General features: G+C 62.5%; 96 protein-coding genes and 1 pseudogene (1 of these 97 running past the window's edge). 41 read left to right on the forward strand and 56 right to left on the reverse strand.

Annotated features, from left to right (window positions below):
* Positions 1-199: 199 nt before the first annotated feature.
* Entirely contained in the window at positions 200-1,687 is a 1,488-nt protein-coding gene (gene ahcY, locus E3T27_RS00005) for an adenosylhomocysteinase (RefSeq protein WP_134571170.1), read from the reverse strand.
* 100 nt (positions 1,688-1,787) lie between these two features.
* Positions 1,788-2,024 (reverse strand): DUF3499 family protein, encoded by a 237-nt coding sequence (locus E3T27_RS00010; RefSeq protein ID WP_104196570.1) that lies wholly within the window; start codon positions 2,022-2,024, stop codon positions 1,788-1,790.
* A gap of 44 nt (positions 2,025-2,068) precedes the next feature.
* Between E3T27_RS00010 and E3T27_RS00015 the strand changes: the two genes are divergently transcribed.
* Both E3T27_RS00015 and E3T27_RS00020 read left to right on the forward strand, forming a co-directional pair.
* On the forward strand, positions 2,069-2,515 hold the full coding sequence (locus E3T27_RS00015) for a metallopeptidase family protein (protein ID WP_134571171.1): 447 nt from the start codon (positions 2,069-2,071) through the stop codon (positions 2,513-2,515).
* Positions 2,516-2,845: 330 nt separating this feature from the next.
* A complete protein-coding gene (locus E3T27_RS00020; protein WP_104196568.1) occupies positions 2,846-3,532 on the forward strand; it encodes a hypothetical protein in 687 nt (228 codons plus the stop codon).
* 237 nt (positions 3,533-3,769) lie between these two features.
* Here E3T27_RS00020 and E3T27_RS00025 read toward each other — a convergent pair whose 3' ends face one another.
* Entirely contained in the window at positions 3,770-4,795 is a 1,026-nt protein-coding gene (locus E3T27_RS00025; RefSeq protein WP_134571172.1) for a glycerophosphodiester phosphodiesterase family protein, read from the reverse strand.
* A gap of 198 nt (positions 4,796-4,993) precedes the next feature.
* Between E3T27_RS00025 and E3T27_RS00030 the strand changes: the two genes are divergently transcribed.
* From E3T27_RS00030 to E3T27_RS00040, 3 genes are all read left to right on the forward strand, one after another.
* Positions 4,994-5,971 (forward strand): carbohydrate ABC transporter permease, encoded by a 978-nt coding sequence (locus E3T27_RS00030; RefSeq protein WP_104196567.1) that lies wholly within the window; start codon positions 4,994-4,996, stop codon positions 5,969-5,971.
* Positions 5,971-6,819 carry a carbohydrate ABC transporter permease gene (locus tag E3T27_RS00035; protein WP_104196566.1) on the forward strand — a complete coding sequence of 283 codons (849 nt, stop codon included), beginning with the start codon at positions 5,971-5,973 and terminating at the stop codon, positions 6,817-6,819. The genes E3T27_RS00030 and E3T27_RS00035 overlap by 1 nt, the downstream gene beginning before the upstream one ends.
* A 76-nt stretch (positions 6,820-6,895) precedes the next feature.
* A complete protein-coding gene (locus E3T27_RS00040) occupies positions 6,896-8,248 on the forward strand; it encodes an ABC transporter substrate-binding protein (RefSeq protein WP_134571173.1) in 1,353 nt (450 codons plus the stop codon).
* Positions 8,249-8,394: 146 nt separating this feature from the next.
* Here E3T27_RS00040 and E3T27_RS00045 read toward each other — a convergent pair whose 3' ends face one another.
* From E3T27_RS00045 to E3T27_RS00055, 3 genes are all read right to left on the reverse strand, one after another.
* Positions 8,395-11,091 (reverse strand): glycosyltransferase, encoded by a 2,697-nt coding sequence (locus tag E3T27_RS00045; RefSeq protein ID WP_241992042.1) that lies wholly within the window; start codon positions 11,089-11,091, stop codon positions 8,395-8,397.
* Positions 11,088-12,137, reverse strand: a complete 1,050-nt coding sequence (locus E3T27_RS00050) for a glycerophosphodiester phosphodiesterase family protein (RefSeq protein ID WP_134571174.1) — start codon at positions 12,135-12,137, stop codon at positions 11,088-11,090. Before E3T27_RS00050 ends, E3T27_RS00045 begins: the two co-directional genes overlap by 4 nt.
* A 92-nt stretch (positions 12,138-12,229) precedes the next feature.
* The gene (locus E3T27_RS00055) at positions 12,230-13,621 is read right to left on the reverse strand and encodes a glycosyltransferase family 87 protein (protein WP_134571175.1); all 1,392 of its coding nucleotides are present in this window, start codon (positions 13,619-13,621) and stop codon (positions 12,230-12,232) included.
* A gap of 480 nt (positions 13,622-14,101) precedes the next feature.
* Between E3T27_RS00055 and E3T27_RS00060 the strand changes: the two genes are divergently transcribed.
* Entirely contained in the window at positions 14,102-15,358 is a 1,257-nt protein-coding gene (locus E3T27_RS00060) for a molybdopterin-dependent oxidoreductase (RefSeq protein WP_134571176.1), read from the forward strand.
* The gene (locus E3T27_RS00065) at positions 15,358-15,876 is read left to right on the forward strand and encodes a hypothetical protein (RefSeq protein ID WP_134571177.1); all 519 of its coding nucleotides are present in this window, start codon (positions 15,358-15,360) and stop codon (positions 15,874-15,876) included. The genes E3T27_RS00060 and E3T27_RS00065 overlap by 1 nt, the downstream gene beginning before the upstream one ends.
* A 98-nt stretch (positions 15,877-15,974) precedes the next feature.
* Here E3T27_RS00065 and E3T27_RS00070 read toward each other — a convergent pair whose 3' ends face one another.
* The 3 genes from E3T27_RS00070 to E3T27_RS00080 are packed head-to-tail and all read right to left on the reverse strand — an operon-like array spanning position 15,975 to position 18,126.
* Positions 15,975-16,679, reverse strand: coding sequence for a class I SAM-dependent methyltransferase (locus tag E3T27_RS00070; protein WP_134571178.1), 705 nt, complete (start codon positions 16,677-16,679; stop codon positions 15,975-15,977).
* A gap of 53 nt (positions 16,680-16,732) precedes the next feature.
* A complete protein-coding gene (locus tag E3T27_RS00075; RefSeq protein ID WP_104196560.1) occupies positions 16,733-17,407 on the reverse strand; it encodes a TIGR04282 family arsenosugar biosynthesis glycosyltransferase in 675 nt (224 codons plus the stop codon).
* Entirely contained in the window at positions 17,404-18,126 is a 723-nt protein-coding gene (locus E3T27_RS00080) for a glycosyltransferase family 2 protein (protein WP_134571179.1), read from the reverse strand. Before E3T27_RS00080 ends, E3T27_RS00075 begins: the two co-directional genes overlap by 4 nt.
* 251 nt (positions 18,127-18,377) lie before the next feature.
* Between E3T27_RS00080 and E3T27_RS00085 the strand changes: the two genes are divergently transcribed.
* Both E3T27_RS00085 and E3T27_RS00090 read left to right on the forward strand, forming a co-directional pair.
* Positions 18,378-19,208, forward strand: a complete 831-nt coding sequence (locus E3T27_RS00085) for a response regulator transcription factor (protein WP_241992043.1) — start codon at positions 18,378-18,380, stop codon at positions 19,206-19,208.
* The gene (locus E3T27_RS00090; protein WP_134571180.1) at positions 19,198-20,343 is read left to right on the forward strand and encodes a sensor histidine kinase; all 1,146 of its coding nucleotides are present in this window, start codon (positions 19,198-19,200) and stop codon (positions 20,341-20,343) included. Before E3T27_RS00085 ends, E3T27_RS00090 begins: the two co-directional genes overlap by 11 nt.
* Before the next feature lie 129 nt (positions 20,344-20,472).
* Here E3T27_RS00090 and E3T27_RS00095 read toward each other — a convergent pair whose 3' ends face one another.
* From E3T27_RS00095 to E3T27_RS16365, 7 genes are all read right to left on the reverse strand, one after another.
* Positions 20,473-21,606: an NAD-dependent epimerase/dehydratase family protein gene (locus E3T27_RS00095; RefSeq protein ID WP_134571181.1), complete on the reverse strand. Its 1,134-nt coding sequence runs from the start codon at positions 21,604-21,606 to the stop codon at positions 20,473-20,475.
* The gene (locus tag E3T27_RS00100; protein ID WP_134571285.1) at positions 21,603-22,526 is read right to left on the reverse strand and encodes an MTAP family purine nucleoside phosphorylase; all 924 of its coding nucleotides are present in this window, start codon (positions 22,524-22,526) and stop codon (positions 21,603-21,605) included. Before E3T27_RS00100 ends, E3T27_RS00095 begins: the two co-directional genes overlap by 4 nt.
* A 212-nt stretch (positions 22,527-22,738) precedes the next feature.
* Entirely contained in the window at positions 22,739-24,196 is a 1,458-nt protein-coding gene (locus E3T27_RS00110; RefSeq protein ID WP_134571182.1) for a DUF5719 family protein, read from the reverse strand.
* Positions 24,186-27,200 carry a glycosyltransferase family 2 protein gene (locus E3T27_RS00115; RefSeq protein WP_134571183.1) on the reverse strand — a complete coding sequence of 1,005 codons (3,015 nt, stop codon included), beginning with the start codon at positions 27,198-27,200 and terminating at the stop codon, positions 24,186-24,188. Before E3T27_RS00115 ends, E3T27_RS00110 begins: the two co-directional genes overlap by 11 nt.
* Before the next feature lie 166 nt (positions 27,201-27,366).
* Positions 27,367-27,684, reverse strand: a complete 318-nt coding sequence (locus tag E3T27_RS00120) for a WhiB family transcriptional regulator (RefSeq protein WP_104127507.1) — start codon at positions 27,682-27,684, stop codon at positions 27,367-27,369.
* A 217-nt stretch (positions 27,685-27,901) separates the two neighbouring features.
* Positions 27,902-28,867, reverse strand: a complete 966-nt coding sequence (gene galE, locus E3T27_RS00125) for a UDP-glucose 4-epimerase GalE (protein ID WP_104196553.1) — start codon at positions 28,865-28,867, stop codon at positions 27,902-27,904.
* Positions 28,868-28,914: 47 nt separating this feature from the next.
* Positions 28,915-29,055: a hypothetical protein gene (locus E3T27_RS16365; protein ID WP_158251855.1), complete on the reverse strand. Its 141-nt coding sequence runs from the start codon at positions 29,053-29,055 to the stop codon at positions 28,915-28,917.
* Between the two features lie 92 nt (positions 29,056-29,147).
* Between E3T27_RS16365 and E3T27_RS00130 the strand changes: the two genes are divergently transcribed.
* On the forward strand, positions 29,148-30,104 hold the full coding sequence (locus E3T27_RS00130; protein WP_134571184.1) for a GlxA family transcriptional regulator: 957 nt from the start codon (positions 29,148-29,150) through the stop codon (positions 30,102-30,104).
* A 35-nt stretch (positions 30,105-30,139) separates the two neighbouring features.
* Here E3T27_RS00130 and manA read toward each other — a convergent pair whose 3' ends face one another.
* Complete coding sequence (gene manA, locus E3T27_RS00135; protein WP_134571185.1) at positions 30,140-31,450, reverse strand: mannose-6-phosphate isomerase, class I; 1,311 nt, start codon at positions 31,448-31,450, stop codon at positions 30,140-30,142.
* A 123-nt stretch (positions 31,451-31,573) separates the two neighbouring features.
* Between manA and E3T27_RS00140 the strand changes: the two genes are divergently transcribed.
* The 4 genes from E3T27_RS00140 (at position 31,574) to E3T27_RS00155 (ending at position 37,525) form a co-directional block, all read left to right on the forward strand.
* Positions 31,574-32,752 carry an acyl-CoA dehydrogenase family protein gene (locus E3T27_RS00140; protein ID WP_134571186.1) on the forward strand — a complete coding sequence of 393 codons (1,179 nt, stop codon included), beginning with the start codon at positions 31,574-31,576 and terminating at the stop codon, positions 32,750-32,752.
* A gap of 96 nt (positions 32,753-32,848) precedes the next feature.
* Positions 32,849-34,318, forward strand: a complete 1,470-nt coding sequence (locus tag E3T27_RS00145) for a phytoene desaturase family protein (protein WP_134571187.1) — start codon at positions 32,849-32,851, stop codon at positions 34,316-34,318.
* 494 nt (positions 34,319-34,812) lie between these two features.
* Positions 34,813-36,219 (forward strand): O-antigen ligase family protein, encoded by a 1,407-nt coding sequence (locus E3T27_RS00150; protein ID WP_241992044.1) that lies wholly within the window; start codon positions 34,813-34,815, stop codon positions 36,217-36,219.
* Positions 36,220-36,241: 22 nt separating this feature from the next.
* Positions 36,242-37,525, forward strand: coding sequence for an O-antigen ligase family protein (locus tag E3T27_RS00155; protein WP_134571188.1), 1,284 nt, complete (start codon positions 36,242-36,244; stop codon positions 37,523-37,525).
* Between the two features lie 38 nt (positions 37,526-37,563).
* Here E3T27_RS00155 and E3T27_RS00160 read toward each other — a convergent pair whose 3' ends face one another.
* Positions 37,564-38,679: a hypothetical protein gene (locus E3T27_RS00160; RefSeq protein WP_166786036.1), complete on the reverse strand. Its 1,116-nt coding sequence runs from the start codon at positions 38,677-38,679 to the stop codon at positions 37,564-37,566.
* Positions 38,680-39,027: 348 nt separating this feature from the next.
* On the opposite strand from E3T27_RS00160, the gene E3T27_RS00165 reads away from it, so the two are divergent.
* Entirely contained in the window at positions 39,028-39,681 is a 654-nt protein-coding gene (locus tag E3T27_RS00165) for a hypothetical protein (protein WP_134571190.1), read from the forward strand.
* 502 nt (positions 39,682-40,183) lie between these two features.
* On the opposite strand, the gene E3T27_RS00170 is transcribed toward E3T27_RS00165, so the two are convergent.
* From E3T27_RS00170 to gmd, 3 genes are read right to left on the reverse strand one after another with little or no spacing between them, the layout of a single operon-like run.
* Positions 40,184-41,368 (reverse strand): DegT/DnrJ/EryC1/StrS family aminotransferase, encoded by a 1,185-nt coding sequence (locus E3T27_RS00170; protein ID WP_134571191.1) that lies wholly within the window; start codon positions 41,366-41,368, stop codon positions 40,184-40,186.
* Position 41,369: 1 nt separating this feature from the next.
* On the reverse strand, positions 41,370-42,305 hold the full coding sequence (locus E3T27_RS00175) for an NAD-dependent epimerase/dehydratase family protein (RefSeq protein WP_134571192.1): 936 nt from the start codon (positions 42,303-42,305) through the stop codon (positions 41,370-41,372).
* A 1-nt stretch (position 42,306) separates the two neighbouring features.
* The gene (gene gmd / locus E3T27_RS00180; RefSeq protein ID WP_134571193.1) at positions 42,307-43,338 is read right to left on the reverse strand and encodes a GDP-mannose 4,6-dehydratase; all 1,032 of its coding nucleotides are present in this window, start codon (positions 43,336-43,338) and stop codon (positions 42,307-42,309) included.
* 799 nt (positions 43,339-44,137) lie between these two features.
* Between gmd and E3T27_RS00185 the strand changes: the two genes are divergently transcribed.
* The 3 genes from E3T27_RS00185 (at position 44,138) to E3T27_RS00195 (ending at position 47,977) form a co-directional block, all read left to right on the forward strand.
* Positions 44,138-45,286 (forward strand): glycosyltransferase family 4 protein, encoded by a 1,149-nt coding sequence (locus E3T27_RS00185; RefSeq protein ID WP_166786038.1) that lies wholly within the window; start codon positions 44,138-44,140, stop codon positions 45,284-45,286.
* Entirely contained in the window at positions 45,283-46,599 is a 1,317-nt protein-coding gene (locus E3T27_RS00190; protein ID WP_166786039.1) for a hypothetical protein, read from the forward strand. Before E3T27_RS00185 ends, E3T27_RS00190 begins: the two co-directional genes overlap by 4 nt.
* Positions 46,600-46,927: 328 nt before the next feature.
* A complete protein-coding gene (locus E3T27_RS00195) occupies positions 46,928-47,977 on the forward strand; it encodes a glycosyltransferase (RefSeq protein ID WP_134571196.1) in 1,050 nt (349 codons plus the stop codon).
* Positions 47,978-47,988: 11 nt separating this feature from the next.
* Here E3T27_RS00195 and E3T27_RS00200 read toward each other — a convergent pair.
* The 15 genes and pseudogenes from E3T27_RS00200 to E3T27_RS00275 form a co-directional block, all read right to left on the reverse strand.
* Positions 47,989-49,139: pseudogene (locus E3T27_RS00200) on the reverse strand (IS3 family transposase).
* An 860-nt stretch (positions 49,140-49,999) separates the two neighbouring features.
* Positions 50,000-51,478 (reverse strand): lipopolysaccharide biosynthesis protein, encoded by a 1,479-nt coding sequence (locus E3T27_RS00210; RefSeq protein WP_134571198.1) that lies wholly within the window; start codon positions 51,476-51,478, stop codon positions 50,000-50,002.
* A 236-nt stretch (positions 51,479-51,714) separates the two neighbouring features.
* A complete protein-coding gene (wecB, locus tag E3T27_RS00215) occupies positions 51,715-52,854 on the reverse strand; it encodes a non-hydrolyzing UDP-N-acetylglucosamine 2-epimerase (RefSeq protein WP_134571199.1) in 1,140 nt (379 codons plus the stop codon).
* Complete coding sequence (locus tag E3T27_RS00220) at positions 52,855-53,958, reverse strand: polysaccharide biosynthesis C-terminal domain-containing protein (RefSeq protein WP_134571200.1); 1,104 nt, start codon at positions 53,956-53,958, stop codon at positions 52,855-52,857.
* On the reverse strand, positions 53,948-55,003 hold the full coding sequence (locus tag E3T27_RS00225) for a polysaccharide biosynthesis protein (protein WP_134571201.1): 1,056 nt from the start codon (positions 55,001-55,003) through the stop codon (positions 53,948-53,950). Before E3T27_RS00225 ends, E3T27_RS00220 begins: the two co-directional genes overlap by 11 nt.
* A 256-nt stretch (positions 55,004-55,259) precedes the next feature.
* On the reverse strand, positions 55,260-56,501 hold the full coding sequence (locus E3T27_RS00230; RefSeq protein ID WP_134571202.1) for a glycosyltransferase family 4 protein: 1,242 nt from the start codon (positions 56,499-56,501) through the stop codon (positions 55,260-55,262).
* Positions 56,498-57,472, reverse strand: coding sequence for an NAD-dependent epimerase/dehydratase family protein (locus E3T27_RS00235; protein ID WP_134571203.1), 975 nt, complete (start codon positions 57,470-57,472; stop codon positions 56,498-56,500). Before E3T27_RS00235 ends, E3T27_RS00230 begins: the two co-directional genes overlap by 4 nt.
* Positions 57,469-58,305 (reverse strand): MraY family glycosyltransferase, encoded by an 837-nt coding sequence (locus E3T27_RS00240; RefSeq protein ID WP_166786040.1) that lies wholly within the window; start codon positions 58,303-58,305, stop codon positions 57,469-57,471. The genes E3T27_RS00235 and E3T27_RS00240 overlap by 4 nt, the downstream gene beginning before the upstream one ends.
* Positions 58,306-58,496: 191 nt before the next feature.
* Complete coding sequence (locus E3T27_RS00245) at positions 58,497-60,335, reverse strand: polysaccharide biosynthesis protein (protein WP_241992045.1); 1,839 nt, start codon at positions 60,333-60,335, stop codon at positions 58,497-58,499.
* Positions 60,336-60,475: 140 nt separating this feature from the next.
* The gene (locus E3T27_RS00250; protein WP_134571205.1) at positions 60,476-61,456 is read right to left on the reverse strand and encodes a beta propeller repeat protein; all 981 of its coding nucleotides are present in this window, start codon (positions 61,454-61,456) and stop codon (positions 60,476-60,478) included.
* Between the two features lie 8 nt (positions 61,457-61,464).
* Positions 61,465-62,073, reverse strand: coding sequence for an arsenate reductase/protein-tyrosine-phosphatase family protein (locus tag E3T27_RS00255; RefSeq protein WP_241992046.1), 609 nt, complete (start codon positions 62,071-62,073; stop codon positions 61,465-61,467).
* Positions 62,070-63,506, reverse strand: coding sequence for a tyrosine-protein kinase domain-containing protein (locus E3T27_RS00260; RefSeq protein WP_134571206.1), 1,437 nt, complete (start codon positions 63,504-63,506; stop codon positions 62,070-62,072). Before E3T27_RS00260 ends, E3T27_RS00255 begins: the two co-directional genes overlap by 4 nt.
* Positions 63,507-63,654: 148 nt before the next feature.
* A complete protein-coding gene (locus E3T27_RS00265; protein ID WP_206750140.1) occupies positions 63,655-65,505 on the reverse strand; it encodes a DUF4012 domain-containing protein in 1,851 nt (616 codons plus the stop codon).
* Between the two features lie 50 nt (positions 65,506-65,555).
* A complete protein-coding gene (locus tag E3T27_RS00270) occupies positions 65,556-66,524 on the reverse strand; it encodes a glycosyltransferase family 2 protein (protein ID WP_420898024.1) in 969 nt (322 codons plus the stop codon).
* A gap of 5 nt (positions 66,525-66,529) precedes the next feature.
* Positions 66,530-67,699 carry a glycosyltransferase family 2 protein gene (locus E3T27_RS00275; RefSeq protein ID WP_134571209.1) on the reverse strand — a complete coding sequence of 390 codons (1,170 nt, stop codon included), beginning with the start codon at positions 67,697-67,699 and terminating at the stop codon, positions 66,530-66,532.
* 61 nt (positions 67,700-67,760) lie between these two features.
* Here E3T27_RS00275 and E3T27_RS00280 point away from each other — a divergent pair, with 61 nt between their 5' ends.
* From E3T27_RS00280 to E3T27_RS00290, 3 genes are read left to right on the forward strand one after another with little or no spacing between them, the layout of a single operon-like run.
* Positions 67,761-68,633, forward strand: coding sequence for a glycosyltransferase family 2 protein (locus E3T27_RS00280; protein ID WP_134571210.1), 873 nt, complete (start codon positions 67,761-67,763; stop codon positions 68,631-68,633).
* A 41-nt stretch (positions 68,634-68,674) separates the two neighbouring features.
* Complete coding sequence (locus tag E3T27_RS00285) at positions 68,675-69,772, forward strand: hypothetical protein (protein ID WP_134571211.1); 1,098 nt, start codon at positions 68,675-68,677, stop codon at positions 69,770-69,772.
* 4 nt (positions 69,773-69,776) lie between these two features.
* Complete coding sequence (locus E3T27_RS00290) at positions 69,777-70,871, forward strand: glycosyltransferase family 4 protein (protein WP_134571212.1); 1,095 nt, start codon at positions 69,777-69,779, stop codon at positions 70,869-70,871.
* Here the strand turns inward: E3T27_RS00290 and E3T27_RS00295 are convergent.
* From E3T27_RS00295 to E3T27_RS00305, 3 genes are all read right to left on the reverse strand, one after another.
* On the reverse strand, positions 70,847-72,007 hold the full coding sequence (locus tag E3T27_RS00295; protein ID WP_134571213.1) for a glycosyltransferase family 4 protein: 1,161 nt from the start codon (positions 72,005-72,007) through the stop codon (positions 70,847-70,849). The two genes, E3T27_RS00290 and E3T27_RS00295, sit on opposite strands and share 25 nt — an antisense overlap.
* A complete protein-coding gene (locus E3T27_RS00300) occupies positions 72,000-73,511 on the reverse strand; it encodes a DUF2142 domain-containing protein (RefSeq protein WP_206750141.1) in 1,512 nt (503 codons plus the stop codon). The genes E3T27_RS00295 and E3T27_RS00300 overlap by 8 nt, the downstream gene beginning before the upstream one ends.
* A 190-nt stretch (positions 73,512-73,701) precedes the next feature.
* Entirely contained in the window at positions 73,702-74,400 is a 699-nt protein-coding gene (locus tag E3T27_RS00305; protein ID WP_134571215.1) for an LbetaH domain-containing protein, read from the reverse strand.
* A 110-nt stretch (positions 74,401-74,510) separates the two neighbouring features.
* On the opposite strand from E3T27_RS00305, the gene E3T27_RS00310 reads away from it, so the two are divergent.
* Genes E3T27_RS00310 through E3T27_RS00325 form a run of 4 tightly spaced genes read left to right on the forward strand, consistent with a single transcriptional unit; the run spans position 74,511 to position 77,990 of the window.
* The gene (locus E3T27_RS00310; RefSeq protein WP_134571216.1) at positions 74,511-75,611 is read left to right on the forward strand and encodes a DegT/DnrJ/EryC1/StrS family aminotransferase; all 1,101 of its coding nucleotides are present in this window, start codon (positions 74,511-74,513) and stop codon (positions 75,609-75,611) included.
* 2 nt (positions 75,612-75,613) lie between these two features.
* Complete coding sequence (locus E3T27_RS00315; protein WP_134571217.1) at positions 75,614-76,582, forward strand: Gfo/Idh/MocA family protein; 969 nt, start codon at positions 75,614-75,616, stop codon at positions 76,580-76,582.
* On the forward strand, positions 76,579-77,031 hold the full coding sequence (locus E3T27_RS00320; protein ID WP_134571218.1) for a GtrA family protein: 453 nt from the start codon (positions 76,579-76,581) through the stop codon (positions 77,029-77,031). The genes E3T27_RS00315 and E3T27_RS00320 overlap by 4 nt, the downstream gene beginning before the upstream one ends.
* A 2-nt stretch (positions 77,032-77,033) precedes the next feature.
* On the forward strand, positions 77,034-77,990 hold the full coding sequence (locus E3T27_RS00325) for a glycosyltransferase family 2 protein (protein WP_134571219.1): 957 nt from the start codon (positions 77,034-77,036) through the stop codon (positions 77,988-77,990).
* 33 nt (positions 77,991-78,023) lie between these two features.
* Here E3T27_RS00325 and E3T27_RS00330 read toward each other — a convergent pair whose 3' ends face one another.
* The 3 genes from E3T27_RS00330 to E3T27_RS00340 all read right to left on the reverse strand — a co-directional run bounded on the left by E3T27_RS00330 (position 78,024) and on the right by E3T27_RS00340 (position 84,399).
* Entirely contained in the window at positions 78,024-79,559 is a 1,536-nt protein-coding gene (locus E3T27_RS00330) for a DUF2142 domain-containing protein (protein WP_134571220.1), read from the reverse strand.
* Between the two features lie 136 nt (positions 79,560-79,695).
* Positions 79,696-81,792 (reverse strand): hypothetical protein, encoded by a 2,097-nt coding sequence (locus tag E3T27_RS00335; protein ID WP_134571221.1) that lies wholly within the window; start codon positions 81,790-81,792, stop codon positions 79,696-79,698.
* Between the two features lie 108 nt (positions 81,793-81,900).
* Positions 81,901-84,399 carry a glycosyltransferase gene (locus tag E3T27_RS00340; protein WP_134571222.1) on the reverse strand — a complete coding sequence of 833 codons (2,499 nt, stop codon included), beginning with the start codon at positions 84,397-84,399 and terminating at the stop codon, positions 81,901-81,903.
* A gap of 141 nt (positions 84,400-84,540) precedes the next feature.
* On the opposite strand from E3T27_RS00340, the gene E3T27_RS00345 reads away from it, so the two are divergent.
* From E3T27_RS00345 to E3T27_RS00365, 5 genes are all read left to right on the forward strand, one after another.
* Positions 84,541-85,470: an ABC transporter permease gene (locus tag E3T27_RS00345; RefSeq protein WP_134571223.1), complete on the forward strand. Its 930-nt coding sequence runs from the start codon at positions 84,541-84,543 to the stop codon at positions 85,468-85,470.
* Positions 85,471-85,493: 23 nt separating this feature from the next.
* Complete coding sequence (locus E3T27_RS00350) at positions 85,494-86,735, forward strand: ABC transporter ATP-binding protein (RefSeq protein WP_134571224.1); 1,242 nt, start codon at positions 85,494-85,496, stop codon at positions 86,733-86,735.
* Between the two features lie 4 nt (positions 86,736-86,739).
* Positions 86,740-87,594, forward strand: a complete 855-nt coding sequence (locus tag E3T27_RS00355; RefSeq protein ID WP_134571225.1) for a glycosyltransferase family 2 protein — start codon at positions 86,740-86,742, stop codon at positions 87,592-87,594.
* A 65-nt stretch (positions 87,595-87,659) separates the two neighbouring features.
* On the forward strand, positions 87,660-88,802 hold the full coding sequence (locus E3T27_RS00360) for a glycosyltransferase family 2 protein (protein WP_241992048.1): 1,143 nt from the start codon (positions 87,660-87,662) through the stop codon (positions 88,800-88,802).
* A 10-nt stretch (positions 88,803-88,812) separates the two neighbouring features.
* Entirely contained in the window at positions 88,813-90,342 is a 1,530-nt protein-coding gene (locus E3T27_RS00365; protein WP_134571226.1) for a glycosyltransferase family protein, read from the forward strand.
* Positions 90,343-90,376: 34 nt separating this feature from the next.
* Here the strand turns inward: E3T27_RS00365 and rfbA are convergent, their stop codons facing one another.
* The gene (gene rfbA, locus E3T27_RS00370) at positions 90,377-91,237 is read right to left on the reverse strand and encodes a glucose-1-phosphate thymidylyltransferase RfbA (RefSeq protein WP_134571227.1); all 861 of its coding nucleotides are present in this window, start codon (positions 91,235-91,237) and stop codon (positions 90,377-90,379) included.
* A gap of 5 nt (positions 91,238-91,242) precedes the next feature.
* Positions 91,243-91,851, reverse strand: a complete 609-nt coding sequence (locus E3T27_RS00375) for a dTDP-4-dehydrorhamnose 3,5-epimerase family protein (protein WP_134571228.1) — start codon at positions 91,849-91,851, stop codon at positions 91,243-91,245.
* A gap of 72 nt (positions 91,852-91,923) precedes the next feature.
* On the opposite strand from E3T27_RS00375, the gene rfbB reads away from it, so the two are divergent.
* From rfbB to E3T27_RS00395, 4 genes are read left to right on the forward strand one after another with little or no spacing between them, the layout of a single operon-like run.
* On the forward strand, positions 91,924-92,910 hold the full coding sequence (rfbB, locus tag E3T27_RS00380; protein WP_134571229.1) for a dTDP-glucose 4,6-dehydratase: 987 nt from the start codon (positions 91,924-91,926) through the stop codon (positions 92,908-92,910).
* A 1-nt stretch (position 92,911) separates the two neighbouring features.
* A complete protein-coding gene (rfbD, locus tag E3T27_RS00385; protein ID WP_134571230.1) occupies positions 92,912-93,766 on the forward strand; it encodes a dTDP-4-dehydrorhamnose reductase in 855 nt (284 codons plus the stop codon).
* Entirely contained in the window at positions 93,763-94,905 is a 1,143-nt protein-coding gene (locus tag E3T27_RS00390) for a glycosyltransferase family 4 protein (protein WP_134571231.1), read from the forward strand. Before rfbD ends, E3T27_RS00390 begins: the two co-directional genes overlap by 4 nt.
* A 30-nt stretch (positions 94,906-94,935) precedes the next feature.
* Positions 94,936-95,316 carry a GtrA family protein gene (locus E3T27_RS00395; RefSeq protein ID WP_241992049.1) on the forward strand — a complete coding sequence of 127 codons (381 nt, stop codon included), beginning with the start codon at positions 94,936-94,938 and terminating at the stop codon, positions 95,314-95,316.
* A gap of 43 nt (positions 95,317-95,359) precedes the next feature.
* On the opposite strand, the gene E3T27_RS00400 is transcribed toward E3T27_RS00395, so the two are convergent.
* The 3 genes from E3T27_RS00400 to E3T27_RS00410 all read right to left on the reverse strand — a co-directional run bounded on the left by E3T27_RS00400 (position 95,360) and on the right by E3T27_RS00410 (position 98,426).
* Complete coding sequence (locus E3T27_RS00400) at positions 95,360-96,715, reverse strand: LCP family protein (RefSeq protein ID WP_338144878.1); 1,356 nt, start codon at positions 96,713-96,715, stop codon at positions 95,360-95,362.
* 23 nt (positions 96,716-96,738) lie between these two features.
* Complete coding sequence (purE, locus tag E3T27_RS00405) at positions 96,739-97,206, reverse strand: 5-(carboxyamino)imidazole ribonucleotide mutase (RefSeq protein ID WP_134571291.1); 468 nt, start codon at positions 97,204-97,206, stop codon at positions 96,739-96,741.
* Between the two features lie 83 nt (positions 97,207-97,289).
* Positions 97,290-98,426 carry a 5-(carboxyamino)imidazole ribonucleotide synthase gene (locus E3T27_RS00410; protein ID WP_134571233.1) on the reverse strand — a complete coding sequence of 379 codons (1,137 nt, stop codon included), beginning with the start codon at positions 98,424-98,426 and terminating at the stop codon, positions 97,290-97,292.
* Between the two features lie 129 nt (positions 98,427-98,555).
* On the opposite strand from E3T27_RS00410, the gene E3T27_RS00415 reads away from it, so the two are divergent.
* Complete coding sequence (locus tag E3T27_RS00415; protein ID WP_134571234.1) at positions 98,556-99,086, forward strand: GtrA family protein; 531 nt, start codon at positions 98,556-98,558, stop codon at positions 99,084-99,086.
* Here the strand turns inward: E3T27_RS00415 and E3T27_RS00420 are convergent.
* On the reverse strand, positions 99,063-99,641 hold the full coding sequence (locus tag E3T27_RS00420) for a PH domain-containing protein (RefSeq protein WP_241992050.1): 579 nt from the start codon (positions 99,639-99,641) through the stop codon (positions 99,063-99,065). The genes E3T27_RS00415 and E3T27_RS00420 overlap by 24 nt on opposite strands.
* A gap of 8 nt (positions 99,642-99,649) precedes the next feature.
* Positions 99,650-100,474 carry a biotin--[acetyl-CoA-carboxylase] ligase gene (locus E3T27_RS00425; RefSeq protein WP_134571235.1) on the reverse strand — a complete coding sequence of 275 codons (825 nt, stop codon included), beginning with the start codon at positions 100,472-100,474 and terminating at the stop codon, positions 99,650-99,652.
* Between the two features lie 223 nt (positions 100,475-100,697).
* Between E3T27_RS00425 and E3T27_RS00430 the strand changes: the two genes are divergently transcribed.
* Positions 100,698-102,302 carry an acyl-CoA carboxylase subunit beta gene (locus E3T27_RS00430; protein WP_134571236.1) on the forward strand — a complete coding sequence of 535 codons (1,605 nt, stop codon included), beginning with the start codon at positions 100,698-100,700 and terminating at the stop codon, positions 102,300-102,302.
* Positions 102,299-102,568 carry a hypothetical protein gene (locus E3T27_RS00435; protein ID WP_134571237.1) on the forward strand — a complete coding sequence of 90 codons (270 nt, stop codon included), beginning with the start codon at positions 102,299-102,301 and terminating at the stop codon, positions 102,566-102,568. The genes E3T27_RS00430 and E3T27_RS00435 overlap by 4 nt, the downstream gene beginning before the upstream one ends.
* 251 nt (positions 102,569-102,819) lie before the next feature.
* Here the strand turns inward: E3T27_RS00435 and E3T27_RS00440 are convergent, their stop codons facing one another.
* Genes E3T27_RS00440 through E3T27_RS00455 form a run of 4 tightly spaced genes read right to left on the reverse strand, consistent with a single transcriptional unit; the run spans position 102,820 to position 107,303 of the window.
* Positions 102,820-103,857: a hypothetical protein gene (locus E3T27_RS00440; protein WP_233200638.1), complete on the reverse strand. Its 1,038-nt coding sequence runs from the start codon at positions 103,855-103,857 to the stop codon at positions 102,820-102,822.
* Positions 103,858-103,868: 11 nt separating this feature from the next.
* Positions 103,869-105,248 (reverse strand): sensor histidine kinase, encoded by a 1,380-nt coding sequence (locus tag E3T27_RS00445; RefSeq protein ID WP_134571238.1) that lies wholly within the window; start codon positions 105,246-105,248, stop codon positions 103,869-103,871.
* Positions 105,241-105,948 carry a response regulator transcription factor gene (locus E3T27_RS00450; RefSeq protein ID WP_134571239.1) on the reverse strand — a complete coding sequence of 236 codons (708 nt, stop codon included), beginning with the start codon at positions 105,946-105,948 and terminating at the stop codon, positions 105,241-105,243. Before E3T27_RS00450 ends, E3T27_RS00445 begins: the two co-directional genes overlap by 8 nt.
* Positions 105,949-105,986: 38 nt before the next feature.
* The gene (locus tag E3T27_RS00455; RefSeq protein WP_134571240.1) at positions 105,987-107,303 is read right to left on the reverse strand and encodes a class I SAM-dependent RNA methyltransferase; all 1,317 of its coding nucleotides are present in this window, start codon (positions 107,301-107,303) and stop codon (positions 105,987-105,989) included.
* Between the two features lie 82 nt (positions 107,304-107,385).
* Here E3T27_RS00455 and E3T27_RS00460 point away from each other — a divergent pair, with 82 nt between their 5' ends.
* Both E3T27_RS00460 and E3T27_RS00465 read left to right on the forward strand, forming a co-directional pair.
* Positions 107,386-108,036 (forward strand): Maf family protein, encoded by a 651-nt coding sequence (locus E3T27_RS00460; protein WP_104196513.1) that lies wholly within the window; start codon positions 107,386-107,388, stop codon positions 108,034-108,036.
* An 85-nt stretch (positions 108,037-108,121) separates the two neighbouring features.
* Positions 108,122-109,894, forward strand: a complete 1,773-nt coding sequence (locus tag E3T27_RS00465) for an acetyl/propionyl/methylcrotonyl-CoA carboxylase subunit alpha (RefSeq protein ID WP_104196582.1) — start codon at positions 108,122-108,124, stop codon at positions 109,892-109,894.
* A 134-nt stretch (positions 109,895-110,028) separates the two neighbouring features.
* Here the strand turns inward: E3T27_RS00465 and E3T27_RS00470 are convergent, their stop codons facing one another.
* A complete protein-coding gene (locus tag E3T27_RS00470; protein ID WP_104196512.1) occupies positions 110,029-111,465 on the reverse strand; it encodes an NAD(P)H-quinone dehydrogenase in 1,437 nt (478 codons plus the stop codon).
* A gap of 179 nt (positions 111,466-111,644) precedes the next feature.
* On the opposite strand from E3T27_RS00470, the gene E3T27_RS00475 reads away from it, so the two are divergent.
* Complete coding sequence (locus E3T27_RS00475) at positions 111,645-112,478, forward strand: purine-nucleoside phosphorylase (RefSeq protein WP_134571241.1); 834 nt, start codon at positions 111,645-111,647, stop codon at positions 112,476-112,478.
* The gene (locus E3T27_RS00480; protein WP_241992051.1) at positions 112,475-114,565 is read left to right on the forward strand and encodes a phospho-sugar mutase; all 2,091 of its coding nucleotides are present in this window, start codon (positions 112,475-112,477) and stop codon (positions 114,563-114,565) included. The genes E3T27_RS00475 and E3T27_RS00480 overlap by 4 nt, the downstream gene beginning before the upstream one ends.
* A 136-nt stretch (positions 114,566-114,701) precedes the next feature.
* Here the strand turns inward: E3T27_RS00480 and E3T27_RS00485 are convergent, their stop codons facing one another.
* Both E3T27_RS00485 and E3T27_RS00490 read right to left on the reverse strand, forming a co-directional pair.
* Positions 114,702-114,977 carry a PTS sugar transporter subunit IIB gene (locus E3T27_RS00485; protein WP_104196510.1) on the reverse strand — a complete coding sequence of 92 codons (276 nt, stop codon included), beginning with the start codon at positions 114,975-114,977 and terminating at the stop codon, positions 114,702-114,704.
* A protein-coding gene (locus E3T27_RS00490) for a PTS sugar transporter subunit IIA (RefSeq protein WP_104196509.1) crosses the window boundary here: on the reverse strand, positions 114,974-115,343 show its 3' portion. 80 nt of this gene lie beyond the right edge of the window; only the last 370 of its 450 coding nucleotides appear in the window; its start codon lies beyond the right edge, outside the window; the stop codon is at positions 114,974-114,976. The genes E3T27_RS00485 and E3T27_RS00490 overlap by 4 nt, the downstream gene beginning before the upstream one ends.

The raw sequence follows: 115,343 nt of genomic DNA on the forward strand, positions 1-115,343 counted from the left end.
CTTTCCGCACCTTTGGGGTACGTATAGATACATTACGGCCACCACACCCACCCGTCAAAACGCCCCCCACCCGGGCGTGTCGCACCACCAGCATCCACTCCCCCGAACGTGAAAAAACCGGGCCCACGTTATGAACGTGGGCCCGGTTTATAACCTGGGCCCAGGGACGGGGCCCAGGCCCCGTCCCAAAAAGCAGGGGCTAGTAGCGGTAGTGGTCTACTTTGTAGGGGCCTTCTACGGGAATGCCCAGGTAGCCCGCCTGCTCGGGAGTAAGCACGGTCAGCTCGACGCCGAGAGCGTCGAGATGCAGGCGGGCGACCTTCTCATCCAGCAGCTTCGGCAGCACGTACACGCCAACGGGGTACTTCTCCGGCGAAACGTACAGCTCAATCTGCGCGAGGACCTGATTGGTGAAGGAGTTGCTCATAACGAACGAGGGGTGACCGGTGGCGTTGCCCAGGTTCATCAGGCGCCCCTCCGACAGCACGAGCACGCTACGCCCGCTCGGCATGCGCCATTCGTCGACCTGCGGCTTGATCTGCACCTTGACCGCCCCCGGCAGCGACTCGAGCGCGGCCATGTCGATCTCGTTGTCAAAGTGACCAACGTTGGCGACGATGGCGAGGTGCTTCATGCGCAGCATATGGTCGACACCGATGACGTTGAAGTTTCCGGTGCCACTGACGAAGATGTCGACCTGTTCGACGACGGAGTCGAGGCGGGCGACCTGAAAACCGTCCATCGCGGCCTGGAGCGCGTTGATCGGGTCGATCTCGCTCACGATCACCCGAGCGCCTTGGCCGCGTAGTGCTTCGGCGGCTCCCTTGCCAACATCACCGTAGCCAGCGACGAAGACGACCTTGCCGCCGATCAGCACGTCCGTGGCCCGGTTGAGTCCGTCCGGCAGTGAGTGGCGAATGCCGTACTTGTTGTCGAACTTGCTCTTGGTGACCGAGTCATTCACGTTGATAGCCGGAAACAACAGTTGTTTGCCCGCGGCAAGCTCGTAGAGTCGGTGGACACCGGTGGTGGTTTCCTCGGTGACGCCGATGAGATCGGCGGCCACCAAGGTCCAGCGGTCGCTCGATTCCGCGAGCGAGTGACGGAGGGCGGCGAGGATGACTCCATATTCGTGGCTGTCATCGGCAGCATCCGCTGGTACGGCGCCGGCCAGTTCGAACTCGCGACCCTTGTGCACGAGCATGGTGGCGTCGCCGCCGTCGTCGAGGATCAGGTTCGGGCCGGTCCACGCGGCTCCGGCCGCAGCCGCTTCGGCGCTCCAGTCGAAGATCTGCGACGTGCACCACCAGTACTCCTCAAGGGTCTCCCCCTTCCAGGCGAATACGGGAACACCGGCCGGGGCATCGGCTGCGCCGGTCGGGCCCACCGCGATCGCGGCGGCCGCGTCGTCCTGCGTGGAGAAAATATTGCAACTGGCCCAGCGCACTTGAGCACCGAGTGCAACGAGGGTCTCGATCAACACGGCGGTTTGCACGGTCATGTGCAGCGATCCGGCGATGCGGGCGCCGGCGAGCGGCTTGGTCTCACCGAATTCGGTGCGCAGAGCCATCAGCCCCGGCATCTCGTTTTCGGCCAGGCGCAACTGATGGCGGCCAGCCTCGGCGAGCGACACATCGGCGATCTTGTAGGTGAAGGTGGAGGGCACGGTGGGTGCGGCGACAGTCATGCTGCTATCTTGCCATTTCTCTCTGAACGAACTCCACATTGTTCTGCTGGTGCGTGGGCAGGCCACCCAGCGAGCGGATGCCACCCCCACCAAGAATGGGTCACGGCAGCGTCGGGCTTTCAACGTCGGGATCGTCGGCCAGAAGCCGGTGGCGTATGAGGTGCCAGCCACGCGGAGCACTCGTGCGTTCCGCATGTCGAGAGCACAGGTCAAAGCTGTGTGGTTCCGCTTGAATGGAGAGCGGGCCGAGTACTGCCAGGGACTCCCCATAGTCAAAGGTGAGCGTGGCCACCGAGGGTTCGAGGCAGGCGACACGAGAACACGGGCGGAATGTCATTGCCTGTAAGGGTAGCCGCTTCCCGGCCGCCGTAGGATGGCAGCATGTCTCGATCCCGTCGTTCAGCAGTGCCCGAACCGACGGTGCGCGGTCGCGGACGCGACCGGCACGGCCGCGGCATCCGTAGTTCGGCGACCGGCCCGTTCCTGCCGCCACTGCGCACCCGCATCGACCTGTTTGACATGACGATCGCCAGCACAATCGAGTATTTGCGCGGCGTCTGGCCGGAAGAACTGGGCAAATCCGTGTTCGAGGTCGCCTCCGGACCGCCCTCGGTCATACCCGGCATTGGCGTGGAACGCTGGATGGTGACGCCGGAGACGAACCGCGTCGTGTTCTACCGCCTGCCGATCCAGCGCCTGTCACGCCTGCACGAAAACGATGAGATACACCAGCGCATGATGATCGAGACCTGCGTCTTTCGCGGCGTCGCCGAACTGCTCGGCAAAGATCCCTGGGACCTCGCGCCGGATCGCTTCCGCCACTTCTAGGTATCGGTCCACGCCCGGCGACCACCGCGCGGGTGTCGCCGGCACGTGTGCGAGATGGTGACACGTGATCGAATCAGTGCACTTCTCCGACGCCTGCCGCGAGCAGATAACCGGTTCGACCGGCATTCGCCTTTCGGACCGATCCTCGCTATGACTGGGATCGCGGCCTTTCGGCGCGATGAGTCGGCGTGTCAGCGCGTCTGGACGTTTGCTGTATTTAGTAACAGAAAGATAACAGATCGGGGCAATTCCAAACCGATTCCGGGATGGAGCCGAACACCATGCAGACCCCAACACCACCTGCTCTATCGACGGAAAAGGATTCATCCCATGCGTACATTCACCAAGGCCACCATCGGTTTCGCCTCTGCTGGAATTCTCATCGCCGGCCTCGCCGGCTGCTCGTCGGACGCCGGCACGACGACCCCGGCGCCCGCTTCGAGCTCAAGCTCGTCCAGCTCGGCCGAAGCCACGCCGACGCCGCTCGCCTCGATTCCCAGCCTCTCCGGTGTTGACACCGCCGTGTTGCTCGACGCCGACTTCGGCGCTGCACTGACGAGCCTCGGCCTGACCGCCGGAACCGTGGGAACGGCCACCCTCGAAGAGGGTAGCCTGCACTTTCCGATCTCCGGTGGCAACGTGGACTACTACGACCCGGCCGAAAGCTACCGCCCCTTCGTTCAGGGCTCCATTCAGCACGAGGGATCCGGATTCTCGCTGACCGCCGGCGATACCGTCGTCGAGCTGACCAACTTCACCATCGACCCCGGCACCTCGGAGCTCTTCGGTGACGTCTCGGTCAACGGCGAGTCCGCCGCCACCCAGGCCCTGCTGTTCGACCTCTACGGTTCGACCCTGGAGCCGCTCAAGATGGAAGGCGACAACGCCATCCTCACCGGCACCACGGTTCACATCTCTTCCGTCGCCGCCGGCCTGCTGAACTCCACGTTCAGCACCGACGCCGTCACTGACCAGATGCTCGTTGGCATCGCAACCATCACCGCCGCCACCAAGTAGTGGCTCGGCTCTCCACGAGCGAATAGGCAGTACAGCAAAGATCGGGGCCCGCCACACGGCGGGCCCCGATCTTTGCGTGCCCCGGGCCGTTTACGGTTCGCGGTACGTAGTAGGGAAGCGGGCACCCGTTCGTACGAGTGCCCGCTTCCCTACCGAGTGCCACGACACGTTTGCGCCAGACACGACTGGACCACGACACGATCAAGCCGCGGGATGCGCCAGCGGGCGTTCAGCGCATCAAACGGATGCCGCCACCCGGCTGCGCAGCTCGTCGCGCACGCTCACGGCAAGGTCGGGGTGGTCGACGAAGACCCCGTCGATTCCGCTGCCCATGACCGCCGCGAACTCGTCGCGCCAGTGACCGAAACTGCCCGGCTGATCCCCCCGGCGACACGACGCGGTAAGAAAAGCATTCTCCGGCCGCAGGGTCCAGCAGAAGATGTCCAGCCCGGCCGCGTGGGCGTCAGTAACGAGAGAAGAAATCACCAGGTCGCCGACGGCATCCGCCTCGATGATCAGGGATTTGTCTACGCTGATGCCGTCGACGGTGCTACTGAGGGCATCGAGACCGGTTGCGGTGAGGTAATCGGAGTAATACGGCGCTCCGGCGCCGAGCCGGGCGACCTGATCGAGGGGCTGACCGGTTGCGGCGATCAGGAACACGCCTCGAGCGGTCATGCCGCGTGCCGCAATCTGCTCAAGCACGGTCGCTTCGAAGCTCTCGATGATGAGGCGGTCGTCGTCGTCGTTCCAACCGGCCGCGCGCACCTCGTCGACGAACAGCTCGTCGAGGGGCAAGCTGATCGAGGCGAAATAGGCGGCGTTCTTAATCTCCGCGACCATGCCGAGGGGGCGCCGAGAGGTGTTTGAGGCCTCGTCGATAAGCTCAAACAGGTCGCTCAACCTCATGATCGGGTATCGGTCGTCGTGCTGCGCATTCTGCGGGCGCACGTGTGCAAGACGCTCCCGGGCGCGCAGAGTGGCCAGTTCGGCCCAGGTGAAGTCTTCGGTGAACCAGCCAGTGAGGGTGTGACCGGCGAACTCCTTGGTCGTGCGGCGGCCGGTGAACTCGGCACGAGAAGCGACATCCGTGGTGACGGAAATGTCGTTTTCGTGGCGCAGCACCAACACTCCATCTCGGGTGGCGACGATGTCAGGTTCGACCGAGTCGGCGCCGAGCTCGAACGCGAGGGCGTAGGCGGAACGGGTGTGTTCGGGGCGGTAGCCGCTGGCTCCGCGGTGACCGATGACAAGAGGGGACATCTGCACACCGTAACGCCGACGAGTGACACCGACGGTCGGTTCAGGTGAACACCCGCTGAAGTTTTGACGCGGTGCAGGCGAACGCCACGCGACAACTGCGCGTATACGCGTAAATCGGCCGATCAGCTATCGATACGTTGCCTAACCTGACAGAGTCTGCTGCTTGGCCGACGGCACTTTTCAGGGGGATTTCAGCGCATGCCCACCATCGAGGACCTGCACCGCGGCACTGCGTCAGCGGTAGCGGCCCCGACGAACGTCACGACACCGGCGCCGCGCCGCACATTCACCCCGCGCAAGAAAAAGAAACCGTGGAAATCGTGGCTGCTGTTTCTACTGTTCGCCGGGCCGAACGTGGCCCTGCTCATCGTCTTCACCTACAAGCCACTCCTGCAGTCGCTCTATTATTCGACCCTGCAGTGGAACCTGGGTTCGGCCTCGGCAATTCCGGTGGGTCTTGGCAACTATGTCACCTGGTTCAACGACCCCGGCACGGCTCGGGTCGTCACGGTCACCCTGATCTTCACCGTCGCAACCGTGGGCGGCGGCATGGTGATCGGCCTGCTGTTCGCGGTGTTGCTCAACCGCAAGCTGCACGGCCGCGGCGCCGCCCGCACCGTTATCGTTGCGCCGTACGTGCTCTCCGGGGTCGCGGTCGGCCTGCTTTGGCTGTTCGTTTTCGACCCGAACTTCGGCATCACTGCGGCGCTGCTCGACGCCATCGGCGTGGCCTCACCGCCCTGGTACAACGATCCACAGTGGGCGCTGGTCATGGTCATCATCGTCTACCTCTGGAAAAACGTCGGCTACGTCGCGCTCATCTATCTGGCGGCCCTGCAGTCGGTGCCCCGAGACTTGCTCGAGGCGGCGTCGCTCGACGGCGCAACGCCGGTGCGCGCATTTCGCAACATCGTGCTGCCGCTGCTCGGCCCGACGACCTTCTTTCTGTCGATCACGACGCTGCTGAGCTCGTTGCAGTCCTTCGACATCATCCAGGCGATGACCAAGGGCGGACCGCTCGAAGGCACCACCACGATGATGTACCAGATCTATCAGGAAGGCTTTCAGGCCGGTCGAGCCGGATATTCTTCCGCGGTCGCGACGATTTTGTTCGCCGTCTTGCTCGTGGTCACTCTGATTCAAATGAAGTACGTCGAGAAACGAGTGCACTACTGATGTCCACGCCTACCTCGACCTCGCGTCGCCGTACACCGCTTCAACTCGGCGGCTACCTTGGTCTGATTCTGGCCATTGCGATCATGATTCTGCCGCTGGTCTGGATGTTCCTGGCCGGGTTCAAGGAACGCGACGAGATTTACACGGTGCCGATCCAGTGGCTGCCCGACAGCTACGACCTGTCAAACTATGCCGCAGCCCTGGCCGCCGTGCCGTTCGGAAACTTCTTTCTCAACAGCACCATCACCACGGTGATCGGCGCCGGACTGAAAATGTTGCTCGGCCTGACCACCGCGTACGCTGTCGTCTTTCTGGAGTTTCCGTTCAAGAAGTTCGTCTTCGGCCTGGTGATCTTCGCCCTCCTGGTCCCGCAGCAGATCGTGATGATTCCCAACTTCACCCTTGTGGCCTCGCTCGGGTGGATCAACACGTATCAGGGCATCATCGTGCCCGGCCTCGCCAGCGCGTTCGGCACCTTTCTGTTTCGCCAGCATTTTCTGACCCTGCCGATCTCCATTCTCGAAGCCGCAGCACTCGACGGAGCCAGCCACTGGACCCGCCTCTGGCGTTTCATCGTGCCCATCTCGGCACCAACCATCGCCGCGGTGGCTTTGATCTCGATCGTCTCCGAATGGAACGAATACCTCTGGCCGTTGCTCGTCGTCGACCGCTCCGACATGATGACGCTGCCGGTGGGACTGACCTTGCTGCAAAACAACGACGGCGTCACCAACTGGGGCGTACTGATGGCCGGCACCGTGCTGGTCACCGTGCCGGTGCTCATCGCGTTTTTTGCGCTACAAAAACGCATCATCGCCGGGCTGACCGCCGGCGGCGTAACCGGCTGACGCATCGGCATCCGGTTATTCAGCGGATGCCGCCCCTCAATTTTCCACTCGAGACCACCCCCACCAGGAGAGTTCTATGAACACGACACCCTCGTTCACCATCAACCGCCGGCAGATCTTGAAGCTCGCCGCCGTGTTCTGCGCCACGGCCACCCTTGCCGCGTGCAGCGGACCGTCGCTGGGAGCGGGCGCCGGTGCCGCTGACGTCGCGGTAATGGACTGGACGGGCATCACACCAGCCAAGGAAATCACCTGGTGGAGCAACCACCCGGGAACCTCGAAGCTGATCGAGGAAGAGATCATCAAGCGCTTCCAGGCCGAGAACCCGCAGATCACGGTGAACCTGGTCACGGCCGGCGCCAACTATGACGAGATCGCGCAGAAGTTTCAGGCGGCGTCGGGCACCAACAGCGTGCCCGACCTCGTGCTGGCCAGCGATGTGTGGTGGTTTCGCTACATGATCAACGGCCAGATTCTTCCGATCGACGATCTTGCCCGGCACCTCGAGATCGACACCGCCGACTTCAACAAGACCCTGTACGACGACTACACCTTCACCGGCAACCACTGGGCCATCCCCTACGCCCGCTCGACGCCGCTGTTCTATTACAACAAGGCGGTCTGGGCCAAGGCCGGGCTACCCGACCGCGCGCCCAAGACCTGGGCCGAATTCGATGAGTGGGCACCGAAGATCCAGGCCGATGGCGGTGTGACCCCCCTCGGTCTCGGCAAGGGTGCGTCCTGGGCTGCGTGGTGGTTCTGCAACATGCTGTGGGGACAGGGCGGCGCCTACTCTGACGAGTGGACGATGACGCTTGACACCCCCGAAGCGATCGCGGCAGCGGACTACTTGCAGTCACTGATTTACGACAAGAAGGTCGCCACCGTAGCGGCTGTGGACCAGGTCGCCGACTTCGGCGCCGGCCTGACCGGCTGCATCATGGGCTCGACCGGATCGCTCACCGGCATTTTGGAAGCCGCCAACTTCAAGGTCGGCACCGGCTTCCTGCCGGAAGGGCCCGAAGGCCAGGCCTGCCCGACCGGCGGAACCGGCATCGCCATCGCCGCCGACCGCACCCCGGAGCAGCAGTTGGCCGCCGGCATGTTCTTGAAGTTTCTCACCAACTCCGAGAACACGGCGTACTTCTCCTCGAACACCGGCTACATGCCGGTACGTACCTCCGCCCGCGACGGCGAGACGATGACCAAGGTCTACGCCGAGTTCCCGCAGTTCCGCACGGCCGTCGACCAGCTCGAGACCACCCGCTCGCAGGACTGGGGCCGCGTCTTCGTGCCGAACGGCGACAAGGAGCTCACTACAGCGCTGGAGAAGATCATGCTCCAGCAGACCGACCCGGCCGAGGCGTTCGCGGTCGCGAGCACGGCGATCGCAACCTCGTTCGACGAGAACGTGAGCGCTTACCTGTAGTTTCGGGGTTTTGTGGAAGCGGGTCCGCCGAGCAGGCGGGCCCGCTTTTGTGCGGGTGGAGATGGTTTCCGGGCGTTCGATGCTGATTTCGGATCGAAGCTCACTGGGTCAGCAAAGCGACTGGCCCGCGATGCCGGTCAGGGCCTTCAGCGCCCGGCCGCCGTAGACGGCGCGAGTTCGGCCAGTTCCGCGTCAAGATCGTCGTCGAGAGGGAAGTGACGTTCTGTATCCGCGCCAAGGTCTGTCACTCCGATGGCTCGATAGAATTCCGCAACCGCCCGGCGTCCATACGCCTCATGGTCGAAGGCGCTCGCGACGACGTCTCCGCGCAAGAAAGCGGTGAGGCCGGCCGCGAGACCTGCGTCGGTCTGCGGAACGACGAGACCGGCGGCCTGCGGCAGCGCATCGTGAACGGATGCGAAGGCCACCGTCACCACCGCGCGCCCCAGTACCAGTGCTTCCAGAATGACCATCGGGGCGCCCTCGTAGTCGCTCGACAGCACGAAGCAGTCCGCTGCCGCGAGCACAGGGTAGGGATTGGCGAGCGCTCCGGTCAGGGTGACCGCGGCCGACAGCTCCAGATCGAGGATCAGCGCTGTGAGTTCGGCTTTCAGTGGCCCCGAGCCGACAATGACGAGCCGGGTGAACGGATTCCGAGCGTGCACGAGGGCGAACGCCCGAATCAGTCGGGTCTGGTTCTTCTCCGGAGAGAGGCGCCCGATGGTGACGAACGTGGTCGTGGCTGCGGTGGCCGGCGACTCGATGCACGGCTGGGACACGTCAGCCGCGCCGCGCAGGATTCGTTCAACGTCGACGGTGTTGTGCGCGACGGTGAACTTGGAGCGCGGCGCATAAGCGGCGAGCGCTTCGGCATTGATTTCGGAAAGCGCCGGCGACACGGAGACCAGGTGGTCGTACCGGTCGTAGCGGGCGAAGGTCTCGGTGAGGCCGCGCAGCATCCGCTTGACTCCCCCGATGGCGCGGTGGGCGTCGGCGCCGAGGTCATTGTGCAGCCAGATCGAGCGCACGGCGGGAGGCGAGTGCAGCAGTAATTCAGCCCAAAATGGACCGTAGCCGCTGAAATCCACGACGTGATCGAAACGGCTGTCGCCAAAGCAGCGGGTGAACTCCGCAGTGAAGTCGGCGTCAGCCGCGGAGGTAGCACGGGCTCCGGACGTGATGCGCGCTCCGAGCGAACCAGCCCCGCCGGCGGCGTCGGCCCGAGCCGCGCGGCGACGAGCAAGCCGCTGCCTCACTCCGCCATTCATGCCGCCGATACGGGCGAACTGTCGCACTCGCGGGTCGATCAGACGCTGGTTGGCGCGGCGAACCGGCGCGGCACTCTTCGCGAAGGTGACCGAGACGTCAAACCGTTCGTGGTCGATGGCGCCGAGCAGGTTGAGTGCGGCAGAGGTGATGCCGTTGGGCTTCATGCCGCCGAGATAGATGAGCACGGAGGTGCGGACGGCGGCGGACGGCACGCGCAGCAGCGGACTGGGGTCGGCACCGCGAAAGACGATGTCGATCACGCGGGCACTCGCAGCGCCGTCATCCTGGCCGACATAGTCGTGTTGGGCGATTCGATAGCGCTCGGTGAAGGCCGGCAGCCTTCCATGGTCTGCGATTTGGCCAATGAATGCGACGACCTCCGCTACCGTGCGACAGACCGGGCCGGGCAGCTCAGTCGGCGCCAGGTAGAGCCCCCGGGTCTGCTCGAAGTCGGTGAGGTCGGGCGTGAAGAACACGATCGGCAGACCGGTCGCGAGAAAGTCGAAGAAGATGCTCGAGTAGTCCGTGACGAGTATGCCGGCGAGCCCGAGCACGACGTTGGTAGGCAAGTCGTTCGGCACCAGAATCCGGGCGAGGTCCGCGCGGCCGGAAGCGAGTGCGTGCACAGCCTGGTGAGTTTTCAGCAACACGATATAGCGACTGCCGTCGATTCCGGCTTCGATGTGCTGAACGCGCTCGAGCAGGGCGTCGAGGTCGTCGTCGGGGTGGGCGAAGGAGGAGCCCTTCCACGTGGGCGCGTACAACACGATTTCGCGGCCACCGGGGTTGAGCTGCGCGAGCCGGGATCGTGCGCTTTGGGATTCCGCCGCGGAGAGCGTCTGCCGGTCGATGCGGGGGTAGCCGGCCAGCAGCATCCGTCCGTGAAAGATGCCGTCGAGTTTGTAGGCGCGCTCATACATTTGACGGGCCATGAACGGGTTGGCGGCGAGCAGATAGTCGGCACTGACAAAGTTGCGCACGATATTGGACGTCCCGAAAGCGCCGTCGGCCATGTCGTAGCCCATGTGTTTGAGCGGCGTGCCGTGCCAGGTGTTGAGGTAGATCTGGCCGACTCGTTTGGAAAATTGCGGTGGAAAGGTGGCGTTGCTGATGAGGTAGCGGCTCGTGGCGAGTGCCTGATAGTAGGCGGGCGAGCCGCTTTTCACAAAGCGCACCGTGCGATCGTGGCGAAATTCCCGGCGTGCCAAGCGCGGGTCCTTGAGCGCCCAGATATGCCGTAAGTGCCCCTGATCGGGCGTATTACGCAGTTGCCTGAACAGTGCCTCTGGGTTGCAGAGCAGCCCGGATCCGTTGAACGCTTCGTACAGCACGTGGTGCGGGCGAATCGGACGGGTACGCCAGTAGGCGTGGGCTTCGTAGCGTACCGCCCGACGGATGCGGCCAACCAGCCTGGTGAGGCGGCGACGCGGCCCATCGCTCCAGCGTGAAAGTACGGGAGCGAAGAGCAGCACGAGCGTGCCCAGTTTGGCGGCGAGGCTTGAAGCAGGGGGCCCAGCGATTTGGAAGGCGACGGGTTCAGTGTGGGGCCGGGGCGGCAGTGCGGGCACGGTCACAGCGCCGGGTACGCCGTCGGGAGGCTGAGGCCGCGCTCGGTGAGCACGCCGCGCAGCCGGGTGGGATAGTCGGTGATGATGCCGTCAACTCCCAGGTCGACGAGGGTGTGCATGAGCGCGGTCTCGCTGACCGTCCACGGGATCACGGGCAGTCCGGCGGAATGGGCTTCGGCCATGAGCTCGGGCGTGACCGTCTTAAACGTTGGCGACAGCGCGTCATAGCCCTTTGCGGCAGCTGCCCGGGCGACGGAGCCGTCGTAGTCGTCGATATCGATCCCACCAAGGTGCACGCTTCTGCCAGGCTGGCCCACTTCGAGCCAGTCGTCGTCCTGGGCAAGGGCGACAAGTCGCAGCTCGGGCGATATGCGCCGCACGAGGTCGAGGGAGGCCCAGTCGAAACTCTGCACGGTGATTCGGTCGGCACGGCCTGAGACCGCGATCGCGGCGACGACGGCGCGCGTGAGCGCCATCATTTCCCCTTCACCGGTTGGGCCTGGGGTTTCGATCTTGGTCTCGATGTTGAGCTGCACGGTGTCGGCCTGGTGAGCGTCGACGAGCGCGAACACGTCGGCCAATTCGACGATCATGTTGCCGGGCACATTGTGCTGCTCCGGATAGCCGGGCAGCTGCTGGTATCCGCAGTCCAGCGTTTGAATCTGGGCAAGGGTCAGTTCACGCACGCGCGTGCCTGCATAGGGAAAGGCGGGGTCCTTACGGAAGGCGGCGTCCGTGTCGCGGCATTTGCTCGTGGTGAGCACATCGTCGTGCCAGACGACGACGGCGTCATCGCGGGTGAGGTGCGTGTCGAGTTCGAGCGTGCTGACGCCGAGTTCGAGCGAGGCGGCGAAGGCGGCGAGGCTCTCCTCGGTGTGTTCACCGCGGCCGCCACGGTGAGATTGCAGGTCGAAGGCGGCGCTCTCGTCGAGGGGCGCAGCTGCCCGGGCCGGTTCGGCGAGCGCCGACTCTCCTTGCGCGGCCACGACAGCCCCGCCAACCAGAACCGTACTGAGGGCGGCGGCCGCCGCGATGATCAAAATCTTGCGCATGCCGGCACTCTTTCGTGGATCGCAGTACGCCGAAAAGGCGCGCTGCTGCTCACGTTATGGAGCCGAGGTGACCGGCATCCACCGCGCAGCCGTCAGGCGGATGAACTCTGTGTGAACACGAACGGGTGACGCATCCGTTTCAAAACTCCGGGGCCGGCGCGACGCAGTGACACGGCGACGATCACGATGACCGCGATCGCGATCGACACCCGGGTGAGCTCCGGGTTCGGCACGAGCAGCCGCAGAGTGAGCGCCATCGGAACGAGCAGCCATTCCCAGCGGCCACTGAGTGCCACGAACGGCAGCAGCAGCAGCGCATACCAGGGGTAGCGGGGGCTGAGCACGAGCAGGGTCGCGCCGATCATGACCAGTTGCCCGACCCAGGGCCGGTTCTGGTCGGTGGTGAGAATCACCAGCACGGCGACCACGGCCAGGATCACGCCGGCCACGATAATAGCGGATGACCCCGGCGCGACCAGAGATACCAGCGCGAACCGAGAGCCGTCCTGGTAACCCTCCTCACTCAGGTAACCGGGCAGGTAGCCCAGCACCCCGATTCCGGTGGCCAGCACATAGGGCACATACAGCAGCGCAAAGCTGAGAACGGATGCCGCCACCATGCGCCAGCCGCCCCGCTTGAGCAGGGCCGGTGCCGCCAGTACCGGGATGAGTTTGGTACCGATCGCTATTCCAAGCATGATGCCGCCGCGCCAGACCTTTCTGGTCGAGACCAGAAAAACGGCTGCGACGACGAAGATGACGCCGAGCATGTCGACGTGCGAGTTGGTGACGGCCTCGGTCGCCACGAGCGGACACCAGGCCCAGAGCGCCGCATTTCTTTCATCGAGGCCGCGGCGGCGCATTCCAACCAGCAGCATGACGGTGGTACCGAGGCTCAGCAGCAGCCCGGCGAGCTGCAACGGCCAGTAGGCGGGGCCGGGACCAGTGAGAAAACGTACGCCGGCGAAGAAGATCTCGCTGGCCGGCGGGTAAATCGTGGGCACGGCCGTGCGGTTGAGGGCTGAGCAGAGCAGATCGCCGTCGGTCGTGCGGGCGCGCGCAATGCGCTCGCCGATGCAGACTTCCGTGCCGGCGGCCGTGGTCTGGGGCGCCGGGAAGAGCCAGTCTGGTCTCAGGGAATCGAGGCGGGCATCCGCTGGTGTGAAGGCGTAGGGGCTGATGCCATTATTTTGTACGATGCCGTCCCACGCATAGCGAGCCGAGTCGGTGCTCGTGTTGGGTGGACCGACCATAGCCGCGCCGCCGATCAGCGCGGAGCCAGCCAGGATCAGAGCAACCACAGCCCTGCCGTTCACGCGACGCAGCAGCCACCAAGCCAGGCCGAACAGGAGCCAGAGCGCACTGGTGCCCAGCACGAGTGGTATCTCGTCGCGCTCGGGTGCGAACAGGTGGAGGGTGCTGACGCTGAACGCGGTGAGGGCAGCGCTGAGCACGAGCAGTCCCGAAATCAGAATAAGTCGCACCAGACCATCCTCACCTACCTCTGCCCAATCGCGATGTTTTCGGGGAAGCGCGAGTGAGAAACCTGCAGACTGTAAGGCCTTCGGGGTAAACGCTCCTCGCCCAAGGTGACGGGAGAGCAGGTCGAGATTCTGCGGTCCGGCAGCGAGGATGCTGCTTAGCCCCACCCCTCGGGTTCAGTGAGCACGATCAGCGAAGTGACGCAGCGATCTCCGTCGCGACCAAAACCTTCATCGTGCTTCTCCTGAGTCTCGGCACGAGTCTCAGCGAGTAGATACCCATCACGCTAGTGACACCCACCGACAGTGCGGTGGGTCAGGGAGCGAAACCTCCCGGTAATGGCCTCAATGCGCCTGACCGACCCGGCCAGCCCGATGAAAAATGATTCTTACCAGCGACTTTTCTGGGAATAAGTTTGGCCATGTGCACATCGTAAGAAATTTATACCGCTTTTAGCGACCGTGTGGTGATGAAATAGAAGCATGCGGCGATTGATGTACGAGGCCCAGCGAGCGCTGGCATCGCCGGTGCGCAATCCGCGGATGGCGACAGTGATCGGGCGGCTGCTCGGCGCCGCTTTTCTGATCTGCTTCGGCACCGGCCTGTACAGTCATTTTTTGCAGGAACCCCTCGACTGGATGCGATTTGCGACGCGACCGGAGTTTCTGTACCAGGTGACGCAGGGCACGCACATCATCGCGGGAATCGCCTGCTTTCCCCTGTTGCTGGCCAAGCTGTACATCGTTTTTCCCAACCTGTTCGCCTATCCCCCGGTACGCGGGCTCGTTCATTTTCTGGAACGGGCCTCGATCGCCCTTTTTGTGGGCGCCTCGCTCGTGCAGATCACGATGGGGCTGCTCAACACTTTTCAGTGGTATCCGTGGCCGTTTCCGTTTCGGCAGGTGCACTTCGCGCTCGGCTGGGCGCTGATCGGGTTGCTGGTTATACATATCGGGGTGAAACTCCCGATGATCACTCGGTACTGGAGCAAGGGGTCCCTAGACAGCGAGCATCCGGAAGACGTGTCCTCGGTCGATCGGGCTTCCAACGCGGAGGCCGTGCGATTGTGGGGCAGCAGCCGGCCCGGCGGCGTGACCGGGCGCGTACTCGATTACATCGACGCGACGCCGCGCACCCTGACCAGCAGCGTCAGTCGGCGCGGATTCCTCACGACGGTCGGCGTGGCCACCACTGCCGTCGTGGGCCTGACCGCTGGCCAGACCTTCACGCCGCTGAACGCGGTCAACCTGTTTGGGCCGCGCAAGAAGGGCGTCGGCCAGCAGGGCGTTCCGGTGAACCGCACGAGCGAGCAGGCCAAGGTAGCGGATGCCGCCCTGGCCGCGGGGTGGACCCTCACCGTGGCGGTGGCCGGCACCGAACGCTCCTTCACCCGTTCCGAGTTGCTGGCGCTGCCGCAGACCGAGGTTCAGCTTCCGATCGCCTGCGTCGAGGGCTGGAGCCAGATGGCCCACTGGCGCGGCGTGCGATTGAGCGACCTGGCCGACTTGTTGAGCGCCGACCCGGACACCTCGTTTCGTCTGATCAGCCTTGAAGAACGCGGCAGCTTCAGCAAAACCCAGATGGGCCGCGAGTATGTGCGGGACCCGCTCACCCTCGTCGCGCTCGAACTAAACGGTGAGACGCTCGACCTCGAGCACGGGTATCCTGCGCGCATGATCGCGCCGGGCCGCCCCGGCGTACTGCAGACCAAATGGCTCAGCCGAATCGAGGCGATCTGATGACGACGAGTAGGACGGGGCTGAATCCCCCGCCGGCCGGAATCCCGGCGTCGACCAGCCGACGGATGCGCAGCATCCGCCTGGCTCTGCTGGGTCTCGGTGTGCTGTTGCTTGCCTGGGGCGCGTTTGTGATGTTCGATTCGGTACGGCTAACCCGCATACCGGGGGTCGCACTGTGGATTGCGGCGGCGATTGTGCTGCACGATGCGATTCTGGCGCCGATCGTGTTCGCGTTCGGGATCGCGCTTCGGCGTGCCGGTCGGCGCGTAACCGGCACGGTCATTGCGATCGTTCAAGGCGCAATAGTGGTCGGGTCGATCGTGTCGCTGATCGCGGTGCCGACGCTCGTAGCGAAGAATTTCGCACCCGCGAATCCGACCGTGCTCCCGCTGAATTACGGACTGAACCTTGCGATCTTCTGGCTCCTGCTGGCCCTGGTCACCGTGGGGCTGTCGGTATGGGCGTTCCTGCGCTGGCGTAGCCCGGTCGAGGCCTTCCCGGACGACTCCGGGCGGTGACGTGTCGAGCTCCGGGCCCACCTTGTGGCCGTGGGCCAAGTTTATAGACTGGGCCCACGGACGGGGCCCGGGCCCCGTTCGTGGGTGCAGGATGGCAGCTAGGAGCGGGCCAGGCGGGCGAAAGAACGGCCGCCTCTGGTCCATTCGGCGACCTGCACCAGTCCGACCTTCGCGGCCCGACGACACAGGGCGCTGACGCCGAGTTCGGCCCACGGGAACGCGTCGCTCGTGTGTCCGGCGGCGTCGTGCAGGGTGCCTTCGTAGGCGAGGTCATGCTCGGGGTCGCGGTGCACCTCAACGACGAGCACACCGTCGACGGCGAGCAACGACGCGCATCGGTCGAGCAGGGCGTCGGGATCACCACCGATGCCGATGTTGCCGTCGACGAGCAGCAGGGTCGCCCAGGTTCCCTCCAACGGAATGTCGTCGAAGACGGAGCGTTGCAGAACGGCGAGACCGGCCGCGAGGGCGATTCGCACGGCGGTCGGCGAAACGTCGATTCCGAGGGCGCTGAGTCCCGCGTCGACGGCGGCTTGAATCATGCGGCCCGGTCCGCAGCCAATGTCGAGCACCGGTCCGGCAGCCCCGTCGAGCAAGGAATGGTCGATCGGATCGGCTCCAGCGCTCCAGCGCCCGGCGTGCATTGTCGACACGCGCATCGGCGTGCCCGGGTCGGCACCGGCCCGATTGCCGTGGAGGTAGAGCACGTTGTCGTCGCTCTGCAACGCCTGGGCATACGGTTCGGACCCGCCAGCTCCGAACGTGCTCGGGCGGCGAAAGCGTTCCGCGGTCGCGCGGTCCACGTTTTCGACTGTTCCGTTTGCCCACTGCTCCCACAGACGAGGCGACACGAGGGTCACGAGCGCGCCCCGCTCAGGGCTGTGGGCAGAAAATCGGCGTTCTGCAGGCGAGCGGATGCCCGCACCCCCGCGAAAGCTCGCGCGAAGCGCGTGCGGGGGGCGACCGAGGCGACGGTGTGAGCATCCGTTATGGTGTCGATATCGGTGAGTGTCGGCAAGAGGCGCACGCTGAGCCCGGCCTCGTCGAGGCGTCGCAGCTGGTGGGCACCGGTGTCGGAGCGGCTCATCGGGACACCCCGGAGCAGCGTTCCACTCGGGCTTTTCAAAGCGAGCGCCCAGAAGCCGCCGTCGTCGGCCGGGCCGAACCAGGCATCCGTTTCGTCGCCCCAGTCCGTGAATACGGGGGCGAGCAGCTCAGCACTGACCTGGGGGGTGTCCATTCCGAGCAGCAGAGTGGGCTCGGCGAGGGTGTCGAAGATGGCAGCGAGGCGTTCGTCAAGGCCTCCAGTGCTCTGCGGCAAAATTTCCCACGCGGAGGCCTCCACCGGCGCAGTCACGCCATCAAACGCCAGAATGTAGCGCGTTGCCGGCAATTGTGACGCAACGGCGAGAGTGTCAGCGAGGCTGGCGGCGGCGAGTTCAGCCGCCTGCTCGAGCGAGAGCGGCGGGTGCAGCCGGGTCTTGACTTTGCCGGGCAGGCATTCCTTGGCAATGACGACGATCGCGGTCATGAGCGGGCCTCGTTCCGGATGCTGGGGTCGATGTTGGCGGCAGCGGCTGGTCTTCTGTAATTGGTACTGAGCAGCGCGGACATGTCTTTGATGGCGGTGAGAGTGCCGCGCACGGTTCCGGTCACTTTGCTGCGGCCGACGCGCGGCGCGTAAGGGGTATCGACTTCACGGATACGCCAGTTGGCCGCTGCGGCACCCAGAAACATCTCCAGCGGATACCCGCTACGGCGATCGATGAGGTCGAGGGCGAGAAGGTGGTCTCGGCGCGCCGCTCGCATAGGGCCAAGGTCATGAATATTCACACCTGTTGTTCGGCGCAGTCGCCAGGAAAGATAGGTATTTGCTAGACGGGCGTGCGGAGGCCAGGCGTTGCGGGTGGTGGGGCGGCGGCGCCCAAGCACGAGATCAGCCTCGTCAGCGCTGATCGGGTCGACCACGAGCGGCAGGTCGCGGGGGTCCATCGAGGCGTCGGCGTCGCAGAATGCCACGATCGGAGCCGTGGCCGCCAGGAGACCGGCGTGGGCAGCGGCACCGAATCCGCGGCGATTTTCGTGCACGACCTGTGCGCCGAGACTACGGGCGATTGCGGCCGATCCGTCGGTCGAGCCGTTGTCGACAACGATCGCGCGGTAGCCGACCGGCATGCGTTCGAGAATCCACGGCAGGGCCTGCGCCTCGTTCAGGCAGGGCAACACAACGTCCACCCGGAAATTGATCATTAGGCGAACTTAGGCGGGATGTCTGGGTGTGCGGGGTGAAAAAGATTACGAAACACGGAAAAAAGCTGGGGAACCCGTGTGGAGAGTGTTCCTCGGCGGGCGGATGACAGTGCCGGGTGGGCGCGAAACACTGGCGCCACCCCGGCGACCGAGCCCCGGTTCCAAATTCGAGCTCGCCCCGGTCCGTTCCGAAGGCAAAGGCATCCGCCTGGCTGGTGCGCGCGCGGCGGCGGCGCGCCTAGTCTGGGGGGGTGCCCCCCACCCAACATTTTGCGCCGCCCCAAACGGATGCCCTCGCTGGCCGCCGCGTGCTCGTCATCGAGGACGACCCGATGGTATCCGAGGTGGTCGGGCGGTACCTGCGCGCCGCCGGATTCGTCGTGGATGAAGCCACCGACGGGCTCGCCGGCCTGCGTCAGGCCGAAATCGCCCTGCCCGATCTGGTGGTGCTGGACCGTATGCTGCCGCTGATGGATGGTATCGAGGTGTGCCGGCGGATCCGCGTGAACTGGGGCGCGTTACCGGTGATCATGCTGACCGCGCTCGGCGAAGAGGAACACCGCATCGAGGGCCTCGAAGCTGGCGCTGATGACTATCTGGTCAAGCCGTTCTCGCCGCGGGAACTCGTGCTGCGGGTGGAGTCGGTGCTGCGACGAAGCAACACCGAGTACATTCCGGAGGGGATTCTCGATGTCGGCGACTTCTCGCTCAACCTGGCCGCGCACGATATTCGACTGCGCGGCCAGCCGCTCGTGCTCACCGCCCGCGAGTTCGATCTGCTCGCCTACCTCATCTGGCGGCCGTCGAAGGTACTGACCCGCGAGGAGTTGCTCCGTTCGGTCTGGGGTTGGGAGTTCGGCGACCTGTCCACGGTGACCGTGCACGTGCGGCGGTTGCGGGAGAAGATCGAGGCCGACCCGGCGCATCCGCTTCTCGTCACGACGGTGTGGGGGGTCGGATACCGGTTCGATCCGGTTCCGCTCGGCGCCAGCGAAAGCAGCGTTGATGAAAGCAGCGTTGACGAGAGCAGCGTTGACGAGAGCAGCGTTGACGAGTTGACGAAGGGTCTCGATGAGCGCTGAGATGTTTGCGACCGTCGTTGGCATCGCACTCGGGTGCGCGCTCGTCGTGGGGGCGCTCGCCCTGCTGACACTGCGCCTGCTGTCGCGGGGGTCGCTCGTGATTCAGGTGGTCATTGTCGCGTTCGCGACCATTGTGTCGGTGGTCAGCGGAACGTCTGCGGTGGCGTCGCTGATGTATATCTCGGCGCACGACCTGAACATGTTCTATACGGTGGCCGTCGTCGCCGGGATCGTGTCGCTCGTGATGGCCGCGGTGCTGGGGCGCTCACTTGCGCGCGACAACCAGTATTTTCGGGCCGCGGCAGCAAGCATCGGCCGCGGCGAAGCTGTCACATCCCCGGAGCGGCATACGAGTACGGAGTTCGCCTCGCTCGCGGGGGAACTGGCCGAGACGGCCGATCGACTGACCGAATCCCGCAAGCGGGAGGAACGCATGGAGGCGTCCCGCCGTGAAATTGTGGCGTGGATCTCGCACGACCTCCGCACGCCCCTCGCCGGTATTCGCGCCATGGCCGAGGCCCTCGAAGACGGCATGGCGCCAGACCCCCAGCGCTACTACGTGCAGATCCGTGGGCAGGTCGACCGGCTCAGCGGCATGGTCGATGACCTGTTCGAGCTGTCCAAGATCCACGCCGGAACCCTCCAGCTCCACCTCGAACGGGTCGCCCTGTATGACTTGATCAGCGACACAATCGCCGATCTCGCGCCGGTCGCCCTCGCAAAATCCCTCCACCTGCGGTTCGAAGGCGAGCGCGGTCTCACGCTGCAGGCGGATGCCCGCGAGCTCGCCCGCGCGGTCGGTAACCTGGTCATGAACGCTATTCAGCATTCCCCGGCCGGGAGCGCTATCGTCGTCTCGGTCACCGCGCACGTCGACGGGCGGGCGGTGATCTCGGTCGTCGATGCGGCCGGAGGTATTCCCGAGCGGGACCTTGGCCGGGTGTTCGAGGCCGGCTGGCGAGCGAGCGAGCCGCGCACCGCGTCCGGGGCCGGCGCCGGCCACAGCAGCGGTGCCGGGTTGGGCCTTGCGATCGTCGAGGGAATCGTGCGTGCACATGCTGGGCAGGTGACCGTGACCAATGTTGAGAACGGATGCCGGTTTGAGCTGCTGTTGCCGCAGCATCCGCTGGCGTGACGGGGTTGGTTGCTCAGTCAGGAAAACGAGGTGCGGCGCACCCGGGCCCGCCCGAAAAAATGAGCGGCAGCCTGTGAAAATCCCCCCGGCTTGCATGAATCGGCCGCCGAGCGCACGCGCGGGGCTCGGTCAGGGACGCACTGCTGCGCGCAGCGGAGCCGTGGCGAACTCGCGCATACCGTCTTCGAACGAGACCTGAGCCGACCAGCCGAGTTCGGTGCGCAAGCGCTCGGAGGACGCGGTGATGTGCCGCACATCGCCGAGCCGATACTGCCCGGTCACGATCGGAGCCAGGCTGCCCGCCGTAGCAGCAGCGAGGGCGGTGGCCATGTCACCGATGGTGTGCACGATTCCGCTGCCCACGTTGAATGGGCGCACAGCTCCGGAATGCGCGGATCCCTCCCAAGCGGTGAACTCCAGCGCGGCCACGTTGGCCGCGGCAACATCTCGCACATGCACGAAGTCGCGGCGCTGGCGCCCGTCTTCGTAGACCCGCGGGGCCTCACCGCGCTCGATCGCCGACCGGAACAGTGACGCAACTCCCGCGTAGGGCGTATTCTGCGGCATGCCCGGACCATAGACATTGTGGTACCGCAGGGCGGCAACGCGCCCGCCGGTCGATCGAGCCCAGGCCCTGGCGAGGTATTCCTGGCCAAGTTTGCTGCTCGCGTAAACGTTGCGCGGGTCGAGCGGATCAGTTTCAGTCACCAATACGGGTTCGAGCGCCTGCCCGGTTTCGGGATCGACGGGGTCGAAGCGTCCGGCGTCGAGGTCGCTCGCGAGGCGCGGGCCCGGCCGGGTGGGTCCGTTCGGACCACGGTAGCTGCCCTCGCCGTAGACCACCATGGACGAAGCCAGAACCAGGCGAGAGATGCCACTCTCGGTCATCGCGGCCAGCAACACCGCCGTTCCTACCTCGTTGCTGTGTACATAGTCGGGGGCATCGGCAAAGTCGACGCCGAGGCCTACCTTGGCGGCTTGGTGGCACACCACGTCGATGCCGGCGAGGGAGCGGGCGACCGTGGCAGGGTCGGTGACATCGCCGTGCACGAACTCCACACGCGGGTCCAGCCCCGCCGGCCGAGCGTTCCCGGCCCCGAACCCACGTTCCGAACCCGGAACGTGGGGAAGCACCGAGGCAGGGCCGTGCACGTCGGCGCGCAGGGAGTCGAGCACGCGCACCGTGTAGCCGTGGGCAAGAGCGGCATCGACGATCGCGGACCCGATGAAGCCTGCGCCCCCGGTGATGAGCACGACGGTCATGCGATCTCCGATGCCACGCCACGTGCCAGCACGGCGTCGACCTCGGCCGGGTCGATGAGCTCGCGCGGGACGAAGTCCGTCGGCAGGGCACGCAGGATCCCGTCGATCGCGGCCAGGATGCGTGGCTGGGCGTCGCGCAGGCGACGGAACACGGCCGACGCGGTGACGGCATCCGTCTCGCTGGAGGTTGTGATGACAAACGGCGTGGGGCTGCCGGAATCAGCGGCGTCAGCGGCGGCGACCGGGGCTAGGCCGGCGTCGGCGTCGGTTACGAACGACAGGTTGACCGTGGCCATGTTGAGTTCGCCGGCCAGCACGATCTCGGGGTAGGCGGTCATGTTGACGATGTGCGCGCCGATCGACCGGAACCAGATCGACTCGGCCCGGGTCGAGAACCGCGGGCCCTGAATGACGACGACGGTTCCGGTCGGCGCGAAGTTCTCGCCGAGATCCTCGAGCGCGCGTACGGCATAGCCGCGCAGCGACGGGTCGAACGGGTCGGCGGCGGAGAGGTGCTGCACCGATTCCCGGTCGTAGAACGTGTCGGGGCGACCGCTCGTGCGGTCGATGAACTGGTCGGTGACCACGAGCAGCCCCGGCGCGTACTCCGGAGTGACGCCGCCGACGGCCGACGAGGAGATGATCGCGCGCACTCCGATCGAGGCGAGAGCCCAGATGTTAGCGCGGTAGTTGATCCGGTGCGGAGCGACACTGTGGCCACTGCCGTGCCGCGGCAGGAACGCGACGCGGCGACCGGCGCGCAGGCCGATCGTGACCAAAGCGGTTCCGTAGGGCGTCTGCACCTGGTGCGTCACGGCGCCGGATGGGTCGATGAGTTCGTAGAGTCCGGAGCCGCCGATCACGGCGATCTCTGCCCGGGCGGTTGGGTCGGCCACAGGGTCAGCCACAGAATCGACCACGGGGTCGACTATCGAGGCAGTCGGGTCAAGCGTCACAAGCGGCTCCCAAGCGGGTTACAAGTCGAGTGTTCAGTGTGCCATTGAAAGCTGCATGCCCCGGAAGCCCGCCGCGGCCACACAGGCACCTCACACGTTCCGGGCCTGGGCCCCGTCCCCGGGCCCAGGTTATAAACTGGGCCCACGGTCCGGGCCCGGGCCCCGTCCACGGAGAGCTAGTGCGTGTAGACGCGGATCGAGGACGCCAGCGGCCCGGGCGGGTTGAGCGCGAAGGACGACAGCACCCCGTCCCCGGAATAGTCCACGAGCGCCCAGAGTTTCAAACCACCGCTCACGACGTAGGTCGCTCCGCCAGACACCGGCACCGTGGCGCTGGATCCGGCGTCGATCTGGAGGTCGACCGGGGTGCCTTGGGTGGGCGTGAGGGTGAGTGCGGCATCCTCTGCCCCGCCGTTGACCAGGTGCAGGGTTGGCGATGGACCGGCGGCCACGGCTACGGTGAAGGAACCGGCCAGCGGTGCCGAGGCAGAGAACCAGCCGAAGTCCTTTCCGCCGGCACTGTCGGTGGCGGTGCGCGCGGCCGCGACGATCGGCTCGTCGGAGCGCAGGTGCACGGAGAAGCTGCCCACGGCCAACGGCGCCAGCGGAATCTCGGTGGCGATGCCGGGTTCGACGTCCACCTGGGTCGACGTTCCCTCTGTAGAGCCATCGGCACTCGTCACTCCGATCTGCACCGTCGCCGCGTTGGAGCCCGGCACAAATACCCGAATCGACGGGGTGTCAGCGTTGAAACCCTCGCCCGTCGTGACTGTCTCAGCGCTGACGGCCGCCATCACGCGCACCCCGGCAATGATCTGGTTGGTGGCGGGCGTCGCGGTGACGCCGACGATCTCGACTCCGCCCGGTTCGATACCCTGAATACTGCTCTGCTCCAGTGACGCAGCCACCTGGCCGCCGCGCGATGACACCTGCAGCACGGGCGACTTCAGGTTCGGCGCGAGGCCGGCCAGTGAGATGACCCGCTGCTCACCCGGCTGCACCAGAATGCCGGTCGCTCCGGGCGCGTCAACGGGGCCGCTCTCGCCGAAGACCATCACGTCGACGGTCGCGAGCACGGGGGTCGGGTTGCTCAGCAGCAGCAGGCTGGTGCTTCCGATATCGGTCGACCCCCCGACGATCCAGCTATCGCTGACCGCTTCAGCGCAGGCAGCGACGGCGAGTCCGCCAATGGTGTCGGTGGCGGCAACCTGCGACTGGCTGCCAGCCACCAATGGCGGCACGGTGGCACCATTCTGCACGGGAACGGTCAACACCAACGGCGGCTGACGACCGTTCGAATCATCGACCGCGGTGATCTCGGTCACCTGCGGCCGAATCTGTTCCAGCGACGCCGCATCAACGGCGCCATACACAGCGGATGCCGCCCCCACACTCGACGCGGACTGCGCCTGCGTCGAGTCCTCGGCGAGGGTCAAAAGCGGCCCGGGGCAGACCCGCTGTTGCTCGCTCGGCAGGGGCAATATCTCGCTGGATTGCGGGCCGCGTTCGATAGTCGGCAGGGTGACGAGCGTGGCTGCGCCGAGCGTTGCAACGACGACGGCGATGCCGACGAGGCCGAGCACACCGCGTCCGGCCCGGCCGCCGATGCGGGCAAGTTGGCTCTTATCGGGCATTGTCGTCCTCCACGGAATCGGCGGTGCCACCATCAGGTGCTTCCAGTTTGGTGCCGACGCCGGTCTCCCGGTCTACCGCGAGGTCGGCTTCGAGGTCGGTGCCGAGCGGCACGTCCCGGTCGGTATTCAGGTCAGACGCAACCGAGCCCTTTCCCCGCCGCACCCGTTTGGGCTTCTGTTTGGCGTCAGCGCGGGCCGCCCGGCGTATCGCGTCCCGATTAGCCTGCCGCACAGCTTCACGGCCGGCGCCGATGGGCAGCGACAACAGCACCGCGCTTCCCACTACGGCGAAGGCGATGAGCAGGGTTACAAACCCGAAGACGCCGCCGGCGCGAGCCGGTATGGGCGTGGACGCCGCAGTATCCGTTTCACCGAACTGCCACAGGCGGCCGAACTCGGTGTCGCCGACCGGAGCGAGCGCCGAGTTGCCATCGAGGGCGGTTTCGGTGCGCAAGGCGGTGTCGGCGGCGTCGATGCTGGAACCGGCCGGCTGTAAGACGATAAAGCGGATGCCCAACTCGGCCAGGTCCGCGCTGGCGTCGCGTCCGCTGCGTGAAGCCAGGTTGCCGGCAAGCTCCGCGAGCATTTTCTCACGGACGCTGAGGGTCTGGTCCGTGCTGTCCAGAGTGGATTGTTGGTTCAGGGTGGCGCCAACGCCGCGCTCTATTGACGCAAGCAGGCCGCCGTCGGCCTGCGGGGTGAGCTTGAGCGTGCCGACCCGGTTGTCGATCTGGGCTTCAGCGGCGACGAAGGCCGGCTGGGTCTGTCCGGTTCCCTCGCGCACGACCGCGGTGCCGACGTGGAGTGAACCAATGAGCGGGAGTACCACCACGGCCAGGGCGAGGGCTGCGACAACGCCGGGCGTCGAGGCGAACCGGCGCAGCGAGCGCAGACCGATAATGAGGGCCCCGATCAGGCCGAGCCAGTACAGGCTGAGGCCCGCACCTGACCAGACGCGCACCGGTTCGGCTCCGATCGCGGCGAGCACGAGCTGGTTGGCGACGAGGGCTGTGCCCAAGCCGAGCAGCGCGACCAGCCAGGCGCCGCTGGCCAGGCGCGCGCCGGGCAGCAGCAGCGCCAGCAGGGCGAGCACGGCCAGAGGCGCGAGCAGGATGGGCACGAACAGTTGCGGGTCGAAGCCGACGATCCCGAACCGGTCGAGCACAGCCGCCCAGCCGTCGGAGCCGGGCAGCCCGAGCAGCAGTTGCAGGGTGGGGGCGTGCCCGCTGGGCACGGGCAGGCCCGGGTCAGCGACGAGGGCCAGCCAGTCCCCGCGCAGACCCCGGTCGAGAATGAGCGGCAGCGCCAGAGCGAGCGCCGGCATCGGAATACCAATGAAGCGCATCACCCGACGGCCGGCCAGGGCCACGCTGAACAGCCAGCCCACGAGCAGTGCCGGGGCCAGCGACGGCGCGCAGGCCGCAACGGCAGCGAACAGCAGGGCAGCAGATGCCGACGCCGACCAGGTGCGTGCGGCGGCGAACCAGGCGAAGAACAGCCAGGGCAGCAGCAGGTGCACGAGAATCGCGGCGGGGCGTCCGGTGGCGAGGGCGATCAGGAACGTCGGGGCCAGCACCCAGAGGGCTGCGGCCAGGGCCCGCAGGCTGCCGCGGTCGGTCAGTCGGGTTGCGGCCATCCACGCGCCGATTGCTGCGAGCGGAAAGGCCAGGGCGTAGACCAGCACGAGCGCGAACGAGGGCGACCAGAACGCGATCGAGCCGAGCACGGCCACGACCGCGGCAAAGGGGTCGGCCGCTCCGACGAAGCCGAGTCCGAGGTCGCGCCAGCCGTAGCCGACGCTCGCCCACAGTTCGGGCAGGCTCGGTGAAAGCGGCAATAGGCCGCCGCCGGTCAGGGTGTCGGCGCCGAGCAACGGCACCATCATGATGATTCCCACAACGGCCGCGGCCAGCATGGTCCAGGCGCCGCCGCCGGAGAAGAATCGAATTTCGGGCCGTTCGCCGTGCAGGCCGAACAGGCTCGCCTCACGCTTGAGCGCGTGCCGTCGGCGCACTTCCGCTGAGGGAACCCGCAGGGTCGCAATGGCATCCCAGCCGAGAGTTCGGGTCCTGGCGAAGGAACGGCGGGCATTGCCAACGCGCGTTCCGTTGAAAGCGGCGCCGAATGCCGCAGCGAATTCACCGACAATCGCGCCCGGTTCTTTGCGCAGCAGTTGCCCGATCGATCGGAGAAAGGCGAGCGGCAGTAGAGACAGCCAGTGAAAAACCAAGGTCCAGGCCGGAGCATAGACCAGGCGGCGATGCAGTTGGGCCGAGCGTTCGGCCCGTACCCGACGGCGACGGAGGCGCCCCCGCGAGGACTGGTTTGGTCCGGCAACACCGTCACCGGCCGATGCCACACGAGCAGCCGGTACGACCGACACCCGATACCCGGCCAGGCGCACGCGCACGCAGAAGTCGAGCGAGTCGTCCACGGTCGGCAGAGCCGGGTCGAATCCCCCGAGCTGTTCCCAGACCATGTGGCGCACGAGCAGACCGCCGGCGCTGACGGCGAGCACGTCGCTCAGGCCATCGTGTTGGCCCTGGTCGAGTTCGCTCTCGACCAGGGTGACGGTGGTACCGGTCGGCGTCATCGACTCACCGAAGTTGTGGATATATTCACCGGCGATCCACTCCATCGCCTTGGGTCCGGCGACGGCTACCGAAGGGGCGATCTCGAGTGCGTCAACGAGCACCTCAAGCGCAGTCGGATCGGGCGCGCTGTCCTGGGCGAGCAGCCAGAGCAGCTCGCGATCGTGCGTGGGCGGCGGCGTCACGCGCACGGCGGCAGCGATCGCCTGTCCAAAGTGCAGATCGGCGTCGGCGGCAATGAACTGCGTCGGCCCGAATTCGGCGAGCAGTTGCGCGGTCGCATCGCTTGAGCCGCAGTCAACGGTGATGACAATGTCGGGTTTACGGGTCTGTAGCGACAGCGCCTTGAGAGTTCGCTCAAGGTGTTTCGCGCCGTTTCGGGCGACAAGGATGGCGGTGACTCTCGGTTGCATAACAGAACCAGCCTAGGTCGGGATCGGCGGGCGGCCCTGAACCGAGAGGGCGCGCCTCGAATATTGGCTGGGCGGATGCCGCAATTTCCGTTCACACACCGCGTCGCGACAACGGTCCGATCAGGAATCCGCTTGGGCAGGCCGAGCGTGACCCGACGAGCGAACGCTAAGCGCGCTTACGCAGTTTGCGGCGCTCGCGCTCGGACAGGCCGCCCCAGATGCCGAACCGTTCGTCATTACCGAGCGCGTACTCGAGGCACTGGTTACGAACCTCGCAGCCGGAGCAGATTTTCTTAGCGTCGCGCGTGGAACCGCCCTTTTCAGGAAAGAACGCCTCGGGGTCGGTCTGCGCGCAAAGCGAGTCGGCCTGCCAGGCCAACAGGTTTTCGTCACCGAGATCTTGTCGTATTCCCGGAACACCGAGGGTGACGGGGTCAACGAACCAGTCCTCTGGTACTCCGGAACGATAGTCAGGTATAGCCATATCGTCTCCCAGCGCTCGCTCCGCACCGTTTAGTGCTGTACCTAATTACACCGGTGTAATTCGATAACGTCAAGTCGCGGATCGTAAACCCTCAATACGGGCTAGAGGGTTACGACGCGCCGACGGTGACGACGAATTCGCACGTTCGAGGGCAGCAAGCGTGATGCAATGTTGCGAACGTAGCACGATCAGGCCCGGAGTCGGCGTGTCGCTGCCCTCAGTGCACGAAGGCGCGCGAGGAATCCCAGGCGCTCTGCACCATCTGCTCGAGGGTGTGGCTCATGCTCCAGCGCAGATCACGGGCCGCCAGCGCGCCGGAGGCCACGATGCGATCCGGATCACCGGCGCGGCGCGGGCCGATCTCTGGCACGAAGTCGATACCGGTGACTCGGCGCACGCTCGCCATGATTTCACCGACCGAGACGCCGTCGCCACTGCCGAGGTTGTAGACCGGCTCGATCGCGTCGCCGGCGTCGAGACGGCGGGCTGCGGCGACGTGCGAGAGCGCAAGGTCGGCCACGTGGATATAGTCGCGCACGCAGGTCCCGTCGGGCGTGGCATAGTCGTCGCCGTTGATGCGCGGGATGCGCCCATCGAGCAGCGCGGCGAAGATCAGAGGAAAAAGGTTGTGCGGGCTGGTATCGCACAGGGCGAGGTCACCGGAGCCGACGACGTTGAAGTAACGCAGCGAGGTGTGGCGCAGCCCGGTTGCGACGGCCTGATCGCGCAGCAGCCATTCGCCGATCAGCTTGGATTCGCCGTAGGGCGACTCCGGGTTCTTCGGTGTGTCTTCGGTGACGAGGTCCGTGCGCGGCGTGCCGTAGACGGCAGCGCTCGATGAGAACACGATACGGTCGATCTCAGCCGAGTTCATGGCGGCGAGCAGCGTGGCGGTCGCCGTCACATTCTGTTCGTAGGTGTGCAACGGTCGCTGCACCGAGACGCCGGCGTACTTGAATCCGGCAACATGCACGACGCCGCTCACGTGATGCTCGTGAAAGGCCTGCGACAGTGTTCCACCGTCGAGCACATTCGCCCGTATGAACGGGACCCCGGCCGGCACAAACGACTCGTGGCCGCTCGAGAGGTCATCGAGCACGACCACGTCGAGGCCTTCAGCCTGGAACGCACGCACCACGTGGGATCCGATGTAGCCCGCTCCGCCGGTTACCAACCATGCCATGACGCCCCGTTCGTTCGTGCGACACTCGGGTGCGCCACCGCTACAGGCTAGCGCCAGCGAACCGTGGCATCGTACTCGTCGGCCATCAGGGGTGTTCTCCGGCTATAGCCATCGCGCCGAATGGCGCGAATCGTGCCGAGAATAGCGGTGACGGCGAGGGCTGTGAGGAGGAAAAAGAGAATGAACATGGCAGAAATTCTATGAATTGTGCTTTTCTGCCGCGAGTGTCAGAGTCGTCACTGTTTGATACATTCCTGCCAATTTTGACGAGAGGATGCTCATGCTCCAGAAAATCGTCTGCGTCACCCTCCCGGGTCTGGCGCCGTTTGAATTCGGTGTGATCTGCGAGGTGTTCGGTATCGATCGCAGCGCCCAGGGCGGGCCATCCTTCGACTTTCACGTCGTGGCCGCCGAACCCGGACCGATCCGCACCAAGATCGGCTTCGATATCGTCGTGCACGACAACCTGTCAGCCGCGGTCGATGCCGACCTCATCGCCATTCCCGGCTACGAAAAAGGCGAGCCCGTCGACCCGCGCGTGCTGCAGGTGGTACGCGACGCTGAAGCCCGCGGCGCCTGGGTGCTCAGCGTCTGCAGCGGTGCATTCGTGCTCGCCCAGGCCGGCATCCTCAATGGCCGCCGCAGCACCACCCACTGGATGTACACCGACGCCCTCGCCCGCTCGTTCCCCGAGACGACCGTCGACCCCGATGTTCTGTTCGTCGACGACAGCCACGTCGTCACCGGGGCCGGCACCGCCGCGGGCATCGACGCCGCGCTGCACATCGTGCGCACCGAACTCGGCGTGACGGCCGCCAATGTCATCGCCCGCCGCATGGTCGTGCCGCCGCAGCGCGACGGCGGGCAGTCGCAATACATCGAAGCATCGGTCGTCGACTGCCAGAACGAATCCTTCGCCGCCGTCACCGAGTGGATGCTGCGCCACCTCGACCAGGACTTGCCGGTCGACCTGCTCGCCCGCAAGTCGCTCATGTCGCCGCGCACCTTCGCGCGCCGGTTTCGTGCCGAGCTCGGCACGACGCCCACCCGCTGGCTCAACCGGCAGCGGCTGCTGCGGGCGCAGGAACTGCTCGAAGACTCCTCGCGCAGCCTCGAAGCAATCGCCGTCGATACCGGTTTCGGCGGAGCCGCCGTGATGCGTCACCACTTTCTGCAGGTGCTGCACACCACCCCTACCGCCTACCGCCGGGCCTTCGGCGCCCGCAGGGTCGGCTAGTCGATCGGGCGTGCTGGTATTCGTCGAGAACCGGGCTACGCGCCGGGCATCGCGAGAAAGACCTCGCCGGTGCCGGCAAACGTCAGGGTGCCCTCATCCGGCGTGATGTATACGGCCTGGCCGTGCTTGAGCGGTCGCGACGACGCGCCGCCCGCGATCAGAAATCCGCCGGCCGTGCAGATCGCGATGGCCGGGCCGGTGAGGGTGACCTGTCGCATCGTGACGGGCGCCGGCGACGCGGCGTCCGCATCCGCGTGAATGCGCACGAGCTCGAAGTCGGCAACCCCGGGCCGATACCGTGAAACGCCATCCGCGAGAATAATCGGAGCGAGGAGCGGCGACGTCGCCGGAGTGAAGTCGAGCACCGCGAGCAGCTCCTCGATGTCGATGTGTTTGGGGGTGAGCCCGCCGCGCAACACGTTGTCGGAGGCGGCCATCACCTCCACGCCGAGTCCGGACAGATACGCGTGGATGCTGCCGGCCGGCAGATACAACACCTCACCACGCTTCAGGGAAACCCGGTTCAGCAACAAAGCGAGCACGATTCCGGGGTCGCCGGGGTACTCGGCGGCGAGCACGCGCACCGCCGCCAGCTCATTCGCGTAGCCGATGATTGCTCCCCCGCCGGCTAGGAACTTAGCGTGCTCGGCGAGCAGGACCACCCGTTCGACCAGCCATTTCACCTCGCCGGAGTCGCCTCCGCGGCCGTCACGCAACAGCCAGTCCACGGTGTCGCGCAGGCCCTCGGCCAGGTGCTGCTCGAGCAGGTCGATGGCGGCGGCCTGCGGGTTCTCGTTCGCGAGGTCGAGCAGGCGCAGCTCGGCGATGATGCCGCGCACCTCGGCGAGCGGGCGGAACCCGCAGAGCGCTTCGAACGTGTCGCTGAGCGCAAAGAGAAGTTCGGGCTTGTGGAAAGGGTCGCGGTAGTTGCGGTTGCCGGCGTCGACGGCGATTCCGGCCTCGTTCTCAAGCGCGAACCCCGCACGGGCCTGTTCGGTCGTCGGATGCGCCTGCAGCGACAGCGGGCGTCCCGCGGCCAAAATCTTCAGGAGGAACGGCAGGCGCGGGGCAGTCGTGGCCGCCGTGGCCGAGCCGGCGGTATCCGCTTGACGCGTCGCCCAATCCGCTCCGAGTGCCACCGCCGGCGAAGCCGCGATCCAGCCAGCGAGGTCGGTGGAACCGCCCGCCTGCTCCGCATCCTCGATCACCGAGGGAGAGCCGGCGTGGGCGCCGAGCCAGAGCTCGGCCTCCGGCCCGCCCGACGGCGTATGACCGAGCAGATCGGCGATGGCGCGTGTGGAGCCCCAGGCGTAATCGCGCGGGGTATTGGTGATGCCCACAAACATTTTCGGCTCCTTCGTACGCTGTTTAGACCAAACTACCAACCGACTTCAATCATCCAGCCAACGACCCTAGGCTGACAGCTAGACCGGTTGCGTATCGACCGCCTATTTTGCAACGGAGCATCCATGACCTTTGAGCTACTCGGCAGCGACATCTTCGGCTATGAAAACCTTCTCACCGCGCCCGAGCAGGAGGCCATCCTGAAGCTGCGCGCCTACCTCGACCAGGAGATTCGCCCCATCGCGAACGGATGCTGGGAGCGCGCCGAATTCCCCGCCCAGATCATCAAGCCGCTCGCCGAACTCGGTGTGTACTCCTTCGGCTGGGACGAAACGAAACCGTTTACGAATTCGGCCGTGTTCCGTGGCTTCGCGGCGTTGGAACTGGCGCGAGTGGACGCATCCGTTGCCACCTTCGTCGGCGTGCAGAACGGCCTGTCGGCCGGGTCGATTGCGGCCTGCGGCTCCGCCGAGCAGCGCGCCGAGTGGATTCCGCGCCTCGCCTCGGGCGAGATCGTGGGAGCGTTCGGGCTGACCGAGCCGCTCTCCGGCTCCGATGCGGCGCAGGGCCTGCGCACCACTGCCACCCGCACGGGCGACACCTGGACCTTGAACGGCGCCAAGCGCTGGATCGGCAACGCCACCTTCAGCGACGTGACCATCATCTGGGCCAAGGACACCGCCGACAACCAGGTCAAGGGCTTCATCGTTCCCACCGACACCGCCGGCTACTCCGCCACCAAGATCGAGGGCAAGATCAGCCTGCGCACGGTGCAGAACGCCGACATCACCCTGACCGACGTGGTCGTGCCCGAGAGCCTGCGCCTGCAGAACGCCAATTCGTTCAAGGACACCGCCAAGGTGCTACGAGCCACGCGCGCCGAGGTGTCCTGGGCTGCCGTCGGCAATGCCATCGGTGCCTACGATGCGGCCGTGGCCTATTCGAAAAAGCGCGAACAGTTCGGCAAAGCCATCGGAGGTCACCAGCTCGTGCAGGATCTGCTGGTGAAGAGCCTCGGCAACATCACCGCGAGCCTCGGCATGGTCGTGCGGGTATCGCAGCTTCAAGACGAAGGCGTGCAGCGCGACGAGCACTCCGCGCTGACCAAGGCCTATACGACCAGCCGTATGCGGGAGAGCGTGGCGTGGTGCCGCGAGCTGTTCGGAGGCAACGGCGTGACCCTCGAGTACAACGTGGCTCGGCACTTCGCCGACGCCGAGGCCATCTACTCCTACGAGGGAACCCAGGAGATGAACACCCTTATCGTGGGCCGCACCATCACCGGCCAGGCCGCCTTCGTCTGAGCTGATGCCAACGGCCCCGAACCCACGCGCGGGGGTGCGCCCGGGCCCCGGCGCGGGATACGGTGTCGGAATGAGACCACAGCAGCGCGGCTCGGCGTGACCACCGACCAGGGGCTCGACGCGATCGTCGTCGGATCCGGCCCGAATGGCCTTGCCGCCGCCGTCACCCTCGCCCGCGCTGGCCTCAGGGTGCGCGTCTACGAGCGCAACCCGCAGATTGGCGGCGGGGCGGCGACCGCCGAACTCACCCTGCCCGGGTTCCGCCATGACGTGGGGAGCGCCGTGCATCCGCTCGCGCTCGCCTCCGAGTTCTTTCAGAAGTTCGGCCTCAAGGACCGCATCGAACTTAGAGTTCCCGAGATCTCCTTCGGGCATCCGCTGCCCGGCGGCCGCGCCGGCGTGGCCTGGCAGGATATCGAACGCACTGCCGCCGGCCTCGGGCGCGACGGCCTGGCCTGGCTGCGGCTGCTGGGGCCGCTCGTGCAGAATATCAACGCCATCGCCGAGCTCACCGGGGATGCGCTGCTGCGCGTACCGCGGCATCCGCTCATGCTGGCTCGCTTCGGGCTGCGCACCCTCGAGCAGGGCAGCCCGGCCTGGAACTGGCGCTTTTCCGGCGTGACCGCGCCGGCGCTGCTTACCGGAACGTTCGCCCACTCGATCGGGCGGCTGCCGAGCCCCTCCACCGCTGGCGCCGGGCTCACCCTCGCCGCGCACGCGCACGCCGGAGGCTGGCCCATTCCGATCGGAGGGAGCGGCGCCATCGTGCAGGCTCTCGCCGACGATCTGCTCGCGCACGGCGGCGAAATCGTGACGGATGCCGACATCACCAGCCTGAAAGAGCTGCCGCCGGCCCGCATCGTGCTGCTTGACGTGACGCCGCGCGCCCTCGTCGACCTCGCCGACGGGGCATTGCCCGCTCGCTACGCGGCATCGCTCAGGAGCTTTCGCTACGGCAACGCGGTCGCCAAGGTGGATTTCGCGCTCTCCGAACCGGTTCCCTTCACCGCGACCGCCCTGCGGCGAGCGCCGACCCTGCACGTGGGCGGCACCCGCGCCGACCAGGCCCTCGCCGAGAACGCCGTCGCCCGCGGACGGCACGCTGAGTTCCCCTACGTGCTCGCCGCGCAGCCGAGCATTCTCGACGCCACGCGCGCTCCCGCCGGAAAACACACACTCTGGGCCTACACGCATGTGCCGGCGGGCTCCACCCACGACCAGACCGAGCAGATCACCCGGCAGATCGAACGCTTCGCCCCGGGATTTCGCGACACCATCCTCGCCTCCTACAGCCAGACCGCCGCGCAAATGCAAAACCACAATCCCAATCACGTGGGCGGTGACATCGCGGCCGGAGCGATCAGCATGACCCAGCTCGTGCGCCGCCCGGTGCTCTCCGGCGACCCGTGGCGTACCCCACTCGCCGGTGTCTACCTGTGCTCCTCGTCGACTTCTCCCGGCCCGGGCGTGCACGGCATGTGCGGCTACCGCGCCGCCCTGAGCGCCCTGGCCCACGAATACAACGTCGTTGACCCACCCGATCTCACACCCCACAAGGGCAACTAAGGTCCATCCCGCTGCCGAGTCGACCACGAAACGTCACGTGCCGCGCATAACTCCTGCAATTTCTCTCTGCTCGGGAAAACACCCCCGTAATTCCGGGCACGTCGTGTGAACACCAAAGGGAATTGCAGGAGTTATGCGCCTTCGCCCGTAGAGACCAGCCTGATCGGGGGCCGCTCATCGACCCCTCAGCCACCCCGAAACCCCCTGCGCATCCACTTGTGCCAAGACCAACCCCAAGAAGTCCCGATGCCCGTGAACGATCACACCCTCGCCTGTCTCCCCGAACAGGTCTTCGCGGCGCGTACAAAGCGGATGCCCCGCGCGCCTGAGCGAAGACGCCTCCGCCGACCGAGCCCGCCTCGATCCCACTCCCCTGAACGGCCTGACCATCGGCTACCGCAAAACGGAGCCCTCCGCCGCCTCGTCCACCGGACCGAGGGCCACGCCGACCAGCGGCGCGGAACCCGGCGCACCAACACCGGTAATCTGAAACCATGTCCGCCGTGCAGAGTCGCCTCGCCATTCGACTCTTCGCGACCTTCGTCTGGTTCACCGTTCTGGCCGGCCAGTTCTGGCGCAACCTCGGCGGCTGGTGGGGCTTCGGCGCCATCGCCGTGATCGTGGTCGTCGGCAGCATCATCGGCCTCAGCACCCAACGCGCCAATGCCCGCAATCGCGTCGCAGTGAACGCCGCAGCATCAGACGACACCCCCACCGACCGCGACATTGCAAGAGGCCACACCTACCAGGCGGCGCTGGCCCCGCCCCTGAACTGGCGCAAGTTTCCCAAGACCATCACCGCGTTTTTACTGTTGGCCACCCTGTCGATCGCGTGGTCGTACTACCCGGGGGCATCCGCTCTCGGAATCACCCTGCAACTCATCACTACCTTGGCCGCTCTGTTTCTGGCCGTCACCCTCACCTGGCCGGAGCTGCTGCGCACCCTGGCCGCCGCGCTGCGTTGGGTGCTCGCGCTGAGCCTCGTGTTCGAGCTGTTCGTGGCCGTTGTCGTACAACACGAAGTGCTGCCGTTCTTCGTCGATTACGGCACCGACGACGTGCCGAACGCGTTCTACTGGAGCCGGGGCCTGCTGCTGAATGGCGGCCCGATCGAGGGCATCGTCGCGAACCGCAACCTGCTCGGATTCATCGCGCTAACAGCCGTCATCGTCTTCATCGTGCAGCTGCGAGCCCGCACCGTCAGGCGCAACTCCGGCCTGGTCTGGCTGGCGCTTGCCGTCGGCATGCTGCTGCTCACCCGCTCGGCCACGGTCACCGTGTCGCTCGTCGCGGTCGTCGCCGCCCTGGTCTTCGCGCTCTGGGCCAGACGGGTGCACGATCAGCACCGACGGCCGCTGTATGTCGTGGCGGCGGCATCCGTTCTGGCGGTGGGAGCAGCCCTCGCGCTGTTCTCCTCGCAGCTGTTCGGGTTGCTTGGTCGCAGCGACGACCTCACCGGCCGCTTCGATATTTGGGCCAGCGTCACCCAGCTCGCCCTGGAACGACCGGTGTTCGGCTGGGGCTGGGTGAGCTACTGGGTGCCGTGGGTGGAACCGTTCAACGACCTCGCCGTGCGCAAGGGCGTCACCTACCTGCAGGCGCACAACGCCTGGCTTGACGTGTGGCTGCAGCTCGGCATCGTCGGCGTGGTTCTGTTCGCCGCGCTGGTCGGCTCGACCCTGTGGCGGGCCTGGTTTCTCGCCGTCGACCGGCCCCGTCTCGGCGTGAAAGACACCGAACCGTTCGCCGTGTCGGCCCTGTTGCCGCTGCTGCTGCTCGCCGCGCTGATCGCGCAAAGCATCGCCGAAAGCCGACTGCTGATCGAGAGTGGCTGGGTGATTCTCATCGTGCTGGCCGTGGTCACCAAGCGGCAGCAGCACGCGCCAAGGCCGATGCCCTGACGCCAGCGCGGTAAATTAGAGGATGCCCACCCTGCCCGACGCCCTGCGGCGCGTGCTGGCGTCGCCGAAATTCGCGGCTGCGCTCACGCTCGCCATTCTGACCACCGCGTTTGGCACCCACCTGCTGCGCAGCGTGGTGGGCTGGCCCGGTCTCATCGGCATTCTCGGCGGCCTCATCGTGCTGGCCGTGCTCTCACTGCTCGCCCGCCGCCCGATCGTGGAGTGGCACGGTCTGTTGCCCATCTCGATCATCGTGTTCGTGGCGTGGTGCACGCTTTCCGGCGTGTGGAGCGGCTATGTCGCCGAGACCATCATCGGCGTCAGTTACCAGATCACCGTGGGGTTCCTCGCCATCTACGTGGCCCTCGTGCGCGACACGTTCCAGGTGGTGCGCGCCACCGGCGACGTGCTGCGGGCGCTGCTCGCACTCTCCATCGTGCTCGAAGTGCTCTCGGGGCTGCTGCTTGACCTGCCGATCGCTTTTCTGGGTGTGGCCGGCAACATCGACCAGCTCGGACCGATTCAGGGAGTGTTCGGCTCCCGCAACGTGTTTGGGCTCATCACCCTCATCGCCGCCGTCACTTTCTACGTGGAGCTCCGCGCCCGGTCCATTCCGCGCGGCCTCGGCATCGGCTCCATGTGGCTGGCCGGTATCTGCCTGGTGCTCACCCGCTCCCCCGTCATCGTGGTTGTCGCCATCTGCGTCACCGTCGCCGCACTCGCCCTTTATGGTTTGCGTCGCACCCCCGTCGACGGCCGACGGATGCTGCAGCTCGGCCTCCTGAGCGCGGCTCTCGTCGCCGCCGGCGCCGCCTGGCTCGGACGCATCACCATCATCGACGCGCTCAACGCCGGCAGCGAGTTCGAGGTTCGCTACTCGCTCTGGAGCGAGATGTGGCGGCTGGTGGAGCTGCATCCGCTCGAAGGCTGGGGCTGGGCCGGATTCTGGCCCCAGGACGTCACGCCCTACGGTTGGATTGAATTCACCACCGGACGCCTGCACGCTACCGGGCTCAATGCCTACCTCGACGTGTACTTTCAGGTGGGACTGATCGGCTTTCTCGCCTTTCTCGCCCTCGTGCTGCTGGCCTTCGTGCGCTCTTGGCTGCTGGCGTCGAACAAGCGCTCGCTGGCGTATGTCTGGGCACCGCTTATTCTCGTGACCCTGCTGGTGACCAGCGCCGCGGAAAGCACCATTCTGTTCGAGTTCGGCTGGCTGCTGCTCGTGATCTGCTCGGTCAAGGCCGCGCAGGGTTTGAGCTGGCGCAGCGCCCTGCCACACAAACCGCACCCCGACGCGCCGTAACCCAAGTGCCCGACAGCGTGAAGCCAAGACCAGTATGGCTAGGCGGGGAAGCGGGCGACCGCTCGTTCAGCAATCTCGATGAGAAGCGCCCGCACCTCGTCCTCGGTGCCGATCAGGTCTCGCTCAGCGCTGAACTGCACCCAATTGCCGGCGATCACGGTATCCAGTGTGCAGAACCCGGAATAGACCTGGCACCCAAACGTGGCCCGGTCGACACCAGCAACGGAGTCCGACACAGTCTGCGCTGAGTCATCCGCGGTCATCAGCGCAGAGGACCGATCAAAGGCCCACTCTCCGCCGGGCAGCGCGGTGATGTAAAGCGGCCAGGTCTGGCCGGTGCTCGCGGGCACCCACGTGCACCCATCTACAGCGACAATCGTTGCGGCGGCATTGTCGATTCCCCACACCTCGCCGTCGCTCTGTCGGCCGATCAAGACTTCTTCGGCCGTGCCGAACGCGGCCCGATATTCGTCGACGGTGGCGTAAACCGCACAGTCAGAGGGCAGAACCCCGGTTAAGGCCGGCGCAGCCCCCACGGGCCCGGACGCTGCAGCGTTTGTCACCGTGCTGACGATGTCGGTGATCAGCGGAGCTGCAAACTCCGCAACGGCCTCATTACTCAGGCTCGGTTCCACAGCGATCCCTCGCGCGATGACCTCGATCCAGTTGTCTCCAACGAGAACATTCACCGAGCAGGTCGAGTCCGCACCGAAAGCAAAGCACGAAACGTTCGAGGCATCTCCAAAGCTGGAACTAGCACCGGTCACGACGTCGGTGTTTTTCTCCGCGTAGGTCGCCCACTGTGCGGTGGCCTCGGGTAGCACCTGAACGCTCACCCAACTCTGGGCGGCTTCTTCGCCGCGCGCCAGGCAAGACGAGCCGCCGAACTGACTCACCGAATACCCCAACGGCGATGCGGATGCCGGCCTCACCATGAGATCGGTCGTCACCGTGGTCGTGTTGAGCACGTTGGCCACCAGCACCGGGGACAGTAGGTCATCGCACGTCAGACCCAATCGCGACGTTGGCTGCGATGCCGCTGCGGCGCTCGTCGCCGCCGACGGTTCAACGGTCTCGATGGCCGCCGGTGCTGAAGCGCATCCGGCCAACACAATTGACGCCGCAATAACGGCCAAAGTCTTCAAGCCCCGCACTGGTCCCCCAAATATATTTACTTGAAACATGCTACTCACTCTCGCCAACGACCGTTGGTCGTCGCTGAGATACGCTTGAAACCGCTCAGCCCAAACGGATACATGCCCGTCCCCGCGACCCTATGCGTGCGTGCCATCCCGCAAAATCAACCCACCCATTTGGGGGCACACGAACGCGTTTTGGCGCCACAGCGGGCAGTAGAGTGGGGAAATGACCAAAATTCGGCCCGAGCAAATGGGCCACAAATCCCTGTTAAGCCGGGGACGCAGCACAAAGCCGTTGCAATACACGCTTCTGGGAGTCGCGGCCGTGGTGGCCGTATCGGCCTGCTTCTTCGCACTGACACCATGACCCTGACACGTCGACGTGACATAGTGGTCACCCACACGTCCTGTCCCGCGGCCTTCTGGGCAGGGACTTTCGTCATAGCCCTGGCCCTAACCTTCTCGACGATGTCCCCAGCGCTCGCCCTCACTGTGCGCTCCGAAGACACCCCAAGCACTGTCACCACAGAACCGGAAACGTCGCCCGAACCGACACCGACCGAGGAGACGGCGTCGACTTCCGAACCGACGCCTACCGAGGAGACGGTTTCGGAATCGCCGGAACCCACTTACTCTGATGCCCCCGATGACTCGGCAACGACAACGCCGACGACGACGGAAACTGAGCCCTCCACCGACACGTGGACTTACGTCGCGCCGAGAACGACCCGTAGATCGACGACTACGACCACCGCCACGCCCACGGCCGAGCCGGAAGTCGTCGTGCAAGTCGCGCCCACCGCAGAGCCGAGCGCAACGCCCACCCCCCAACCGACGCAGGAAACGCTCATCACCGAGGTCGACTACACGTCTGTGTCTTCAGCTGGAGCTTCGCCCCTGGCCGTGGCTGCACTCACGGCCAGCCTCGTGCTCGCGGCTCTACTCGGCGCCTGGGCACTGCTCTACAAGCTGCGCCTGGCCAACCGCCCCACGAACGGGCCCTTCCGCCGCCGCTAGACCAGCCTGATGAACCTGCGTACCATGCAGACCACGCCCCTGCTGGCCGGGCAAAAGCACCCTGATAGCCCGACCTGCCAGCAAAACAGCAGAGCGGGACCGATCTGAGGGGGATGACGAGCCGGACTGTGTCCGAGTCGGTCACTACATCGACGTTGATGGTCGGCTGGAGCGCGCGGGTGCCGCCAATGTCGCCGAGGCCCAGACGAGATCTTCTGGACGCGCGGCCGGCACCATGTGCGACCAATACACCCAGCCCGCCACCAGCGGAAAGGCAAAGCTCACTGACCAGTACCGACACGAGACGGCTGTTGACCTCGTCGCTTGCAGCTCGCCTCAGAGACGCCCGGCCCCGAAGGATCTGCCCCGCGCCCACGCCCAAGCTCCGGACGCGGTGTGGCAGCCGGCTTCGTTCAGTGCGGCTCAGGTCAGTTGTCTTCCCAGTTACGAGCAGATCAAGAGCAGCTTTCACCCGCGAGACGATCGCAAAATAGGCCGCTTCCTATGGGAGGGCTTGGAGAGTGGTGTGCAACAAGTCGATGGCGTCTTTGATTGGGAAATGATGATTGCCGACAAAGAGTCCGTCTTCGTGGATTTTGTCTGCGGCGGGCAGGTCCACGGGCACGATAGACTTCAGGAGGCTCATTACGGGATTCCGGGTGAAGTTGCCTGCCACGATAGGGCGGCACTCGATGCCAGCGGCGTTGAGCGCGGTGACGACTTCGGGGCGTCGTCCGGCGAGATCACCTTCGAGAACGAGTGAGAAACCAAACCAGCTGCTCTCCCCCTGCTCCTGCTGAATACGTACCGTAGGCAGGTCGTTGAACTTTTCGACGAAGTAACGTGCGTTCTCTCGACGGCCGGCGACCAGCGCCGGAATCTTCTTGAGTTGTTCGATGCCCAGGGCGCCAGACATCTCCAGCGGGCGCACGTTATACCCGGGTAGGACGAAGCGAAACATGTCGTCGAACAGATCGCCGCATTTGGCGTGCACGTGGTTGTCGACAGGCAGTTCGCGTGTCCACCCGTGCGAGCGGAGCGAGATCATCTCTTGGTACAGCTGCTCATCATCGGTGAGAATGATGCCACCTTCCATAGTCGAGATGTGATGGGAGAAGAAGGCGCTGAACGTGCCCATCACGCCGGCCGTTCCGGCAAAGAGGCCGGCGTCTTTCGCACCGAGTGACTCGCAATTGTCCTCGATCAGAACGAGGTTGTGCTTGTCTGCCAGCGTGCGGAGCCGGGCGAAATCGTTCGGGTTGCCCAGCAGGTTCACCGCGAAGATGGCTTTGGTCCTGGGCCCTACCGACTGCTCCAGCAGATCGAGGTCCATGTTGAGCGTGTCAACATCAATATCAACGAATTTGAGCGTCAGTCCGTACTGGTGCAGCGGATAGTAGGTGGTCGCCCACGATACGGCCGGCACGAGAACTTCGTCCCCGGCGTTCAGGTCGAACCGCGGGTCGAGAACCGCCGCCGCGATCGCAATGAGGTTCGCGCTGCTGCCGGAGTTGACCATGACGCCGAAGCGGGCGCCAAAGAATGCGGCGAATTCACGCTCGAACTGGGCCACGAGTGGGCCCATCGTAAATCGCCCGTTCTCGATGACCAACTGGAGGGCCGCGTACTCGGCTTCGTCCCAGGATGAGGTGGCGAGAGGGAATACGGGTTCGGCCTGTGCTGTCATGTCATTGTCTTTCTGCGAGCGGGCTGGTCAGGAACTTGGCGTAACTGGCAGCCATGCCAATTTCGAGGGAGGTTGTCGGGTTCCAACCGAGTGCGCGAGCGTGCGTGGAATCGAGGAGTCGTTGCGGCACACCGGACGGCTTCGACGGGGCGAAGACGAAGGAGCCGGTATACCCCACTACTTTCTTCGCCACTTCGTAGTACTCGGCGATGGAATGGTCGGTGCCGCACCCAAGGTTCAATACTTCGGGCCAGTCCTCCAGAGAACCGACCTGAGTCACGAGCCATTTGGCCAGATCGACCACGTAGGTGAACTCGCGGCGCGCCGTGCCATCGCCCCACACTTCGACGGTCGGGTTGCCGGCCACCGTGGCCGCGTGGATCTTCGCAATGGCTGCCGCCACCAGGTGCCCGTGCCCGAGCGAATAGTCATCGTTGGGACCATACAGGTTCGACGGCGCCACTACCCGGTAGCGAAACCCAAACTGGCGACTCGCATACTCGCAGACTTTTCCCGCGGCGATCTTGGCCAGGGAATAGCCCTCGTTGGCCGCCTCGAGCGGCCCGCCGAGCAAGTCGGACTCCACGATGGGCTGGCGAACCTCTGCCGGATAAATCGCGGCGCTGGAGACGTATACCAGCTCGGGTATCTTCAGCTCGATCGCAGCCGACAGAACACTGGAATCGAGCAGCAAATTATCGAGCAAGTACGTGGTGGGCTCGGCGATTTTCGCCTGGATACTACCAACCTTTGCGGCCGCGTGAATGATGGCATCCGGGCGGCTGGCCGCGAAGAACTCACGCGTCTGAGTCCTGTCCCGCAGATCAGCATCCTGCCGAGTGGCCACAATCAATTCATCCAGTGGACGTTGAACACGCCATTCGGCGGCGATGCTCGAGCCGAGCATACCGGCCCCACCGGTCAGTAGTACTCTCAAGTCAGCCAAGCTTTACCGGGGTGTCAACGTAGTGACGACCCTCGATCTCAAGGGCTGCGATATCAGCATCAACCATGATCTCTGCCAGCTTGGGCGTGAGCACCTTCGGGGTCCACCTCAGGAGGTCACCCGCCTTGCCTGGATCGCCGATCAGCGCATCCACTTCGGTCGGGCGAAGGTAGCGTTCATCGAACTTAACGTACTTCTCCCAGTCGAGATTCGCCCGTTCGAAAGAGAATTTCAGAAAGTCCCTGACCGTGTAGCCGGTGTTGGTGGCGAGCACGAAGTCTTCCGGTGTGTCGTGCTGCAGCATGCGCCACATGCCTTCTACGAATTCGGGTGCGTATCCCCAGTCCCGAACCGAGTCTAGGTTGCCCATGAACAGTTCGTTCTGCTCGCCGGCGGCGATGCGCGCCACCGCGCGCGTGATCTTGCGGGTGACGAACGTGCCACCACGGCGCGGTGATTCGTGGTTGAAGAGGATGCCGTTGCACGCGAACATGCCGTAGGCCTCACGGTAGTTCTTGGTGATCCAGTAGGAATACACCTTGGCGACACCGTAAGGCGAGCGCGGGTAGAACGGGGTGTCCTCGTTCTGCGGCGGCGGTGTGGCGCCGAACATTTCAGAGCTGGACGCCTGATAGAACCGGCAGTTCAAGCCACTTGCCCGGATAGCTTCGAGCAAGCGAACCGTGCCGAGTCCGGTCGTGTCAGCGGTGTATTCGGGTTCATCAAAGCTGACGCGAACGTGCGACTGAGCCGCAAGATTATAGACCTCGTCTGGCTGAATTTCATTCAGCAGGGTCACCAACCGGGAACCATCTGTGAGGTCAGCAAAATGCAGGATCAGGCGGTGATTCTCGGCCTGAGATTCCTGATAGATGTGGTCGATGCGGGCGGTGTTGAACGATGACGAACGACGAATGAAGCCGTGTACTTCGTAGCCCTTTTCGAGCAGCAACTCGGCGAGGTAGCTTCCGTCCTGACCGGTGATTCCAGTAATCAGCGCCCGCTTGGCCTGTATCTGAGTCATGTAATTCCGCTCCCCGAAACCAACACGATTCGTTGGGAAACCTCGTGCCGCCCAACGCCGCGTCTGGGTTCAGCATATGTGATCACCGGAGGCAATCATTTCTGGTCGGGTAGTCAATCACCCTGGGACATGAGATGTTTCGTAGCCACCAGCGGTCACTTTCGACTGCCACCAGTGGGTCCGGGGTCCTGACGTGCGCATCCTTTGTCGATCTACTTTGGGAAAACTCAGAGTTGAACTTTGATGATTATTCCAGGACACGTTCGTGGCCACGACATTGGGCGTGGAGTGGCACCTTAATTAAACCGAAGAAGTGTATGGAGGTTGATTCTCTCGAAAAGTCGGGCTCAAATGGCAGCCATCGTCCACCGCACGCACGAATCCGTGACCTGCAGTCTTCCCCGTCGTCCGTATCGAGGCCCCTGGACTCCAAGGATTCGATAAGATCATTTCATGATTGCGCGTTCATTGCGGCAACTCAGATCAATAGAGGACATAGCCGCCAGCACACAATCTCGATGCGAAATGTGGGCAGGGTTCGACTCACTGGATGAGACTAGCTGCGAACCATTAGGTGCGCTCGTGGACGGTGCGGGGGTACCTCATGGTTTCTCGACCAGCACCACTGGATCTGAGGCACCGTCCAATCTCCACGACACGTTTCAAACGCTCTTGGGGGCAGCAGGCACACGCACACTTCTCTACGCTAGTCAGAAGGAAATGAAAATGTCGGGCAGCCAAAGCGAGGCTAAGCATCCAACAACTGTTGAAATCCGTGGTCGGGCATAGGGACATGAGAATGAAAATCCAGTCAATTCAGGAAGTACTCGTTTTTTATCCGTTCTTCCCGACCTACAGGCGCAGCATTCTCGAAACGCTTGCGCAACGGACAGACATCAAATTTAATTTCGCTGCCGGCGTTCAGGGACGCGCGGAAATCCAGAGTCTATCCGTCGACGACTTCCCGCACTTGCATCAGCTACGAACCCGAAAGTTGGGACAGGTCTCCCTGAACCCCGGAGCAGTCCGAATCGCGCTCTGCTCAAAATATGACACCGTGATATTGGCTCCTGCGACTCTCTCCGTCTCTGTATGGTGCATTCTCATCCTCCGCCGACTGAATTCCCGGAACACATATCTCTGGGGACAATGCGGCAAACCAGGCGCAACGGGACTTAAACGACGGACCCAAGAAGTCATGAATCGACTTGCGACTGGACTGCTCGTCTACGGCGAGTCCGAGAGGAACGGCGCGACCTCACACGGTACGCCTGCAACGAAAGTCCAAATTGTTAATAACGCAGTTGAGCACGAAGGCTCAGTAAGTCAACTCGGCCCCACAGAATTTGACGCAACTTCGTCACGCCGAGGAATCGGAAACGATGCTCCGAACCTTCCCATTTCAATTGCCTTCGTTGGACGGATTACGCCCCAAAAGAGGCTCGATGCGTTGGTGGACGCCGTACAACTCCTAAGTCAGAAATACCCGCTCATCACGGCAACGATCGTTGGTGACGGTACAGCACTTCCTGCCCTGCGCCAGCGAGTCAAAACCGGTAAATTGCCCGTTCAATTCCTTGGCGCAATCCATGACTCGGAACGGCTGCGCCAAGTGTTCGAGAGCGCCACCATAGTCGTTGCGCCTTCTGAAATTGGTCTTTTGGCCGTCGACGCCATGCTCCACGGAGTTCCGGTCTTGTATGGGGACAATCCCCTCAAAAATGGCCCCGAAGTAGAGGCGCTCACTTTAGGTGTCAATGCTGCAACATTCACTCCCGGCGATCCGCGCTCGATCGCAGATGCGGTAGAAATGTGGATATCCCGCGCTCCGCACATCAAACCGGCCACATACCGAGAGGCAGCAATCACGGCGCTCAGGACGTGGTCGCCAGAGAGTGTGGCCTTGAATATAGCCGCAGCAGTAGGCTCCAAGACAAGGCATCCATGACAAATCAGGACCCGATAGGGCGACTTGACCATCCTCGGGACGGACTACGGTCGGGTATCCAGATCAGCAATCAAACAAAATTTGCTGTGGTTTTCGTGATTGTAAACCTGCACCTTCTACGGAACCTGTCGCTCCCGCTCTACTTGCTCTTCTACGCACCCGTAGCGCTACACGTTTCGAATCAATTCGTAGTAGCGTTTGTCAATAGATCACAAAACGTCAAAGTTGGCCCTGTGTTTGTATGGTTAACATTGGCTGGACTCGGTCTTCTAACCTCCCTTGCTGTCATTTCACCGAGTGGTGCCTTCAGCGGACTCAGCCGATTCTTATTTTCAGTCCCAATACTCCTCGCCCTTTACCTTTACACGGATGGACTATCCGATCTAAAGAAGCACGTTCACACCTATGTGGTATTCTTTGTTATCGCCGCGATGACTGTGCCCCTGCAATTCTTTATCGGCCCCGTCCCTTGGTTCGCGGATGCCTCAACTCGGGCAGGCTTGGACAGATATTCCTCTCTTCTGGGAAGTCTAACTTCTATCGGAATATCCGTGGGAGCCTACGCAGTCCTCACCCAAGCGTTTTCGCCCAGTCGTCGCTGGATACTTGTGTTGCTGATAGCACTACCTGCGGCAGTTTCCTTGAACAAGTCCGCCATTGCAAATGTTGCACTGGCCGCATTGCTCCTCATCTACCTGAACAGAGCTTCTCTGTCTAAGCTCGTCTTAGGCCTACTCGGCAGCGTATTACTTGCAGGCATCGCGTACAGCACTCTCTCAAGCGTCCAGATGCGCATCGACGCAGTTCTTATCAGCTTTGGAATAAACCACGCTGGAATCGCCAACTATGACCAGTCCGTAAGCGAAAGTCTTTGGGACCGAATATTTTTACTTCCGATAGAGAATTTTGAAGTCCTTAGCCATCTCGGAAGCCCTTTCGTGTACCTGATTGGTGGGGGCTTTGGAATGGCCTCGACCGCGCTGGTCCCCCTAGCCGACTCCATCGCACCCATGGCCCACAATCAGTTCGCGGAAATCGTGACGGTGTTCGGCATACTGGGGGCAGTACTTGCCTTCGGCATGTTACTCATAGTATTGATACGGCTTCACCGGCTATATAAAGCGACGCGGTCCGACGTTATTGGAGCCGTCTCGGTCGCATTCTTACTCTTGCTCGCAAACTCATTCTTCGCTAATGGGACCTTCTACCAGCCTTCCGCCGCTTCTGTGCTGTTCCTCGCCATCTTTGTGAGCGGAATGTCAGTCGGTTCATTCGAAAATCCTCTTGCACGGCAGCCGCCAATACGGCTTTAAAAATCCTGACTAATCATGTTAAACGACAAGTTCACCTTCTCAGCCCCGAATGTCCCAATAATATCGTCGCAGTTGCCAAAATACCGGATGCCTATCACCAGTGAAGACATCGACGCAGTATCAGGTGGGTGACTTGCGGGTACCGGTAATGTTATCGAGGGCAAAATAATTAAGCACGGTCAGCGAACGAACACGAGTCTGGTTTGTTATTCGCGACCGCGGGAAGGATGAGTCAGAACGAAAGTCAGGGCCCAGGCCGTCCGATGTCCCCGGCTTGCACTCGCAGCGAGGCGATCTCGAAATAAGTTCTCACAGCAAGGAGAAACACTTGATAAAAAATCGGATTCATCAAAATAAAATTCCAGCGCGAATAAAGATCTTAGAGTCTGAAAGATCTCCTCAAAGAGACCATAACCCGTACTTCACCATGCTGTTTGACGCGATCGCCAAAACGGACGAACCACGGTGGTTCACATGGAGGAACGCACTGTTGGGCCGCTATGAAATTTTTCATCTTCATTTTCCTGAAACATTTGTTGCCTCTTCGAGCTGCTTTAAGGTTTTCATAAAACGCATACTTCTCGAGGGGTTAATTTTGCGTCTTCGCATATCCCGAATACCGCTAGTTTGGACCGTCCACCACCTGGAACCTTATGAGAAGAACAACAGCGGCGCAGAGAAAGCGCGACTTCGCCTCGAAGGATTGGCTATCCATAAGATCTACCTTCACGCTGGAAGCGGACATGATTCTTCAACCGCGACCACGATCATGATTGGGGAATATCGCAACTGGTTTGAACGTTTTGTGTCAACTGTTCCCAGGAATGAATCGATGTTTTTGTGCTTTGGGTTAATGCGCCCATATAAGAACGTAGAGGCGCTTGTAGACATTATTAAAGCTGGGAAGAATTCTGCGTGGAAGCTTGTTTTAGCGGGCCGCGCGAGTCCCGCGTCCTATGCAGATAGCTTAAGGGCGCGCATTGCAGGTCATCAGAACATTGATGACCGCTTTGCGTATCTTTCAGATGCTGATCTGGTTCGCCTTATACAGACGTCCGCAGTAGTCGTTCTTCCGTATCGCGAAATGTACAACTCAAGCGCCGCTCTGACATCACTTTCACTGGGGACACCAGTGCTGGTACCTGCTAACGAGGCGAACCAACGGCTTCAGGACGAGTTCGGTCCAGAGTGGGTAATAACATATTCGGCAGAATTGTCCGAAGCCGACTTAGCGAAGGCACTCCTCACAAGTACAGGCAGCTCAGAGAATGCCCTGCCGGACCTTTCCAAGCGTTCGTGGAGCGAGATTGGTCAAAAGCATAATCGCGTTTTTGAGCAAGTGCTTGCTGGGACTGCCCCGATTTCAGTTGACTCATAGGGTTAGTGGTTTTAGGCGGCGTTGAGGGCCATATTTATGGTCTCAAACTCGATCGGGGTGAGTTTGCCAAGGCGGCGTTGTCGTCGCCGGCGGTGGTAGGTCCGTTCAATCCACACGACCATCGCCAGGCGGAGTTCGTCCCGGGTGGCCCAGCGTTGCCGGTCGAGGACGTTCTTCTGCAGCAACGCGAAGAACGACTCCATCGCGGGGTTGTCGCCACACGCGCCGACCCGGCCCATCGATCCAGTGATGCCGTTGTTCTTTAGCACCCGGACGAAGGCGTTAGACCGGAATTGCGACCCGCGGTCGCTATGCAGGATCGTCCCCTCGATGGTCCGCTGCCCGATCGCGTTGCGGGCGGCGGCGACGGCCACGGCCAGCGACGCTTTCATTCGTGAGTCGATGGAGTAGCCGACGATCTTGTTCGAGTAGACGTCCTTGATGGCGCAGAGGTAGATCTTGCCCTCGTCGGTGCGGTGCTCGGTGATGTCGGTCAGCCAGAGCTGGTTCGGACGGGTCGCGGTGAACTTCCGTTTGACGAGGTCATCGTGGACCGGCGACCCGGCCTTCCGCGTCAGGCCGCGTTTCTTCGCGAACACACTCCAGAGCCGCTGCTGGGAACGCAGCCGCCAAACCCGGTTTTCGCCCACCGTCAGGCCGGCCTGGTTGAGTTCGTCGGCGATGAACCGATAGCCGAACGCGGGATCGTCGTGGTGGGCGTCCCAGGCCGTGTTGGTGAGGTGCGCGTCGTCCCAATCGCGTTGCGACACCGGGTTACGGACCCATTGGTAGAAGGCTTACTTGGAGAAGTTCAATACCCGGCAGGTCACCGTGACAGGGATCCTGTCGACGGCCAGTTCCAGGACCCGCGGGTACATCATTTTGGGTTGACGTCACGGGAAAGATAGGCCACGGCACGGCGCATGACCTCGGCTTCTTGCTCGAGCAGCCGGATACGTTTCTTCGCATCTCGCAATTCTGCGGACTCCTTCTCGGTCACGTCCGGCTTGACGCCGTCCTCGACGTCGGATTTTTTCAGCCAGTTCATCAGGCAGGACTCCGAAATTCCGAAGTCTTTCGCGATCTGGTTCAGCGCGGCTTCGTGCTTCCGGGCGACCGCGACAACATCACGGCGAAACTCGGGTGGGTAGGGCTTGGGCATGATGACATCTTTCCAGTGAAGACGAATCTCCACAGGTCAGGAGTCAACCAAACCGGGGGCAGTCCCGGGCTCAACCACGCCGGTAGTGGGGCTGAACGATGCAAGTCGCGCATCTGAACAGTAGGGCTCACTCGCACCACAGGTGATGCTCCTCGAAGTGAATATTCAGCATCGGCACTCCGCGCTCGGTTACCGCAGGCCTAATGAAGTCCACTACGGTTATCAGCAGCCAGCATTGGCAGCGTAGAAGAATCCTCTAATTCCGCTGTCCGAAATGCCCGCGGCAGCTCAAACACCGCCAGTACACACTTGCGCGACATGCCCTGCGACAAGGCGATCGCGCGCCCCGTCATGCCCTCAGCGCGGAGTTCGAGCACCCGCTTGGCTTCAATCCTTCGTACCATTATTGATTCCTCCTTCTGCCGCGTGCCTCTACACGCGGCAGAAGGAGCCAAGCAGATGGCCCCGAACGGAAATATTCGGTGGCCCCGAAGCGCGCTACTGGCCACATCACCCCGTCGCCCCGAACGTCAATAACACTGGCCCCACGAGCGCAAATACTCACCATCGCCGTCAGCGAGCTCTGCTCGAGTCTCACAGAAACTCAAACCCGCTATCCGGGCACCGACCTAATCCTGCGATACGCCATCAAAGAACGGCTCTGAGTTACGACAGAATAAATCGACCTAAGACGTCCATGTCAGGACCCCTGTGACCCCTGGAGCCACTAAGACCCATCGTGACCGGGGAAGACGCCCGCATCGGCACCCCACGGGACGTCGAACAACAGACCCCTCGCAACGGAAACGTGCTCTCAAATCGTCCGACGAGCGCTACCTACGAACGTCACTCACCTCGAGTCACGTTGTTGGATCAACCTTGCCAGTTCTTCGGTTACCCGCCATCGACACCACCATCGTGACGAGGTAGGCAACGTCTTGACGAAGTTTGCGGAAAAGGATTACGGCCAAAGTTGTCCAGATGAACCAGGCGCCTGCAAGCACTAGCAATTGAACCATTGGGCTCACACCAGAGCTATCAAGATACAGAGTTCTCAGGAGCTTGCAGACGGCGTACGAAGTAACAAACAGTCCGACAGGTCGGGCGGCGATCGAGAGAAGGGGAGTGACCCTTACACCCGTGCGAGGAACGGCGAATATCGTCCCAAAGATCCAGATCACGAAAAGCCCTATACTGCTGGACAAGGCAACCCATTCAGGTCCGTATGGAACGAACATCACCATCAAGACAATCATCAGCCCTCTGCCAAAGAGTTCTGACCAGAAGAGGTATGCGGTCTTTGCTATGGAAAGAAAGAGCCAATAATAGATGTAGCCGAGGGCTTGAAAAAGGCTGCCCAATGCAAGTATTTCTAGTATTGGAGCAGCCGCAGCCCACTTGGAGCCGAGAATAATCGTAATCAATGGCTCGGAGGCGCTCGCAAGTATACTCAGGACACACACGAGCCCATAAGCGAGACCGAGCTGAATCTTCTGTAGAGGTACATCGAGAGTTCCTGGCGAGAGGCGACTCAGGTAGGGCAAAACGACGCGTGTTAAAGGGGCTGCGAGCTGGTGTACCGGAAGGCTGACCAACTGGAAGGCGCGGTCATAAATTCCTAGAATTGCGGCTCCATGAGTGCGCCCTATGAGCACAGAGTCTACATTCGAACTCGCGTATTTAACCATCTGCGTAGCCAGAGTTGAACCGCCAAACCGGAGCAGGCCCCCAATGTTCCCTTGTCGGTTCGGCCAACCCGGAATCCATTTGCTCGCGATTGCGACAATAAGTAGAGAGACCAATGATCCGGCGACCGTCTGGATTCCAAGTGCCCAATATTCGTAGTCGAGCAGCGCTGCGATAACTGCGATCGCGAGTCCGGCGGCTTGCCCGAAAACATCGCTTAGGGCCAGCGTGCGAAACTCAAGTCGGCGATTTAGCTCGGTTCGGAATTGAACGGCAATTCCGTTAAGCGGAAATGTCGTAGCGATAAGTAGGGTGAGACCAGCGATTTCGGGGCGGTCATAGAAGTTAGCGAGGGGCAAAGCAAGCAAAGCCACGCAGATCCCGGTTATAACCCCGAGGGCTGTGTTTAGCCAAAACAGGTTCGATTTCTGCAGAGAACTCAAATTGAAAGCTTGAAGCGCTGCGAGGGATAAACCGAAATCGCCAATAACGCTGGCTACACCGACGACTGCGGTCACCATAGCTATAAGACCAAAGTCTGTAGTAGATAATAATCGTGAAAGAACAACGAGTGAGGCGATCTGAATAAGATACTTGGCCCACTGCCCACCAAGGAGCATGAGTACGCCATTGCCGAATGTCAAGCGGTTCATTGTGCGTAAGTGTGCATTCTCTATATTTCCATAGGGTCAGGCCGCCTAAAAAACATTACTCGCTGCATAGGTTCTGCATCGCCCGATTCATACACGAACGATGAGCAGAACACTGATGCACTAAGCATATGTGGCCTAATTGGCGGTATTGGATTACGCCAGTCCAAAATAGGAACAGCCTCACCGCGCGGTGACGGACCGATATACGCTATTTCTAACGAGATTTGGGAGTTCGGTCATTCTTCCCCCTTCCGGATTCCTGATCGATGGTGATGAGACCTTGCTGTCGAGCAGATAAAACTTACGACGCGACGCGACGTATCCTTAATTTGATACTCCGCGGGAATTTCCGCCGGGCCGTCCTCTTCGAATTGCGAGAGTGTTAGAGCGACTGCTTCCACTACACCTTCTCCGACGACCCCGGACGTGATCGTGACGCCAGCGTCAAGCGCCTCTGGTCGCTCGATCGCGTCACGGAGAGACACGGCCGAAAAGCTGAGAATAGACGACTCTTCGCTGATAGTTCCGCTGTCTGAGAGCACCAACTTTGCCGATTTCTGAAGTCGCACGTAATCATTGAACCCGAACGGCGTGTGGAATACGAGTTTGCTCTTGAGCGCCTCGGACTGTTCCCCTAAGCGTTTACGCGTCCGGGGGTGGGTAGATACGAGCACCGGAAGTTCGTAAGCTTCAGCGATCTGCCCGAGAGATTCCAATGCCGCCTCCAAGCGTGCAGGATTGTCCACATTCTCCTCACGGTGGAGACTCACCAGGAAGTAGCCGCGGTCTTCCAGCCCCTGCTCCTCCAAAATCGAGCTCGCTTCGATTGCTGCTGCGTTAAGATCTAACACCTCGCGCATAGGAGAACCCGTCAGCACTATGCGGGATGGATGAATCCCCTCGGCCAAGAGATTCCGCCGGGCATGTTCCGTATAGACGAGATTATAGTCAGCGACATGATCAACGAGGCGTCGGTTCGTTTCCTCAGGAACGTTTTCATCGAACGACCGATTTCCTGCCTCCATATGATAAACCGGAATCTTCATTCTCTTAGCCATCAAGGCAGAGATACAGCTGTTCGTGTCACCAAGGACCAAAAACGCATCTGGTCTCTCTATTGTCAAAACGCGTTCTATTTTGGTGAGAATCGAGCCGAGAACGCTACCAAGGGAACTCGTCTCTGCTTCAAGAAAATAGTCCGGCTTTCGGAGGCCGAGGTCCTCAAAGAACACCTCGTTTAATTCATAGTCGTAATTCTGACCTGTATGCACGAGTACATGGTCAGTGTATTTATCCAGCCGCTTGATCGTAGCGGCCAGACGGATAATTTCGGGTCGGGTTCCAACCACTGTCAGAACCTTGAGTCGTGGATTCATTTAAAAGACTGCCTCTGAAATCGTATCTGGAGCTTGGGAAGTGAAAATATCATTGGACCAAAATGACGTAAACAACTCGCCAGGCCCGGTGTTTGTAATCTTGTGAGCCCACATCGTCGGCATGTCAACAGCCATAGGTACTTCGCCGGAGACGTGAAACTCCACAACATTGTCTGTGAAGATGCGACGCATTGCGATTGTGGCGGTGCCGGACAGCACGGTGAACCGCTCAACTTTTCGGCGATGGAAATGATCACCACGACTCATGCCCGGGGCTGTCGTGGAAAACGAGGACTGACTCGTGCCACCGTGCGAACGAAGGATCTCGAAAAAAGATCCTCGTGCGTCCGCGTGCTTTGTTAAGTTTATGGGGGCGAGAGTGCGTAATGTGTAGGACCTATACGTATTGAACAAATTGCGCGAAAATTCCGAGCTAACATCCGGTATCTCACCCCGTTCATATAATCGCGCAATGTCCACCAGCCGTCGAAGCAGATCGTTGACAGTCAGTTGGACCGCCAACTTAGGCGGGGACCCTCCAGCAACGCCGCCAAGCAGTTGATCTGCAGCGTCTTGTGCGTGGAGCAGGCTCAGAAGCGAATCATTCTGGACCGTCGGCTGCTCGCCCCGAGCCAGCAGGTAACAAAATGTTGCCGTGACGGCGTTGTAAAACGGACGCCCATGCTCACCGAAGAGATTCGGCAAAACGACGTCGTGGAACTCAGCGCCGACGGACTCAGCCGCCGTCCTCAGGATCTTTGCCGACCTCGCCTTCGCGATCCCATAAACGCCACTGTTGGCGGCTTGGACAGAATTGGCAAAAACAACTGTTCTCGGAGGCACGGAACAATGCTGAACGGACTCGGCCAATTGCTCCGCGAAGACTACATTGCCTTCCGAGACTTCTTGATCTGATCCCCGATTGACGCCGGCCAGATGGATGACTCGATCCGCTCCCTCGACCGCCCGTACAGAATTGACGGGGTCATACGAGTGCCCCAGAGGGATATTCACTGCATCTGCACCACGCTCTTTTAGAGCAGCGCGCACATGAAAGCCAAGAAAGCCGTTACCCCCAGTCAGTACGACTCTATCAGTTGCCATCAGCGGATATTCCTGTCAGCCGACCCGCCGTGCTCAGTTCAGCACGAACCTCCGGGAGCGTGAGAAGGAGCGCTTGGACTTCGGGAATAGACATTCGGTCAACTGTGTGGGAGTCATAGTCTGAGTACATGACCTGAGAAACATTGCCCTCCTCTACATACAGACTGTAATTCAAGTCCCTATTGTCAGCCCGAATCCGGAAGTAGTCGCCCATGTCTTGAGAACGTGAGAGTTCTTCTCGACTCGCAAGGGCTTCAGACACCTTCTCCGCGTGCCGCGTCCCAATTACGTCGACTTTTACCGAAGACTCGAACAATGCGATCAAGGCCTCGGCCAGGTCCCCAACAGTGCAGGCTTTTGCCTTGCGAATGAATAGATCACCTTGCTCTGCGTTGTGGAAGGCATATTCGACCAAGTCGACGGAATCCGCAAGTGACATCATGAATCGCGTCATATCCGGGTTCGTCACGGTGAGGTTATTGCCGGCCTTGAGTTGGCGGATGAATAGAGGGATGACTGAACCGCGCGAGTACATTACATTTCCATAGCGCACACACGAAACCGTGGTAACTGCGTCAGGGTTATTAAGCCCATGTGATTGCGCGACTTTTTCCATCATCGCTTTGCTCATGCCCATTGCATTCACGGGATATACGGCCTTATCAGTGCTTAGGCAGACTACGGCCTTCACGCCTGCTTGATCCGCGGCGCGAACAACATTCTCACTGCCAAATACATTCGTCTTGACGGCCTCCATGGGGAAAAACTCACACGACGGGACTTGCTTAAGTGCTGCAGCGTGAAATACGAAGTCAACGTCTCGCATCGCCCGTTCTACGCTTAGATAGTCGCGAACGTCACCCACGTAGAAGCGAAGGCGCGAATCGACTATTTCATGGCGCATGAGATCTTGTTTAGCTTCGTCACGGCTCAAAATGCGTACCTGCGAGGCTCCCCGATCCAGAAGTTTCGCAGCGACGGTGTGGCCGAAAGAGCCAGTTCCACCGGTGACTAGAATGCGCTTACCTTCGTATTTGTTCGTCATGCTTTAGCTCTCATTTCAAGTTTATGCTTGCGGCCGTAGCCAATATTTTTTCAATGGTATTTACACCCGGCTGTGATGGCATCGACCTTAGAAAATTCGCCCACCCCTGAATTCAAACTCCGCCCGATACGCATCGGTTGTCACGTGGGCGTCACGAAAGGGTGTCGATCAGTACGTCATGGATTGCGCACGAAGGAGCTCATAAAAGAACCGAACTCACGTCTCACCAGCACTTTAATCGCCTACCAATTCTCAGTCATGAACTGGTGGCTCGTCCTCGTCGCTGGTGATGGGACGCCGAAACCAGAATTTTTTCAATCTGTGCGATACCGTTATGGATTGACATTTCCCGGTCGTAATATTCACGCGCCGCTACGCCCATGAGTCTGCGGGTCTCCGAATCAATGGAGCCGGCTAGCGTGAATGCATCTGCAAGTTGTTCGACTGATTCGGGGTCAACTGCGAAACCGAGTCCATTAGCAAGAACGATCTGCTTCACATCACCACGCACTGTGGTGATAACTGGAATTCCATTAGACAAACTGGACTGCATTTTGGACGGAATCGTTCCGTCAAAGATGGCCAAGTCCTTGAGCGAGACAATTTGGAAGTCGGATTGGGCATGAATTGCACCCATTTTCTCGGGCTCGATCCTACCTAGGAATATGACATTGTGAGCACCTATTGTCTCCGCCAAGGCACGGAGCCGCTTCTCTGCCACACCCGAACCAACAATCGTAATGGTCACATTTGCCACGTGTTTCACTGCGTCGGCAGCACGAATGACCGTGTCTAGCGACTGATGGTCTCCGAGGTTTCCCGCGTAGACAATCGAGACATTCGAGTCGTCCCGAGAAGCGCTATCCCCGAGGGAGCCGGACGCCTCCGCAGCGTCCCAATTGAGAACCGTGTGAAGGCGTTCGACGGGCACTCCTCGGGCCGCGAGCATACGCGCCATCGAGGGGGCGATGGCTATCGTTGCTGATGCTGTGCGATAGAGGTACCGCAGCCACGGATCGAGCAGGGCACCAATTAATTTCTTAGCACCACCGCGACCAACCATGGACGAATGCGTCACGGACTCTGGCCACAAGTCTTGGATATGCATCACATAGGGAGTACCGAAAAGCGCGCGCCAAATCGAGGGACCGATCGCAGGAGTCATCTGGGTTGCATAGACATAAACAACATCAGCCGAGCGAACGAAGTGATGCGCGAGGGCGGCGCTCCCCGCAAACGTCAAGTAGTTCGCAAAGCGCGCTAAGGGATTGTAGGAATGGCTGATGACGAGGGGAACACGCCGAACGCTAACTCCGTCAATCAGTTCTACGAAGTTGCGTCGTCGCTTGTAGCCCGGAAATAACTCTCCGTCTGGATAGTTGGGGTAGCCCGTAACAACACGCACCTCATGACCCCGTGCCGCGAGACCGCGTGCGAGTGTATCCGGAATACGTATTGCCTCCGGCGCATAATACTGCGAGACGATGGCGATCTTCATATTCTTGAGCTCGAGTCTGGAGCAGCGACGTCCCCTAGATACCAATCAACCGTGCGTTTGATCGAGTCTTCGAAGCGCTCGGAGGGGTGCCAGGTGAAGGCAGTCGAGCTGGAGCCTGCAGTTACCTCGAGCGATTGAGTCAGGCGGCGAATGATGGCCGATTTGCCCGTCGCCCGGCCTGCAAGGCCTAGGAGGGCGGGAGGAAACGAAAAATTACGGCTCCGCTTGCCCATTGCGCGACTGATCTCCCGGACAAGTCCGCCAGTAGACGGGCTCGTCAAGTCACCAGCAAGTACGAGTGCCCCGGCAGCCGCCTCGTCAGAGGCACACTTCTCGAGCAACTCGACTAGGTTCCAGACCGAACACAAAGTTCGGCTGTTGCGCAGGCTTCTGAGCGGCAAAGGAATGCCACTTCGAGCCAGTGAAAGCGTCTTCACAAAATTGCCTCCGACTCCTGGCCCGTACACCAACGGTGTGCGCACGACAACAACTTGTAGGTCCGTTTCTCTCTCCACGCTTCTCAGAGCGACCTCTGCCTCGTGTTTGGAGACCCCATACGAGTCTTGTGGATCAGGAGAGTCTTTGGCCGTGAATGGTCGACCATCCGTCTTTTCGCCATTGACCTTGATGCTGCTCAAGAAGACGAATCGTGGAACACCCTGCGACGAAGCTGCTTGAGCGAGCGCTACGGTACCGAAAGTATTGACACGACGAAATTCCGCCAACGGGTCCTTAGCTGTGTCATTCATAACATGTACTCTTGCAGCCAAGTGGACTATTGCGTCATGCCCAGAGAGGTCCTTGTTCCAATCGCTCGCAGGACCCAGATCGCCTACGAGGCATTCTTCTGTGCCAAGAGGAGCCGAACCCGCGGTTCGCACTCCCGCCGTCACGTCATGGCCGCGGTCGAGGAGGTGGGTACAGGTATGACGCCCGACGAACCCATTCGCGCCAGTAACAAAAATTTTCACGAATTCATCCCTTCCCGGTCAATCATTTCCGTCGATGTTCGTTTCAGACAGGTTGCGACCGCCCCCCAGACGAAATAGGCCGCGAGAATTGCGGAGAGGAGAACGATCTCTATGGGCCAAGGTAGATGCTTGACGGCCGCCCAAATTCCGATCGCCCCGGCGCACAAACTTAGCCCCGTGACGAGGAGCGCCACACGGAAGTGCGAAATGCCACTATCAGTGAGGCGCTGATACACGTGATCACGATGAGCGTCGGACCAGCGTCTACCCCGGATAACACGGCTCACTAGAGTGAAACCAGCATCCGCGAGGTAGACGATTAGAGGCGCAATCACCGCGAGAAACGGGACTCCGTGGGCGAGTGCTGCAACTGCAGTAATGGAAATGCTTCCCCCGAGCAGGTAACTCCCCACATCTCCCAAGAATATCCGCCCTCGTAGGTTCCACGGAAGGAACCCGAAGAACGCGAGCGCGACTATTCCGCCAGTGATCGCTAACCATGGAAGTTCAAAGACAACACCCAAGATGGCGTATGTGACGCCGACGACCGTGCCGTGCAACGCTGAAATACCATTGACGCCATCCATGAAGTTGGCGACGTTTATATACCCGGCTACACCTATCGTAAAGACAACAACCAACCAGGGGGCGACTCCGGCATGCCCAACGACAATACTGGACGCTATGAGTCCAATGCAGATCTGGGCGCCTGCGCGCACACGAATTGAGACTCCACGCACGTCTTCGATCCACCCCAAAACGGCGGAAGCCACAGAGACCCCAACGATTACGCGTAGCACTGTAACGGACTCGACGCTTGGTAGAGATGCCACGAGAATGCTACAACCAATAGCCAAAGCGAGTAGAGGACCCAGTCCGCCCCCGCGAAGAACCGCTTGCGTGTGCGCCGAGCGCGCATTCGGCACGTCCACGACATCTAAGTGTCGAAGGAATGGGCGGAGTACGAAAGGGGCCATCAGACTGACAAAGGCGACGGCTGCCAGAGCGATAACAAGCATCATTACTAGGGCCTACCGGAAACGGTCGCCTTGGCCTGCAGAACCGGGCTTTCACGGCGGAACTGGTCATCCCAGAACGACTTTTCGAGGTGGTCCGGCGAGATAGCTCTAATGTTTGCATGGGAAATCTTGGGATGGATCGGGCGTGCGTCGGTCTCGCCGAGTCCGACGAGTTCTTCGTGCAGCTTTTCGCCATCGCGCAGTCCTGTGTAGATAATCTCGATTGCCTTGCCCGACTGCGCGATCATTCTCTGGGCAATGTCCAAAATGCGAACCGGCTCGCCCATATCGAGGATCAGTACTTCGCCAGGGCGGCCGATACCACCGGCCTGCACGACGAGCTGGCATGCCTCGGGGATGGTCATGAAGAACCGCGTGGCGTCGGGGTGCGTAATCGTGAGCGGGCCGCCGGCCTCGATGAGTGCGGTGAAGGTCGGCAGCATTGAGCCGCGGCTGCCAATAACGTTGCCAAAGCGCACGGAGATATAGTCGTGGCCTGTCTGTTGAGCCGCGTTCGCGGTGAGCTGTTCCCCCGCCCGTTTTGAATGCCCGAGCACGCTCGTCGGGTTGGCAGCCTTGTCGGTGGAGATGTTAACGAACGTCTTCACACCCACGTTCTGCGCAGCCTGCAGCACGTTACGGGTGCCGAGTACGTTTGTCTTCCACGCCTCATCGGGGTATTGCTCGAGCATGGGCAGGTGTTTGAGGGCGGCAGCATGAAACACGACGTCGGGGCGACGCTCCGCGAAGATCGCCGTGAGTGCTTCGCGATCGCGAATATCCGCCAGCACAACATCTTTGGTATCGAGCAGGCCATGTCCAAGAATGGAAATTTGCGTCGTCTGCAGGCCAGTCTCATCACGGTCCAGCATAATAAGCTCACTGGGCGCGAACGCTTGAATCTGACGGCACAACTCGGAACCGATCGACCCACCAGCGCCGGTGACCAAAACGCGTTTACCGGCTATGTAGCCGGCGATCGACGCCACGTCGGTATCGACGGGGTTGCGGCCGATGAGGTCGTCAATGGAAATATCACGCAGGTCGTTCAGACGCACCTTGCCCCTGAGCACCTCATCAAGAGTGGGAAACACCTTGACCCGAAGGTCGGCGACGTCTGCTGCGTCAGAAATCTCACGCAGTCGAGTTGCATCAACACGAGCAATCGAGACGATTAACACCGTAGCCTTGGTAGCTTCAGCAGCGCGCACCAGATCGGCTCCTGTACCGAGCACACGAACTCCATGGAGCCACACGTTGCTCTTGCGCGGGTCGTCGTCGATAAGACCAACCGCGCGAAACGAAGACTGCGCATCAGTCTTCATGCGGCGCACAATGGATGCACCGAGGTAGCCAGCACCATAGATGAGCGCACTACGTGCGTTGTCCGCGGGCACGATAGCCCGTTCAACGAGTAGTCGCTTGTAGTAGCGCACACCGCCCATAATTACAAACGCCATTGGCAGGGCAATTATGACGCTGCTGCGCGGAATATCCAGGGCGCCACCGAAGACAAATACGGGAACAGTCAGCACTAGAGCTGTGGCGAGCACGGACCAGAGGAGCGAGCGCACCTCAGCGAAGCTGCCGTACGGGTGGCGGCCACGATACAGGTGGTAGACCGAGCCGACAAACAGCTGCAGAACGGTCGCAGCTACACACAACAGTGCAAGCGGTAACCAGCTGATGAGGCTGACCTGAAACTCGTAGCGGAAAACTTGCGCCAGAATAAGCGCAACGGCCCAAGACGCGGCGTCGAATCCGAACTGCGTACCAAAGCGCACAACGGGCACGGCCTTGTGAAGTTCTTTTAGCGCGCTCGACGCAACTTCGTTTACTGACACAACTTACTCCCCCCAGATTGAAGTGCACTGCACTCCTGTTCGGTGCCGAAGTGAGCCCATCTTCATAAACTCCGATTCTACCCTATGAAAAAATCGGGCTTTTGGGGGACGTCGCAAACCGCGGGTAAGCGAACTATCAATTACAGCCATGTTGTTCCACCGTCGTTTGACCTACTTAATGCGTCCCCAGCCCACAACCAGAGAGTTCCCTCGCCGCTGGACACTGCCACGCTGCCGGGGTTGAAGGCAGCCTCGCGGCAGCCGGTAATTGAAAATGGCGCGTCTGTTGATTCGCCTGCTGTGAGGAGCTGAAGCCCCGCACACTCGGCCTGGCTCTGCGCCACAACCACGTAGCCATCGCCCGAAGTGGCGAGGTTGACTGCTCCCGGCAGGGCCAGTGCCGCGCCCCAGCTGGCACCGGAGTCGGTTGTGCGAAGAAACGCGCCATCGGCGCAAAGCAGAGCGGCTGCGGTGGCGCTGCGTGCCGCGAAAGCCACCACGCTGGGGCACGGCGCAGCCACGTCGCCGTTCGGAGTGTGAACGACCGCTCGGTTGGCCGGATTAATGAACCAACGGCCGCTCGCCCGCTCTGGATAGTTCGCCCACTCTTCACCCGCAACGTAAGTGTCGACAACCTGCGGGGAACAACTGGTGGAGTCTAGGGTGACGAGTGACGTCTCGGCATCATCCACTGCCGTAATGGTGAGGATAGACGACGCATCGGTGTTGATCGATGCGTTGAAGGAGACCCAGCTGGCACCGGAATCGGTGGTTCGTTCCGGTGCTGCCGCAGTGACCGGGCAGGGGCCCGTGGGGGCTCGCCAGGCAGTCGTGCCGTCGAGAGCCGAGATAATTCGGGTGGGTGCCACGGTCTCAACAGTGACTGGAACCACTTCAACGGGATCCACCGGTGCAGTGGTCTCAGCCGGCGATGCCGTGGGGGTGGCGGTTGAGGTAGGCGCAGCAGAGACATTTACAGCCGACGGAGTTTCCGGCGGCGCGAGAGCCAGCGCGACAAGGGCGACATCAACGACGACGAACAGGGTGAGGGCCGCCAGTATCCAGCGCCGTCGCATGGCTTTGTTCTGGCTCGGTCGCTTGTGCGGTTTGAAAGATGCCACTTTTCCCCTTACACCGGAACGATTGTCGCTGCCCGCTGAAAAAGCGAGACGACGGATTGCACGGCAGGTACGAGTTGTCTGGCTGATTCGGCGTAGACGCTGTCGTGCTGACGGTACGGGTCGACCACGTCGTCGTCGTCGGGAAATTCGGCTGGTGGCACCATGCCGCGCTGGGACGCGGTGAGTCCGACTACCGAAGCGAACCGACCGGCCGTGTTGTCGAGCGGGAGACTGGCAGCCTTGGTGAGGTCGTTATCGGTCAGATCGTGCACCAGGCGTGCGAACTCGCGAATCGTGAAGGTATAACGAATGGCCCGCGGCGAAAGCTCCGCGATAGCACGTCGGTGCTCGCGCGACATCGCCAATACCAAGTTCGATGAGGTCAGGTGCTCAACGGTGAGTTCACGTGCAACGTGTGCTGAAGGATCACCGCCGAACTGGCGAGAAAGAGCCGCGGCCTGCTCGGGCATGCCCTGGCCGGTGAGACCGATGGTTCCCGCGCTCGCGACCGACACCCCGGGCAGTTTGCCGAGGCCCACTTGCAGCAACTGCTCCGCGAGAGGTGAACGGCAGATATTGCCCGAGCACACCGTGAGAATCGAAAACGTCGTCATCATGCGGTACGCCGACGCATCCGACGCAGCTGGCGCGTGCTTACGGGAGCCGGGGCATCGGCTGACTCGGCGAGAATGTTTCCATAGCTGTACTGGCCATAGCCATAGGAGTCCGGCCCCTTCGTGGGGAGCATAGTGATGATGACACCCACCGGGCTGCTTTCGACGCGTTGCAGGGCCTTCACCGCACTGGCAAGTTCATTGCGCTTGGTGCGGCCAGAGGCTACCACAAGCAACGCACCACCGGTGAGCTTGCTCAGCACCGCTGCATCGGTCACGAGAAGCAACGGCGGGGCATCGATCAGCACGACGTCGAACTCTGCGGTGAGGCTGTCGAGCAAATTCGACATTGCCGCTGAGCCGAGCAGCTCACTAGGGTTCGGGGGAACGCGACCACTGGGCAGCACGACGAGTTTGTCCCGGCCCCAGCTCTGCAAGACGTCGGCGAGTTCGGCGCGACCGATGAGCACATCCGTCAGGCCGACAGCCCCCTCAAGGCCCATGTAGTGCGCGAGGCGGGGCAGCCGCAGGTCGCCATCGATGAGGGCGACTCGCACGCCCGTTTCGGCCAGCGCGATGGCCAGGTTGGCCGTCGTGGTGCTCTTGCCCTCACCCGGGATGGAGCTCGTTACAACGAAGCTGCGGGGGCCGCCCGAGATATTTACGAATTGCAAGTTGGTGCGCAGGCTCCGGAATGATTCGGCGCGCGGGCTCTTCGGGTCGGCATGCACGACGAGCGGGCGTTTTTTTGCGTCGGGGTCGAAGTTGATGCCACCGAGCATCGGGGTATCGGTCACGAGCTCGATGTCGTGCAGGCTGTGGATGCGCGTGTCGAGAACGCTGCGCAGCACAGCGATTCCGATTCCGATGGCCAGTCCCACCAACAATCCGAGCGCAATGTTCAACGGTACGTTCGGACTCGCCGGTTTCGTGGGTACCTGAGCCGGCTGAATGGTCTCGATTTTCACGGGGCTGACCGCTTCACCATCGGGTTTTTCTAGCTCATCGACCACGATGCGGCTGAAATTGCTGCCCACGGAGTTGGCAATTTTCGCTGCCAACGCCGGGTCACTGTTCGTCACCGACACGTCGATGAGCACGGTGTTCAACGGAGAGGATGACGCAATGGACGGGGCAAGTTGAGCGGCGGTCATGTCGAGGCCCAGCTCCGCAATGACTTCGTCGAGCACGATGGCACTGTTCACGACATCGACGTACGACGCCACTGCCTGGCGCGCGAAACTCGTACCTTGTACTAGTTCACCCGAACCGGCATCTGCCGCCGCCTTCACCGACACATATAGCTGGGTGCTGGCGACATATTTTGGCGTTGTGGCGATAGAAATCGCGGCGGAGGCCGCAATTCCGAAAAGCACACACGCCACGATCAGGATCCAGCTTTTATGAAAAATCCTGACGTAGTCTTTCAACTCCACGTGCATGCCTCCGATAGATCGTGTTGCTGGGAAATTCCCAATGAAGGGAACATCCCCCTTATATAGTGACACACGACCACGCATGGGCCTCGCGAGCTATCACCATAAAACACGCATTCAGAGCGACACGCTCGGGGCAGACGCCCGGTTACTGGACGGGCACACGCGCACAGTCGAGGGGCACGTCGGAGATGGCTGTGGGGTTGACCATCGGCGTCACTTCAGCCGCAAGCACCTTCTGGTCGGTGCCTGCCGCGACCACGTCCACACTCAACTTCGACGTAGTACCAGGCTTCATAGTGAGAACCACCTTTGCCACCGGATACGCGGTGTCGTGATATTCCTCCAGCTCAACGTAAACACCGTCGATGGCCGCGCCCACGATCTGCGACCCTGAGGGCGCGTAGACCATCACAATCATGCGCTGCACACCAGGCTTGAGATTTTCCCGGACGAACTGGCCCAGGATCGATGGGCTGATCGATGTCGCAGCGTCGAGTGGCAGGTCATTTGTGAGCTCCAGGTCGATTCGATACGACGCCCTCTGGTCGTCCCTACATACGGCCTGCCCTAGACCAACCGACTGATGCAGGAAGTAGTTCATCTTGGAACCGACGTTCTCCTGCAGGTAAACCCCGACCCGGTCGGTCGTCTCGTCGCTCTGCGGCAGGGGACCGGTAACTCCTAAAGACGTAAAGAGGGCTTGCTCTTTCTCCACGGGGCTCCACAACAGCAGGCGCCGTTCATCGACAGCCTGCGTCACGGCCGACATCAGCGCTTTTAAATCAGATTTGCCGCCAATCAACTGCTCAAAAGTCCTTTGCACGATCTCTGCGTACACGACATCCTGAGCCGCGTTGTCAGCACCGACGTTATCCGACCAGAATCGCATGTAAATTTCGTTGAGTAGTAGAGGGACGAGTGACTCACTCGTGAGAACGTCGCCGGTCGAGAGGGTTACCGGGGCGGTTCCGCGAAGCAGGTAGCTCAGCGCCACGGGATCCACGCCGATAACGCCATCGATGGTGGTTCCGAACTGACGTTTCCACATCTCCTGGGTCACTTCGGCTGCACTTTCGAAGCTCGGGCGCACCGTGACGTTAGACATGGCCCGCCCGAATTCCGAACCGTAAAGCTCGGCAACACCGTCGGGCATCGCAATGACGGACTCCTGGTAGTACGCGAAGTTGCCGAAACCGGCTGGAACCGCCTTGCCCAGACTGATGCTGCCATTGTCAATCGTCAACAGGGCGAAAGATAGGGACGTCCCGCCGAGGGCACGTGCTTCGGCGCTGTTCTGAAACACGATGACGTAGTCGCGCGGCGCACTGGCGCCCAGCGCATCGGGGATAACGTCGAGAGCTTGGCTGGCTGACGCGAGCGGTGGCGCGAGGCTCGCGAGGAGGCTGTCGAATTTACCCACGGCCGCGGTGAGCGGCGCCATGGTGGCGCTCGTGTCTACGCCGTTGATCCGCTGCCCCGCTGCGGTGAGCACCGTACTGGCTTCACTGAGAACTTGGCCCGCTGAAACGAGCGGTTCAAGATCAATACCCCCATCAACAGACTTGAGCGTTGCCGGGGTCAGATTGGCTACAACCTCTACCATAGGCATAGCGGCATCCGTGATCACGTCATCGGCGACGGCCGCCAAGGTGCGCACAGCGTTCAGATTGACCCCGACGAACGGCACGAATTCAGCGGCGCGCCACACCGGGTCTCCGGTCAATTCGCGGGCACGTGCGGCGTGGCTGGCCATTTCGGTAACCGACGCCTTGGCCGCTTCTGTGTCTCCTGCAATTGCCTGGCTCTTGATCGTGGCGGCCAGTGGAATGGCGGCTTCGAGTTCTGTCTTCGCTTGCCATCCCCGAACGCCTACCCACGCGCTCGCGAGCGCGACAACGACGACCACGCCGATGATCGTCCAGAACCACCAGCGGCGGTAGAAGCGCGGCCGGGGTCGCTTCGCGGATTTCTGGGCACCAATTGTTGTTTCACTCACCATGCCATTGAATCAGTTCAAATCCCTCTAAGAGACCACGGGCCGGCGAGTCAGACCGGCTGCACCAGGTCGCGTAGCAGGTCTTGCAGCCCGAGCCCAAAGCGCAAGTAGTCCCCCGTGCGCCAGCCACGCAGAATCGGCGCCACCCGCAGTAGCCGTGCCGCTGGCAGCGTGCTTCGACGCGTTTCATGCGCGAGCTTCGCATCGATCAGGGCCAGTACTGAAGTGGATACCGCCGGCTCAAACTCCGAGGCCCGCTGCTGCAGCGCCGCGGCTCGCGCGAGAAGTCGGGCATTGCGGGCGGTGCGCGGCGCACGCAGTCGGCCGAGCTTGCCGGAGGCGTCGAGGGTGGTCACCCCGATCTGGTTACCGCCGTGCTGACGATAATCGGTGAGCGGCTCGTCGACCAGGTCGACCAGGCCGGTCGCGGCGGCGACCATAGCCATCCACTCGTCGTGCACCCACACGGCCGGAAACGGTCGTGAGCGCTCGACCAACTCTCGCCGCACCATCATCGTCGCGCCGGTCACGATATTGCGGCGCAGGTAAGCGTCGATGGCGTGTCCCGCGTGCACGGCCGCGCGGTCGGCTTCCGACACACCCAAGGTTTGCAGCAGCGTGAGACCGAGGGGGGCGCCGGCAGCGTCGACGAGGCGGGCGTCGGTGTGCAGCATCTGCAAAGCGGGCCGCCGGGTGAACTCGGTCACCATGCGCTCCACCCGCTCGGGCCACCAGACGTCGTCTTGGTCGCAGAGCGCGATGAGATCTCCCGAGCAGGCCGCGAGCGCCTGCTCGAAGTTCGCCGTCACCCCCAGTGCCGTACTGTTTCGCAGAACCACCACATTTACAGCGGGCCAGGCCGCTACGACTCGCTCCAGTACAGCCAGCGTCTCGTCGGTCGACCCGTCGTCGGACACCACGATCTCGCTTACCGGCATCGATTGCCTCAGGATACTGAGCAGCTGCTCTTCGAGAAAGGCGGCACCGTTATAGGTGCACAGCGCGACGGAGACGCTCACAATCATTAGCTACGCTTCACGCCGACCGACAGAACGCCGAGGAACATTCCGGCCATGATCGTCTGCGAACCCAGCATCATGAGCAGCGCGGCCGGAATCGCTGCGCGCAGAGTAGTGCCCGCCTCGAGCGGGCCAAAGTCGTTTGAGGCCCATCCGATCAACTGCGTAACCGCGACGCCCAGACCGATGAGAAAGAGCAAGAGGCCGACAACGGCCCCGCTCTCTAGGCTGATGCGTTTCTGCAACCGGTCGAAGTTGCGGCTGCGCGGAATACGAAAACCCTCTTGCTGTGCATAGATCTTGGTGAGAATCGCAAACAGCACTGATTGATAGCCGACAACTGTGAGCGCCGCGAGATAAAGCTGACTGGAGTAGGTGAAGCCGACGCGTCCGACGACGACCGGTCCAAAGCTCAACAGCATTACGCCGACAAAGCCCAGCAGAAATGCCGCCGTCCCCGGAATAAGGAACAGCCACCGCGGGCTGAAAATGAGGAGAAAGCGTAGGTGGCGCCAACCATCGCGCCAGCTGCGCAGGTGCGGCGGCCGATTCCGGCCGTCTTTCGCAAGAGTGGTCGGTACTTCGCTGACGCGCGATCCACCAAGAGTCGACTTGACGACCATTTCGCTGGCGAATTCCATGCCCGTGGTCTGCAGGTGCAGGTCGAGCATGGATTGGCGGTTGAATCCGCGCAGGCCACAGTGAAAATCTTTGATGGGCGAGCGAAACAGCATGCGCCCGATCCACGAGAGCACGGGGTTGCCGAGGTATTTGTGCAGCGGCGGCATGGCGCCGGGCTCGATGCCGCCGCGAAAGCGGTTACCCATGACGAGTTCGTCGCCAGCGCGCAGGCGTTCGACGAACCCGTCGAGGCGGCTGAAGTCGTAGCTGTCGTCGGCATCGCCCATGATCACATAGGTGCCGCGGGCGTGTTCGATGCCGCCGTTGAGGGCGCTGCCGTAGCCCTTCTCTGCGATTGCGACCACACGGGCGCCGAGCGACTCGGCGATCTGCTGCGAACCGTCGGTGCTGCCGTTGTCAGCGATCAACACTTCGCCTACCACGCCGCTGCGCTCAAGGTAGCCGAGGGCCTTATTTACGCACACCGCCAGAGTCTCAGCTTCGTTCAGACACGGCATGAGGATCGTCAGTTCGATCGTCGAAGTTTGCTGCATGTGCGTGTGGGTCCTGTCTGTGTTCTACGGTGCGCCCTCAATCGTACAGACTTAGTGCACTATGAACATTGGCCTCGTCGTCACCACCCTCGGTCGAGAGCTGGGTTTGCGCCGCCTGCTGCAGTCTTTGGCTGGCCAAGTCACCGGCGCAGACACGATCGTGATCGTCGCCCAGGGTAATCTGCAAGTCGTCAAGGATCTCGCTTTGGAGTTCACCACCATCGGCTGCGAGATTGTCGTGACGACGTCGCCGTTGGGCGCATCGCGCGGACGCAATGCCGGGGTCGCAGCGCTTCCGGCGGGTATGGACTATCTCCTGCACTTTCCAAATGACACCACTTGGTTTCCGCCAGGAACCATCGCGGGTATCCGTGAGATTCCGCCCGCGGCCACCGCCGCCGCACTGACCGTCACAGATGAAAACGGCCCGAAATTTCACCTCCCGGCCGCGGGGACGCCGCTGGACCGTTGGAACGTCTGGACCGTCATCGAGATGGGCCTCGTCATTCGCCGCAGCTTGTTCACCAGGCTTGGCGGCTTTACAGAGTCGATCGGTACCGGCGCTTCGACACCGTGGCAATCAGGCGAGGCGACCGATTTGCTCTTGCGTTTGATGCACGCCCGCGAATCAGATTCGTTTGTTTGGTTGCCGGCTGAGGTGGCCATTGGTGGTGTCTCAGACCCGCATGGGCTTTCCAACGGCGAGCGCCGGCGCAAGTTGCGCAGCTACGCCCGGGGATTTGGTCGCCTGCTCACGGTGTGGCACTACCCCCTCTTTTGGCGGGCCGCAGCATTAGCCGGCGGGCTGCTCTTCGGTCTGCGCAATCGGTCATCTTTTCAGACAGCGGATGGCTGGTGGGTCTTCGTGGGCCGTTTCGAGGGCCTCACCGGCCGCTGCTGGGGCAAAAAGTTGTCGAAGGCGGTCGATCGGTGAGCCTCTCGCTACCCCCGCAATTTCGCCTACGCGGCGCAGCAATGTCGCTCATTACACTTCTCGGCGGCGTCTCCCTGGCCGTCATCCCGGCCGCGACCGTTGCCATCTCGGCGCGGCAGTTCAACCTGGACGAACAGGGTGCCATCGCCGTAGCCGTAATGTTCGCCACGTTCGTGGGCCAGGTGACTTTCGCGGTCGTCGTCGAATCACGGTTGAGTTCGGCCGCAACAGCTCGACGGGTGACGTTTCCGCTCTGGCTGGCCGCGCTTTCAGTGTTGACAGCGATCATCGTCGGCTTCAACTCCAGCAACGTCGTCGCGCTGTGCATCGCCCTTCCCATTCTGCTGGCATCGCTCGAGGTCGGTCGTGGAGTGTCCGTCGCCGAGCGCCTCGACACTCGCGAAATCTGGGCATCCGTTCTCGTCGGCTCCGGGGCCCTGGCTGGCGTTCTCGTCGCCTTCACTGCACAGACCTGGGGAATGATTCCGTTGGTAGCCGGGATCGCCGCGGCCACCTGCGTGCGTTCCCTTCCTGTCTCCCACCAGCCGAGTCGGCCCGACCCGGCCGTCATGGGCTGGGTAGTCGCAGACACCTCCATCACAGGCGTCATCTATCCGCTTCTGAACGTGATGATTCTCGCGTTCATCGGCCCGGCCCAGGCCATTATCTTCACCGCCATCTCCACGGTGTCAGGGTTGCTGGCAATACCACTCAACTTCTTGCGACTGCGGCTGCTGAAGGAGCATTCCCGCCTCGATATCGGAGTGTCCGGACTAGCATTGCTGGGTGCCATCGTCGCGCTCGGCATTCTCGAAGCGACCGGCGCGTTCGGTTTCATCTTCGGTTCCGCCTGGTCGCTCTCCGACACTGCGCTGCCACTGGCCGTCGCCTGCGCGTGGCGGGCAACGTCGCTTCTCACCACAATTCCCTTCGCTGCCCTGCGGCGGATGGGTGCCGTGCGCCTGCTCACTGGTTTGCGAGCGATCGTCGCGGCCATCACGTTTGCCCTCGCCGGGCTTGGCCTGGTCACGCAGAACATCGTCTGGGTCTTTGCCGGAATGCTCGTGGCCGAACTCATCTCCGCGGTGATGTACGAAGCGGCCCGCCACTCCCGCACCACTCTCGTGACCAAGGACTAAGTCGATGCCGCTTCCGCTCATTTTGGTTGACCTGCTGTTCTTCACGGGCAAGAAGGGCGGCATGGAGTCGTATGTTCGAGAGGTCTACAGCCGCATGCCGCGTGAAGACGCAGGTGTTCGATTCATAGCCCTCGCGTCAAACGAACTCGCTGCCAGCGACACGTCATGGTTTCCCGGTGACGTCATCGATTCCGGCATTAGCGGCGAGAACCGGATCGACTGGGCGCGCGGTGAGCTGTTCAGCGTTGCCGGGTTCGCGCATCGCCGCGGCGCAGCGCTCATCCATTGCCCGGCCAACTTGGGTCCGCTCTATTCACGAATTCCGGTCGTCATGACGATTCACGACCTGCTGCCCTTTCGGCATCCGGAATATGTCCCTGGCGCCTATTCACTCATCCTCCGCACCCTGATTCGATTGGGCGCGCGCACCGCCCGCCGCGTTCTTACGATCAGCAAAGCCTCCCGCACCGACATTCGACGCTACCTGCGCATCAAACGCACTCCCGTCGACGTGATCTCGCTGGCCGGCGAGACCCTAGGCACCGGCGCAACGCCAAGCCGCCGCACCGACCAGCTGCTGGCCGTCGGTAACCGGATGCCGCACAAAAACTTTTTGACACTCCTCGAGGCGCTCGCGCTTCTACCCGAGTACACCCGACCGCGCCTGGTGATCACCGGCAGTCACGGCGACGACCCACTGACGCCCCTCGTGACCCACCTCGAGCTTGAAGAGTGGGTGACCTTGCGGGGCTGGCTCACCGCCGAAGAGCTCGACGCGCTCTATGCGGAGTCGGCCCTCTTTGTGTTTCCGACGCTGTTCGAGGGCTTCGGCCTTCCGGTTCTCGAGGCGATGGCGCATGGGTGCCCGGTGCTCTGCTCCGACATTCCGGTGCTTCATGAAGTCGCCGGCAATGCGGCGGTCTACGTTGATTCTCACGACGCCGCCCAGCTCGCAGACGTCATTGGCGGGCTCCTGGGGTCGCCCGAAGAATTGTCTCGGTTGGCGGCGGCCGGGCTCGAGCGCGCCACCGAATTCACCTGGGACCGCACCGCCCAGCAGACCCTGGCGTCGTTTCAGCGAGTCTTGGCCGAACGGTAGGCGTCTAAAATCCGGTCGATCGATCGGCTGAGCCCGCTCGCTGTGCGTTCCGTAACGAACCAGGCCTGAGTGGATTCTCGGAGAGGCTCACCGGCGTTCACGACCGTCACGATGGCGGCCGCGAGCTCGGGGGCCTGAACCGACGTGGCAACGACACCATTAATCCCGTTGTGAACCAGTTCGGCCGCTGCGTTGTCGGAGCCGGCCACGACCACGCTGGGTGTCGCTACCGCAGCTGCCTCGGCGACGACCAGCCCAAAACCCTCGCGCCGCGACGGGTTGACCAGTGCGTGCGCACCGGCCAGCAGGCTGTGCAGGTCATCATCACTGACCCGACCGACGAGCGAAACGGCGTCATCGAGACCCAGGTCGGTGACGCGTGCAGCGACAGCGGCCGACTCCGGCCCGGAACCCACAATAACGAGACGCAAGTTGCTGATCTGAGTGCGCGCCTCGCGCAGGGCCGGCAGCAGGTCGATGAGGCGCTTGTCGGCGATGTGACGGCCGATGAAAATGAGATACGGCTCGTCGCCGCGTTTGGTCGTCGCATCGCGTGCGGTACCGACGAGGTCGACTAGCCCCAACGTGACCGGAGTGGCACGTTGCCGATAGCCCCGAATACGTGAGCCGGTGAAGTCGCTGTTGACGGTGTGCAGGTCGCCCAGGCGAATCGCCAAAAACTGCAGCATCGAGGCAACAGTGCCCATGAGCGCCCCCGAGTACGCCCGCCACTGGCGCCAGCCCCAGACTTCGAGCCAGTCGGTCACGACGAAGGCCTTGCTCCCGGCCAACGCCAGCTGAACCGCAAAGACGTTGAGTACGGGCAGGGCGCTGACGATGACCAGGTCGTAGGCACCTCGTTGCGCTCGAAAGTGGCGAAAAAGAGCCACCGCGAATTTCACGGCGCTGGTCGGCGTGCGCGTGCCTGTCCCGTCGTAGATCGCACCGCGCCACACCGGAATGACAGAAAAGGTTGCCTGCGGGGCTGCACCGTCCCACTGGCCGCGCGTCACATAGTCGACCTCGCTGCCTTGTTCGGTGAACAGTTCGGCGATGCGCCGATACACCCGCTCGCCGCCGCCCGAGTTGATCGGAAAGAAGCAGTCGTAGGCGATCGCGACGCGTGGCTCAGCCACGGAAAGTGGTTTCTGTCGGCTCTGTCGGCGGCGGAGCGGTCAGGCTGTCAGCCAGGTCAGCCGCATCCTCGATCCGCGCCGTGCGCGCGGCCATCCACCCCGTGCCGAGCACGAACACGACCGACACCAGCGCATAGAGCGCCACCAGGGTTGGCCAGCCCAGCGGCGGTTGCCAGGCCGGGTTCTTCCACATCTCACTGATCGGCTGTTCACTGCCGACGACATAACGCCACATCACAACGACGAAAGCGAGCACCCCGTAGGACGCGATCATCGCGGTACTGATCCAGGTGACCCGCGTGGAAAGGAACGCCACGCGATTGCCCTGTCTGGCCGAAAGCAGCCAGCCGGCCAGAATCGTCACGCCCAGATACAGGAAAAGGCCGTATCGCCCCTGCCAGATAATTCCGGTCTGGCTCACGCTGTACCCCTGCACCAGGGCGGGCACGAAGACGGCGGCGGCCGTCATCACGGCCATCGTGACCAACCCGCGTCGCCTCGAAGCGGTCACAGCGAGAACGATCAGAATGCCCAGGGGTATGACAAACAACCAAGAAGCGGATGTCCCCAGCGGCGCGTCGAACCACCCGAAGTACCCGATCGCCTGCTGAATGAACTCTGGGGTGGTGCGGATTACCTGCACAAAGCCCTGGGCAAATGAAGCTCCGACCAATGGGGCGTCAGATTTTTCAGCCTGGCTGGAGAGGCTGCCGCCACTCAACGTCCAGGCGATCGAGAAAATCCCGCCCGCCGCAACGATGCCCAGGGGAATGTATGAGCGAGCGGTGGTGAACAGTGACCTGACCGAACTCCATCCTGTGGCGATGAAGCAGATACCGGCTACGACAACCAACCACAGCGGCCCCGTTGCCCGCGCTGTCGCCAGCGTCACGGAGGCGACAGCAACAATGGCCCAGAGATACCAGCGGGGAAGCGACGACACCTCACGTTTGACCGAGCGCGAGTCGAGGTGCTCGAGAAGACGAGGAAGGGTAGCCCAGAGGGCGACAGCCGACGCAATCTCGATGCCGTTGGGGTTCACCGAACCGAAGAAGTACACCACCATCGGAGCGGCGGCAAACGCCATGCCCAGCGGCATCCAGCGCGCTCTGCGCACGGACATCGCCGCCTGAAACCCCCAAGCGATGAAAACGGCCGCGAGCAGCCCACTCACGATGCGCATGCCGTAGATGCCGGCTGACCCGTCGAGTATCAGGGTCGGCCATCCGACCGCGTAGTAATAAAGCGGGTTGTATGCGCCTACCCAGGTGTTGAACCAGTCTGCTCCGCCCTCATCGCCCAGTTCCACGCCGCAGTTCGCGGCCTGATCCGGATGAAAGGCAAAACAGAGAATATGCGACGAGTACGAGTACTCCTCTGGCAGGTCGACGACCGTGTGCTTGATGCCCGGTACCTGATACCCGATGACCTGCCCATGCACCTGGGCGATGGCCTTGGTCGCATGCGCATTCTCATCCGGCACCGAAAAGATCGGACTCGCCAAGGACCACAAAGTAGACAGCGCGGCCAGGATCAGAAAAGTGACCCAGAATACTGAAAGCGAATTGCCTGCAGGTCGCCTGCCGGCTGCCTGCTTCGCCAGCAAGGTAGTTCGTGGCACCTGTACATCGCTCCAGACATTTTGCCAGGACCGATGCCTAGTCAAACCAGAATACCGTCCGCTGTCGGCGGCGTCATGATTGTGCGTGGATCCGCCACGCGGCCAAGGCCTCCTCGAAGCCCTCCAGACCGTCAAGGTCTTCGAGAGCCTCGTTCAGCGTGGTCCCGTAGGCAGATTCGACTGCCGTTATGGTCGGCACGGGGATGCCCGCACGTTCCATACCCACGCGATTAGCAGACGCGACCTTGGCTGGATTTCCGTAGGCCTTTGCGAAGGGCGGTACGTTGCGTGTTACGACGGACCCCATCCCGATCATGGCACCGGCACCGACATACCGTCGTTGATGCACGCAGGTGCCCAGTCCAAGGTTGGCCCCGGCACCGATGCGAACGTGTCCGGCGAGGAGCACACTAGAGGCGAGAGTTGCCCCGTCCTCAAGCGTGCAGTCGTGCGCAATGTAGCTCTGATTCATCACGAAAACGTCGTTGCCGATGCGCGTCTGATCATGCCAGCCCTGGTGAATCTGCGCGTATTCACGAATGACGTTGTTGTTGCCGATGTGGATGCCATTCCCTGAACCGGGGGCGAGGGCATCGGCGGGATGCGCCCAGCTTCGTACTTCGGGCGGCGCCCCAATTACGCAACCAGTACCGACCCAATTGCCATTTCCGATGGTAACCGGCCCGATAATCACGGCCAGGGGGCCGATCGTGTTGCCAGAACCGAGCGAAACATTCCCGATTATTTGGGCGGTTGGATGTACAGAATTCATTGCTCCCTTACTGCATCTGGATCCGGGCGTCCAGATGTACGTCGCGTCATCCGTTATTCTTGAGGCGCACGTATTCAAACCGGTACATTGAATCTAATCTACGAGGCGACATGATCCCGATTACAACTGTCGAATTCGGCGAAGAAGAGCAACAACTAGTCTTGGAAGTTTTGCGATCCGGCGCTGTTGCGCAGGGTCCCAAGGTCGCACAGCTCGAAGGACGCTTTGGCGAACTCTTCGGAAGCCCCCACGTTGTCGCTGTTAATAACGGCACCACCGCACTCATTGCGGCTATGCAGATTCTTGACCTCCAGCCGGGCGACGAAGTCATCACGACTCCCTTCACCTTCGTCGCCACGCTGAACGCGATCCTCGAGGCGGGCGCAACAGCCACCTTCGCAGACATCCGTTCCGATGACTTCAACATCGACCCGGCGTCTGTCGCAGAAAGAGTTACAGATCGCACGAAGGTGCTGCTGCCCGTGCACCTCTACGGTCAGATGGCCGACATGGACCCGTTGGTCGCACTGGCAACAGAGCGAGGCCTTCGCATTCTTGAGGACTCCGCGCAGTCTCACGGCGCCAGCTACAAAGGAAAATACGCCGGGAGCTACGGCCTTGGCACTTTTTCCCTGTACGCGACAAAGAACATCACAACGGGCGAAGGCGGGCTCATCACGACGGATGACGACACCCTCGCCGATCGACTTCGACTGCTGCGCAACCAGGGAATGCGGGCGCGCTACGTGTACGAGATGGCCGGCAACAACTATCGCCTGACCGATCTTCAAGCGGCCCTCGGCATCCCGCAGCTGGAGCGTTACGCGCAGACTGTGGCCAAGCGTCAGAGCAACGCAGATCGCCTTATTGAAGGGCTTTCCGACGTTCCGGGCGTTATCGTGCCGCGTCAGTTGAACGGTCGGGGCCATGTCTGGCACCAATTCACCGTGCGGATCACGGACGAAGCCCGGGTCGGGCGAGACGCATTTGTCGAGGCTCTCGCTGAACGGGGCGTGGGCAGCGGAATTTACTACCCCAAGCTCGTCACCGACTACGACGCCTATCGTTCCCACCCACGCGTCATTCCGGCAGACGTGCCCGTCGCGACTCAGGTGGTCAAGGAAGTCTTGTCACTGCCGGTACACACCGCGCTGTCCGATGCGGATCTCACCGAAGTAATCTCGGCCGTTCGCGCCGTGGCAGGAGCTTGAACATGGCAGTGAAGAGACGAATTGCGCTGGTTGGCGCCGGCAACATGGGCACAAACCATGCGCGCGTCATCGCTCAGTCGGATCGCGCCGATCTTGCCTACCTCATTGACCCTCGTGAAGATGTGGGCCGACAGGTAGCTGATCGTTTTGGGGCAATCTGGCTGCCCGAACTCCCGAACCTGGCTGACGTGGATGCTGTGGTTGTTGCAGCGGCAACCGAGGCACATTTTGACCTCGCTATGCGTGTTTTGTCCCAGGACCGTCCTCTCCTAATTGAGAAGCCGGTCGCGGACAGTCTGCTTCGAACGCAGGAGATTCTGGACGAGGCTGATCGCCGTGATCTTCCGCTCATGTGCGGCCTTCTTGAACGCTACAACCCGGCGGTTCTCACCGCCAGGTCGCTGTTGGAGCAGCCCCTTCACGTCATGGCCACGCGCCACTCGCCATACGCACCGCGAATTCGCACTGGCGTTGCTTGGGATCTCTTGGTACACGACGTAGACCTGGCAATCAACATCATCGGCTCCAACCCAACGTCGGTGGATGCCGCGCTCGGCTTCTTCCACCCCGATTCCGCTCCAATGGCGGAGGACGTCGCTGAGACCGTGCTCGGCTTCGAAAATGGTGCTATCGCTCACGTTTCCGCGAGCAGAGTCGGCCAGCGCAAGATTCGACAGTTGTCGGTCTATGAGGTCGACCGTCTCATCGAAATTGATCTCCTTCGTCGCGACGTCACAATCTACCGGCACGTCTCGGAGAACTCGGTCGATGACGGCCGCGGATATCGTCAGCAGACCGTCATTGAAATTCCGGAGCTCATCACCTCCCAGGAGCCGCTAACCACTCAGTTCTCGCGTTTCATGAACGTCATCGATGGCTCAGTGGATGCCGCGGCTGAGCGTGCGACAATCGTGGCGTCCCACGAAGTCATCGATCAGGTCATCTCCAAGAAACTTGCAGCGCTGAAGTGAAGAACGCTGTCGGGCCCCGCGACACGTCTGCTGTTCCAGTTCCGTGGCACGTTCGCGTTCGCCAAAACAGCGGAATTCGATACCTTTTCGCCGGCGGTCTGGCATTCCTTGTCGACGTCGGTGTTCTTGCACTCCTGAAAAATGTGCTGGACTGGCCTCTGTGGTTGGCAACCGGCGCAGCTTTTCTGCTGAGCTTCTTCTTCACGTACACGATTCAGCGGATCTTTTCCTTCGGTTCCAGCGCACCGCACGGCGTTGCGCTGTTCAAGTACACGCTGCTGGTCGCGGTTAACACTTTGGCCACCGTCGCCATTGTTTCCCTCATCAATCCAACCGTTCTCGGATGGCTCGGCGGCAAGGTAATAGCGACTGCCTTGTCAACCGTCTGGAACTATTTCGCATACCGCTATTGGGTCTTCGCTGACACCCGCCCAAAAAAGAAGGACTAATCGTGTATCACGGTGCTCGTATCGCCGCAGTTGTGCCCGCCTACAAGGAAGAAAAGATGATCGCTACGGTGATCTCGACCATGCCGGATTTTGTTGACTTCATCGTCATCGTTGACGATTGCAGCCCAGACCAGACCAGCGAGGTCGTCAATCTCATTGCAGATGATCGCGTGACTCTCATCCGACATGAAGTCAACCAGGGCGTCGGTGGTGCTATCGTGACCGGTCACAAGTCGGCCATGGCGCTCGGTGCGGACGTCAACGTCATCATGGCCGGCGATGCCCAAATGGATCCTAACCACCTCCCGGCTTTGCTGGACAAAGTCACCCGCGACGGCTACGGCTTCGCCAAGGCCAACCGCTTCTTCGCCCCTGAATCGTTTGATGGCATGCCTCAATATCGCGTATTCGGCAATATTGTGCTGTCGTTCATGACGAAAATGGCTTCCGGATACTGGAACTTATTTGACCCGCAGAATGGATACACGGCAGTCCGCACGGAGGTCTTGAAGCGTGTTCCCCTGGACAGGGTGTCTCGTCGCTACAGCTTTGAGAACGATTTTCTGATCCACCTCAATATTCTTCAGGTCCCCGCCATCGACGTGCCGATCCCAGCGGTGTACGCGGACGAGGTATCGAGCATCCGACTCAGCAAAGTCGTTCCTGAGCTCCTGAACCTTCTAGGACGCGGCTTCTGGCGCCGAATCTGGTATCGCTACGTACTCTGGTCTTTCTCGCCGATCGCATTGCTGCTGGCGTTGGGTCTTGTCCTCTCCACGATCGGGCTTAGTATTGCGATCTGGGTGTGCTTCCAGATTGCCACCTCGGTCATAGCAACCGCGGCCACCGTGATGCTGGCGGCATTGCCACTGATGCTGGGCACACAACTCCTGATTAGCGCTTTGCAACTTGATATCCAAGCCAGCCCGTCTACCCCGACGTTTGCTCCATTCGAATAGGCCGCAACCCAACGAGCCGCGGCGACACTCTAGTCAGGCCTCGGGGGCTTCATGACTCTTTGGCACACCGACCGTCGATGCACGAACCGCGACAGCCCAGAGTCCGACAATGCCGGACATTCCCAGGACCGTAATTACCAACCACGCCGCCGACCCTCCGGGGGGCACCCAGAGCGGCGCCTGACGCAATGAATCCAGCCAGCTCGTGTCTGCGCCGACTGAGTATCGTCTGATAGCCGTCGCCATGGAGAAGAGCTGGCCGACCACAACGAGTCCACCAACGATCCCGATGAACCGTATGGGGAAGCGTTCCCCGGGAAGTGCCGCTGGTACTCGGGCGGTGGCCATGGCTACGCCGGCAATAAGCACTACCACAACGTAGGCGACCAACGCGTACCGCCCTTGCCAAATGTATCCGGAGGATTTTACCGAAGCGGCTTGGACGATCGGCGGAACGAGCATGAGACCGGCAACGCACACGACGACGGCAGCCAGCGAACGTCCCCGAGCGACGGTCAGTGCACCTACGACAAGCCCCAGCCCGAGGAAGGACCAGAGCACGTAGGCGAGGGCTGGCGCCATCGTGTCGAGCCACCCGAATACACCAACAATTCCAGGGTCGAAGGAGCGTCCGACCAGCATTTCCACGAAGGCTTCACCGCGCCCGACCTCACCAGCGCCCGGAAACACACCCATATTTGAGAGTGTGCCAGTTGCCACGATCCACATGCCGGCAGCGCCGACGCCTGCGCCGAGAATCGCAACAGTTAACCACACGTCCAGCCGCTTCAGAAGGCCCGAAAGTCGCGACCAGGGGGTGAGAGTCAGCACGGCGAGAGCGATCATCGCCATCCACAGAGGAGAGAGCCCGCGCGCTTGAGCGAGGAGGAGGCCACTGGCCGCCACCACACCAAGCCACCATCTGTCTTGTGTCGATTTACCACCAACAACGACCAGCAGCGCAGCGAGCAACGCCGCGCCCGTCGCGATTTCCAGAGCATTAGGGTTGACCGCGCCGTTCAAGAAGAAGAACATCGGCGTCAACGCCGCCAGAAAACCCAACCCCGTCCAGACGGGATTACCAAGGCGCAGCAACGCGCAGAACGTCACCGCCAAGAAGAATGACCCCACGAGTGCTCCGGCAAGACGCATGAGCATCACCGCCCGTGAGGTGTCGTCCGTGAGGAGCGACGGAACTCCGACGATTGCGTAATACGTCGGGTTGTACAGCCCTGCGGATGTCCTTGCGCTGACCAAGTCGGACTCGTTTGAAACTTTAGGCGTGCAGCTAGCTTCCTTGGTGCTATCAAACGCGAAACACGGCCATTCGTTTGCGGCGGCCAGCCCCGAGGGCACCTGGACTCGCGTGACGGCCGGCGCTTCGGTGATTTCACCGATGAGCTGGCCCCGAGCAACGGAAGCCGCTTTGATGATGTGCGCGGGTTCGTCCGGACTCGCTCCGAGCGGCGTACTGATCGCCCACGCCGCCGAAACCAAGAAAATGAAGAGACCGCTTACGAATAGAGTGACCCATCTGCCAGCCGCCAACGCGTCCAAAAATCGTCGCACTTAATCCCGTTTCATTACTATTACCGCGAGGAAACCCACCACCCTGTGACCCTCCGGTCGAGAAGGTTCGACGACGGCGCGCAGCCGTCACAGGGAAGATCGCCCGCTGTCAGGATAACCGAGCGGATCGGTCCTGCTAGACCGTTACGGTTTGGCACCTCAGCAGAGTGTGCCCTCCCGCACCCGTGTTGATCCCATACACGCACACCCGATGCGAACCCGCAGTCGCAGCGACCGTCTCCGCAAAACCGTGTGCCGAACCGTAACCCGGGAACGCCGCCCCAATATCAGGGCGATCCTTATTCGCGGTGAAAGCGACACCCACAGAATCCACATACACATGCACCGCAATCGGCAACGCCGTGTCCGGATCCAACGCCCAACCGCCGACGGCTATCCCGCTGGAACCAACTGCCACCGTCTCGACGTTACCGATAGGAGCACGGCCCCGCTCCGGTATCGACGGCTGGGCACCAGCAACGACCACGTTCTTGCAACCGATCAACGTGTGCCCTCCCGCACCCGTGTTGATCCCATACACGCACACCCGATGCGAACCCGCAGTCGCAGCGACCGTCTCCGCAAAACCGTGTGCCGAACCGTAACCCGGGAACGCCGCCCCAATATCAGGGCGATCCTTATTCGCGGTGAAAGCGACACCCACAGAATCCACATACACATGCACCGCAATCGGCAACGCCGTGTCCGGATCCAACGCCCAACCGGAGAGTTTGACCGAATTTGTTCCGGCCGACACTAAGTCCACGCTTCCGATGGGGGCCCTCCCCGAGTCCGTTATGGCTGGCTGCGTACCCGGAACGACGACGGTGGTGCACTGGAGCACCGTCGTGGAGCCCAGTCCCGTGTTCATGCCGTAGACGCACACGGAGTGCGAGCCGGGAGAAGCTGCAATCGTCTCGTCAAAGCCGTGAGCACTTCCATATTGAGGATAGAGCCGGCCAATGTCCGGTCGTGAGAGCTGCGCCCGAACGGACTTGCCAACGTCATCGACGTACACGTGAACGGTGGACGGATCAGCCGTGTCCGGATCAATCGCCCATCCGCTGACTCTGATGCCGCCGGTGACCGCGGTCGCACTGTCCACGGCGCCGATAGGTGGTCCGCTGAGCGCGGCGGCGGAGCGGCAGCCCAGCAGAACATTCACTCCGGGCCCCTTGTTCATGGCATAGACGCATACGTTGTTCTGACCTGTTGAATTCACGGGTACGGTCACGTCGAATCCATGCTTCGTCCCCAGCCCCGGATACGCTGCGGACAAATCAGGCCGCTCCAGTGCGGCTGTGAAGGGAGATCCCACCTTTCCGACGTACACGTGGACATCCACGGATTCTGATGCGTTGGGGTCAATCGCCCAACCGCTTACCCGAAATTTACCCGGCATCGCCGTGACTGCCTCGATATTGCCGATAGGATCCACACTTCCTGTGGGCGATCCGAACCAGTTCGAGTAGTACACCCAGAAATTGCGGTTCCCGTACGAGGAACAGGCATCCCCAGTTCCGCCAAGATTGGTCAGAGCGGCCGTGTTGGGCTGGTAGGGCGTGTAGTAGTAAAGCGAGGCTGTTGCCCGATTCTCGATCAATACATTGCTCGAGCCGCAACTTGCATTAGGCGAGTAGCGAACGGCGTTTTGCTGCCCGACCTTGATTGACGTGTGCGATCCGTCGGGATTGCCGTACCATGCCAGTTGCCGAGCCCCCGACAGCACCTGGATGAAGAAACCGTAGAATTCGGAGTCACATTGGGACGTATCAGGACATCCCTGACCCATTGCTTTTCGCAAGATTGCAGTAGTCGGGGCTTTACTGGTGACCAGTCCCTGTTCTTTCTGCAGAGTCGCCAGGATGACCTTGGCACTGATTGTGCACGCTTGCTGCACTTTATAGATAATTCGAGCAGCAGACTCGCCTGCTTCACCGATGTAAGTGTCGCAAGTACCAAAGCTGAGAGTTGTTGTCGGCGTGTCTACTTTGAGAACATTTAGACACAGCGTGTTAGCGCACGTGCCAATTCGCACGTTCAAGAACTCTTGGATCTGTGCCTGCGATAAGGCATCTCGAGTGTAGAACTGTGAGTCTGCGATGATATAGCCGGCATTGAACTCAGACCCAGAAAGCGCCTCCGCACGCTGCGGCACCGCTACAAATATTGCCCCAAGCACGGCCGTTAAAGTTAGAGCTGCGGTGAGACGCAGCAGACCACGTAAAGGCACGATTTTCCCTATCCTGGCCGACTATGGGAGCGCGGTCCTGTTACAGCGTACGTCGAACGCTGCTGTTCTCTGCACAATTACTTTGATTACCGCCGCGCCGGAGCAGTACTAGCTCTCGCGTTTGCGCTCTTGGCGCGCCTTAAAACGCTCCAGGACTGCACTTGCGCCACCCTCGCGAAAGTAGTAGAGAACGCGATCGACGTCGCGGCGAAAACCGGTATGACGGGTGCTGCGCACCGGCTCAAGCTGGCTGACTCGCCCTTGAATCCCTGAACCTTGTGCAGCCATTTTCTTATCAGCCGCGAACAGCGGCTGGCGGCAGAATTCTAATAACGGGGCCATTGCACGTTCCCATATGAAGTCCTGACGCACTCGCGCAACATTCGCCCTCGCTGCATCGATGGCTTCCGTGTCATAGAGGTACGTTTCGATCGCGGCAACTAGCGCGCCCTGATCCCGCTCGGGGATGGAGGCACCAAGTTCCTCCTTTTCTACCAGATCACCGAAAGAATCCCCACCCGTCGTGACGATCGGCAAGCCAGCCCAGAGGTAATCCAGAATGCGAGTGCGGAACGAGAATGTCGTCTCCACGTGTTGAAAGTGGGTGGAAACACCAAGGTCAGCCTCAAGCAGGTAATTCTGGCGTTCGTCGTACGGCACCCACGATTCGTTGAAGAATACGTGTTTGTTGGTCATACCCAGCTGCTCTGCCAGTACGCGGGCTTCTGAAACCGCCTCCATCTCGGGAACATCCGGATTTGGATGTTTAACCCCCATGAAAAACAAACGTACATCTGGGTGCGTGACGGACAGGTCCGCAACCGCTCGAATGAGGATTCCCGGATCAAACCAGTTGTAAATCCCGCCGCCCCACACGATGACCTTGTCATCAATGCCGATACCTGGCACAACTCCACGGATCGCTGGAGATGTCTTCACTGGATCGGTGCTGGACATACCAAATGGCGCCACGGCAATCAAGGAATCTAGCTCGCTATCCCGCGAGTAGGTGTACGCGTTGATTCGTCCAAGACCCGCCAACTGGCCCAGCCAAAAATGACGCTGCCGATCGCTTGCGCACATAAAAAAGTCACCAATAAGCAGTTGGTGATTGAGAGCCTCAGTTGCGTCGTTAACCTGTTTGTTCCACAGGTCGAGCACTTTTCCGCGTCCTTGTTCAAGTTGCTCAAGGTGCAGCGGGTCATAGATGTCGACGACGATAACTTTCGTTGACTTTTCGAGTGCAGGGAACAGCGCCAGTGCGTGGCCCTGCACAATAATCACATCCGCCCAGTGCTCGTGTGCCATGACCGAGCTTGGACGATGATGGGAGATAACGCCCACCTCGAAGGAGTCGTCTAGGGACTCTGCCCTCGTCATGCTCAGCAGACGAACGTCATGCTCACCGGAGAGTAATTTGGCAATGTTCCAGGCACGGATTGCCGGTCCGGCCATCTTCTCTCCGACGGAATCACCAGTAATCACCAAAATACGACGGCGGGTTGTCACGGCCAGAACGTTAAAGCTTTCAACAATTTTGTCGTAACCGCGCAGGTAACTTTCGATCGGGTAAGCCGGTTCATCGATATTTCCGAAGAGACGGCTCAGATCGCGGTCTGATCGCATGCGACTTTTTTGTACTTGCGTGCGGGCTGCTGTCATCTGAGGCAGAAGCTCAACCAGCTGGTCGATGGCGAACACTCCGGCCATCGTTGACTTTGGTACAGACATCATCGGCTCGTTGTCGTCGCCGGGGACCCTGAGGTCTAGGGATGTCGAGTCGAGTTTTCCGCGGCCAATGGCTCGGCGGGTTGCCAAGAGCAGGGCGCCCGGAAGAACGCGGGCCAAGGACTCATCATCAAGGTTCTTGAAGAGTGAATAGAGGGCGTTCCGTTCCAGAAGGTATTCTTCGCGAAAGTTGCCGAACTTATTCATCGAGGCGTGGTGTTTGTGGAAAGCCAGCGACTTGGGCTGGAATCGAAATCTATAGCCGAGCAGGTTGAGCCGCCACCCGAGGTCGACATCGTCATAGAACATGAAGAAGTTGTCGTCGAACCCGCCGAGTTCCTCGAAGATAGCGGCTTTCATGAACATGGCAGCCCCAGTGCCGAAAAGTACGTCCTTTTCGTTATCCCACCCACCGCGGTCTTTCTCGCCCGCGTGAGGCTTGTAGCCCATGCCATACCAAGTCACGGCCGCGTCCACGAAGTCGACGTTCACGCCATCCCAGTCGAGAACTTTGCTGGCAACGGCACCGATGTCGGAGCCGGTCGCGAAGGTGCTGATAGCTTCCTTGATCCAGTCCGCGTGCGGCTTCGCGTCGTTGTTGAGAAAAGCCACGTACTCCCCCGTGGACTTCGACACACCGAGATTGCAGCCGCCGGTGAATCCAAGGTTTTCGGTGGACTCCACGAGGGTGACGTCATTGCCGAGCTGCTTGAGCCTCGTCAGGCTGTCGTCACCCGACCCGTTCTCGACGATCACGATCTCGAGCAGGGCTGAATCCCAGTTGAGCGCCTGAAGGCCGCGAACGCACTCAATGGTGTCGTCTGCCCCCCGAAAGTTCACCAATACAACGGATACGACACCCGCGCGACGTTTACTCATACATCTGTCCTTACCTTGGCCGACCCGAAAACGATCGAAGTCTATCAATTGAGATTGTGCCCACCCGGGCGATCCATGCTGGCTGCCGGAATCGACTGCCAGGTGATCTCCTCCTGCAGGCAGCTAGGATGTAGATTGCTTATGTCCAATCAAAATAATGCCGACTCGACCAACCGCGACACTCGCTTCGCGGCCATAGCTCGTGCACCCATGCAGGTGGTGGGCGCACCGTCTCACGCGCTCGGCGGTGTCTGGTCGTCCGCACGGGAAATTTGGGGCCAGCGCGAAATGCTGGATCTCCTGATTCGCCGCGACCTGAAGGCACGTTATAAGGACAGCGCCCTCGGCTTCTTATGGTCCTTGATCAAGCCGCTCACGCAACTGGTCATCTATTACGTCGTAATGGGCAAGTTCCTCGGCGCCGCGGGAGGAATTCCTGACTTTGCGGTTTACATCTTCACGGGTCTCACCGTTTACTCGCTTTTCAGCGAGATCATTTCAAGCACCACCGGGTCCATCGTCGGAAACTCGGGTCTGATCAAGAAGATCTATCTGCCGCGGGAGATTTTTCCGCTCGCAAGCGTCGGATCAGCGCTGTTTAACTTCTTGATCCAGTTCAGCATCTTGATAGCCGCGACTCTGGCACTGGGCACATTCACGCTTTCACCGAACCTACTGTTCATTCTCCCTTCACTCTTTATCGTCGTCGTCTACGGGCTGGCGTTCGGACTGCTCCTGTCGGCCGTGAATGTGTATATGCGCGACATTCAGTACCTCGTTGAGGTGGGGCTGATGGTTCTGCTGTGGGCCTCGCCCATCGTCTATTCCTGGACCATGGTTGGCGACCAGGTCGGCGACTCGATCCTCCTCGACATCTACACGAACAACCCTGTGACTCTCGCTGTGCTCGGGTTCCAGCGCGCCCTGTGGAGCGGTGGCACCGACAGCGCTAACTCTCCCGAAAACCTTCTCCTCCGGCTTGCGATTGCGGGGATCATCGGAGTTATTTTTGTTCTTATCTTCCACCGCGTGTTTGCTCGGCTCCAGGGTAACTTCGCCCAGGCCCTGTGACAGCCGTCATGATCGAAAGCGACATGAACTATTCAACAACTCCTGAAGCCACCGATGATCGGCCAGACGTCATCATCATCAAGGATGTCTCCAAACGATTCGTAATTCGCAAGGACAACTCTTTAAAGGAGCGAATGATCACCTTCGGCCGGATGGGGCGGCGGCACCGCGAAGATTTTTGGGCACTCAACAACGTGACCGCCACGATCAAAGCTGGAACGACCATCGGCCTCATCGGCCACAATGGATCCGGCAAGAGCACCCTGCTCAAGGTAATCGGAGGGATCATCGATCCCACAAGTGGCAGCGTCAGCCGCCGCGGTCGTGTGGCCGCACTTCTGGAGCTGGGCGCCGGATTCCACCCCGACCTGACCGGCCGCGAGAATGTTTTTTTGAACGCCGCGATCCTGGGTCTGAGCAGGAAGGTTACCGAGGAGCGTTTTGACGACATCGTCGCCTTCTCCGGCATAGCAGATTTCATCGACACTCAAGTGAAGTTCTATTCCTCCGGCATGTACGTACGCCTCGCCTTCGCTGTTGCTGTGCACACCGATCCGGACATTCTCCTCGTTGACGAGGTACTGGCAGTCGGCGATGAGGCCTTCCAACGTAAATGCCTGGACAAGATTCGTTCCTTCCAGGAGGAAGGACGAACGATCATTCTCGTGACGCACTCTCTCGGTCAAGTAGCGGAATTGTGCGACCGCGCCATCCTGTTGAACCGTGGAAACGTGGTCTACGAAGGGCCGGCACACGAAGCTGTCGCTCGGATGCGCGACATCCTCGAGGAACGCCGGGTCGATGAGCTCGTTGAGGCCGACCCAGCCCTCGAAGTAGTTGTCCCCCGCATTCTGGACACCACCATTCACGCGGTCGGCAAAGCGGTCGGCGACCCCGTTGAGCATGGTGATGATCTTCTCGTCACCACGACCTTCGAATACCCGGGGCTGAGCCCCGTCTGGAGCGGCGCAGTGCAGATCGACAATTCGTCGGGACAGGTCGTCTTCGGAACCAGCAGCCGACTCCTCGGCCGTGATCTTGCCCCGTTCGCCGGACACTACACACTCGAGTTCAGGCTCAAGAACGTGTGGCTCGGCACAGGAAAATACTTCGTCAACATTTCGATGCAGGACAAGTCAGGCAGGCATCTCGCTGATTTTCCTCAGGCAGCCTCGTTCGACGTGACCTACTACCCCTTGGCCGTCGGGACCAGCTACCTTGAACCCGAATTGCTCGAAGTCGGCCCCCCGACGCCCGCGCCATAGCCAGATGAGTCCGTCCGTACTTCTGGTAACAGTCGCGTTCAATTCGTCCTCGGTAATGAACGATTTTCTCAAGTCCATCGAGGTCGGCACCTCGCACGAGCACGAGGTGGTAGTGGTCGACAACGCGTCTTCTGACCTCGACACCCTCCGCGAAATCGTCGCTCGGCACCCATCAGTCCGACTGCATGAATTGGCCCAGAACCATGGTTACGGCGGCGGCATGAACGCGGGCGTGAAGTTCGCGGGCAGTTCCTCCGACTACATCCTCGTCGCCAATCCGGATGTCAGTTTTCTGCCCGGGTCAATCGACACCCTTATTGACTCAGCAGAACACACCCCCAGCGGGGGCGCCTTCGGCCCGGCGATCCTCAACGCCGACGGCACCTTGTATCCCTCCGCACGAGAGCTGCCTTCTCTCAGAACCGGAATCGGACATGCCTTGTTCGGCAGGGCCTGGCCGGAGAACCCGTGGACTCGCGGCTACCGAGTTCCCGTTTCGGCTGCGGACGGGCAACGTCACGCGGGCTGGCTCTCCGGAGCGTGCGTCTTGATCCGAACCGGTGCTTTCGAGCAGTTGAGCGGATTCGACACCTCGTACTTCATGTACTTTGAAGACGTCGATCTTGGCGAGCGCCTGACCGCCCACGGCTGGTCGAACGTCTACCTGCCCGAGGCTCAGGTTATGCATTCAGGTGCGCACTCGACCTCGCAATCTCCCACATCAATGGGCCAGGCGCATCATGACAGCGCGTACCGCTACCTGTCCCGGCGTTATTCAGGACCGCACCTGGCGCTCTTGCGTGGAGTGCTCCGTCTTGGACTCTACCTGCGCCGCCGTTGGCTGACGCGCAAACACTAGACTGGCATATCGGAATACCAATGTACAAAGGTAAATTCAAAATGCAAAGGGCAAATGCAAAAAACGTGAAACTTATCATGACCCTCATGGTGCGCGACGAGGCTGACATCATCGGGCCGATGATCGATCACCACCTATCCCAGGGTGTGGACACGATCATCGTCACGGACAACGGGTCGGTCGATGGGACATTGGAAATCCTCCAATCGTACGAAGACGCGATTGTTCTCAAGCAGGATCTTGTTCAGCGCAAACAGCAGCACAGCGTGGTCACGGCCATGGCGCGGGAAGCGTTCACTCGATTCGGTGCCGATTGGGTGATCAACGCCGATGCCGACGAGTTCTGGCTACCGACAGCGGCTGGTCGCACCCTCCGTGAGGTGTTCACCGAAATACCCCCGGACCTCCAAACCTTCACGGTGCCCGTCATAGACATGATCGGCGCTGCCAGCCTGCGAGGCACGGGCCTGCAGCGGCTGCGCTACCGCGACACCCGCTCAGTCACGAGGCTGGCCGAGCTCGGGCTGCACGCCCACTCAACCCCGAACGCAGTTCACATCGGCCACGAATTCATCGAAGTCGCCCAGGGTAATCACTCCGTTAACCTGGAATCAGTGGGCACCCTGCCCGGGCATCTGGGCATAGAGGTGCTGCATTTTCCCTGGCGCTCTTGGGAACAATTCGAGCGAAAAGTACGCAATTCAGGAAAGGCATACGAGAGCAACCCAGATCTCCAGCCCAGCCCGAACCACCATGGGATGCGCGAGTACCGACGGTGGAAACTCGGCTCCCTGCAGAGTTTTTACGTGCTGAGGCACCCGGCCGAGGACGAACTCGCCCAGGGAAGTTTGACCGGTGAGCTGAGGCTCGACTCGCGCATTGCCGACGCAATGGCGTCTCCCGTCGAAGACGAGCCGCTCGACCCGTTCGCGGAACAGGCCGCCCGCACCTACGGCCCGATACTTAGCGCAACTGAGCATGAATCACGTGCGCTGGCTGCAGCGTCGGACGTTCGCATCCGGGAACTTCTCGGCTATATCGATGACGCAAAGCACCGCATCGATGGCTTACTCTCTGACCTCCTCGGGATCGAAGCTGCGGCCGGTCTTCGTGAAGGCTCGCTTAGAGCAGACCTCGAAGCTACTCGCGCGCGTAAGATCGTGCGACTAACGGATGCCGTCAGGCGCGCAACTCAGGGCCGCTTCTAGGGAGTTCTTCATGAAGTGCATCATGACTTTCATGGCCGGCACCGACGCCGTACTAGTCAGCGACATGGTCGACCACCATTTATTGCAGGGCGTCGATGCCTTCCTGATTGCAGACTTCGGGGCATCCATTGACGTCTCGAGAACTCTCCGACAGTACTCCGACCAAGGGTTCGTTTATCTGCTTCCGGATTGCGGCCCAGACATGGACGAGCTGGAAGCCGCCGAACTTCTGGTGCAGCAAGCCTTCACGAGCCATGGAGCAACGTGCGTATTGACTGCCCACGCCGGGGATTTCTGGCTGGCCGGAGATCGTTCGCGGACCGTTCGAGAAGTGCTTGAGCACCGGCAGTGCTCAGTCCGCCATGCCCCCGTGCCGGTTTCAGATACCGAGACGAGTCTGCCCGACGTCCGATTCGAACCGCGCATTCGATGGAACCCGGCCACTTGCGATGGCACCAGTGCCGATGAGTCGTCCAATGCCCCGCGGCTGGAGGTGTTTCACAAACCGAACACTCGCGAGCCCGAGACAGGTTGGAATCGAATTCTGCACCAGTTGAGCAAGGCACGGTTGCAGCGCTCCGTCGACCTCGTGGACGAAACCGAAAGTCTGCGAGCCGAGTTGCAACGGATGCAGGCGCGGAAGGTCGTTCGGGTTACAGATCGGGTAGCTCGATCCCTCAAGAACGCCCGCGCACGCCAGCGGACACTGGTCGCCCGAGTGTCGACCCTTCCTCAGACCGCCCTGTCCCTGGCGCGCGCTGAACGAGTTCAACGCGAAGCACTCCGGCCCAACACGCTTCGCCTCCGCGAAGTCAATCGCCTCCTCAAACAGGGACTCCCACAAGCTACCGAAAACGGTATCGCCGGGCCCGCTGCACTGCCCGTGGTTATGTGCCTGTGGAACCGGCCACAGCGCATCGACACAATGCTCGAAAGTTTTGCCCGGCAGGCTACGAAACGCAACCTCCGCGTCATCCTCTGGAACAACGCCCCGCAGGATGCCAACTATTATCGCGAGCGTGTGCGGGAATTCCACCGCAATGGGGCGCTCGCATCCATCGAATTGCTCTCCAACCCGATCAACATCGGTGGAATGGCGCGCTTTGTCGTAGCCAGAACGTTGTGGGAGCAGGGGCATCGCGGCCCCGTCATCATGGTGGACGACGACCAGAACCTCAGCGATACATTCGTTGAAGACTCACTGGCCGGCTACGAAGCACACTCCATCAACGCATGGTGGGCCTTTCGCAACCACGGCTCGCATTGGAGCCGCTCCGCGCTTGAGCCCGGCGACACTGCCGACTATGGCGGCACGGGCGGGGCAGCCGTCGACGTGGCGATCGTGGAAGACCGTTCCTTTTTCAAGATTCCGGTTCGGTACTTCATGCTGGAGGACCAGTGGATGTCTCACTATGCGCATGCGCGCGGCTGGACGATCCACAAATCATCAGCGCAGATTACCGCGGTGCTTGAGGAAACAAATCAGTACCACGCGGTTCGGGAGTTGAAGGACGAGTTTTTCACCTTCTTGCACCGCTGACTTTGGGTGACCTGCCTCACACCGCACCGCGCTACTAAGCCAGCAGCCCCGTAAGGTACGTACCGTAGCCGCTCTTTCGCAGAGGAGCTGCGAGCGCAGCCAGCTGCGCGTTGTCGATCCAGCCCGCACGCCAGGCGATCTCCTCGATGCAGCCGACCTTGAAGCCCTGGCGGTCTTCAATGACCCGCACGTATTCTGAAGCCTGCATCATTGACTCAAACGTGCCTGTGTCCAGCCACGCCGTACCGCGATCAAGAACCTGGACGTGCAGGGTTCCCCTGTCCAGGTAGCGCTCGTTGACCGTGCTGATCTCCAACTCGCCGCGCGCACTCGGTTCGATCGTCTTGGCGATCTCGACGACCGAGTTGTCGTAGAAATAGAGACCGGGCACGGCGTAGTTGCTCTTCGGCTTCGTCGGCTTCTCCTCGATGGAGATTGCCGTCATCGACTCATCAAATTCCACGACACCATAGGACGTGGGATTGCTGACGTGGTATGCGAAGATTCGCGCACCCTCGATCTCGGCATTTCCGCGCAGGGACGCGCCAAGCCCGGCGCCGTGGAAGATATTGTCGCCGAGCACCAGAGCAACGCTGTGATCGCCAATGAACTCTTCACCGATGATAAACGCCTGAGCCAAGCCGTCCGGCGAGGCCTGGACGGCATACTCGATGCGGATACCGAGATCAGATCCATCGCCGAGCAACGCACGGAACTGTTCATTGTATTCGGGCGTGGTGATGATGAGAATCTCTTTGATGTCAGCCATCATCAGCGTGGACAAGGGGTAATAGATCATCGGCTTGTCGTAGATCGGCATGAGCTGCTTGGAGATGCCCTTGGTGATCGGCCATAGGCGCGTGCCTGAGCCGCCGGCGAGAATAATTCCGCGCATGTGCGTTAGTTCCTGTCGTTCAAAGTGGCGTAGTAGGCGCGGGCGGCGTCCCAGGTGGGGAGCAGGCCGGCGGCAGCGGCAGCGGCAAGGGTGGGGGCATCCGTGTCTTTTGGAGACAACAGCAGCTCACCGGCCTCCGGCGGAAAAACCAGGCCGATCTGCTCATCGAGCGGACTGATGCCGTGTTCGCGGCCGGGGCTGAAGGTGCTGTTCACGAGGTAGCTGACGGTGGCGTTGTCAGTCAGGGCAATGAAGCAGTGGCCCAGCCCCTCGGCGATGTAGACCGCGCGACGGTCGGTGTCATCCAGCAGCACGCTGTCCCACTGGCCATACGTCGGCGAGCCGACGCGAATGTCGATGATGTAGTCGAGCACGGCGCCGTGCACGGCGGTGACGTATTTGGCCTGGCTGGGTGGGACATCCGCAAAGTGAATGCCGCGCACCGAGCCGTGCTTCGACACGGACGTGTTCGCCTGAGCGAGGTCCAGCTTGTGGCCGACCTTCTCCTCGAGTTTGTCGAAGCGGTACCACTCGAGGAATACTCCCCGGTCGTCACCAAACTGCTTCGGGGTGATTTCGAAGGAATCGGGGATGGAGAGTTCGCGAATCTGCACCTTCGGAGTCTACCAATCGCGATCCGGTAGAATCGCGGAGGCCATTGAAGCGAACGGAACGGTTACTCCTATATGAAGATCCTCGTCACCGGCGGCGCCGGTTTTATCGGCTCCAACTTTGTTCGACGCACGATTGAAGACAAATACCCGGGCCTGGAAGGCGCCGAAGTTGTCGTGCTCGACGCACTGACCTACTCGGGAAACCTCGAAAACCTCGCCCCGATCGCCGACTCACCACGCTATTCCTTTGTGCACGGCGACATTCGTGACGGCAAGCTGCTCGACACGCTGTTCCCTAGCCTCGATGCGGTCGTGCACTTCGCGGCGGAAAGCCACGTGGACCGCTCGGTGATGGACTCGACGATCTTCGTCGAGACCAACGTGCTCGGCACCCAGCAACTGCTTGACGCAGCGCTTCGCCACAAGCTTGCTCGGTTCGTGCACGTTTCCACCGACGAGGTCTACGGCTCGATCGCCGAAGGCTCTTGGAACGAGGAGCGGGCGCTTGAGCCCAACTCCCCCTATAGCGCCTCGAAGGCCGGCAGCGACCTGCTCGCCCGCAGCTACCACCGCACCCACGGCCTCAACGTGTCCATCACGCGCTGCTCGAACAACTACGGCCCGTATCACTTTCCCGAAAAGGTCATTCCCCTCTTCGTCAGCAACCTGATCGACGACCTGCACGTTCCGCTCTATGGCGAGGGCAACAACATTCGCGACTGGCTGCACGTGGACGACCACACCCGCGCCATCGCCATGGTGCTCGTCGGCGGCCGCGCTGGCGAGATCTACAACATTGGCGGCGGCACCGAGCTGACCAACGAGGAGCTCACTCAATTACTGCTCGACTCGACCGGCAAGGACTGGTCGTACGTGGACCGCGTCGCCGACCGGCTCGGCCACGACCTGCGCTACTCGGTGGACATCAGCAAGATTCAGGCCGAACTGGGCTACGCGCCCGAGGTTCCGTTCGAACAGGGTCTCGCCGACGTCGTGCAGTGGTACCGCGACAACCGCCAGTGGTGGGAACCCCTCAAGGCTCGGGCGGCGCTGGTCTAGCATGACCCGTTACCTGATCACCGGCGCCGCGGGCATGCTGGGCCGCGACCTGCAGACTGCTTTGGCCGGACGCGAAGTGACGGCTCTCGGCCGGAGCGACCTCGACGTGACCGACCTCGTTGCGGTCACGGCCGCCGTTGCCGGGCACGACGTCATCATCAACTGCGCCGCGTACACCAAGGTCGATGATGCCGAAACTCATGAAGACGAGGCTTACCGGGTGAACGCGGTGGGGCCGTGGAACCTGGCGGTGGCGGCATCCGCTCTGCAGGCGAAGCTCGTGCAGATTTCAACGGACTACGTCTTCGACGGCAGCGCGACCACGCCCTACGCCGAGAACACACCGCATAGCCCGATCTCGGCCTATGGCCGCACCAAGGCAGCCGGCGAAGAATTCGTGCAGGTGGAGAACGGCGCGCGCAGCTACATCGTGCGCACCGCCTGGCTGTACGGCAAGAACGGACCGAACTTCGCCAAGACCATGCTCAAAGCTGCTGGCACGCGCGACACGCTGAACGTCGTCAACGACCAAGTCGGCCAGCCGACCTGGACGGTGGACCTGGCCGCGCAGATCGTGCTGCTGCTCGACTCCGACGCACCCGCCGGCACCTACCACGGTACGAACGGCGGGGTCGCGTCGAAGTTCGACCAGGCCCGTGACGTCTTCGCCTTGGCGGGTCTCGACCCGGAACGCGTGCTGCCGACCGACAGCTCAGCCTTTGTGCTGCCCGCACCGCGGCCGGCCTACTCGGTGCTCGGCCACGCCAATTGGGCTGTTGCTGGGCTCGCACCGATGCGCAGCTGGCAAGACGCGCAGGCCGAAGCGTTTGCCTCCGGAGTTTTCGAGACAGCATGATCACTCTGCGGGTAGTCGTCGACCAGATGGTCGCCCCGGTTCCGGGAGGTACCGGTCGTTACACCGAGGAACTCACCCGGGCGCTGATCGCAACGGCACCGGCCGAGTGTGACGTTGAGGGCATCGTCTCGTCGTCGACCCCCGCACAGTATGAATTGATTGAGGCCGCCCTGCCCGGCCTGTCCAACCTGCACAAGACGAGCCTGGCCCGCCGGGAGCTGGCCACAGCCTGGGCTCTTGGCGTGACCGCGTCGTCGGGTACCGGCCTGATTCACGCACCAGGGCTGCTTGCACCACTCCGCCGTCACAACCGGGCGGACGACGGCACTCAAATCGCGGTGACGCTGCACGACGTGCTGGCGTGGACGCATCCGTCATCGCTGACCCCGACGACAGTGGCCTGGACCAAGGGCATGCTCAAACGCGCCCGCAAGCACGCCGACGCGATCGTCGTGCCGAGCCACGCTGTGGCGCGGCAGCTAACGGAGATCATGGACCTGGGCGACCGGGTGCGCGTGATCGGCGGCGCCGTGGGCCGGCGGCTTGTGTTGCCGGCCATTCCCTTGGTGGAGGAGCGACTGCAGGCGCTGGCGCTGCCGTCACAGTACATCCTGACCTCCGGGTCGCTCGATCCGCGGAAGGCCGTTACTGCGCTGATCACGGCGCTCGGGTTGCCCGGCGCACCGGACCTGCCGCTGATTGTGCTCGGACCGGACACCTGGGGCGAACTCGACCTGGCCTCGGTCGCTGATGAAGCCGGGCTGGCCCCGGGGCGCGTGCGCGCCCTGTCGGGGCTGAGCGATTCTGACCTGGCCGTCGTGATTGCCCGGGCGAGCGTGTTCGTCTATCCGAGTCTGGAAGAGGGCTTTGCCCTGCCGATCATCGAGGCCTTCCATCTCGGCACGCCGGTCGTGCACTCCGACGCCCCCGCCCTACTGGAAGCCGCCGGTGATGCTGGCGTGGTGGTCGACCGAGCGGATGCGAAGGAATACCCCGGCCGACTTGTTGAAGCAATCAACCGGGTGCTCGGCGACAGCGTGCTGCGAAACCGCATGAGCATCTTCGGCGGCGATCGGTCGCGGGCCTTCAGTTGGCGGGACTCGGCCGAGCGAGTCTGGCAATTGCACGCGGACCTGTAACCCCTGGTGCGCTTCTTACGAGACCAACGCGTGCGGTTTCTCGCGGTCGGCGCCACGAACACGCTCGTCGGTTATCTGATCTTCTCGGCCTTCACCCTCTGGGTTTTTGCGGATGTCCACCTCGGCTACCTGCTCAGCCTCGCGCTCTCGTACGTGGTCGGCATCTCCCTCGCCTTTGTGCTGTACCGACGATTCGTTTTCGTGGTGCACGGCCACCTGCTGCGGGACTTCGCCCGGTTCGTGAGCGTCTACCTGGTCGCGATCGGCATCAACGCCGTCGCACTACCGCTGCTGGTGGAAGTCGTGCGGGTGCCGCCGCTACTGGCCCAGCTGATCATTCTCGTGGGCACGACGCTGCTGAGCTTCTTCGGTCACAAGAAGTTCTCGTTTCGCCGCAGTGGCACTGAGTAGCAGTAGCAGTAGCAGTAGCACCGAGTAGCAGGCGACTACCGAGTTACGGCGCCGGAGTGGCGGTGGGCGCGGGCGCGAGGGCCGCAGCGATCATGGCCTGGATGGCGGAGTAGTCGGGGTTTTCGGGGTCGACGCCGTTCTCGGGAATCAGCGGTACCGAGATGACCGGCAGTTCCTTGGTCTTCGAGGCGAGGTTCACGAAATAACCGAGCATGCCCTGCGGAACGTCGGTCTTGACGACGCGGCTGCCGGCGGCGGCCACACCCTGAAACTTTGTGAGCACGTTCGCCGGGCTGGCCTGCGCGAGCAGGGCCTCCTGCATCTGGGTCTGGCGCTGCATGCGGTCGTAGTCGCTCGTACCGTGGCGTGAGCGGGCAAACCAGAGGGCGTGGTAGCCGTCCATGTGCTGCATGCCCGGCTCGAACCAGAACAACACCTTGGTGAAGGTTTCGTCGGTATGCACCGGAACGCGGTTGTGCACGTCGATGTCGACACCACCGAGGGCGTCGATGAGGTCGGAGAAGCCCTGCATATCAATGAGTACGAAGTACTGGATGGTGAGTCCCGTGATGCCCTGCGCCGCCTCGAGCGTGGCCTGGATTCCCGGGGAACTGCCCTCGGTCACCGCGTTTGGATAGTACTCCGGGCGTTTGAGCTCGGCCTCGGTGAAGATGGAGTTGAGCATGCAGGCCGACACGTCGCATCCATCGATGGAGCCGTAGCCCTCTGGGTACAGGGCGCCGAGCGAGGATCCGGCCGAGAACGGCGCGTCCTCGAGGTTGCGCGGCAGGCTGATGGTTGTGGCCTGGCCGGTCGTGGCGTCGATGCTGACCACCGACAGGCTGTCGGGGCGGAGGCCCTCACGGTCGGCGCCGGCGTCACCGCCGAGCAGCAGGATGTTGTAGCGGCCATCGACCGGCGGTTCGCTCGGACCGGCGACGAAAACGGAGGAGAGGAATTCGCTCGCCGACGTGGCGACGAAGGCGCCGTAGCCGGCGGTTCCACAGACGACGACCATGAGCGCAGTCGAGAACGCGGCGATGACCGGACGGGCGCCCGGCGCGGCGCGGCCCAACCTGATCAGGCTGAGGGTGTTGAGAGTGAGCACAAGCCAGGTGACCGCGTAGAAAGCGAGCACCGCGGCGGCAGCCCACAGGCCGATCGTGCTCGTGAACACGGTAAGCACGACTGCCGGCCACAGCAGGTAGACAGCACCGGCGATGATCGCAGCGGTGATCAGTGTGAGGGTCGCGCCGAGGCCGAATCGGCCGAGGCGGCGATTGCCGGCCAGCACCTGCGCCGAGCCGGGCAGAACGAAATTGAGTACGACAAGCCACCACGCACGCGTCGTCATGATGCGTGCGGAGCCGGAATTCGGGTGCCGGATCGGGTCTGTCACACGGCCCTGGTTTGTCACACTGGTCATAATCGCGTTTGGAGGTCCCGGTTCTTCTGCTCGACCAAATCTGCGAGTTGCACGGAATAGTCTTCGAGTTTGATGCGCAGCGTGTCATCGCTCGTGGCGAGAATTTTGATCGCGACCAGCGCGGCGTTCTTTGCCCCGCCGATCGACACCGTCGCGACGGGCACGCCGGCTGGCATCTGCACGATCGACAGCAAGGAATCGAGGCCGTCGAGCAGCCCGAGCGGAACGGGTACGCCCACCACGGGCAGCGTCGTCATGGCGGCGAGCATGCCGGGCAGGTGCGCCGCTCCCCCGGCTCCGGCGATGATCACCTTGAGGCCGCGGGCCTGCGCGCTGCGCCCATAGTCGAGCATTTTCTCGGGCGTGCGGTGCGCCGAAACCACCTGAACCTCGTGCGCGACCCCGAAGTCCTTGAGGGTCTGCGCTGCGGCGCTCATGACGGTGAAGTCCGAGTCGCTGCCCATCACCAAGCCGACCAGCGGCGCGCTAAAGCTCGCAGGCACGCTGGATGTCTCGATATTGTCTGGCACGCAGATGATCCTATTGCTCACTGCTGAAAGATTTGTGCGGTGGCACGCGCTTGGTAGGCAACTTCGTCGAGATCGTCGCCGCTTGCCGTGACATGGCCCACCTTGCGGCCGGGCCTCGATGCCTTGCCATAGTTGTGCACTTTCACGAGCGGATGCTGCGCCAGGCCCGCCTCATATCGGTCACCCAGCGAGCCGGACGCGGGCCCGCCGAAGATGTTCACCATGACCGTCCACGGGTCCCGGGCACCGGTCGCACCGAGCGGCAGGTCGAGCACCGCCCGCAGGTGTTGCTCGAACTGGCTGGTCGTGGACCCGTCGATCGACCAGTGACCGCTGTTGTGCGGGCGCATCGCCAATTCGTTGATGAGGAGGCGCTCATCCGTTGTTTGAAACAGCTCAACGGCAAGCACCCCGGTGACGCCGATGCCCTCGGCCACGGCCACTGCGATGTCTGTGGCGACGTCGGCGAGCCGACCCATGGAGTGGGGCGCCGGCGCGATGACCTCGGCGCAGACGCCGTCGCGTTGCACGGTCTCCACGACCGGCCAGACCGCGATTTCACCGCTCGGGCGCCTGGCGACCACTTGGGCGAGTTCACGGCTGAAGTGCACGAGCTCTTCGACCAGCAGGGCGCCGCCGTTGCCGTCTTCGGCGAGCGCCTGGAACCAGTCATCGACGTCGTGTTCGTGACTGACCACGCGCACGCCCTTGCCGTCGTAGCCGCCGCGGGCGGTCTTCACGACGGCGCGGCCGCCGTGGTTGGTGAGAAATTCGGCGAGCCCGGCGACGTCAACGATGCGCGCCCAATCCGGCACCGGCAGACCCAGCTCGGCAAGCTTTTCGCGCATCAGTAGTTTGTCTTGCGCGTACAGCAGGGCGTCGGGCCCGGGGTGCACCGTGATGCCCGCGCGCACGAGTTCGCGCAGAATCTCCTGGGGCACGTGTTCGTGGTCGAAGGTGATCACGTCAACGGTCTTCGCGAAGGCGAGAACCGTGGCCAGGTCGCGGTAATCACCGACGCTCACGGCCGCGAGCGCGGCGGACATACCATCGGCTTCGGCGAGAACCTTCAGCTCGATGCCGAGGTTCACGGCCGCGGGAATCATCATGCGGGCGAGCTGGCCCGCTCCAATCACACCGACGGTCAGAGCCATCTGTTCACCATTTTCTCTGCAAGCGTTCAGCTAAACCCATGTCTTAACCCAGCCCGAAAATTTCGTAACGCCATAGACTTCGAGACTTGAGTGCTTTGTACCCCACTTTACCGAACGTCGAACGGATGCATGTCGATCACCCTGAAGCAGCGCCTGCTCAGCTTTCTGAGTCAGGGCCTCAAGTTCGGTGCCGTCGGTGCGCTGGGCTTCGTGGTGGACTTCACGGTGTTCAACCTGTTGCGCACCACCGTGCTGGATTCCGCCGATGTACACGCCGGCCCCATCTACGCCAAGGTCATCTCGACGGTGCTGGCCATTCTGGTGAACTGGCTGGGCAACCGGTACTGGACTTTCAGCAAGAACCGCCAGGACCACACGGCGCGGGAGGGCCTGGAATTTCTCGCGGTGAGCCTCGTGGGCATGGGCATTGGCATCGCCTGCCTGTGGTTCAGCCACTACGTGCTGGGCTACACCAGCGTTCTCGCCGACAACATCTCAGGCAACATCGTCGGTCTGCTGCTCGGGGCAATGTTTCGTTTCACGCTCTACCGCTACTGGGTGTTTGCACCGAGCCGGAGCGGAGCGCCGGCATCCGCTGGTATCGCTCTGGTCAGCACGCGCACCGGGGCGATTCGGTTAGCGGCGACCCCAGAACGCTGACTCTGCGGAGGGGGCTGACTGCTCCTGCCGGCGGGAGCTCATGACGGTGCTCGCCTTTTCCATGAGGTCATGCAGCGTGCTCTGCACGAGGTCGACGTTGGGAACGTCTGTCAAGACCAGCGGATGCTCCAGCCCCGAATTGATCAGCACCGTACCCGAGTGAAACCCGGCCTGTACCCAGTTCTGCCGCACGCTCACGTCGTAGCCGCGACTGTGCAGTAGCTCCTGGCGGGTGCGCACGAAGAATCCGTGGCGAAAGATGATGCGGCGGGTGGTGATCGTGTAGCGCTTGGTGAGCCAGGCGGCGAGCGGCAGCAGCCAGCCGAGTATGGCAAGCGCGATGGCGCCGCCGAGCACAGCGGCGTTCTGCCACGGCTCCGCCATGTTGCCGAAGAAGTACCCGGTGCCGCCGGCCAGGGCGAACAGGAGCAGCGTCGGCCAGACCAGCACGCGAGCGTGCGGGCGCAGGCGAGCGATGACCTTTTCGGGCCGGCTCTCTCGGGCATAGCCGGAGGATTCGGTCTCGTTGGTCTCGCCCTGCGTTTTCTTCTTCATTACTTCTATTAATACCTCAGGTGGGTGACATCGCCGGCGGCGACAGACCGTTCCTCGCCATCGGCCTGATTGACGACGGTCAGCCGGCCGCCAGCGTCAATGCCGGTGGCGGTGCCGATTAGGTCGGTGCCGCCGGGCAGTTCCACGCGCACGACTCTGCCGAGCGTGCCACAGAGCTTCGAGACGGCGGCATGCAGGTCGCTCTGGACGGCGTCGCCGTTGGCTGAGGTAAACGCCCGGTACAACGTGACGAGTTCGTGCAGGTAGGCGGCGAGCACCTGATCGGGGTCGGGCGCGGTGCGGGTGACCAGCAGCAGCGAGGTGGACGTGAGGGTGGGCAGGTCGTGTTCGTCGAGGGAGAGGTTGAGACCGGCGCCGATGATGATGCCTGTCCCGTCGGGCAGCAGCTCGCACAGGATGCCGCACACCTTGTAGCCGTCGATGAGCACGTCGTTGGGCCATTTGAGGGTCGTGTCGTGGCGGGGGTCCTCGGCCTCTTTGACCCCTTCGACGGGCTTCATGTTCGCCTCGACGACTTTTTTCACGGCGCGGGTCATGGCGGCTCCCGCCAGCAGGGGGAACCAGCCGAGGGCGTGGGGCGGCACCTTCGGTCGCACGAGCACGGAGATGGCCAGGGCTTTGCCGGTCGGGGCCGACCAGACGCGGCCGAGCCGGCCACGCCCCTGGGTCTGGTTGTCGGTGACGATGACCGAGAGGTCGGGCCAGGCTGCGGCATCCGCCGTGGCTTGTTCTTTGAGCACATCGTTGGTGGAGGTGGCCTCGGAGCGGTACTCGAACCGGCTCACCTCGGTACGGCTGAGCGAAAATTCCATGGTGGCGACCCTCTCGTCGGCATAACTCCTGCAATTCTGTCGAATCTGGCCTCAAAACACCTATTTCGAGCTGTTTTTGACCAAATTGCAGGAGTTATGAACGTGGCGGAAGAGTTTTAGCTGGCCAATGGACCGCTGGAGGGGGAAACGTGCAGTGTTGGCCGGCAAAGTTGTGGAACATCGTCAACGGGGACCGTGCGGGGGGTGCCGGTAGAGTGAAACGGTGACTGACAAGACGCCCGCCGAGGCACCCGACCTGTATACGACGGCGGGAAAACTCGCCGACCTCAAGCTGCGTTATCACGAAGCCGTGACGGCCAGCGGGGCGACCGCCATCGAAAAGCAGCATGCCAAGGGCAAAATGACCGCCCGCGAGCGCGTCGACCTGCTGCTCGACCAGGGCTCTTTCGTGGAGCTCGACGAGTTTGTACGACACCGCACCGTGGCTTTTGGCATGGAGAAGAAGCGGCCATACGGCGACGCGGTCGTCACCGGAACCGGCACGATCCACGGCCGCCAGGTGGCCGTGTACTCCCAGGACTTCACCATCTTCGGCGGGTCGCTCGGCGAGGTGGCCGGCGAGAAGATCATCAAAGTGATGGACCTCGCCCTCAAGACCGGGGTCCCCATCATCGGCATTCTCGACTCTGGCGGAGCGCGCATTCAGGAGGGCGTCGTAGCCCTCGGCAAGTACGGCGAGATCTTTCGCCGCAATACGGCCGCCTCCGGTGTCATTCCACAGATCTCGATCATCTGCGGTCCAGCCGCGGGCGGAGCGGTCTACTCCCCCGCTCTGACCGACTTCGTGATCATGGTCGACAAGACCAGCCAGATGTTCGTCACCGGCCCCGACGTCATCAAGACCGTCACCGGCGAAGACGTCGGCATGGAAGAGCTCGGCGGAGCCCTCACCCACAACAAGGTCTCCGGCGTCTCGCACTACCTTGCCAGCGATGAGCCCGACGCGCTCGACTTCGCCCGTGCCCTCTTGAGCTACCTGCCCGACAACAACCTGGCCGAGTTGCCCGTGTTCGACAGCGACGTGGAACTCGAAACAACGGATGCCGACCGTCGCCTCAACTCGATCATCCCCGATTCGCCCAACCAGCCCTACGACGTCAAGACCGTCATCGAGCACATCGTGGACAACGGCGACTTTCTCGAGACGCAGCCGTTGTACGCGCCGAACATCGTCGTGGGGTTCGCCCGGGTCGAGGGCCGCTCCATTGGAATCGTCGCCAACCAGCCCAACGCCATGGCCGGCACCCTGAACATCGAAGCCGGCGAGAAGGCCGCACGCTTCGTACGGTTCTGCGATGCATTCTCCATCCCCATACTCACCCTCGTCGACGTGCCCGGCTTCCTGCCCGGCACCGACCAGGAGTGGACCGGAATCATCCGCCGCGGCGCGAAACTGCTGTACGCCTACGCCGAGGCCACCGTGCCGCTCGTCACCGTTATTCTGCGCAAGGCCTACGGCGGCGCGTACATCGTGATGGGCTCCAAGCAGCTCGGCGCCGACACCAACCTGGCCTGGCCGACCGCGGAGATCGCTGTCATGGGCGGCCAGGGCGCCGTGAACATTCTCTACCGCGCCGAGATCAAGGCGGCCGAACAGGCCGGTGAAGACGTCGCAGCGGTGCGCACCCGCCTGGCCAACGAGTACACCTACAACGTGGCGAGCCCGTTTCTCGCGGCGGAACGCGGCGAACTCGACGGCATCATCGAGCCGGCGGCTACTCGGGTATCGGTCATCAAGGCGTTGCGGGCTCTTCGCACCAAGCGGGCGAACCTGCCCGCCAAGAAACACGGGAACATTCCGCTGTGAAGACATCCCATACCGCGATGCCACCTAACACCGCGCGGCCGAAGCCGTCAGAGTTCGATCCGTCGGAGCTGGTTTTTGTGACCCACCGTGTCAGTGCTGTCGAGGTGTCGGCGGTGACCGCCATCATCCGCGGCCTGTTGCGGGAAGAATCCGACGAGCGCCGGGCCGCGCCGGAACTCGGTCAGAGTGCCTGGCAGCAAAACCAGCGCCCTATTCGGGTGCCGGTGCACGCGGGCGCCAACCGCTGGCGCGGCTTCACCGGCTAATGCGTGCATCCACCGGTGCGTCTGTCCTCCTAAATGCCGACTGTCAGCATGAGTTTGATAGTGCAGACTAGTAAGGCTCGGTGACGCTCTTGGAGTGCCACCACCGATCATTCGCTATCTAGGGTAAGCGAGCGAATGTGTTGGGGGCGGGAACGGATGGCATTCGGGTTGTCGTCCTTTCTCGAATAATCGAAAGGGGATCAGCTTCGGCTGATCCCCTTTCGCGTATGCCCCGCCTGACGCCGTCAGCCTCAGTCGGAAACGACGCGCGCGACCTTTCGGGGAATTTCTATCCACAGGTCTACTTCTTCTTCACCGGACGAGTCCGGTCCGAGGGCGCTCACGGCCGGGTCAGGGCTGCTCAGGCCCACCACGGTGACCGCGATGGTCGCGCTGTCGGCAGATGTACGAGCAATGATCCTGTCGGCCGTGGTGCCGCCGATGGCGGTTGCCAGGGTGTTGAGCACGATCTCCAGGGGGGATCCGCTGAGATCGTCTATCCCGCCTTCATCGAGCAGGGTGACGCTCGCACCGCGTCGACGGGCGGCCATGACCTGTTCGCGCACGGCGTTGTTCAGCAGACGCCGCCCACGGATTTCGTCGCGAATTGCTGCTTCGAGTAGTCGGCACTCCTGCCGGTCGTCCTCACTGAGATCGCCATCGCTTTCGCTGATGCGCCGCAGCATGGGCATGGCCAGTCGCATGGTTTGGGTCAACCGTACCTGGCGCTCATAGAGGTGGGCCTCCTGAGCGGCATGCCATCCGCTCGCCTCCCGCTCGGCCCTTCCATACTGGCGGGCATCCCGGTTGGCCTTCACGAGTGCTCTCGACAGCAGCACGGCCGCGACGACCCAGACCACGCTGCCGATGACGCCCAAGTGCCCCAGCTCGCCAACACCGGCCCAGACGACACTGTGCAGCACGAGCGTGCCGACACCCAGCAGGGCCAGCTGCGGGCGTTTGCGGGCAGCGGTGATCGTCATGAGGGTGCCGATCGCGGCCACGTACCAGGTGGCATACCCGAGCGTGCCGGAGGATCCGTCGAGCTGGCTGCCCACGATCAACGGAATCGCCACCGAAACACCCACGTTGAACAGGGCCAGCGGCAGTGACATGCGCATGGAGCTGCTGGTCCAGAGACTCGCGACCGTCGCCACGACATACAGGCTCATCGCCGCCAAAATCGGCGTTGCCGACGCCGGCTGGTCGAGCGAATATACGCCGAGCAGCACATGGTAGCCCGAGAAGAAAGCGGCCACGATGAGCGCCAGGGTGCGAGAAACAACCACGGAACCGGCCATCATCGGGTGCCCGCGTCTCGCCCGGACGACGAGCCCCTCGCCTCGGCCGACGGGTCACCGCTCACCTGGTTTGGCGCGTCGGGCCGCGGCCAGGTGAGGGTGATGGTCGTGCCGTGGCCCAGGCTCGTGCGCAGAACGGCCACGCCACCGGCGGCGGCCACTCGGTCATGGATCGACACGCGCAGCCCCAGCCGGCCGCTGGCGACGCTGGAAACGTCGAAACCGCCGCCGGTGTCGCTGATGCAGATGATGCATCCGCTCTGGTCGTCACCGCCCACCGTGACGGTGCGCGATTGTGCGGGGCCCGCGTGCTGCACGCTGTTGACCATGGCCTGCACGCTGGCCGAGTAGAGCGCCTCTGCGGCGTGCTCGGGAAGAGTGAGGCCGACCACGCACAGCTCGGTCACGGTGAACATTCCGGTCGCCATCGCGGCGGAACGAATGCGCGCCGCCAGCTGGCTGACGCTGACCGCGGCATCATCGACGTTTCGTTCTCCGCTGGCCACCTGCAAGCGGATGATGGCGCTGCGCGCCATAGCGGCGGCCAGCTCGGCTCCCTTGGCATTGCGCACGCCTGCCGCCGAGAGCAGCGTCGCAAGCACACTGTCGTGCACGATGGAGTCGACCTCAACCCGTTCCACCTCAGTCGCGTGATGTCGCACCGCTACGGCGTATTTGGCGAGTGCGTTGGACTGGGCAGTATCGACCCGTGCTGTGGCCTGGCGCAGTACGTAGATGATGATGAGCACCGTTCCGCCGAGCAGCATGGCGTAAAAAGTGTCGAGCACGGCGACCAGGTTCTCGGCCTCGCCGCCGGAGGGCAGTACCCGCAGGAGCCCAAAGGTGGCCGGAGTAATCACGGTGTAGACGACCGCCCACGCCAAGGGCAGTGCAATTGCCGCGCACGAGGTGGCGACACCGCAGAGGTACCAGAGCCATGGTTTACTATCGAGCACCGCGGTGGGATCGATCATGAGTGGCGGCCATACAAAAAGTGCGGCAAGATACACGGCCGCCACTGCGCCCGCAGCGGTACGGATGCCCTCCCGGGTCAGCGTCGCAGTGACGAAGATCACAATCACGAGTGCCAGAACGATCGCAATGGGCACGGCCGCCGAAGCTTTGCGGCTGTCCAGTTGCGCGAGCATGACCGGCAGGGTCTGCAGGGCGAAGATCACGGCCACGGCGGCCACCGACCGCGACAGCACAATTTCGATCTGGGCGCGGCTGATCGGGTTGCGCGGCTGCCGCGCGCGGTCGAACAGGCTGCCGTCGACCTGAAATCCGTCGTCACCGACCTCGGTGAACGGTTTAGTTGCCGTGAAGACCAGGGCACCCTGGCGATTCTGGTCGCCCTCGCGGGCGGCCCGTTTAGACACCGCGGTCAGCTTCGGTGGCGTCGAGCCCGGGCAGGATTCCGTCTTCGACGGCGCGACGCAGCAGGTCGACCTTGGTCGGAGCGGGACGCCCGACCTCGACATACTTCACCCGAATGCGGTCGAGGTATTCGCGGGCGGTGGAGTGCGCAATACCGAGCTGCATGGCGACCATCTTGAGCGGCAGTCCCGAAGCATAGAGGTGCAGCACGTCGCGTTCGCGGCGACCGAGCTGCGCCTTGGCGAAGTCGCGGTCGGCGTCGATGGCGCTGGCCCACTCGAGGTTGTTGAGCACATCGCCTCGAGCAACGGATGCGACGGCCGCCATGACGGTGGTGGTCGGGGACGACTTGGGAATGACTCCGGCAGCGCCGGCAGCAAGGGCTTCTCGCACCGAAGCGACGCGGTCGGCAATGCTGTGTACAAGCACAGCGGAGCCGGTGGTCGCCGCCAGGTGCACGTTGTCGGTGACGAGAGACCCGTCGCCGAGCGAGAGGTCGAGCACGATCACGTCGCAGGTGCGCCCGGCGAGGCCGTCAACGAGTCCCTGAGCGGTTGCTGAAGCGAACAAGACTTCGTAGCCGGCGTTCTCGCAGGCGGCTTGCAAGCCCAGTCGCACCGACTCATGGTCGTCGACAATTCCGACCCGAACGGGGGCATCGGGGGGGATGGATGGTGCGGAATCAATAACTGCGTGGCTCACGGTAGGGCTGCCTTTGGTTTGTCTGGTGTCAACGATAGCTATTTGCAGAGCAGTGCGACGGCCTCGACGTGGTGGGTATTGGGAAACAGGTCGAAAGCACGCAGGTTCTTCAGCTCATACCCCTGCGTCCGAAACAGCGCCACGTCACGGGCGAGAGCCACGGGGTCACAGGCTACATAAACGATTTGTTGTGGTGCGAGGGCGACCAGCTGATCGACGACGGCCTTGCCGGCGCCGGAGCGCGGCGGGTCGAGCACCACCGTCGCGGCGGCGAGACGGGCCCGTTCGGAGGCATCCGCTTCGCGCAGCAGTCGTTGCAGAAAACGGTCGACCCGTTCGGCTTCGGCGGTCGCGCCGGCCCATTCCTTGAGGTTGCGAGCGGCGAAAGCGACCGCTTCGGGGTCGCTCTCTACCGAGGTGATGCGGGTTGTCGGGCCGAATTTATCGCCGACGGCCGCGGCAAGCAGGCCAACACCGCCGTACAGGTCGAGGTTGGAGGCGCGCGGGTCGAACATGGCGGGGTCGATGATGTTCTGCACCGCGTGGTACAGGGTGTCGGCGGCCATTGAGTGCACCTGCCAGAAGCCCGAGCGGTCCAATTCGAACTCGCGGTCGGCGACGATCTCGTGAATGAGACCGTGCGGCACTCGCTTGGGCTTACCGTTCATATCTTTGGCGGAGACGAGCACCTGCACGTCGCCCTTGCTCGGCGCGACCAGGTCGACTGTCGCAGCGTTGTGGAACAGGGTGTCGAGCGGGGCGCGCAGTTCGAGCTCGTGCTCGGCAAGCGGCAGATCATCGACCGGGATGACGCGGTGGCTGCGGGCTGCGTACGGGCCGATGGTTCCGTCTGCGGCCACGTGCAGACTGACTCTGGTGCGCCATCCGGTGCCGTCCATCGCGTCGCCGGGGCTGGCCTTCGCGCTGACCGCGACCGGCTCCACGACGACATCAGTGCTGATCCCGGCCATGCGCTGCAAGGCATCGGAGAGCACCCGGCGCTTGAGTTCGCGTTGAAAGCCGAGATCGATGTGGCCGAATTCGGCGCCGCCGGCGCGGTCTTCGGGGGCGCGATCAACGGATGCCGCACTCCAGATGTGCGGCTGACGTTCGGGGGCTTCGTCGAGGACGGTGACCGTTTCGGCGCGCCAGAAGCTCTTGTGATTGGCCTCGGTGAGGCGGGCGCGCACCCGTTCACCGGGAAGGGTGTCGCTGACGAAAATCACGCGCCCCTCGTGACGGGCGATGAAGATTCCCCCGTGGGCGACGTTGGTGATATTCAGTTCAAGCTCGTCGCCGACACTCGCCGAGGATGTCGGCTCAAAGGCCTGGGGCTGGTGACTCGTGTTGCTCATCTAATGATGATCCCACACCCCCTCGCCGACTGTCCCTCCTGGCCTGCTTGAATAGACGCTCACCCTTCGTCGAAAGGACCGCATGCGCCTCTACCTGGCTTCCACGTCTCCGGCCCGCCTCGCCCTACTGCGCGCGGCCGGCATCGAACCCGTCCTGATCAACCCCGACGTCGATGAGGCTCGGGTCGTCGCCGAAACCGAGGCCGCGGTGGGCTCGGCTCTGGAGCCGCGCGTGCTCGTGGAACTGCTGGCGCGCGCGAAAGCGGAAGCTGCGGTATCCGCTTCACTCCCGAAGCCGCTGACCGGGCTGTTGCTGGGCGGCGACTCGGTGTTCGTGCTCGACGGCGTCATCTACGGCAAGCCGCACACCGCTGAGGCTGCTCGGGAACGCTGGGAGCGCCAGCGCGGGCGCACGGGAACGCTGTATTCAGGGCACTGGCTGATCGAGGTCGCCGACGGCGTGCCTGGCCGGGCGATCGGCGCGGCCGTGGCGGCCGAGGTGACCTTTGCCGACGACCTCGACGACGCCGAGCTCGACGCCTATGTCGCCACCGGGGAGCCTTTGTTTGTGGCAGGCGCATTCACCATTGACAGCCTCGGCGCTCCCTTCATCACGAGCATCGTCGGCGATCCATCCACCGTGGTGGGGTTGTCTCTTCCGACGCTGCGGCGGCTGGTGCGCACTCTGGGGCATGAGTGGCCGACCCTGTGGAATCGCCCCGGAGCACTGTAATTGTAGGCATTCACAATAATCTGCCGGGTCTTTTTGTGGGACAGAACCAAAAGGGATGCGACGACGGGCAATAGGCTAAGTGATTGTGTCACTCATAACGAAGGTCCTCATCGCCAACCGAGGCGAGATCGCCGTTCGGGTCATCCGTGCCGCGAAAGACAGTGGAATTCTTTCTGTCGCCGTCTACGCCGACCAGGATCGCGACTCTCTTCATGCCCGCCTGGCCGATGAGGCGTACGGTCTCGACGGCACCACCAGCGCCGAAACGTACCTGGTCATCGACAAGATCCTCTCGATCGCCCGGCGTTCCGGCGCCGACGCCGTGCACCCCGGCTACGGCTTTCTGGCCGAGAATGCCGACTTCGCCCGCGCCGTGATCGGCGCCGGCCTGACCTGGATCGGGCCCTCTCCCGAAGCCATCGAGCAGCTCGGCGACAAGGTCTCGGCCCGCAAAATTGCCGAAAAGGTCAACGCCCCCATGGCGCCAGGCACGTTAAACCCCTGCAGCGACGCGGCCGAGGTACTCGCCTTCGTTGACGTGCACGGCCTGCCCGTGGCGATCAAAGCTGCCTTCGGTGGTGGCGGGCGCGGCCTCAAGGTGGCCCGCACCCGCGACGAGGTCGCCGAGATGTTTGATTCAGCCACCCGGGAGGCCATCACAGCTTTTGGTCGCGGCGAATGCTTCGTCGAGAAGTACCTCGATTCCCCCCGCCACGTCGAGACCCAATGTCTGGCCGACATGCACGGCAACGTCGTCGTCGTGTCGACCCGCGACTGCTCGCTACAACGCCGGCACCAGAAGCTCGTCGAAGAAGCTCCGGCTCCGTTTCTCACCGATGCGCAGCGCGACGAGATGTACCGCGCTTCCAAGGCCATCCTCAAGGAGGTCGGCTACGTCGGTGCCGGCACCTGCGAGTTTCTCATCGGCCAGGACGGAACGGTGTCGTTCCTCGAGGTCAACACTCGCCTGCAGGTTGAACACACGGTCTCCGAAGAGGTCACCGGCATCGACCTGGTGCGCGAGCAGTTCCGCCTCGCCGAGGGTGGCGAGCTCACCTATGGTGACCCCGTCGCATCCGCTCACTCGTTTGAATTTCGTATCAACGGAGAGGATGCCGGCCGCGGCTTTCTGCCAGCGCCCGGCCCGGTACACGTGTTCAAGCCCGCGGGCGGTCCCGGCGTGCGCGTCGACACCGGCGTTCAGTCTGGTGACGTGATCAGCGGATCGTTCGACTCACTTTTGGCCAAGCTCATTGTCACCGGCGCGACCCGCGAGGAAGCCCTCGAGCGTTCGCGCCGGGCTCTCGACGAGTTCGAGGTGGCCGGCCTGCCCACCGTGCTGCCCTTTCACCGCAAGGTCGTGCGCGACCCTGCCTTTGCGCCGACCGACGGCAAGCCGTTCACCGTCTTCACCCGCTGGATCGAGACCGAGTTCGAGAACGACATCGAACCGTGGAGCGGCAGCATGGAAGACGCCGTCGGCCAGCAGAAACGCCACAGCATCGTCGTCGAGGTGGAGGGGCGGCGCATTGAGGTCACCCTGCCCACTCGACTGTTGCCCGGCGGCGCAAGCGCCCGCTCGGTCGGCCCAGCCCCGAGGCGTCGCGGCGGCCTGCACTCCGTCGACACCGCCACCGGAGACGCCGTCACGGCGCCAATGCAGGCGACCATCATCAAGCTGCTCGTTGCCGAAGGTGACACCGTGGTCAAGGGAGACCTGCTGCTCGTACTCGAGGCCATGAAAATGGAGCAGCCGCTCGTTGCCCACCGTGACGGCACGATCGGCAACGTTGCCGCTATCGTCGGCGAAACGGTCTCCTCTGGCAGCGTTCTGCTCACGGTCTCCGACGCCGCCTAGCTTTCGCCGTCGCCGCCTAGTTTTCGCCGTCGGCTGCGGGTTTTCGACAGCCTGCGCATGCGTCGTTGACGAGGTTGGGGGCAGGGCATCTGCTCCCACGGCCCACCTCGAAAACCAACCGATGACGTCCAGACCTAGAGGACGATGTGCATGGCGCGCGCCGCATCCGTTATGGACCCGGTCAGCGAGGGATAGACCGGGAAGGTGCGTGCAACTTCGTCGACGGTGAGCCGGTGTTCGACGGCCAGTGCGAGCGGAAAGATGAGTTCGCTGGCTTTGGGGGCGACGATGACGCCTCCGATGACCGTGCCGCTGCCGGTGCGGGCGAACAGCTTCACGAAGCCGTCCTTGATTCCCATCATTTTGGCTCGCGGGTTTTGCGAGAGCGGCAGCTTGTAGATCTCACCCTGGGCGAGCCCGTCTTCGATCTGCTTCTGGGTGTAGCCGACGGTGGCGATTTCGGGCTGGGTGAAGATGTTCGCGGCAACGTTGCGAATCTCGATCGGATTGACGGTGTCCCCCATGGCGTGGAACACCGCGGTGCGGCCCATCATCGACGCCACGGATGCCAGCGGAATCTCGGTCGTGCAGTCGCCGGCTGCGTAGATGTTCGGAATCGAGGTGCGGGCGACCCGGTTGACCTGGATATGTCCGGAGTCGGTGATCTGCACGCCGGCCTGCTCGAGGCCAATGTTGGCGGTGTTCGGAATGGAGCCGACGGCGATAAGGCAGTGGCTGCCTTCGACCGTGCGTCCGTCTTCGAGCATGGCGACGACGCCGGTCTCGGTGCGCTCGACCGAGGAGGCCCTCGACTTGGAGAGCACGATCATGCCGTTACGCTTGAAGACGTTTTCGATGACGTTCGCGGCATCGGCGTCTTCTCCGGGCAGAACCTGGTCACGGCTGGAGATGAGAGTGACCTTCGCGCCGAGGGCGCGGTAGGCCGAGGCGAACTCGGCGCCGGTGACGCCAGAGCCGACCACGATGAGGTGTTCGGGAATGGCCTTGAGGTTGTAGAGCTGGGTCCAGGTGAGAATGCGCTCACCGTCGGGTAGCGCTGACGCGAGCACGCGGGGGCTGGCGCCCACAGAGACGACGACAGTGTCGGCATCGATGCGGTCGAAGTCGGTGGCCGTTGAGTCGCCGGAGGTGGCCACGATGATGCCGGTGGTGCCATCGAGACGGCCGTGGCCCTGAACATAGCGCACACCGGCGCGAATGAGGGTGGCCTTCATGTCTTCGGACTGCTGGCGGGCGAGGGCGAGCAGTCGTTTATTCACGGCGGCCAGGTTGATGGCCACCTCGGGGCGCAGGGGTTTGCCGGTTTCGCCGCGCACGAAGAACTGCACACCGAGGTCGGTCGCCTCGCCGATCGAATTCGAGGCCTCGGCCGTGGCAATCAGAGACTTGGACGGGACGACATCCGTTATCACGGCGGAACCGCCGACTCCGACACTTTCGATGAGGGTGACGTCGGCACCCTGTTGTGCTCCGGCGATGGCCGCTTCGTATCCGCCGGGCCCACCGCCCAGTACTGCGATGCGCTGCTTGCGTTCGAACTCATAGGCCATGTTTCTATTCTCTCAAGGCGCGCAGTTCCCGCCAAACCGGTTCATCGACCGCACAGTCCGCGTGAGCGTCGAAAAGAGCGAAATTGAGCCGAATGATCGTCTCGGCGCCCGTTCGGCGCGCCGAGAGCAGAATTCGCTCAGAATCTCCGTGCCCGAGGCGGGGGTTCTAGAGTAGTCAAATGTTCACGAACGAGATCAACCCGTTGGACCTGCCCGAAACAGATCCGTTTGAGGCAGCACAGTCGGCCGCCGCGGAGATCGCCGGCATCACGGGGGTTCCCCGACACGACATCGCTCTCACGCTCGGCAGCGGCTGGGCCAGGGCCGCCGACCTGATCGGCGAGACCACCCACACAGTGGCTGCCGCAGACATCACCGGGTTCAGCGCTCCCGCCCTGGCCGGCCATGCCGGCACCCTGCGCTCCATTCTTCTTCCCAGCGGCAAGCGCGCCCTCGTGATCGGCGCCCGCACGCACTACTACGAGGGCCACGGTGTACGCCGGGTCGTGCACAGCGTGCGCACGGCGGCGGCGACCGGAGCGACGACGATGATCTTGACCAACGGGGCCGGCGGCATCCGTGAATCGTGGACGCCGGGCACCCCGGTGCTCATCAGCGACCACATCAACCTGACTTTTGATTCTCCGGTCGAGGGCGCGAACTTTGTCGACTTGACCGACCTGTACTCGAAGCGGCTTCGCGATCTCGCCCGCGGCATCGACCCGACGCTCGACGAGGGCGTGTACTGCCAGTTTCGCGGGCCGCACTACGAGACCCCGGCCGAAGTTCAGATGGCCAAGGCCATCGGCGGTCACATCGTGGGTATGTCGACCGCGCTCGAGGCCATCGCGGCCCGGCAAGCCGGAATGGAGGTGCTCGGCCTCTCGCTCATCACCAACCTCGCCGCCGGCATTCAGAAAACCCCGCTCAGCCACGGCGAAGTCATCGAGGCCGGCGCGCTGGCCGAACCGGTGATCAGCGCACTCCTCGCCCGGATCGTGGCCGCGCTGTGACGGGCTCCGACCGCCCCGACGCTGGCCATTCCGATAACAACGACGACCGGCCGACCGAGCGCACCGGCGGTCGCCATTCCGGCCCGCCAGCGGATGCCGCGCCGCAGGTCACGCCGCCACCCACCCCGGATGCCGCGCCGCAGGTTCTCGACCCGGACACAGCCGATGAGATCCACACTCCGACCCGCGCCCTGCCGATCACGCACAACCCCGACGACGCCTCCGAACCCACGGTCGCCATTTCGACGATCATGCACAACAGCGACGATGCCGGCTTCGAACCGACCGTTGCCATTTCGACGATCACGTCCGACGGCGCTGCCAGCGATGACGTCGACGAGCTTGCGACTGCGCCCGTGGCACACGAGACGCCGGAGACCTCGACCAATCGCACCATTGCGCTGCTGCAGGCCGCTCGGGCCTGGCTGAACCAGGATCCCGACCCGGAAACGCAGGCGCAACTTCGCGTTCTGATCAACGCCGTCGACGACGGCGACACCACGGCCCTGTCCAATCTGCATTCGCGGTTCGACACCCGGCTCGCATTCGGCACGGCCGGGCTGCGCGGCGAGATCTCCGCCGGACCGAACCGCATGAACCGCGTGCTGGTCTCGCAGACAGCGGCCGGCCTCGCGACCTATCTGCGCCGGCGTGCTGCTTCTGGCGTCACGCCGTCGGTGGTCATCGGCTATGACGGACGCAAGAACTCACAGGTCTTCGCGACCGACACGGCGGCGATCATGGCTGGAGCGGGGGTGCGCGCCATCCTCTTGCCTCGTCTGCTCCCGACACCCGTACTCGCCTTCGCGGTACGGCACCTCGACGCGAGCTGCGGCGTGATGGTAACCGCCTCACATAATCCTGCGATCGATAACGGCTACAAGGTCTACCTGGGCGGCGCGAACAATGGCGCACAGATCGTCTCCCCCGACGACTTGGCCATCTCGACCGAGATTCTGCGCGTTGCCGCCGACGAACACGTTCTGCACCTGCCGCGCGGCAGCTATGAAACCGCCGAAGAAGACGTCGTGCACGCCTACATCGCGGCGACGGCCGGCATCGCCCACACGCCCCGCGCGCAGGTGAACGCGGTGTACACCGCGATGCACGGCGTGGGTTGGGACACCACGCGTCGGGTGTTGGAGAAGGCCGGATTCGACCTACCGACCCTCGTTGATGCCCAGATCGCACCGGACGCCGCTTTTCCGACCGTCGCCTTTCCGAATCCGGAAGAACCCGGAGCGCTGGACCTGGCCTACGAGAGCGCGCGCGAGGTGGGCGCTGAGCTCATCATCGCCAACGATCCGGATGCCGACCGCCTCGCCGTGGCCATCCCCGACCTGTCCAGTGCGAGTGGGTACCGCCGACTCAGCGGTAATGAGGTCGGCGCAATTCTGGGTTGGCGGGCGGCCGCCATGGCTCCGGCGCACGATCCCGACGCTCTGCCCGCCATCGATGCCGGAACCCTGGCCTGCTCGATCGTGTCGTCGCCGGCACTGCATGCGGTCGCGGATGCCTACGGCCTGCGCTTCACAGAAACCCTCACCGGCTTCAAATGGGTGTCGCGGGTGCCCAACCTGGTTTACGGATACGAAGAAGCGCTCGGCTATCTGGTCAACCCGGATACCGTACGCGATAAGGATGGTATCTCGGCCGCAGTGGCGCTGCTTTCGCTGGTGAGCGACCTCAAGTCGGAGGGAACGACCCTCGCCGGCTATCTCGACTCGTTCAGCGAGAAGTTCGGACACTTCGCCTCCGGACAAATCTCCGTGCGGGTCTCTGAACTCTCGACGATCGCCCTGGTCATGACGCGACTGCGGGAATCCCCACCCACCCACGTCGGCCGTATTCGGGTCGACGAAATCGACGATTTTCGTTGGGGGCTGGGCGATTTGCCACCGAGCGATGTGTTGCGCATCCGCTTGACCGATGGGTCGCGCGTGATGATGCGCCCGAGTGGAACCGAGCCAAAGCTCAAGGTGTACATCGATACCCGCTGCCCGGTCGGCACTCTGGTGGAGCGCCGTTCTGCCGCGCAGGCCGCCCTCGACGAGCTCGATCGGGGCATGCGGGCGCTGATCGCCTAGCTGGCGGCCTCCGGTGCGGCGTGGGAAAATCCGCTCGCCGGGCCCACCTTTTGACCGTGGGCCCAGTTTATAAGCTGGGCCCACGGACGGGGCCCGGGCCCCGTCCGCGACAGCGGTGGGGGTGGAACGCGGGGTTCTAGGAACCCAGAGCGATGTCGAGCTTGACGACCAGTTCGTCGACATCGAAGTAGTTGTTGATGACGATGACGTCGGCGTTGGTCTTGCCGATCGCGTCGACCAGCTCAGACGAGGTCAAAATGACCTGGGCGTCGGCCGCGGCGGCGCGCACGCCGGCGACATCGGTAGCCAGCACACTCGCATCGATGTCGAGGCGTTCGAGCGCGCGCTCCGTATTGACTTTGAGAATGGCGGAGGTACCCAGGCCGATACCGCACATCACGACGATCTTCATGAGGCAGTCCGCTCGAACACGCTCTGCACGAACTCGGCGTTGGTGGCGCCGGCCAGGGCCGGAATCACCGTCGGGTCGTTGAACACGTTGGCGAGTTCGGCGACGAACTGCAGGTGGTCGTCGGCACCGGCAACGGCCAAGCCCACGATCACGCTGACCGGGTCGTTGTGGGGGTGCCCGAAGGTGACCGGCTCGACGAGGGTGACCACGCAGAGTCCGTCTGTGAGAACATCCGCTCCCGGGCGGGCGTGCGCGAGCGCCAGGCCGGGCGCGATCACGATGTAGGCACCGAATTCGCGAATCACCTCGATCATGCGCTCGGTATAAGCGGATGTGGCGGCACCGGAACGCACGAGGGCGTCACCG

It is taken from the genome of Cryobacterium lyxosi, from assembly GCF_004403345.1.
In the GTDB taxonomy this organism is placed as follows: Bacteria; Actinomycetota; Actinomycetes; order Actinomycetales; family Microbacteriaceae; genus Cryobacterium; species Cryobacterium lyxosi.

Coding starts and splice junctions, on each gene's coding strand:
- ahcY (WP_134571170.1), bottom strand. CDS start 1,687: ATGACTGTCGCCGCACCCACCGTGCCCTCCACCTTCACCTACAAGATC.
- E3T27_RS00010 (WP_104196570.1), bottom strand. CDS start 2,024: ATGACATTCCGCCCGTGTTCTCGTGTCGCCTGCCTCGAACCCTCGGTG.
- E3T27_RS00015 (WP_134571171.1), top strand. CDS start 2,069: ATGTCTCGATCCCGTCGTTCAGCAGTGCCCGAACCGACGGTGCGCGGT.
- E3T27_RS00020 (WP_104196568.1), top strand. CDS start 2,846: ATGCGTACATTCACCAAGGCCACCATCGGTTTCGCCTCTGCTGGAATT.
- E3T27_RS00025 (WP_134571172.1), bottom strand. CDS start 4,795: ATGTCCCCTCTTGTCATCGGTCACCGCGGAGCCAGCGGCTACCGCCCC.
- E3T27_RS00030 (WP_104196567.1), top strand. CDS start 4,994: ATGCCCACCATCGAGGACCTGCACCGCGGCACTGCGTCAGCGGTAGCG.
- E3T27_RS00035 (WP_104196566.1), top strand. CDS start 5,971: ATGTCCACGCCTACCTCGACCTCGCGTCGCCGTACACCGCTTCAACTC.
- E3T27_RS00040 (WP_134571173.1), top strand. CDS start 6,896: ATGAACACGACACCCTCGTTCACCATCAACCGCCGGCAGATCTTGAAG.
- E3T27_RS00050 (WP_134571174.1), bottom strand. CDS start 12,137: ATGCGCAAGATTTTGATCATCGCGGCGGCCGCCGCCCTCAGTACGGTT.
- E3T27_RS00060 (WP_134571176.1), top strand. CDS start 14,102: ATGCGGCGATTGATGTACGAGGCCCAGCGAGCGCTGGCATCGCCGGTG.
- E3T27_RS00065 (WP_134571177.1), top strand. CDS start 15,358: ATGACGACGAGTAGGACGGGGCTGAATCCCCCGCCGGCCGGAATCCCG.
- E3T27_RS00075 (WP_104196560.1), bottom strand. CDS start 17,407: ATGACCGCGATCGTCGTCATTGCCAAGGAATGCCTGCCCGGCAAAGTC.
- E3T27_RS00080 (WP_134571179.1), bottom strand. CDS start 18,126: ATGATCAATTTCCGGGTGGACGTTGTGTTGCCCTGCCTGAACGAGGCG.
- E3T27_RS00090 (WP_134571180.1), top strand. CDS start 19,198: ATGAGCGCTGAGATGTTTGCGACCGTCGTTGGCATCGCACTCGGGTGC.
- E3T27_RS00095 (WP_134571181.1), bottom strand. CDS start 21,606: ATGACCGTCGTGCTCATCACCGGGGGCGCAGGCTTCATCGGGTCCGCG.
- E3T27_RS00110 (WP_134571182.1), bottom strand. CDS start 24,196: ATGCCCGATAAGAGCCAACTTGCCCGCATCGGCGGCCGGGCCGGACGC.
- E3T27_RS00115 (WP_134571183.1), bottom strand. CDS start 27,200: ATGCAACCGAGAGTCACCGCCATCCTTGTCGCCCGAAACGGCGCGAAA.
- E3T27_RS00120 (WP_104127507.1), bottom strand. CDS start 27,684: ATGGCTATACCTGACTATCGTTCCGGAGTACCAGAGGACTGGTTCGTT.
- galE (WP_104196553.1), bottom strand. CDS start 28,867: ATGGCATGGTTGGTAACCGGCGGAGCGGGCTACATCGGATCCCACGTG.
- E3T27_RS16365 (WP_158251855.1), bottom strand. CDS start 29,055: ATGTTCATTCTCTTTTTCCTCCTCACAGCCCTCGCCGTCACCGCTATT.
- E3T27_RS00130 (WP_134571184.1), top strand. CDS start 29,148: ATGCTCCAGAAAATCGTCTGCGTCACCCTCCCGGGTCTGGCGCCGTTT.
- manA (WP_134571185.1), bottom strand. CDS start 31,450: ATGTTTGTGGGCATCACCAATACCCCGCGCGATTACGCCTGGGGCTCC.
- E3T27_RS00140 (WP_134571186.1), top strand. CDS start 31,574: ATGACCTTTGAGCTACTCGGCAGCGACATCTTCGGCTATGAAAACCTT.
- E3T27_RS00150 (WP_241992044.1), top strand. CDS start 34,813: ATGTCCGCCGTGCAGAGTCGCCTCGCCATTCGACTCTTCGCGACCTTC.
- E3T27_RS00155 (WP_134571188.1), top strand. CDS start 36,242: ATGCCCACCCTGCCCGACGCCCTGCGGCGCGTGCTGGCGTCGCCGAAA.
- E3T27_RS00165 (WP_134571190.1), top strand. CDS start 39,028: ATGACCCTGACACGTCGACGTGACATAGTGGTCACCCACACGTCCTGT.
- E3T27_RS00170 (WP_134571191.1), bottom strand. CDS start 41,368: ATGACAGCACAGGCCGAACCCGTATTCCCTCTCGCCACCTCATCCTGG.
- gmd (WP_134571193.1), bottom strand. CDS start 43,338: ATGACTCAGATACAGGCCAAGCGGGCGCTGATTACTGGAATCACCGGT.
- E3T27_RS00185 (WP_166786038.1), top strand. CDS start 44,138: ATGAAAATCCAGTCAATTCAGGAAGTACTCGTTTTTTATCCGTTCTTC.
- E3T27_RS00190 (WP_166786039.1), top strand. CDS start 45,283: ATGACAAATCAGGACCCGATAGGGCGACTTGACCATCCTCGGGACGGA.
- E3T27_RS00210 (WP_134571198.1), bottom strand. CDS start 51,478: ATGAACCGCTTGACATTCGGCAATGGCGTACTCATGCTCCTTGGTGGG.
- wecB (WP_134571199.1), bottom strand. CDS start 52,854: ATGAATCCACGACTCAAGGTTCTGACAGTGGTTGGAACCCGACCCGAA.
- E3T27_RS00220 (WP_134571200.1), bottom strand. CDS start 53,958: ATGGCAACTGATAGAGTCGTACTGACTGGGGGTAACGGCTTTCTTGGC.
- E3T27_RS00225 (WP_134571201.1), bottom strand. CDS start 55,003: ATGACGAACAAATACGAAGGTAAGCGCATTCTAGTCACCGGTGGAACT.
- E3T27_RS00230 (WP_134571202.1), bottom strand. CDS start 56,501: ATGAAGATCGCCATCGTCTCGCAGTATTATGCGCCGGAGGCAATACGT.
- E3T27_RS00255 (WP_241992046.1), bottom strand. CDS start 62,073: ATGATGACGACGTTTTCGATTCTCACGGTGTGCTCGGGCAATATCTGC.
- E3T27_RS00275 (WP_134571209.1), bottom strand. CDS start 67,699: ATGCAGCAAACTTCGACGATCGAACTGACGATCCTCATGCCGTGTCTG.
- E3T27_RS00280 (WP_134571210.1), top strand. CDS start 67,761: ATGAACATTGGCCTCGTCGTCACCACCCTCGGTCGAGAGCTGGGTTTG.
- E3T27_RS00285 (WP_134571211.1), top strand. CDS start 68,675: ATGTCGCTCATTACACTTCTCGGCGGCGTCTCCCTGGCCGTCATCCCG.
- E3T27_RS00290 (WP_134571212.1), top strand. CDS start 69,777: ATGCCGCTTCCGCTCATTTTGGTTGACCTGCTGTTCTTCACGGGCAAG.
- E3T27_RS00305 (WP_134571215.1), bottom strand. CDS start 74,400: ATGAATTCTGTACATCCAACCGCCCAAATAATCGGGAATGTTTCGCTC.
- E3T27_RS00310 (WP_134571216.1), top strand. CDS start 74,511: ATGATCCCGATTACAACTGTCGAATTCGGCGAAGAAGAGCAACAACTA.
- E3T27_RS00315 (WP_134571217.1), top strand. CDS start 75,614: ATGGCAGTGAAGAGACGAATTGCGCTGGTTGGCGCCGGCAACATGGGC.
- E3T27_RS00340 (WP_134571222.1), bottom strand. CDS start 84,399: ATGAGTAAACGTCGCGCGGGTGTCGTATCCGTTGTATTGGTGAACTTT.
- E3T27_RS00345 (WP_134571223.1), top strand. CDS start 84,541: ATGTCCAATCAAAATAATGCCGACTCGACCAACCGCGACACTCGCTTC.
- E3T27_RS00350 (WP_134571224.1), top strand. CDS start 85,494: ATGAACTATTCAACAACTCCTGAAGCCACCGATGATCGGCCAGACGTC.
- E3T27_RS00355 (WP_134571225.1), top strand. CDS start 86,740: ATGAGTCCGTCCGTACTTCTGGTAACAGTCGCGTTCAATTCGTCCTCG.
- E3T27_RS00365 (WP_134571226.1), top strand. CDS start 88,813: ATGAAGTGCATCATGACTTTCATGGCCGGCACCGACGCCGTACTAGTC.
- rfbA (WP_134571227.1), bottom strand. CDS start 91,237: ATGCGCGGAATTATTCTCGCCGGCGGCTCAGGCACGCGCCTATGGCCG.
- rfbB (WP_134571229.1), top strand. CDS start 91,924: ATGAAGATCCTCGTCACCGGCGGCGCCGGTTTTATCGGCTCCAACTTT.
- rfbD (WP_134571230.1), top strand. CDS start 92,912: ATGACCCGTTACCTGATCACCGGCGCCGCGGGCATGCTGGGCCGCGAC.
- E3T27_RS00390 (WP_134571231.1), top strand. CDS start 93,763: ATGATCACTCTGCGGGTAGTCGTCGACCAGATGGTCGCCCCGGTTCCG.
- purE (WP_134571291.1), bottom strand. CDS start 97,206: ATGGGCAGCGACTCGGACTTCACCGTCATGAGCGCCGCAGCGCAGACC.
- E3T27_RS00410 (WP_134571233.1), bottom strand. CDS start 98,426: ATGGCTCTGACCGTCGGTGTGATTGGAGCGGGCCAGCTCGCCCGCATG.
- E3T27_RS00415 (WP_134571234.1), top strand. CDS start 98,556: ATGTCGATCACCCTGAAGCAGCGCCTGCTCAGCTTTCTGAGTCAGGGC.
- E3T27_RS00420 (WP_241992050.1), bottom strand. CDS start 99,641: ATGAAGAAGAAAACGCAGGGCGAGACCAACGAGACCGAATCCTCCGGC.
- E3T27_RS00425 (WP_134571235.1), bottom strand. CDS start 100,474: ATGGAATTTTCGCTCAGCCGTACCGAGGTGAGCCGGTTCGAGTACCGC.
- E3T27_RS00455 (WP_134571240.1), bottom strand. CDS start 107,303: ATGAGCAACACGAGTCACCAGCCCCAGGCCTTTGAGCCGACATCCTCG.
- E3T27_RS00460 (WP_104196513.1), top strand. CDS start 107,386: ATGCGCCTCTACCTGGCTTCCACGTCTCCGGCCCGCCTCGCCCTACTG.
- E3T27_RS00470 (WP_104196512.1), bottom strand. CDS start 111,465: ATGGCCTATGAGTTCGAACGCAAGCAGCGCATCGCAGTACTGGGCGGT.
- E3T27_RS00475 (WP_134571241.1), top strand. CDS start 111,645: ATGTTCACGAACGAGATCAACCCGTTGGACCTGCCCGAAACAGATCCG.
- E3T27_RS00485 (WP_104196510.1), bottom strand. CDS start 114,977: ATGAAGATCGTCGTGATGTGCGGTATCGGCCTGGGTACCTCCGCCATT.